This is a genomic window from Pseudomonas putida (assembly GCF_050989985.1).
In the GTDB taxonomy this organism is placed as follows: domain Bacteria; phylum Pseudomonadota; class Gammaproteobacteria; order Pseudomonadales; family Pseudomonadaceae; genus Aquipseudomonas; species Aquipseudomonas putida_AI.
In genome coordinates, this window is record NZ_CP158815.1 from 4,044,937 (window position 1) to 4,159,557 (window position 114,621).

A 114,621-nucleotide genomic window follows, 5' to 3' on the forward strand; every position below is an offset into this window, starting at 1 on the left:
CTGAGTATCCAGCTGAGCCACAAGCGCTCCATGTAGTTCGCCGCCACTTCCGGCTGGCCGGCACACAGGGCTTGCTCGACCGCATCGTCGACATGCCCCGAGAGGCTGAGCAGTTGGCAGGCCCGCAGGCGCAGCCGGTTCAACGGCGCCCCGCTCAATTGGCCTTGCAGGGCATGAGCCACCGCCGGCAAGAGGCGGAACCAGCCGGGTTGCCGATCGACCGGGAACAGAAAAGCCTGGCATGCCAGCAAGCTGTCGAACACCCGGCCGGCCTGCTGGCCTTCCCACAGTTGCTGGCAAAAATCCGCGTTGGCCTTGGGCAAATGCGCCAGGCCGGACAGGACTTCTCGCTGTTCATCACTCAGGCGCGACAGCACTTCGCGCCGCAGGAATTGCCCGAGCAAAGGCCCTCCCCCGCACAGCGGCAACGACAGCCGGACACCGGCACACCAGCCCCCGGTTTCATGCCAGAGCCGTTCCCGCGAGGTGGCATCGATATGGGGCGACAGCCCGTCGATCAGCGATTCGAACTCATCCGGGCGCAGGGCCAGTTGCCTGGCGTCCAGCTCGAACAATTGGCCGTCGAGCATCAGGCGCGGCAGGTTCCAGTCGGGGCGCTGACGGCAGGTGACCAGCAGTTGCAGGCGGGGGTTTTGCAGGGACAGGAGTTGGTCGAACCAGTGGTTCAGGTTGGCGGGCATTTGTGCGGGGACATCATCGAACACAAGGCGAAGCCTTGGCTCTTCATTGGCAGGGCCGGCGTCTTCGCGAGCAAGCCCGCTCCCACAGGGGAACGCGGTCAACTGTGGGAGCGGGCTTGCTCGCGAAGGCGCCAGACCTGTCATCTCATTACTTGAGCCGAGATGCGTCATTAAGGCATCGGGCGCCACTCCAAGCTCGCCCGCCAGCCTCATGGTCAAATTGTCCAGGGTTTGCGACTGCCCACCCAACCCCAGCCAAACCACCCGCCCCGGCGCCGCTACGCCCTGCAAATACTCGCGCAGCAAAGCCGTTTTCCCGAAACCTGCAGGCGCGCACAGCAATTGCAATCGCTGCCGGGCGCCCTTGAGTGCATCGCAAAGATGCGGCCGTGGCACAAACATGACGGACCTCGCCGATGGACAATGGATTCCATCATTGGCCTGTCAGCCGGTTTGTACGCCACCCGCATCAGGTGGTTGGTAAGCACACACCCCTTCTGTAGGAGCGAGCCTGCTCGCGATGGTCGTTAACGAATACGCGTGTCTGCTGACTGAGCGCGGCGTTCTCGAGTCCATCGCGAGCAGGCTCGCTCCTACAGTGATGCGTTGTTGCAAGCGGGAATGAACCCTCAGCGAATACCGGCGTTGCGCAGCGCGGACGGGGTGAAGTCGCTCATCTTCGCGGTCATGCCATAGGTGGTTGCATGCTTGGACTGGTTGGTCATCGCCAGCACGTTGTAGCGACCGGCAATCAGGTCATAGATCCCGAGCATGGCGAAGTTGGGGGCGCCTCGCTCGTAATCGTTCAACGCATAACCTTCCGCCACCCGCCACAGCTGCCCACGACCGTCATAGTGATCGACTTCCGCCAGCTGCCAGGTGTCCTCGTCGAAGTACAGGTCACGCTTGGCATACACATGTCGCTGGCCCGGCTTGAGGGTGGCCTCGACATGCCAGACCCGGTGCAGCTCATAGCGGGTCAGGTCCTGGTTGATATGCCCCGGCTTGATGATGTCGTCGTACTTGAGCTTGGGCGACTGCAACCGGTAGTTGTTGTACGGGATGTACAGTTCCTTCTTGCCGATCAGCTTCCAGTCATAACGATCCGGCGCGCCGTTCATCATGTCGGTGTTGTCGGCGGTACGCATGCCGTCCGAACCGTTGCCCGGGCCATCGTAAGCCACTTGCGGTGCACGACGCACGCGGCGCTGTCCGGCGTTGTAGACCCACGCCAGGCGCGGCTCCTTGACCTGGTCGATGGTCTCGTGGATCAGCACCACACTGCCGGCCATGCGCGACGGCGCGGTGATTTCCTGTTTGTAGTAGTACAGGACGTTGTCGCCCTGCCCGGCTTCGACGCCGTCCATCAATTGCGGGAACGCCAGCTTGTCGTCGTACTCGACAATGGAATACGAACCATTGGCCTGCGGTGCGGCCTGGGCGGCCTGGCGCTCAATGTTGCCACCGCGATAACGGTTGGTGTGGTTCCAGTAGACCTCGACGCCGCTCTTGGGCAGCGGGAACGGGTAGTAACGGGTTTGCGAGAAGTTCAGCAGGCCGTTGCCGTCGGGCGTCAGCTCGGTGGTCACCGCACTTTTTTTGGCGATGTCGTATACGTTTTGCGGCGAAGCGGCGGTGCGCTGGGTCTTGTACACCGGGATCTTGTAGCTGTCCGGGTAGCGCTTGAACATCGCCAGCTGGCCCGGGGTCAGCTTGTCCTTGTACTGCTCGGCGTTGGCGGCGGTGATGACCACCTGTGGCTTTTCACCGGCGAATGGATCACCGAGGAAGCCATTGTCCAGCGCGGCCGCACCCGGCTTCAGGCCACCGGTCCAGGCCGGAATGCTGCCATTGGCATTGCCCTCTTTCTGAGCGCCCAAAGGCGTCAGCGTGGTGCCCAACTGGGCAGCCTCCTGGGGGGTGACGGCGGCCATGACGCTGCTGGCCAGCAACGACAGACTCAGTGCACCTGCTTGCAGAATGAAACGCGCGTTCATGTTGAAGTAGTTCATATCCAATTACCTCTTGGGCAGGGTTGCATCAGAAATTCACGCCGAAGCTGAGCGCGACGTAGTCACGATCGACGTTGGTGTTGAAGTCGCCGCCGAAGTAGTTGGTGTAACTCAGGCTGGCGGTGTAGGTGTTCAGGTAATCGGCATCCAGGCCGACGCTGACGGCTTTGGAGCCCTCATCGAAGTTCGGACCGTAGCCTTCGACGTCATGGGACCAGGCCAGGTTGGGCGACAGGTTGATGCCGGCGATCACGTTCTGATAATCGAGCTTGCCGCGCAGGCGATAGCCCCAGCTGTTGCTGGTGTAGAAGCCGTTGTCGTTGCACTCCTGCGCCGGGTTGCTGGCCGACGGCGTACCTGCGGCAGTGCCCCGGCAAGTGGCCGCACCGGCTGCGCCTTGCAGCTGGCCGGAACCGAAGGCCGGGCTGCGACCGAAACGCAGGTCCGAGCCATCGGCCTTGCCCAGGCCGTTGATGTGGTTGTAACCGACCTCGCCAACCAGGGTCAGGCGGCTGGCCCCCAGCACCTGATCGAAGAACTGCGTGGCGGTCATTTGCGCCTGGGTCACCGGCATGCGCTTGTAGCCGTTGACCTCGGCACCGAGGGTGCGCCCGGCGAAACCAGTGGTGATCAGCGGCGAAGTCGCGCCGAAGGTGGCCGCTGACAGCAGGTCGGCGGTGTTCAGTTGCAGCGGCATATTCGGCCGGTAGCTGACCTCGCCCCCCAGGGAAACACCGGAGACGTTGGTCTGGAAGCTCAGGCCGTACAGGCGAATATCTTCCGGATAGTCGATGAAGTAGCGCACGCTGCGCGCCGAGGTCACGCCGCCGGCCGCGCTGGTCATCTGGTTGATGCTCAGGTACGGGTTGCGGCTGTGGTAGTTCATCGCGTAGGCGCCGAATTCGGTGTCGTTCGCCTCCGGCACGTACCAGCGCAGGGCCAGGCCATACTGGCCGCTGTCGCGGGCATCGTTGTCCTTCAGGCGCGGGATGAACGCATCGTCGGTACCCGCGGCGATGGCCGCGTTACCGCCGGTATTACGTGCCACCCCCGGTGGCAGGTCGAGGCCGGCCACCACCAGTCGGTCGTTACAGCCCTGGGGTACGCCGTCGCTGCCGAAGAAGGTGCCGCAGTTGTCGACCACCGACTTGTCCCACTCCAGCTGGTAAAACGCCTCGGCGGTGATGTTGTCGGCCAGGCCCTGGGACACGTAAAGCAGGTTGACCGGGATCAGGCCTTCCTTCACTTCCGCACCGGGCCGACGCAGGGCCGCGACGTCCACCGGGTTGATGCTGTTGATCGAGTTGCCGATGAAGGTGCTCTCGCCCCAGCTCACCACCTGCTTGCCCAGGCGCACGTTGCCGACCTGATCGCCCAGCGAATAGTTGTGGTAGACGAAGCTGTCGAGGAACATCGCCCCGGACGACTTGGCCGCGCGATCACGGCCCGAGTCATCGATGTCGTAGAACGGCCGGTGCTCGTCCATCAGCTCGAAGTCGTACCAGTATTTGCCGCGCACGAAGGCGCCGCTGTCGCCGTATTTCAGCTCCAGGTCATGCACGCCCTTGAAGATCTTCGAGAAGGTTTCGCCCTTCTTGAAGTTCAGACGGTTGTCGTCGGTGGTGCGCGAGGCGGACTCGCCACCGGTGACGCCCTGGGAGTTGAAGTTGGAGATGAATTGCTTGTCCGGGTCAGCGGTCGACCAGCTCGCGCCGACCGACAGCGATGAATCGAACGACCCTTGAATCTCCCCGATGTTGAAATCAACAGCGCGGGCCTGAGGGCTCGCGCAAGTGGCAATCGTCACAGCTACGGTCAGCAGACTCGGCTGGAAGACTCCGCGCATTGTTGTTTTTGTCATGCGGTTTCTCCGGTTAAGGATGGCGTGGTGAGAGCCCATGCTAGCGAGGCTCAGGTTGGGTCCTCACACCCGAACGGGTGATTTGGATCAAGCGTTTTCACAAGGTTTTGGGGGGCGTAACGACCCGGTTCGAGATGCGCTCGATGGGCGTTACTGCCGGTGACATTCACCCGGTAAAAGTCGCAGTGCGTTTCTCGATAAACGCCGTCACGGCTTCGCGGTGATCGGCGGTCTGGTGCGACAGCACCTGGAAGGTCGCGGACATTTCCAGCAGCGTGTCGAGACGGGTGTGCAAGGCTTCGCGCAACAAGCGCTTGGCCAGGCGCACGGCATGGGGCGGATTGGCGGCGATGGACGCGGCGATTTCCCGCGCCGTCTCCAGCAGTTGTTCGGCGGGTACGACCCGGGACACCAGGTTCCATTGCTCCGCCTGGCGTGCGTCGATCATTTGCCCGGTCAGGGTCAGTTCGGTGGCCCGGGACAGGCCGATGATGCGCGGCAACAGCCACGCGCCGCCGTCACCGGGGATGATCCCCAACTTGACGAAGCTCTCGGCAAACTTCGCCTGATCGGAGGCCACGCGGATGTCGCACATGCACGCCAGATCGAGACCGGCGCCGATGGCCGCGCCGTTGACCGCCGCAATCACTGGCACTTCCAGATTGAACAGCGCCAGCGGCAAGCGCTGGATGCCGGTGCGGTATTCCTGGCGCAATTGCATGCCCGACATCTGCGCGTAGCGGTCCATGTCACGTACGTTGCCGCCCGAGCAAAACGCACTGCCGGCACCGGTGATGATCACGGCGCGCACACTGGCATCGCGCTCGATCCGCTCGATGGCTTCGAGGAATTCGGGTACAGCGCTGTTGCCGGTCAGCGGGTTGCGACGTTCCGGGTCATTCATCGTCAGGGTGACGACGTGATCGTCCTGTTCGTACTTCAGAAACGGGCTCATGGGGTTGTCCTCAAGCGGAGTGAAACGGGGTGACGTGACGGGCGAATTCGCTGGCGTTGACGTTCGGCCGGGCCAGCAAGGCCTTGCCGACGACGACATTCCAGTACGCTTCCGAGCCTTCGCTGAGGCGCCACTGATGCAGGCGCCGGGTGAACAGTTGCAGGTCCAGTTCTTCGGTCACGCCAATGGCGCCGAACAGCGCGTGGGCGGTGGCGGTCACCTGGGGCACTGCCATGCTGGTGCGGGCCTTGGCCATGGCGGTCGGAATCGGACCCGGCACCTGCGCGGTGCCGGCGAAGGCCAGCTCGGCGGCGATGCGTGCAGCCGCCACCTGCTCGGCCATTACGCTGAGCTGGTGCTGGACCGCCTGGAACTTGCCGATGGCCTTGCCGAACTGAACCCGGTCATTGCAGTACTCAAGGGTCATGTCCAGTACCCGTTCCATCGCCCCGGCCATGGTCGCGGCGTGGATGGCGGCGCTGAACAGGCGAACTTCTTCACCGTTGTTGCCGACGGCTGCACCGACGGCTTCCCCGGGCCAATTCAGCGTGGCGTACTGGCTGGCGTGAACCCCGTCGGACTGGCGTCGCGCCTGGCTGCAATCGAGCAGCAACAGCTCGCCGCCCAGGTTCACCAGGGCAAAATCGGCCAATGATCCGTAGGTGACACGTGGCGCGCACAACCCACCATCGGCCTGGCGCCAGGCCGTGCCGGCCAGGGTCACCATGCCGGCCGGCAACCGGTACGGACAGTCACGCAGCAATGCCCGGGCAGCCATGCTTTGCGCGGCTGGAACCGGCAGGGCATGACGGCCGAAGGCGAGCACAATCGGGAACAGCGCATCCAGGGAAAGCCCCGCACCATCGGCCACTTCCGGGGTCAGCAGTTCCAGAAACCCGCCTTCCTCCAGCACGCGCCACAGCTCACTGGCGCCCTCACCGTTTTCAACGGCGCGGACCCATGCCGGGGTGCACAGGTCTGTCAGGATTTTTTCAATCGCTTCAGTAAACATGACGATAAGTCCTATTCAACGCAGGCCAAGGCCGCGGGCGATCATGCCGCGCAGGATTTCGCGGGTTCCGCCGCGCAACGAGAAAGTCGGTGCGACCTGGTTCAGGTAGGCCACGGTGCGGTACAGCTCTTCGTCGACCGGGGCGTCGGGATCGGCGCTGATCGAGTTGGCAATCGCTGCCGGAATCGACTGCTCGAACTCGGTGCCGATGTCCTTGACCAGCGCTGCCTCCACCACCGGGCTTTCGCCCCGCGCCAGGAGTGCCGTGAGCGCCAGCGAGAGGTTGCGCAGGCTGCTCAGTTGGGTGAGGAAACTGCCGAGCAACGCGGTGTCGGCTGCGCTGGCACCGTGGCGGCGCAAGGTGTTGGCCCACAGGTCCAGCAACACCACGCTGGAGTAGAAGCGCTCCGGCCCACTGCGCTCGAAGGCCAGTTCAGCGTTGACCTGCTTCCAGCCACTGCCCTCCTCGCCCACCAGTGCGTCATCGCTCAACAACACCTCATCGAACGCCACTTCCGAGAAGTGCGCATCGCCGGCGAGGTCGACAATCGGGCGCACGCTCACACCCGGTTGCCGCAGGTCGATGATGAACTGCGAGAGTCCGTTGTGACGGTCCTCGGGCGAGCCGCTGGTGCGCACCAGAGCGATCATGTAGTCGGCGTGATGGGCGTTGGTCGTCCAGATCTTGCGCCCGCTCAGGCGCCAGCCACCTTCGCAGCGAGTGGCACGACTGCGCACGCTGGCCAGGTCCGAGCCGGCATTGGGCTCGCTCATGCCGATGCAGAAAAACGCTTTGCCCGCACAGATGCGCGGCAGGTAGAAATCCTTCTGCGCATCGCTGCCGAACTTCAGGATCAGCGGCCCGCTCTGCCGATCGGCAATCCAGTGCGCCGCCACCGGAGCGCCGGCCGACAGCAGCTCCTCCACCAGGACGAAGCGGCTGAAGGCGTTCAGCCCGGCACCGCCATAGGCTTGCGGCAGTGTCAGGCCAACCCAGCCGCGCCCGGCCAGTTTGCGACTGAAATCGGCATCGAATCCGGTCCAGCTGCGCGCCCGCACGTCCGCCGGTGCCGATGGCAAATGCTCGACCAGAAAGCGCTGCACTTCGCAGCGAAAGGCCTCGGCGTGCTGCGGCAAGGCGGTCAGGCGGAAGGCGTCGAGCAAACTGCTCACCGGGCACCTCCGCTGACTTTGCCGTACAGCGTCACCACACAGGCGCCGCCCAGGCCGAGGTTGTGTGCCATGGCCAGGCGTGCGCCGTTGACCTGGCGCTGCTCGGCGTTGCCGCGCAGTTGTTGGGTCAGCTCATAACACTGCGCCAGGCCCGTCGCGCCCAACGGATGGCCCTTGGAAAGCAGGCCGCCGGACGGATTGACGACGATTTGCCCGCCATAGGTATTGTCGCCGTCCATCACGAATTGTTCGGCGCCACCCTCGGGGCAAAAACCCAGGGACTCGTAGCAGATCACTTCGTTCTGCGCGAAGCAGTCATGGAGCTCGCAGACATCGATATCTTGCGGGCCGACTCCAGCCTTCTCGTACACCTGGCCGACAGCGGCGTGAGTCATGTGCGTGCCGACCCAATCGAGCAGCGACGGCTTTTCGAAATTGAAGGATTCGGGGGTGTCGGTGGTCATGGCCTGGGCGACGATTTCCACATCGCGACGCAGGCCATGCTTTTTGGCGAAACGCTCGGACACCAGGATCGCTGCCGCGCCGCCGCAAGTTGGCGGGCAGGCCATCAGGCGGGTCATGACGCCCGGCAGAATCACCGGGTCATTCATCACGTCCTCGACACTGAGCACCTTGCGAAACAATGCCAGCGGGTTGTTGGCTGCATGGCGGCTGGCCTTGGCGCGCACAGCGGCGAAGGTTTCCATTTTGGTGCCGTACTTGTGCATGTACTCGCGCCCCGCACCACCAAAGGTACGGATGGCCTGGGGCATGCCCTCCATATCGGCGGTCAGGCCACGCAAAATCGGCAGGAAGCGCTCGCGGGTCGGCGGACGGTCATCCCAATGGGACTTCAGCGCCCCGGCCTGCATCTGTTCGAAACCCACCGCCAGCACGCAATCGGCCGAGCCGGACTCGATGGCCTTGCGCGCCAGGTACAACGCGGTGGAGCCGGTGGAGCAGTTGTTGTTGACATTGACCACCGGGATCCCGGTCATGCCGACTTCGTAGAGCACGGTCTGGCCGCAGGTGGAGTCGCCGTAGACGTAACCGGCATAGGCTTCCTGGACCAGGCTGTACTCGATCCCGGCATCGGCCAGGGCCCGGCGTATTGCTTCTGCGCCCATCTGCACGTAGGTCGGGCTGTCGCTGGGCTTGCGGAACGGGATCATGCCAACGCCCGCTACCAGTACTTTTTCGCTCATGGTGTCACCTGAAAATGAGGGGGAAGGATCACAACTGGCGCGCGATCAGTTCGCGCAGCACTTCGCTGGTGCCGCCAAAAATCCGCGTCACGCGCATGTCGACGAAGGCACGGGCAATCGGGTACTCGAGCATGTAGCCGTAGCCGCCGTGCAGCTGGACCATGTCGTCGATGCACTTGCACAGGGTCTCAGTGGCGAACAGCTTGGCCAGTGCCGACTCCTGCACCGTCAGGCGCCGACGCATGTGTTCGCCGATGTAGTGATCGATCATCAGGCGCACGGCGGTGGCCTGGGCCTTGATATCGGCCAGCTTGAATTTGGTGTTCTGGAAGTCCCATACGGTCTGGTTGAAGGCCTTGCGATCCTTCACGTACTCCACCGTCTGCTCGAGCATGCGTTCGAGCTTGGCGGCGCTGTACAGGGCGATGACCAGGCGCTCCTGGGGCAACTCTTCCATCAGGTGCATGAAGCCGCGGTTTTCCTCGCCCAGCAGGTTGCCCACCGGTACGCGAACGTTGTCAAAGAACAGCTCGGCGGTATCGGCTGCGTGCTGGCCGACCTTGTCCAGCTTGCGGCCGCGACGGAAACCTTCGCGATCACACTCGACCATGATCAAGCTGCAGCCCTTGGCCCCGGCGCTCGGGTCGGTCTTGCACACGACCACCACCATGTCGCAGGTCAGGCCGTTGCTGATGAAGGTCTTGCTGCCGTTGATCACCCACTCGTCGCCGTCCCGCACGGCGGTGGTGCGGACCGCCTTGAGGTCGGATCCTGTGCCCGGCTCGGTCATCGCCACCGCCAGCACGGTTTCGCCGGTGCAGATTTTCGGCAGCCATTTGTGCTTCTGCTCTTCAGTGCCCAGGCGCACGATGTACGGCGCGACGATGTCCGAATGCACCCCCAGGCTCCAGCCCGAGACACCGGCTCGGTACAGCTCCTCGATTAGTACCGCCGAGTGCCCGAAGTCGCCGCCACCGCCGCCGTACTCGGTCGGCACGGTGAGGCACAGCAGGTTGTGGCGACCGGCCTTGAGCCAGGTTTCCCGGTCGACCTGCCCGGCCTCGTCCCACTGCGCCTGCTTGGGCAGGCATTCACGCTCGAAGAAACGTCGCGCGGTTTCACGCAGCATTTCGTGGTCTTCACGGTACACGGTACGGTTGATATGCATCGGGCTCTCCAGTGGATGGCCAGGCCGGTGTGCGCCTGGTACGTGAGCCCAATGTATTGAGGGGGGTGGGGATACTCGCCACCCGGATCGGGTAGCGCTGGCGCGGGCGCGCCGGAAGGTCGCAAACGCACGATCCCTGTAGGAGCGAGCCTGCCCGCGAAGAGGCCGGCAGCTTCAACATCTCCATTGCCTGACACAACGCCATCGCGGGCAGGCTCGCTCCTACAGGGGGTGTGGTGTGGTTATTTGCGTAGTTCGCGCTTGAGGACTTTGCCGGCCGCTGAAAGGGGTAATGCGTCGCGAAATTCGATGGTCTTGGGGCACTTGTAGCCGGCGATGAATTCACGGCAATACCGGCGCAATTGTTCTTCGTCGACCCGGGCACCGGGCTTGCGCACCACGACCGCATGCACCGCTTCGCCCCATTGCGCATGGGGGATACCGATCACTGCGGCCTGCGCCACCGCAGGATGGCGCGCCAGGACGTTCTCGACTTCCGCCGAATAGACGTTCTCGCCACCGCTGACGATCATGTCCTTCAATCGATCAACGATGAACAGATAACCCTGTTCGTCCATATAGCCCCCGTCGCCGGTGTACAACCAGCCGCCGCGCAGTGCCCTGGCAGTTTCCTCGGGTTTGTTCCAGTAACCCTGCATGATGTTCGGGCCGCGCACGATGATCTCGCCCACCGTCCCACGCGGCACTTCCTCGCCCCGGGGGTCGACGATCTTCACATTGACCCCCAGCCCGCCACGCCCGACCGAACGCGACAGCCCGCTGTTGCGTGCGGCCAGCGTGTGATTGCACGGCAGATTGCTCGACACCACCGGACAGGCCTCGGTCAGACCGTAGGAATGGGACAACTCGATGTCCGGCAGCCGCGCCAGCACCTGCTCGACCATCTCCCCGGCACTGGGGGACGCGCCGTAGGTCAGACGCTTGAAGCTGCCAAGGTCACGACGCTCGAAATCGGGATGCGCCAGCAGCGCAAGGATCATGGTCGGCACCAACAGTGTTTCGGTGACCCGCTCACGTTCGATCACCCGCAGCACCTCGCCCGCATCGAAGCTCGCCAGCACGACATGGCTTTCACCGGCCAGAAACTGGATCAACGCGCGAGCCATGCCCGCGACATGGAACAGCGGCGCGACATGCAGCAGCCGACCGCCACGGATCGGCGGCATGTCGACCATGCGCGGCATGCAGGCCGACCACAAATTCCAATGGGATTGCATGACCCCCTTGGGAAAACCGGTGGTGCCGCCGGTGTACATGATGCAGGCCAGGTCCTCGCCGCCCCGCCCGGCGTCCTCCACCGGCGCGGCCTGGGCGATCAATTGCTCGTAACCGAGCATGCCCACCGGCACTTCGCCCTCGCCCGCATAAATAAACCGTGGCGCCTGGCGGGCGGTTTTTCGAATACCTTCGGCCAGCCCGGCAAAATGCTCATCGACAATCAGGATGCCGGTAGCGCAATCGTCCAGCGAATAGACAATCTCCGGCACGCTCCAGCGGATGTTCACCGGGTTGAGCACCCCGCCGCCCCACCACACGCCCATGATGTATTCCAGGTAACGGTCGGAATTGAGCGCGAGCATGCCGACCCGGTCGCCGGCCGTCATGCCCAGGGTCTGCAAGGCACTCGCCAGACGCGCGACGCGTTCGCCGAACTGGCGATACGTCCGGCGCCGCTCACCGAAAAGGGTCGCCAGGTGATCCGGGTTTTGCTGCAACGTGCGTTGCAGGCACTGAGTCATGTACATGGCGTCAGCTCACACCCCGATCCTTGCCGGCCCAGAACGGCTCGCGCAAATCACGCTTGAGCACCTTGCCGGCGCCCGACAACGGCAGCGCGGCGCGGAACTCGACGGTCTTCGGCGTCTTGTAACCGGCAATCTGGCGACGGCAATGTTCGATAATCTCCGCGCCCGGCACCTTGTGATCGGGCCGCAGCACGATCACCGCATGCACCGCTTCACCCCATTGCTGGCAGGGAATGCCGATCACCGCGCAGGCCGCGACCGCCGGGTGACTGGCGATGGCGCTCTCGACTTCGCCGGAATACACGTTCTCGCCACCGCTGACGATCATGTCCTTGAAGCGGTCAACGATGTAGAGATAGCCGTTCTCGTCCATGTAGGCGCCGTCGCCGGTGTGCATCCAGCCGCCACGCAGGACCTGGGCGGTTTCCTCCGGTTTGTTCCAGTAGCCGAGCATGATGTTCGGGCCGCGAACCAATACTTCGCCGACGGTGCCCCGCGGGACTTCGTTGTCCTGTTCGTCGACGATGCGCACGGTCACGCCAAGCCCGGGACGCCCGGCTGAACGCAACCGGCCATTGGCGATGCCCTCGGGCCCATGGTTTTCCGGACCGTTGGCGGTGATCGGCGGCGCCGCTTCGGTCATGCCGTAGCCCTGGGTGAACTCCACGTTCGGCAGCGCCTTGAGGGCCATTTCCAGCAGCGGCACGGCAATGGGTGAGGCGCCGTAGGTCAGGCTGCGCAGGCAGCTGAGGTCATGTCGGGGGAACTCGGGGTGCATGATCAGCGCCTGCAACATGGTCGGCACGATCAGGATGTCGGTGATCCGCTCGCGCTCGATGGTCTGCATCACGTCCAGCGCATCGAAGGCCGGGACGAAAATGCTCGGCAGGCCGATCAACGAGATCAGGATCACCCGCGACAGCGCCGCCAGATGGAACATCGGCGCGATATGCAGGGTCAGCGCATCGGCCGGCACCGGCACATCCGCCGCACGGGCCACGGCCGCCGTCCACAGGTTCATATGCGATTGCATCACGCCCTTTGGCTTACCAGTGGTGCCGCCGGTGTACAGGATGCTGGCAAGGTCGTCGCCACCCCGGAACGCGTCGTCGACCGGTGTCGCCCCGCGGATCAGCTGCTCATAGGACAACATGCCCTCGGGCGCCGGACCATCGCCGATGTGGATCAGCAGCGGAGGCACCTTCGCCGAGCCGGCGATTTTTTCCGCCATCGGCAGGAAGGTGTCGTCGATCATCAGGATGCGGGTGTCGCAGTCATCCAGCGAGTAGACGATTTCCGGCACGCTCCAGCGGATGTTGACCGGGTTGACCACGCCGCCGCCCCACCAGGTGGCCAGGTAATACTCCAGGAAGCGGTCGCTATTGAGGCCCAGCAGGCCAACCCGGTCGCCGGGCTGCATGCCAAGGTGCTGCAAGGCGCCGGCAAGACGGGCGACCCGCTCGGCCAGTTGCGCGTAGGTGTGACGGCGGTCGCGATAGACCGTCGCCAGGGCATGGGGCTGTTGTTGCAGCATGCGGTGCAGCCCTTGGGTCAGATACATGTGCCTCTCCTGTGAATTATTGTTGTCAGGCAAGAACGCTGGCGGCGGTGCAGCGCCACGTCAGGCGCCGGTGTATTTGGGTGAACGTTTCTCGGCCATGGCCTCGCGCCCTTCGGCGTGATCCTTGCTGTCGCGCAGCAAACCCCAGTGCAGGTGGGCCTGGGTCGCGAAATCCCTGGGTGTCATGTGCGCCGATTGCAGCGCCAGGCGCTTGATCGACTGCACCGCCAGCGGGCCGTTGGCCGCGATGCGTTCAGCCAGGTTCAGGGCAGCCGGCATCAGCTCGTCCTGGGGCAGCAGCTCAACGACCAGGCCGATGCGCAGGGCTTGCTCGGCGCTGATCGGCTCGCCCGTCAGAGCGATTTTCATGGCGTGGACCGCCGGTACCGCGCGCATCAGATACTGCACGCCACCGGCGGCCGGAATGGTCGCGTCCCGCACTTCGGGCAAGCCGAACGTCGCTCCCGCCGAAGCGATGCGCAGGTCACATTGCAGGGCCAGCTCAAGGCCCCCGCCGAGACAGGTACCATTGATGGCGGCGATCACCGGCTTCCAGATTTCCAGATCGCTGAGGTCGAACAGGCGCGTATAGCCACCCTCCTCGGCTTCGGTTTCGCGGCTTTTCAATGAACCGGCGACGTGGCCAGGCTCCGGCAGGAACCTGTCCTTCTGGGCCGCGCCACAGCAAAACGCGCGCTCACCGGCGCCGGTCAGGACGATGACCCGCACCTGTTCATCGTCCTGGCACGCCACCAGCGTCTTGCGCAGGTGCACCAGGTCGCTGACGCCGAGGGTATTGTTCGACGGTTGTGCATCGAGCGTGATGAGCGCCACGTGCTCGATGATCTTGAACTGAATGGCCATGGGCCTGACTCCTGCGCTGCGGGATACTGTTTTTGTTGTTCGCGGGCGTTCAGGCCGAAAAGCCCAGGCCCTGTTCACGCAGGCGCTCGATGGCCGCTGCGTCAAACCCCCAGTCGTTCAGCGCGCCCCGACCGTGCTCGCCACGCTCGGGGGCCGGCCGCGGGTGCGCCGAGGGCGTGCCGAGGAAACGCGGCGCCGGAACCGGCTGGACGATGCCCTCGACCTCGATGAAGCTGCCCCGCGCGCGGGCATGGGGATGCCCGGCGGCCTCGGCAAAACCCAGCACCGGCGCAACGCAAGCGTCGCTCTCGGCAAAGGCTTCGGCCCATTGCTCACGGGTGCGCCCAAGGAAGGCCCGGGTGAAGGCTTCGCGCAATTGCGGCCAGCCCGAACGGTCGTGTTGAGGGGGTAGCCCCGCGCCCGCCAGCCCTAGTATTTCCAGCATCTGGGCGTAGAAACGCGACTCGATCGGGCCGATCGACATGTACTGCCCGTCGCGGGTTTCGTAGGTGTCGTACCAGGGCGCGCCGCCATCGAGCAGGTTGCTGCCGCGCTGTTCGTTCCAGTGTCCGCCGGCCAACAGGCCCCAGATCACCGAGCCCAGTTGCGCCGCGCCTTCGGTCATGGCGGCGTCGACCACTTGCCCCGCCCCGCCTCGCTGCACGTTCACCAGCGCCGCCAGCACGCCCATCGCCAGCAACATGCCCCCACCGCCGTAGTCCCCCACCAGGTTGAGCGGCGGCACCGGGCGACCACCGGCCGGGCCGATGCCCGACAGCACGCCCGACAAGGCGATGTAGTTCAGGTCATGCCCGGCGCGCTCGGCCATAGGGCCGGTCTGGCCCCAACCGGTCATGCGGGCATAGACCAGGCGCGGGTTGCGCGCCAGCACGACGTCAGGCCCCAGGCCCAGCCGTTCCAGGGTGCCGGGACGAAAACCCTCGACTAGCACGTCGGCGCGTTCGATCAGCTCCAGGGCGGCCGCGACACTTTCCGGCCGCTTCAGATCAAGCGTCACCGAACGCCGATTGCGCCCGATGATGTCCGCACGCTTGCCCTCGAATTTGGGGCCCAGGTCGCTGGCCTTCACCGGACGGTCGATGCGCACCACGTCGGCACCCATGTCCGCCAGCAGCATGGTGCCAAAAGGCGCCGGGCCGATTGCTTCAAACTCCACCACTCGAATGCCGCTCAGTACACCCATTGTTGCCGCTCCATTGTTCTAACGGAGCGCCAGGCAGCACTCCTGTTTTTATGCCGACCAGTAGAACAATCCCTTTATCGCCGACCACCACCCGCATCGGGTGGCGGATGCCCAACACGGGGTCATGTCTCTCAAGCTCTGGGTTACACTCGAATGGATTCAGTGCATTCCCAAAATAAAAAAGATTCGGATCACCCATGGACAAACCCCGCAAACCCAGCGCCACGGACACGTCGGCCAGCCAGGTCCCCGCACCGGCACAGTCGCCGATCGTCAGTACCAAACTGATACCGCCGCGCAGTGCCGCACGCCTGATTTCCCGGGACCGGCTGCAGGAGCAAATGCTCAGGGCACGCCGCCAGCGCTGCATCGTGCTCAAGGGGCCCGCGGGCTGTGGCAAGACGTCGACCCTGATTGCCTGGCGCCAGGCGTTGCTGCCACTGGGTTTCGACGTGGCGTGGCTGACGTTGTCCGCCGATGACAACGAACTGACCCGTTTCCTGGATTATCTGCTGGCCAGTCTCGGCCAGATCGATCCATCCCTGGTGCACGAAGCCACTCAACTGGAGGGTCGCGGCATCGATGGCGAAGCCGTGGAACGCACCGTCATTACCCTGGTGCGCAGCATCGCCAGTCGCGGTCGTGAATTGGTGCTGGTACTCGACGACCTGCACCACCTGACCGACGTCGGCATCCATCAAGCCCTGCAATGGCTGATCGACTACGCGCCGGCCAACCTGCACCTGGCGTTGGTGTCGCGCAGCGTCGTGCCCTTGTCCCTGGCACGTTTGCGCAGCCAGGAGCTGGTGCTGGAACTGAACCTGCGCGACTTGCGCTTCACGCCGGCCGAGTCCGAGCAGTTTCTCAAGGCGCAGCTGGGCGAGATCAACGCCCGTGACGCCAGGCAAATGCACGAGCTGACCGACGGTTGGGTGGCCGGGCTGCAGTTGCTGGCCGTCAGCCGCAAGAAAAACCGGCCGGCCACCGACCAGACACAAGTGCGCGACGACCAGGCGTTCGCGAAGTTTTTCGAAGTCGAGGTTTTGTCTCACCTGACGCCGACAGACCTCGACCTGATGCTGCTCATGGCGGTCTGCAACCGTTTCTGTGCCTCGCTGTGCGCCGCGCTCAGCGGCAATCCGGATGCGGTCAGTTCAGCCAGCACCCTGCTGGCCCGACTGGAGCGGGACAACCTGTTCCTGATCCCGGTGGATGGCGCCGGGCGTGAAACCTGGTATCGCCTGCACCCGCTGCTGCGCGAAACATTGCTCAAATACTTCGACTCGCGCAGCAGGACCGAACAACAGGCGGTGCATGCACGGGCCTGGGTGTGGTTTCACGATCACCAGTATCTGGACGAAGCGGTGCACCATGCCGTCATGGCCGGCGACCCCGATGCCGCGGCGGATCTGGTGGAACAGCACGCCGAAGCGCTGTATGCCCATGGCGACCTGCGCATGTTGATCGAGCTGGTCCGGCTGCTACCGTTCGAGCAGGTACAGTCGCGGGTGAAACTGCGCATTCTCAAGGCCCGGATGCAACTCTATGCCAGGGATTTCGCGACCTGCGCCCAAAGCCTCGATCAACTGTTCAAGGACGTTCCCGAAAGCGACGTCCACGATCGTTTCATGATCGCGCTGCTGCGTGCCTCACTAGCCCTGCAACGCGATGACACTGACGCTGCGATGACTGTGCTGCCGCAACTGCTCGACCCGCCTGCCGGCAGCAACGCCATTGCCATTGGCTCGTGTCTCAATATCCTGTCCTGGCTCTACATGCACCGGGGTGACTACGAAAGGGCCCGTCAGGTGCAACTCGACCGCCCGGCCTTGCTGATCAATGGCGAACCCCTCCTGGGAACCACGGCGGGCAGCCTCCAGGGACGTTGCATGGTCGGTTTGAGTCACGCCCTGGAAGGCCAGATGAAGCAGGCGGAACGGGTTTATCGCGATGTGCTGCATGAAGCCGCCCAGTGCGGGAAAGCCGGTACCGACGCGACGTACCTCGCCACCGCCCTGTTGGGCGAAGTGCTCTACGAAACCAATGACCTGGACGCTGCGTTCAAACTGCTGGCGGGCTGGGTCGACATTCTCGAGCGGATTTCGATTCCGGACTCGGTCCTGCGCGTCCTCCAGGTGCTGTGGAAGGTCCAGTGGCTGGCCGGGAACCAGCAGGAAGCGTTCGCCTTTATCGAACGACTCGACGAGTACGCGATCAAGCTTGGCCTGGATCGCCTGCAGGCCTACTGCCTGACCTGGCAGGTGCACTGGAATACCTTGCTCGGCGAGAATGCAGTGGCTCAGGCCAAACTGACCCGGCTGGAGGCTATCGACGCCCGTCACCGCGACATCGGGCCCAGCGCATTCAAGGAAATCAACATCCTCACCGAGAACATACGGGCGCGCTGGCAAATTCACCAGGGTGACCTGGACGGTGCGCTGCAACGCATCGAACGGCTGATCGAAGCCTGTGACCTGCAACGCCGGCAGTTGGCCACAGTTCGTCTGATGGTCCTGAGCGCGGTGATCGAGTCCCGCCGTGGCAACCTGGAGATCTCGCGCACCAAAGTCATGGAAGCGCTGCGCCGAGGACAACGCCTGGGCATGCTGCGCAGCCTGCTCGACGCCCACCCCGATGCACTGGATCTGATCAGCGACATCGCCGGCAAGGAAGAAAACCTCGACCCGGTGCTGGCGTACTATGTCGAGCGCTTGCAAGCGGCGCAGATCTCGACCCCGGCCATCTCCGCGGGCAAACCGACACTGACCACGCCGGCAAAACCCCTCGCCACCGGCATCGAGCCCTTGAGCGACCGTGAAATCGAAGTCGTGCGCCTGCTGGCCCAGGCCCTGCCCAACAAAAAAATCGCCCGCGCCCTGGGCCTGTCCCCGGAAACCGTGAAATGGCACCTGAGCCACATCTACAGCAAGCTGGGCGTCAACAGCCGCGATGAAGCGGTGGCCAGGGTGCGCGACCTTGAATCGCAGGATGGCAACATCGGTTAAATGACACACAAACCTGCAGGAGCGAGCCTGCTCGCGAAGAGGCCGGTACATCCAGCATCGCCGGTGACTGACACACCGCCATCGCGAGCAAGCTCGCTCCTACAGGGGGGCGTGGCGTACACGACACCTGCGACCCACACCGAATAAATGTGGGAGCGAGCCTGCTCGCGATGAGGCCCGCACATCCAGCATCGCCGGTGACTGACACACCGCCATCGCGAGCAGGCTCGCTCCCACAGGGGTGCATGGCGTACACGGCACCTGCAACCCACACCGAATAAATGTGGGAGCGAGCCTGCTCGCGATGAGGCCCGCACATCCAGCATCGCCGGTGATTGACACACCGCCATCACGAGCAGGCTCGCTCCCACAGGGGTGCGTGGCGTACACGGCACCTGCAACCCACACCGAATAAATGTGGGAGCGAGCTTGCTCGCGATGAGGCCGGCGCATCCAGCATCAACGCTGACTGACACACCGCCATCGCGAGCAGGCTCGCTCCTACAGTGGTTTGTGCCGCTCCTTGAATCGGTGACTTTTACCTCGCCACCCACCTCGGGTGGCGTTCACCCAGGCCCCCCGCCCTATCGTAACCCTCAGTCCAAAGGCGCACCTCGCGCCTTGAATCAGCGCCTGGCACACGCCGGTCCGTGATCATTGAGGAGTCTTGCGTGCACATCGCCCGAACCGTTTTCCGCGACGACCATGAGATGTTCCGCACCACCGTGCGGCGCTTTTTCGAGCGTGAATGCCTGCCGCGCCAGGCTGAGTGGGACAAGGCCGGCCAGGTCGACCGCGAAACCTGGCTCAAGGCCGGTCGCGAAGGTTTGCTCGGCATCACCCTGCCCACCGAATACGGCGGTGGCGGCGGTGATTTCGGCCACTGCGCGGTGTTCAACGAAGAGTTCGCCCGGGCCGGCGTCAGCGGCGCCTACTTCGGCATGCACTCCGACGTCATCGCCCCGTACATCAACCGTTGCGGCAACGAAGAACAAAAACGCAAATGGCTGCCCGGCATCTGCGCCGGTGAAATCATCCTCGCCATCGCCATGACCGAACCCGGCACCGGCAGCGACCTCAAGGCCGTGCGCACCACCGCCGTGCGCGATGGCGACGAGTATGTGATCAACGGCAGCAAAACCTTTATCAGCAACGGCCTGACCGCCGACCTGGTCATCGTGGTGTGCAAGACCGACCCGGCCGCCGGCGCCAAGGGCATCAGCCTGATCGCGGTGGAAGCCAGTCGTGCTGGCTTCAAGCACGGCCGCAAACTCGACAAGGTCGGCCAGCACGCCCAGGACACCGCCGAGCTGTTCTTCGACAACGTCCGCGTGCCGGTGGGCAACCGGCTCGGCGAAGAAGGCCTGGGCTTCACTTACCTGATGGGCGAACTGCCGCAGGAGCGTTTTTCCATCGCCGTGTCCGCCGCCGCCAAACTGGAACGCCTGCTGGAGCAGACCACCGAATACGTGAAGGACCGCAAGGCCTTCAACCAGACCGTGTGGGACTTCCAGAACAGCAAGTTCAAGCTCGCCGACATCAAGGCCCAGGCCACCGCCATGCGGGTGATGGTCGATCACTACCTGGGCGAGCACATGCGTCGACGCCTGACCCTAGAAGAAGCGGCCATCGCCAAGCTCTACACCACCGAAACCCTGTGGAAATGCCTCGACGACATGGTCCAGCTGCATGGCGGCTACGGCTACATGATGGAGTACCCGATCGCCCGCGCGTTCGTGGACATGCGCGTCAACCGCATCTACGGCGGCACCAGTGAAGTCATGCGCGAATTGATCGCGCGCAAGCTCTGACCCTCAAAACAAAAAAGGAAAACCTCGATGAGCAATAAGGTATTCGTTGCTGGCGTCGGCATGATCCAGTTCAAGAAACCGGGGACCAACGAGCCCTACGACGTCATGGGTGAACAGGCGATCCGCCAGGCCTTGGCCGATTCGGGCCTGGACTTCAACGACATCCAGCAGGCCTACGCCGGCTACGTCTACGGCGACTCCACCTGCGGGCAGAAGGCCCTGTATCGCGTCGGCATGACCGGCATCCCGCTGGTCAACGTCAACAACAACTGCGCCACCGGTTCCAGCGCCCTGTTCCTCGCCCGCCAGGCCGTACAGAGCGGCGCCGTCGAGTGCGCCCTGGCCTTTGGCTTCGAGCACATGAACCCCGGCGCGCTGAAGTCCGCCTGGACCGACCGCGCCCCGGCCACCGAACGCGCCCTGTTGCTGGCCAACGAATTGATCGGCATGCCGGACCTGCCCAATGCGATTCGCCAGTTCGGCGGCGCCGGCTACGCGCACATGCAAAAGTACGGCACCCAGCTGGAAACCTTCGCCAAGATCCGCGCCAAGGCCAGCCGCCACGCGGCCAACAACCCGCTGGCGGTGTTCCGCAACGTGGTCAGCACCGAAGAAGTCATGGCCGCGCCGATGTTGTGGGAAGGCGTGATGACCCGCCTGATGGCCTGCCCGCCGACCTGCGGCGCCGCAGCGGCCATCGTGGTGTCCGAAGCCTTCGCGAAAAAACACGGCCTGCGCACCGATGTGTTGATGGCCGGCCAGGCGCTAACCACCGACTTGCCGAGTACCTACGACGCCAGGGACATGATCCGCGTGGTCGGTTTCGACATGACGCGCATGGCTGCCGACATCGCCTACAGCCAGGCCGGCATCCGCCCGAAAGACATCGACGTCATCGAACTGCACGACTGCTTCGCCCAGAACGAACTGCTGACCTACGAAGGCCTGGGCCTTTGCGAAGAAGGCGGCGGCGAGCGGTTGGTTTGCGATGGCGACAACACCTATGGCGGCAAATGGGTCACCAACCCGTCCGGCGGCCTGCTTTCCAAAGGCCACCCGCTGGGCGCCACGGGCCTGGCCCAGTGCTTTGAACTGACCCACCAGTTGCGTGGAACCGCCGAGCAGCGCCAGGTACAGAACGCGCGCATCGCCGTGCAGCACAACCTCGGCCTGGGCGGTGCCTGCGTGGTGACCGTGTACCAGAAAAACTGACGCGCCCGACAAGCAAAGGAGCCCTCCGGATGATCGACAAGAAACACATCGGCAGACAATTGCCCACCTTCCTCGCCACCGCCGAAGCCGGGCAACTGCGCTTCTTCGCCAAGGCCACCGGGGAAACCAACCCGATCTACTTCGATGAACAAGCCGCGCGCGACGCCGGGTATCCGAGCCTGCCACTGCCGCCGACTTTCCTGTTTTCGCTGGAATTCCAGATCCCGTCCAACGCCTGGCGCGACGAACTGGGGATCGTCACCGCGCGCATCCTGCACGGCGAGGAATCCTTCCGTTATCACCGCATGGCCTACGCCGGCGACACGCTGCGCTTCGATGTGCGCATCGCCGACATCTACGACAAGAAAGGTGGCGCCCTGGAGTTCGTGGTGCGCGAAACCCGAGTCACCAATCAGCACGGTGAGCACGTCGCGGATTTGCGCAGCGTGCTTGTACAGCGCAACAGCTGAAGCGGAGAACCCTGATGAACGCGATTAGCCTGGAAAAAATCAACATTGGCGACAGCCTGCCGCCATTGGCCCTGCCAGCGATCAACCGCACCACCCTGGCGCTGTTCGCCGGTGCGTCGGGCGATCACAACGCCATCCACATCGACACCGATTACGCCCGCCGCGCCGGCATGCCCGACGTGTTCGCCCACGGCATGCTGTCGATGGCCTACCTCGGTCGACTGCTGACGCAATGGGTCGATCAGCGCCAGCTGCGCGAGTTCGGCGTGCGCTTTCTCGGCATCACCCACCTGGGCCACCAGATCACCTGCACCGGCGTGGTCGTCGACCGCTTCGAGGTTCAAGGCGAGCATCGGATCAAAGTCGAAGTGCGCACCACCAACCAATACGGCGAGGCCAGGATCGTTGGCGACGCCGTGATCGCTCTGTAAACAAAACCAATCATTGAGGAGCAACACCCCATGGCAAAACTCGACGGGAAAGTCGCACTGGTCACCGGTTCCGGTCGTGGCATCGGCCAGCAGATCGCCCTGAAACTGGCGAGCGAAGGCGCGCGCATCGTGATCAACGACCTGGACGCCGATCCGGCCCATGAAACCGCCGAACTGATTCGCAAAATGGGTGGTGAAGCCGCCGTTTGCCACGGCAACGTCAGCGCCCCGGACTTCGGCGACCGCTACGTCAAGACCGCGATGGACAACTTCGGCGGCATCGACATCATCGTCAACAACGCCGGCTACACCTGGGATGACGTGATCCAGAAGATGAGCGACGAGCAGTGGTACGCGATTCTCGACTGCCACATGACCGCGCCGTTTCGCATCCTGCGTGCCGCCTACCCGATCATCAAGGCCCAGGCCCAGGCCGATGCAGCGGCCGAGCGCGAAGTGTTCCGCAAGGTGGTGAACATTTCCTCGGTCTCCGCCCTGAATGGCAACGCCGGGCAAATGAACTACTCCTCGGCCAAGGCCGGTGTAATCGGCATGACCCGCGCGCTGGCCCGCGAGTGGGGCCGCTTCAAGGTCAACGTCAACGCCGTGGCCTTCGGCTTCATCGAAACCCGCATGACCCGCGCCGACGCCCACGCCGGTGCGACAGTGAACATCGAGGGCCGTGACATCCGCGTCGGCATCAGCCCGGAAGCCGCCAAGTCGTTCGCCCAGCGCAACCCGCTGGGTCGTCCGGGCACGGTGCAGGAAGCCGCCGACGCGGTGTACCTGTTCTGCTCGCCGGAGTCGAACTACATCACCGCACAGACCATCGCGGTGGCCGGCAACCTGCAATAAACCCCGTGGGAGCAATGCTTGCTCGCGATGGACGTCAACGATGACGCGCTGTATCTGAATGATCGCGGTGTCTGGGCGTTTTTCGCGAGCAGGCTCGCTCCTGCAGGGGATGTACGTTCCGCCACCTGATCCGGGTGGCGCGTTTTCACCGCCCCCCCTTGAACATGGCCCTTGTTCGCCCTTCGCGACGCCCGACAACAAGGAGCCAGTCAGATGACTCGCATAACAAAGTGGCTGCCGACACTCGCCCTGGCAGTCCTTTCGGCAACCGCCGCCGCTGCCGAAAAACCCAACATCCTGGTGATCTTCGGTGATGACATCGGCCAGACCAACATCAGCGCCTATTCCATGGGCGTGGTCGGCTACAAGACACCAAACATCGACCGCATCGCCCATGAAGGCATGCTGTTCACCGACTACTACGCGGAAAACAGCTGCACCGCCGGGCGCTCGTCGTTCATTACCGGCCAGTCGCCCCTGCGCACCGGCCTGACCAAAGTCGGCGTGCCCGGTGCGCCCATCGGTATTCAGAAACGCGACATCACCATCGCCCAGGCGCTCAAATCCCAGGGCTACGCCACCGGCCAGTTCGGCAAGAACCATTTGGGCGACAAGGATGAGTTCCTGCCGACCAACCATGGTTTCGACGAGTTCTTCGGCAACCTCTACCACCTCAACGCCGAAGAAGAACCGGAACGCGCCTATTGGCCCAAGGATGACCCGGACTTCGTCAAGTCCCGCACGCCCCGTGGCGTGATCCACAGCTACGCCGACGGCAAGATCGAAGACACCGGTGCCTTGACCGCCAAGCGCATGGAAACCATCGACGATGAAACCACCGCTGCGGCGCAAGCGTTCATCGAGAAACAGGCCAAGGCCGACAAACCGTTCTTCGTGTGGATGAACACCACGCGCATGCACCTGTTTACCCACGTGCGCGACTCGATGAAGGGCCAGAGCGGCATGCCCGGCAACGACTACGCCGACGGCATGCTTGAGCATGACGGCGACGTCGGCAAGCTGCTCAAGACGCTGGATGACCTGAAACTCACCGACAACACCATCGTGGTCTACACCACCGACAACGGCCCGAACCAGTTCTCCTGGCCGGACGCGGCGACCACGCCATTCCGCAACGAGAAGAACTCCAACTGGGAAGGCGCCTACCGGGTGCCGGCCATCGTTCGCTGGCCAGGCAAGATCAAGGCTGGTGAAGTCTCCAACGAAATGTTCTCGGGGCTTGACTGGTTCCCGACCCTGCTCGCAGCGGCGGGCGACACCGAGGTCAAGGACAAGCTGCTCAAGGGCTGGACGCCGACGGCTGCCAGCACCAGCTTCAAGGTGCATCTGGACGGCTATAACCAGTTGCCCTACCTGACCGGGCAAAAGCCGAAAGGCGAACGCCGCGAGTTCTACTACTTCAACGACGACGGCGTGCTGGTGTCGATGCGTTACGACAACTGGAAAGTGGTGTTCGCCGAACAACGCGAGCCCGGTGGTTTCGCGGTGTGGAGCAGTCCGTTCGTGCCGTTGCGCGTTCCCAAGCTCTTCAACTTGCGCATGGACCCGTATGAACGCGCGGACATGGTCTCCGACCAGTATTACGACTGGACCGTGAAGAATTCGTACCTGTTGGCTGCCGGCGTGGCCAAGGCCGCGAGATTCCTGCAAACCTTCGTCGAATACCCGCCCAGCCAGAAGCCGGCCAGTTTCAGCGTGGACCAGATCCGGGCGGCGGTGGACGCGAAAATCGAAGAGAAAAGCAAAGCCCAGGTAAAACCCTGATCGGTGATCGCCACATACCCTGTAGGAGCGAGCATGCTCGCGATGGACGTCAACGAAAACGCGGGATACCTGAAGCACCGCGTTATCCGGAGGTTTTTCGCGAGCATGCTCGCTCCTACAGGTCTTTGGGCGGCTCGGCCGGGGCCGTGAACCATTTGTCCTTCGGCACGCGCTTTTCTTCCTCCGGATCGCCCAGATAGTGCGGCGACATGATCTGCACGCCGTACTCGTTGAACACGTCCTGAATATTGGCGTGCAGCATGCTCAGCAACACGGCGCGGGGCCGGGGCTGGCTGGGGATGGCCTGCGCCACCAAACGATATTCAGGGTAGAAATCGGAAAGCGCTGTCTGGAACACCTGTGCCGGCGGGGTCTCGAGGATACCGGGGGTACGCCTGGCGGCCTCCAGCAACATCGCTTCCACCTGCCGCCACGGCGTGTCGTAGCCGATGGTCACCACCGTATCCACCACATAGCCAGGCCCTTGCACGGTGCGCGAATAGTTCTTGGTGACCGTGCCGGTGATCATCGAGTTGGGCAAAGTCAGCACTTCCCCGAGGCCGGTGCGGATGCTGGTGGTGAACATGCCCAGTTCCGTCACCGTGCCTTCGTATTCGCCAATGCGCACGAACTCGCCGGGGCGCAGGGTTCGGGTGTAGGTCAGGATCAGTCCCGCCGCTGCCTGACCAACCACACTGGTGGCACCCAGCGAAATCATCAAGCCGATCAACACCGACAAGCCCTTGAAGGCATCGGTGCCTGCACCGGGCAGGTACGGATAGGCCATCGCCAGGGCAAACAGCCAGATCGCCAGGGAAGTCAGGCGCTGGGTCGGTTGCAGGGTTTCCGGGTTCAGCCAGCTGAAGGTCCCCGGCACGGCCATGCGCCTGAGCACACGCCGACTGAACGCCGTAGCGCCACGGGCGATAAAGAAGATCGCCAGCGCCACCCCAAGGCCGGGGATGGCGCCGATGATCGCCTGAAACAAGTAACCGGCCACTTCCAGCAGGTAATTGTTGAGGCTCTCACCCCAGGGCCGGGTGTAGGGGAATCGCGACAGGACAAACCCCAGCCACTCATAGGTCAGCAGCAACAAGACCAACCATCGCAGAAGCCACAACAGGCGAACGACCAGCGGATACAGGTAGTTGGCCTCAAGCACCTGCACCCGCCCGACTTTCAGCGCGCGCGTGTGCCGATCCATCAGCTCCGGCAGGCGCAGGAGCAACAGGCGCCGCAGATAAGCCACGCCCCAGAGCAATGCGAAGTAAATGCCCGTGGCAATGGCCGCCGCAGCGAGCGAGCGCAGAATCAAGTGCAGGTTTCGCGCTTCCCCGGTTTCCGCCACCACCTGGCGCAGCTTCGCCGCTGCACCTTCCGCTGCCAGCTGGACAGAGGCGTATTCGCCATCGTCGACGTCCCTGGGCGAAACGATGAAGGCGCGTCGGTAGCCCAGCAGCACCATGTAGCTGTCCTGGATCGGGTCGACGGTAACGGTCAGATCCTCGGACTCATCCAGAGACTCGCTGATCACCGCTTTCGCCCGTTTCACCCGCGAAGCCGGCGCCTCACCGAGCAGCGTGGCGCGAAAGACGATGATGCTGCGGTTGGCGACTTTCAGCTCGGCGGGATCTTCAACCGGATTCAGCGCATCCCCGGTCCATGCCAGCATCGGCCAGAACAGGCTGAAAACGACCAGCAATATGGCAGGCAACCTGCTCCGCATGTGTCTATTCCTTGGGTCACAGGTGTGAGGAGTGGTGGTTACAGAAGGCAGCGTAGTTCAGCGATCAAGGGTTGTCAGATTGGGGCGCGATGTAACGTTCAATGATGATCCACTGTAGGAGCGAGCCTGCTCGCGATGGACGACAGAGCACCGCAGGGTGTCAGGCTGCCAGCGTTATCGTTGACGACCATCGCGAGCAGGCTCGCTCCTACAGTGGATTGATGGTGGCTGTCAGGCCACTTCACTCAACGACAAAAAACAGGGCCGCCAACAGCAATCATCCACCGACACGGGCCTCTTACCATCAAGGTTCTTCATCCCAATACAAGAGAAGAACCATGGCCGCCTCCCTCCAGAAACAGGGCGACAGCGCCGATTATTCGGTGGTCGCCGTTCCCGCATCACACCGCATGCATAAAGGTTCGCTGACGATGGCCTGGTGGGGCATTTGCAGCGCGATGTTCTGGCTGGTGGTGTCCGCCACGCTGGCCATGACCTTTGGCACCCGAAACGCAATCGTTGGCCTGCTGTTATCGGTGGTCACCTACGCGGCCATCAACGCCGTGATTTCCCGCTATGCGATCAAGACCGGGCTGTCGGTCGCGCTGTTTTCCAGGGTGCTGTTCGGGCGCAAGGGCGCGGTCCTGGCGACCCTGATTTTCTTCGCCACCGCCACCTACTACAGCGTGTTCGAAGGCTCAGTGATTGCCATTGCGATCCAGGGGTACGTGCCGAGCCTGTCGATCAATCAGGCGTATTTGCTGGTGGTGCTGTACAGCGTGCCGTTGATATTGGGCCGCGTGCAGAACTGGATGGACAAGCTCAACGGCGCGCTGCTGCCCTTCTATCTGATCGGCCTGGTCGCCCTGGTCGTGATGACCATTGGGCAATACGGCTACAGCAACGCATGGCTGCAAATGGGCCCGGCCACAGGCCCGGTCGAGAACGGCTGGTGGGATTGCTTCAGCTACTTCATGGGCGTGTGGATCCTGATGATGTACACCTGGGACTACGCGCGTTTCGGTCGTCAGGAAGACGCCAGCTATCACGCCCGCTTCAACTTCGGCCTGCCCTTCTACATCTTCACCTTTTTGATCAACGGCCTGGTCGGCATCTTCCTGGCCGGGACCATTCCCACCTCCGGCGGCCTGAGCGAAGTGTCGGTGGTGATGGCGATCATCGAGCTGATGGGCATCTGGGGCCTGGTTTTCGTCTGGGTCAGCCAGACGCGGATCAACTCGGCGAACTTCTACCTCGCCGCGACCAACATGCAGGCGTTCTTCGGCGGCGTGGGGCTGGCCAGGGTGCCCTATGGGGTCTGGGCGATGGCCGTTGGCGCACTGGTCTACACCCTGATGCGCCTGAACGTGTTCGATTACATCCTGCAGGCGCTGTCGTACCAGAGCATCTTCGTGGTGGCCTGGGTGGCGATTGCCCTGGCGCATATTTTCTCGCCCCGCTACAGCCAGCTGTTCCAGGATCGAATCGAATACGAGGTGGATCGGGTCAGCGCCTTCAATCCGTGCGGTCTCGGCGCCTGGTTCCTCGCCGCGGCGCTGGGCATCGCCCTGCTCAACAGTGGCCATGCGGCCCTGGCGACCTGGTCGGCACCAGTGACCTTCATCAGTGCCTTCAGCGCTTACTGGCTGCTGCTCAACAACGCCCGGCGCAGCTGGTTCGTGCGTGCCAATTACACCTGATTCCCCACCCCTGCGCCCCTGTAGGAGCGAGCTTGCTCGCGATGGACGTTAACGATGACGCGTACTTCCTGAAAGCCCGCGGTGTCCTTGCATGCATCGCGAGCAAGCTCGCTCCTACAGGTTTCTGGTGCCTTCCACCTGTAGAAACGGTGCACTGGACGGCAAAAACCAGTGCACTTTGCGCCAAGCCAGCCACCGGTTCAGGCGCGTAGCTTGGTGGCGTGGGTTAGACGTTCGTCCTGACCTCCACCTGGATAACAACAAGATTTCTGGTGACCCATGAGTACAGTAGATCCGATCACCCTGGCCGTTGTGCGGGGCGCGCTCGAAACCGCCCAGCGCGAAATGACCATCACCCTCGAGAAAACCGGCCGTTCGAGCGTTTTCAATCTGGCTCACGACTACTCCAACGCCCTCTTCGATCACCTGCCGGAAATGATCCTGCAGGGCCAGGACATCCCGATTCACCTCGGCTCGCTGATTCCGGCAATGAAATGCGTAGCCGGGTTCTTCGGCGATGACATCCAGGAAGGCGATGTGATTTATCACAACGACCCCGCCTACCAGGGCAGCCATATCCTCGATTGCTGCATGTACAAGCCGGTGTTCTTCAAGGGCGAGCTGGTGTTCTGGGCGGTGTGCAAGGGCCACCTGACCGACATCGGCGGCCCGGTACCCGCCGGCTACAACCCGGACGCCAAGGAAATCTACGCCGAAGGCTTGCGCATCCCGCCGGTCAAACTCTGGTCCCGGGGCAAGCGTCGCGAGGACGTGATCAATCTGCTGCTGACCAACATGCGCGCCCGTGCCTACCAGGAAGGCGATCTCAATGCCCAGTACGGCGCGTGCAACGTCGGTGAACGGCACCTGCTGGAACTGCTCGACCGCTACGGCGTGGAACAGGTGCGCGCATGCATCGCCGAGCTGAAGGACATGGCCGACCGGCACATGCGTGCCCTGCTGCGCGACGTGCCGGACGGTTTCTACACCGGCACCGCCGTGCTGGAAGACTCCGGCCACGGGCTGGGGCAACTGTCGATCACCGCGCAGGTGGAAATTCGCGGCGACGAGGCCCATGTGCTGATCGAAAGCCCGCCGCAGGTGCCGTACTTCATCAACTCCTACGCCGGCAACTCGGTGTCCGGGGTTTACCTGGGGCTGATGATGTTTGCCCAGGTGCCACCGCCCTACAACGAAGGCCTGTACCGCTGCGTGTCCGTCGACCTCGGCCCGCCCGGCACCCTGTGCAACGCCCGGGAACCGGCGCCCCACGTCAACAGCACCACCACGCCGATGGAAACCCTGGCCGACGCGGTACGCCAGGCCCTGGAGCAGGCCGCACCGGATCGCGTCACCGCTTCCTGGGGCCACGCCAGCGGGATCAACATCGCCGGCCACGATCCGCGCAACAGCAATGACGAATACGTGACCATGGTACTGGCCTCGATCATCTCCGGCGCCGGGGCGAACAAGGCCATGGACGGTTGGCCGGCGTGCGGTCCGCTGTGCTGTTTCGGCGCCTTGATGTCCGGTGATATCGAGCTGCTGGAGTACTCCTACCCGATCCTGATTCACCGCTACAGCCTGATGACCGACAGCGGCGGCGCCGGCGAATTTCGCGGCGGTTCGGGCACCCGCATCGAGATCGAACCGCTGAACCACGACATGACCGTGGTCGGTTTCGGCGAGGGCCGGCAACTGCCGACCTCCGGTGCCGCGGGCGCGACCAACGTGCTGCTCGAACCCAAGCTGGGCCGGCTGATTCACCGCAAGGCCGACGGCGAGGAACAGCATTTCATCCATAACGCGCAAATCACCGCGCAACCGGGAGAACGGGTGATCAACGTCAACCCCGGTGGCGGTGGCTACGGCAACCCATTGCGCCGCCCGATCGCCAGCGTGCTGAACGATGTGCGCGACGGCCTGGTGTCGGTGGAAGGCGCGCGCCTGGAGTACGGCGTGGTGATCGACGGCAATGGCCAGGTCGATGACGCCGCCACCCGCGCCTGCCGCGACCTGCACTGATCGCCCCCGGCCCCTTTGAGCAATCTGGAATCCCTCATCATGACCAAGCAACAATATCGTCTGGGCATCGACGCCGGCGGCACCTTCACCGATTTCATCCTGGCTGATCGCAGCGGTAACGTGCAGCTGTTCAAGGCCCCGTCCACGCCACAGGACGGCACCCTGGCCATCCGCAATGGCCTGGCACAGATCGCCGACGCCATCGGCCGCACACCGGCCGAAATCATTGCCGACTGCGACCTGTGCATCAACGGCACCACCGTGGCCCTCAACGCGCTGATCGAAAAAACCGGGGTCAAGGTCGGCCTGCTGTGCACCGACGGCCACGAAGACAGCCTGGAGATCCGTCTGGGCCACAAGGAAGACGGGCATCGCTACGACGCCGCCTACCCGCCGGCCTACATGCTGGTGCCACGCCACCTGCGCCGGCCTGTCAAAGGGCGGATCCTCAGTGACGGCAGCGAATATGCCCCACTGGATGAACACGCCATCAACGAAGCCATCGAGTACTTCCGCCAGCAGGAGGTCAAGGCCGTGGCCATTTCCTTCGTCTGGTCGGTGCGCAACCCGGCCCACGAACAGCGCGCCGCCGAGATGGTGCGCGCGGCCTTGCCAGGCGTGTTCGTGTGCACCGGCAATGAAGTGTTCCCGCAGATCCGCGAATACACCCGTACCTCCACCACTGTGGTCAACGCCTACCTGAGCCCGGTGATGGGTCGTTACATCGAGCGCATCGACGCCTTGTTCGAAGAGCTCGGCGCACAGCAGCCCACCCGCTACTTTCAATCCAACGGCGGCCTCGCGCCGGGCGTGGTGATGCGCGAGCGTGCGGTCAACGCGATCAACTCCGGCCCCGCCTCCGCGCCACAAGCCGGCCTGTGCGTGGCCCAGCCGTTCGGCATCGACAACGTGATCACCGTGGACATGGGCGGCACCTCGTTCGACATCACCTTGAGCAAGTCGGGGCGCACCAACTTCAGCAAGGACACCGACTTCCTGCGCTATCGCATCGGCGTGCCGATGATCCAGGTGGAAACCCTCGGCGCCGGCGGTGGCTCGATTGCCTACCTCGATGACTTCGGCATGCTTCAGGTCGGCCCGCGCAGTGCCGGCGCCAACCCGGGGCCGGTGTGCTACGGCAAGGGCGGCACCGAGCCGACCGTCACCGACGCCAACCTCGCCCTGGGCTACCTGGCCGACGGCGCCCTGCTGGGCGGCAGCATCCGCCTCAACCGCAAGGCAGCCATCGAGGCAATCCGCAGCAAAATCGCCGACCCCCTGGGCATCAGCGTGGAACGGGCGGCCATCGGCATCATCACCCTGGTCAACCTGAACATGGTCAGCGGCATTCGCCGGGTCTCGGTGGAGCGCGGTTATGACCCCCGGGACTTCGCCCTGATCGGCGCCGGTGGCGCGGCGGGCATGCACGTGATGCGCCTGGCCGAGGAAATCGGCAGCAAGGTGGTGCTGATCCCGAAAGTGGCCTCCGGCCTGTGCGCCTACGGGCAGATTCTCTCGGACATCCGCTACGACCAGCTGACCACCCTGCCGATGCGCCTGGACGACGAGCTGGTAGACCTGCCCTTGCTCAACCGCACGTTGCGCGACCTGCGCGAGCGCGGCATGGGCAACCTGCGCGACGACGGCTTCGGCGCCGGCAACAACGTCGAATGCCACTACAACCTGGAGATCCGCTACCTCGGCCAGGTCCACGAATGCAGCGTCGAGTTGACCTGCGATCAGCTGGATCAGGCTGGTCTGGCCGCCCTGCGCGAGGCGTTCCATACCCGGCACAAGGCGCTGTTTTCCTACAGCGAGCCGCAAAGCCCGGCGGAACTGGTCAACCTCGAATGCTCGGTGATTGCACGGCTGCAACGCCCGCCGATGCCTGAGCTGTCGCAACCACTGGAGAACGTCGCGGCCAAGGCCAGCGCTCATCGGTCCATGCTGTTCAGCGCCCAGGCCGCGTGGCAGGACACGCCGGTGTACAACGGCGAACACCTGCAATCGGGGCAAACCGTCAAAGGCCCGTGCGTGATCGAAGAGTCGACGACCAACATCGTCGTGCCGCCGGGCTGGCAGGCGACGCTGGCGCCGTCGGCCACTTACCGGCTGACGCCTGACGATTGACCGCCCGCCAGCAATGGCAAATGATGGCAAACCAACGGTGCCGGCGGCTTGTAGCCCCGGCACCGTCCTCATAATAAAAATCATACGAGGACAGCCATGGCCTACAAACTCTCCACCCGCGCCTGGTCCGACAGCCAGTGCCAGCCGCTCTGGGCGGAGGCGATCGCCAGTGCCTATTTTCCTCTGTCCCTGGAATTCGCCCCCGGCGGGCGCTTCAGCGGCAGCCTGCAGATCTGGGAAACCGGCAGCACCCCGCTGACCCTGTCCCGCCTGCGTTCCAGCCAACTGGGCTATTCGCGCAGCAAGGCCCAGGTCAGTGAAGACCGCGAAGCCTGTTATCTCGTGACCGTGCCCCGGCGTGGCGAAGTGCATTTCGAGCAGGACGGCCGCGCCCTGCATTGCCAGCCCGGTGGGTTCATCTTCGAGCGCGGCGACGCGCCCTACCGCTTTCACTACGCCTGCGACAACGATCTGTGGGTGTTCAAACTTCCCGAACGGGCGCTGCACGGACAACTGCGCGGCGCCGAGCGCTACACTCGTTTCTGCTTCGACGCCAAGCGTGCCCTGGGGCGGATCTTTGTCGATCAACTGGCCATGTGCGCCGCCCGTTTCGATGAATGTAACGAAACCGCCCGGCACATGTTGCTCGACCAGGCCCTTTCGACGCTGTTGATGGCCCTGCGCGAAGATGAGCGCGTGCTCAGCAGTGAAAGTTCGAATCTGGCGGCCATGCATTTGCAACGCATCGAGCAATACGTCGACAAGCAACTGGGCAATCCCGACCTGTCACCGCAAAGGGTCGCCGACGCGTGCGGCCTGTCGGTGCGTTATCTGCACAAACTCTTCAGCGCCACACCCTACAGCCTCGGCGAATGGATCCGCCTGCGCCGCCTCGAAGCGGTCCACCGTGGCCTGCACGACCCCAACTGCCACCTGTCGATCGGTGAATTGGCCATGCGCTGGGGCTTCAGCGACCAGGCCCAATTCACCCGCAGCTTCCGCCAGCATTTCGGCTGCACGGCTCGGGAAGTGCGCAACGGTACGAGTCGCTCGCCGGTTGCCGTACCCCTGTAGGAGCTGCCGAAGGCTGCGATCTTTTGATCTTGCTTTTAAAAACAAAATCAAAAGATCGCAGCCTCGTTGCACTCGACAGCTCCTACAGAAAGGACAATTTAATTGTGGGAGCGAGCCTGCTCGCGATAAACGTCAGGACAACGCGGTCATTCAGACAGGGCGCGTTATCGTTGACGTCCATCGCGAGCAGGCTCGCTCCTACAGGGGCGGTACTTACTCGGTAACGCCGACCACCTGCTCAGGCCGAGGCTGGGCAGCGCTGACCGGTGCGTTGAGCAGCAGGAAGTACGCCAGGGCCGAACACAGCGCCACCACCGCACTGATCATGAACGCGGTATTGAACGAACCCGAGTACTCGATGCTGAAGCCGGTGACGATCGGTGCGACGGAACCGGCGATGTAGCCGCCGAAGTTCTGGATCGAACCGAACGAGGCCACCCGGCGGCTCTCGACGATGGTGTTGACGATCATCCAGGCCGTGGCGCTGGCCATGTTGATGCTGAACAGCGCCAGGCACAGCAGGATGATGCAACCGGTGAGCCCCGGGCCAAACGACAGCGGCAAGGTGAAGAGCGCGGCCAGCACCAGGCCGGTAATCACGCCGAACTTGCGGCTGGCCAGGATGCTCATGCCACGCCGTACCAGCATGTCGCAGAAGCGCCCGGCGACGATGGTACCGACCGCGCCGAAACCATAGGCCAGCGATACCAGCCATGCGGTCTTGTACAGGTTCATGCCATGTTCGCGCTCGAAGTAGCCGGGCAACCAGGTCAGGTGCAGCCACAGCATGTAGATCACACCCATGAAGCCCAGTACCGCGCCCCAGGTGCTGCGATGCTTGAACAGATCGAGCCAGCCGGCAAAGTAGGACACCTTCGGTTCCCGTGGGTCGACCGCCTGCGGCTTGTGCTCGCTCGGCAACGGCTTGCCTTCAGCCGCCAGCTCGGCCAGGTACTGCGCCTTGCTCTTGTAGAAGGTCAACCAGCACAGGGCCAGGACGACACCGATCACGCCGGTGATGATGAACATCCCGCGCCAGCCGAAGTTGACCATGAACAGGGTCAGCAAGGGCGGCGCCAGGCATGGGCCCAGGCAGGTCGACGACCAGACGATGCCGGTTGGTGTGCCGCGCTCGTTGGCATCGAACCATTCCGACAGGGCCTTGGCCGCCGAGGGAAACATCGGCGCCTCGCCAATCCCCAACACCACTCGCAGGCTCATGAAGCCGGCGAAGCTGTTGACCATGCCGAACGCCGACTGGGCGACAGACCAGGCCAGCAGCGAGGCACCCAGGGCGATCTTGCTGCCGAGGCGGTCGATGATCATGCCCATCGGCAACTGCGCGAAGGCATAGGCAATGGAAAACGCCGACAGCAGGATGCCCATCTGCGAGGGGCTGATCATCATGTCTTTCTGGATCGAGGTGTTGGCGATCGACAGCGCGCTACGGTCCAGGTAGTTGACGATGCCGATCAACAACAGGAAGACAACGGTGATGCTTTGGTACTTCTTCAGTGTTTTCATCTGATGGCCTTTATTATTGTTATTGCAGCGGTTTCGATGCCGGGGAAAACAAAAATCATGTTGGTTGCAATGCCCCCTGTGGGAGCGAGCCTGCTCGCGATGGGCGCAAGAACACCACGGGGTGTCAGACATCCAGCGTCATCGTTGACGTCCATCGCGAGCAGGCTCGCTCCTACAGGTTCAGGTTCAGGTTCAGTTCCGGTGTCAGGGTTGTCGCGCCGTCACCGCCGCTTCCAGCAGGCCACGCCGCCCCAGGCTTTCGATCAGCGAACGCAGGCCGAAGTCCCAGCGTGGTGCCTGGTCACTGGTGGTCACGCGATTGCTCAAGGCACCCAGTTGCGCGTTGCTGATGGTCACCAGATCGCCCGGTTTGTGGGTGAATCCGTTGCCCGGCTGATCGCGGTCCTGCTTGGGGGCGAACAGAGTACCGAGAAACAGCACCAGGCCGTCGGGATACTGATGGTTTTCATTGAGCGTCTGGCGCACCAGGTCCAGCGGGTCACGGCTGATCTGCGACATGGAGCTGCGGCCCTGCAGGACAAAACCGTCCTGGCCCTCCACACGCAAATCCACTTGCGCGTTGCGCACGTCATCCAGGCTGAAGGTCTCGTCGAACAGGCGCAGCAATGGCCCCAGCGAGGTCGAGGCGTTATTGTCCTTGGCCTTGGACAGCAGCAAGGCACTGCGTCCTTCGAAGTCGCGCAGGTTCACATCGTTGCCGAGCATGGCGCCCTGAACCGTGCCGTTGCTCGACACCGCCAGCACCACTTCCGGCTCCGGGTTGTTCCAGCTCGACTTGGGGTGAATGCCGATGTCGGCACCATGCCCCACCGCTGACAGCGGTTGCGCCTTGGTGAAGATTTCGGCGTCCGGGCCGATGCCGACTTCCAGGTATTGCGACCACAGGCCCTGCTCCATCAGGACCTTGCGCAGGGCGTCGGCCTGGACCGAGCCCGGGACGATCTGCGACAGGTCCGCACCAATGCGGCTGGCCAGCGTATCGCGGATCGCATCGGCCTTGGCCGGATCACCCTTGGCCTGCTCTTCAACCACGCGTTCCAGAAGGCTGGCGGCGAAGGTGACACCGGCGGCCTTGACCGCCTGCAAATCGATCGGCGCCAGCAGCCACGGCAGGCTTTCATCGCGCAGGAGCGGGTCACTGTTCTGCAGCAACGCCGGCAATTCGATCAAGGCGTCCGCCAGGGGCAATGCGCGCAGCCAGGCCACGGGGTCCGCCAGCTCAAGCAACGCCGAAACAGTGGCCACATGGGCACTGATGTCGTGCACGGCACCGGCCTTGACCAGCACTACGGCCGGGCCCTGATCGGGCAGCCAGACCCGCCCGACCCAGCTGCCGGTGTGGAAAACGGAAAGGTCATTGCTCTGGGGCAAGGGTGCCGGTGATCTCGATGGGTTTGTCATGTCGGTTCTCTTGTTCTGTTTATGCATGACCTGTAGGAGCGAGCCTGCTCGCGATGGAGGCCAACGATGACGCTGGTTGCCTGACACTCCGCGGTGTTCTCAGGTTCATCGCGAGCAAGCTCGCTCCTACAGGGAATCGGGGAATCGTGGAATCAGGGCAGCTCGGGCAATTGCAGTTGCCGGGCCGTCCGGTTCAGTTCTTCGAGCAGTTTCGGCGTCAGGCTCAAGCCTTCCTCCAGCGCCTGCGCGCGCAGTTTCAGGCCTGCCTGGCCTGGCAAGCGCACCGGGCGCTGCGGGTCTATCGGGCGGCTGGCCAGGATCAGCTTGCTCAGGAACGAACTTTCGTCAGTGAAAGCCTCAAGTCCGCCGAAGAAGCGCGGATCGATCACCACGGCGGTGGCCGACGCTCCCCACTGATCCGGGCCATCCTTGCGGCCATGCCCGGCCAGCCCGGAAGTCAGCGCCTCCACCAGCAGCGCCAGGGCAAAGCCCTTGTGGCCGAAAGCCTCGCCGCCCAGGGGCAGGATGCTGCCCGGTGGCGTGGTGAAGAAGTCGCTTGGGTCATCGCTCACGCACCCCTCGTTGCTCATCACCACGGAGTGCGGCAACCGGGTGCCGGCGTCCCGGCACTGACCGACCATGGCCAGGGTCACGGTGGACATGCTCACATCCAGCAGAATCGGCTCGCCCCGGGTCGGGATGCCGGCGGCAATCGGGTTGGGCGTGTAGATCGGGTCGATCCCGCCGTGGGCGCTGACGATGCCTACCGACGGATCGGAGGAATACACCATGGCCACCAGGCCGCGATCAGTGAAGGGCTTGAGGTAAGCGGCCAGGCAACCGATATGCGAAGCGCGACGCACCACGGCGATACCGATGCCCTGCTCGCTCGCCCCTTTCGCCGCGCTGTCCAGCGCCCGGCTGACACAGTACGGACCGAGCACATAGTGACCGTCGAACAGGCTTGAAATGCCGCTGTCCGAGACCTGCTCGAGCAATTGGGCCCTGGCCTTGACCTCCCCGCTCTGCATGCCACCGATGTAGCGGCTGACCAGATTCAGGCCGTGGGTGCGGTGGCCCAGCAGCTCGCCTTCGAGCAGCACCCGGGTCACCACCCGGGCCACCTCGGCGTCGGCGCCGCTTTTTTCGAACAGTTGCTCGACGAACCCGCTCAGCATTTGTACGTCGTAGCCTTTGGCTTGGGTCATGCTTGCGACTCCGTGATCAATTCAAGGCAGCAGTGCTGGGTTGGCCATCGACCAGGCGTTGCAGGCCCAGTGGGTTGGCGTTCTTCAAGGCATCGGGGAGCAGCGCGTCGGGGACGTTCTGGTAGCACACCGGGCGCAGGAAGCGGTCGATCGCCAAGGTGCCGACCGAGGTGCCGCGCGAATCCGACGTCGCCGGATAGGGACCGCCGTGGACCATCGCCTCGCAGACTTCGACGCCAGTCGGGTAGCCATTGAGCAACACCCGGCCGACCTTCACCTCCAGCACGCCGAACAATTGGCCGAAGGCCGTCAGGTCGTCGTTGTCCGCCAGCAGCGTGGCCGTCAGTTGGCCGTGCAAGGCAGCGACGGCGCGCAGCAGTTCGGCCTCGTCCGCCACCTGGACCACCACGGTGCAGGGGCCGAAGACTTCTTCCTGCAACAGTTCATCCTGTTCCAGCAACAGGCTGATATCCGCCTCGAACAGCTGCGGCTGTGCCTGCTTGCCGGTTTGCGCCACGCCACCCAGGTGCTTGATGCCGGGGTGCGCAAGCAATGCCTGCACGCCTTTGCCGTAGCTGCTCAGCGCGCCGGCGTTGAGCATGGTTTGCGGCGGGTGCTCGGCCATATGCCCGGTCAGGCACTCGATGAATTGGCTGAAGGCCGGCGAGCGGATGCCCAGGACCAGGCCGGGATTGGTACAGAACTGGCCACAACCTTGCACCACCGAGGCGCTCAATTCCCTGGCCATTTGCGGGCCACGGTTGGCCAGGGCCTGGGGCAGGACCAGCACCGGATTGATGCTCGACATCTCGGCGAACACCGGGATCGGTTGCGGCCGGGCGGCCGCCATGTCGCACAGGGCACGACCGCCCTTGAGCGACCCGGTAAAGCCCACTGCCTGGATCCCCGGGTGCTTGACCAGCGCCTCGCCGACGCCCGCACCGAAGATCATGTTGAACACGCCCGCCGGCATGCCGGTGCGTTCGGCGGCACGAATGAGCGCTTCGGCCACCCGCTCTGCGGTAGCCATATGGCCGCTATGGGCCTTGAACACCACCGGGCAACCGGCGGCCAGCGCAGCGGCGGTATCGCCACCGGCGGTGGAGAATGCCAGCGGGAAGTTGCTGGCACCGAACACCGCCACCGGCCCCACACCGATGCGGTATTGGCGCAGATCCGGGCGTGGCAACGGGGTGCGATCCGGCAAGGCCCGGTCGATGCGCGCACCATAGAAATCGCCACGGCGCAGCACCTGGGCGAACAGGCGCATCTGGCCGCTGGTGCGGGCGCGCTCGCCTTGAATGCGGGCGGCGGGCAGCGCGGTTTCCTGGCAGGTCAGTGCGATGAAATCCTCGCCCAGGCCATCGAGTTCATCGGCGATGGCTTCGAGGAATTCGGCGCGACGGCTTGCCGCCAGGTTGCGAAACAGCGGGAATGCCGCGCTGGCCGCCGTCACGGCCGCATCGACTTCGGCCAGGGTGGCCTGATGGAAGGCGCCCGGCAGGCGCTCGCCGGTGTGGGCGTCGACGCTGTAGACCAGGGTATCGCCCAGGGCGCTGCGCTGCCCCGCGATGAAGTTGAATCCGCTTACGTGCATGACATGTTTACCTTGTTATGTTGCAGGGCTGTCGCTCAGGTCCGTCGTTCAGGTCCGCCTATCAAGTCACGGCACCGATCTGCCAGGGCACAAACTCGTTCTGCCCGTAACCGTGCTGCTCGCTCTTGCTGCGCTCACCAGAGGCGATGCGCAGCATCTGTTCGAAGATGTAGGCGCCGCGTTCCTCGATGCTGGTGGAACCGTCGGCGATACCGCCGCAGTTCACGTCCATGTCTTCTTCCTGGTGCTCGAACACCCGGTTGTTGGTGGCCAGCTTGATCGACGGGGCCGGGGCGCAGCCGTAGGCCGAACCGCGACCGGTGGTGAAGGCGATCAGGTTGGCGCCACCGGCAACCTGCCCGGTCGCCGACACCGGGTCGTAGCCCGGGGTGTCCATGAACACCAAACCCTGGGCCCGAACCGTTTGTGCGTACTGGTAAACATCCACCAAATTGCTGGAGCCGGCCTTGGCGACGGCGCCCAGGGATTTCTCCAGGATGGTGGTCAGGCCGCCGGCCTTGTTGCCGGCCGAGGGGTTGTTGTTCAGTTCGGCGTTCATGCGCCGGCAGTAGTCTTCCCACCAGTGAATGCGCGCGATGAGTTTTTCCCCCACTTCGCGGCTCACGGCACGGCGCGTCAGCAAGTGCTCGGCGCCATAGATTTCCGGGGTTTCCGAGAGGATCGCAGTGCCGCCCGCTGCCACCAAACGGTCGACGGCATTGCCCAGCGCCGGGTTGGCGGTGATGCCCGAGTAGCCATCCGAGCCGCCGCATTGCAGGCCGACGACCAGATGGCGAGCGCTGACCGGCTCGCGTCGCACCTGATTGGCCTTGGGCAGCAACGCCTTGACCTGCTCAATGCCGCTGGCGATGGTTTTCGAAGTGCCGCCCAGGCCTTGAATGGTGAAGGCGCGCAACTGGTCGCCGGCCTGCATGCCCTGGCTTTCGAGCAGGCTCTCGATCTGGTTGGTCTCGCACCCCAGGCCGATGATCAGCACGGCGGCGAAATTGGCGTGCATGGCATAGCCTGCGAGGGTACGACGCAGCAGTCCCAAGGCCTCGCCGCTGGGGTCGACGGCACACCCGGCACCGTGGGTCAGGGCCACCACGCCGTCGATGTTCGGGTAATCGGCCAACGCTTGCGGGTGAATGTCCCGACGGAAATGATCGGCCACGGCCCGGGCCACGGTGGCCGAGCAGTTCACCGAGGTGAGAATGCCGATGTAGTTGCGGGTCGCGACGCGGCCATCGGCACGCACGATGCCGTGGAACACTGCTTCGGTGGCAGGCAGGGTGTGGGCGTCGACACCGAAGGCGTAGTCTCGGGCAAAGTCGCCCATCTCGACGTTGTGCACATGCACGTGATCACCGGCCTGGATGGGTTGCGAGGCAAAGCCGATGATTTGCCCGTAGCGGCGCAGCGGCTGGCCCTGCTCTACGCGCTGGGTAGCGACCTTGTGGCCGGAGGGAATCGGCTGGCGCACGGTGATCGCCTCGGCTTCGAGGTTCAGGCCTTCAGGCAGGGCCTGGCGTGCAATCAGTACGTTGTCCTGGGGGTTGAGGCGGATCACGGCAGAGTCGCCGGTGCCGGTTCTGGCAATCAGTTGCATGGGACCTCTCAGGGCGCTACGGCTGACTTCTTGTTATGGCGCCGCCCGTTCGGTGACGGGCGAATCTGCGCTCACTGTAGGGAGCCAGGCCCGACATTCCCAATGAGATGATCCGATCAATCGATAACCAAACGTTATCGAAATGACTTATTACGAGACTTTAATCAATCGCTTTGTCCACCCTCTTCCCGCCGCTGACGTGCGGAATCGAGCAGGATTTCGACGAACTCCCGAGCCGAACCGGTCAGCGGTTCGTCCTTGCGGGTGATGACGCCGTACTCCAATGGCGCCAGGTGCAAGGGGCTCTGCAACTCCTTCAACTGCCCATTGCCGAGCTGCGCCGCCACCATGGACCTGGGCAACATGGCAATCATCGGTCCCGATTGCAGCAGCTGCAGGAACATCTGCATCGAGGTGGTATCGACGCTGTCCGCCGGGGACGCAATGCCGGCGGCGCGGAACGCCACTTCCAGGCGATTGCGAATGGGCGTGCCGACCGGGTACAGCACCCAAGGCCACTGCCCCAGGGCATCCAGCGGCGTACTGTCCAGTTCGTTGAGCGGATGCCGGCTGTTGACCACCAGGCTGAACGGCTCCGGCTCCAGCGGCTGGAAGTCGAAGACCTGGCTGTAGCGCTCTTCGGTGAAGCGGCCAATCATCAGGTCGAGTTTGTTCTGTTCGAGCATCTCCAGCAGGTGGTCGCTGGACTGCTCCACCACCTCAATCGACAACAACGGGCTGCGCGCCTTGATCGCCGCGATGGCCTGGGGCAGCACCACCGAGGTCGCGGCAAAAATCCCGCCCACCTTGAGAAAACCATGACCGCCCTTGCGCAGCCGGTTCACCTGATCGACGAAAGTGTGGGAGTCGGCCAGCGCGGCCTGGGCATAACGCACCACGTGCTCGCCCAGTTCCGTGGGCGGCATGCTGCGTGGCAAGCGCTGGAACAGGGCAAAGCCGAACTGCTCCTCCAGGTCGCGCAGCATCTTGCTCAAGGCCGGCTGGCTGAGGTTCATGAGGGCTGCGGTGGCGTGCATGTTGCGCGTACGCGCCAGGGTGTCGATTAGCACCAGGTGCTTGAAACGCACCCAGTTGCAGAAGCTGGAATGGGTGATGTCCGACGGCATTGGGTCAGGCCTCTTGAAAGTGATTTCCCTGCTTCTGTAGGAGCGAGCTTGCTCGCGATGGACTCAATGACGCCGCTGGGTGTCAGGCTTCCAGCGTTATCGTTGACGACCATCGCGAGCAAGCTCGCTCCTACAACAACAGGGGGCGTGATCATTGCTCGCGCAAATACTGCAGCAGCGTTTGAAGCGCCACCGACCTCGGCCGGGAGCGCAGGGTCAGCAGGCCGATGTTGACCATGGAGATCGGTAATTCCACCGGCAGGATAGCGATCATGCCGTAGCCCGCATAATGCTCGGCCACATCATTGGGCACCACGGCGATCATGTCCGACGCCTCGATCATCGCCGTGGTCGCCAGGATCGACGCGGTTTCGACAATGTCCAGCGACTGCACCATGCCGCCGGCCTGCAGGGCACTTTCCACCCGGCGGCGCATGGGGCTGCCAATGGGGTGCAGGATCCAGGTCGAGTCGACCAGGTCGGCCAATTGCAACGACGGGCAACCCGCCAACGGATGGCCGGCCCGGGCGATCACGCGCATCTGCTCGCCGTTGTCGAACAGCTCAATGTCCAGGTCATGACTGTCGCTCTGGTCCGGCAGGCGTCCCAGCACCACATCGAAATCGCCCCGCAACAAGGCCGGGAGCAAGGTATCGCTGGTACCGACCTCGATTGAAATCCGCACCTTGGGGTGATCGCGCTTGTAAGCCAGAACGGCTTTGGTCAGCAGCCGCGGCACCGGCCCCATCACACTGCCGACCCGCACCAGCCCCATGGCCCCGCGCGCCAGTTCGGCGATTTGCGCCTGGGCATGCTCGAACTCATGCAGCGCGCCCTGGGCGTAGCGGATCATCACCTCGCCATAGAGCGTGGGCTGCATGCCCCGTGGCAAGCGTTCGAACAATCGCACGCCGAGGCGCTCTTCCAGTTGCTGCAACAGCAGGCTGGCGGCCGGTTGCGTGGTGTGCATCGCGGCGGCGGCCCGACGCAGGTTGCCGTACTCACCCAAGGCATTGAGCAAGGTGATCTGCCGGCTGGAAATCTTCAGGCCGTTGAGATTTCGCGGAGTGAGCGAGGCGACTGCGGGATCGGTAGACATATCGAATCCGGTATCACTGCTTAAAGAATCGCGATTATGCACATATCGATCGGCGACCTACAGTCGAGACCTCAATCGGTCGACAACTACAAGAGCCCACCATGAGCATTCGAATCACCCACCTGAGCGTTCGCGATATCCGCTTCCCCACTTCGTTGTCACTGGACGGCTCTGATGCGATGAACAGCGCACCGGATTACTCCGCCTCCTACGTCGTGCTGCACACCGATGCGCCGGCCCTGGAAGGCCACGGCCTGACGTTCACCATCGGCCGTGGCAACGAGATCTGCGTGGCGGCGATCCAGTCCCTGGCCCCCATGGTGGTCGGCCTGACCCTGGAGGAAATCGTCGCCGACATGGGTGCGTTCTGGCACACCATCACCGTGGGCGACAGCCAACTGCGCTGGCTGGGCCCGGAAAAAGGCGTGATCCACCTCGCCACGGCGGCCATCGTCAACGCCGTCTGGGACCTGTGGGCCAAACACGAAGGCAAGCCAGTGTGGAAACTGCTGGCGGACATGACACCCGAACAACTGGTGCGCTGCCTGGACTTCAGCTACGTCACCGACGTGCTCACCCCCGAAGAGGCCATCGCCCTGCTCCGCCGCCAGGCACCCGGCAAGGCCCGGCGCGAGGCGCAGATGCTGGAAGAAGGCTACCCCGGCTACACCACCGCGCCGGGCTGGCTGGGCTACAGCGAAGAAAAAATGCGCCAGCTGGCCCGCGAGGCCGTCGCGGACGGCTGGACCCACATCAAGCAGAAAATCGGCGCAGACCTTGAGGAAGACATTCGTCGCGCCACGATCCTGCGCGAGGAAATCGGCTGGGAACGCAGCCTGATGATGGACGCCAACCAGGTCTGGGGCGTCGATGAATCCGTCGCCAACATGCGCCGCCTGGCGGCGTTCGAACCGCTGTGGATCGAGGAACCGACCAGCCCCGACGACATACTCGGCCACGCCAGCATCCGCCAGCGCATCGCCCCGATCGGCGTCGCCACCGGCGAGCATTGCCACAACCGGGTGATGTTCAAGCAGATGTTCCAGGCCGGCGCGCTGGATTTCTGCCAGCTGGATGCGGCCCGCCTGGGCGGCCTTAACGAGGTGTTGATCGTGCTGCTGATGGCCGCCAAGTTCGACGTCCCGGTCTGCCCCCACGGCGGCGGTGTCGGGCTGTGCGAGTACGTGCAGAACATCGCCCTGTTCGACTACATCGCCGTCTCGGCCTCGCTGCACAACCGCGTGCTCGAATACGTCGACCACCTGCACGAGCACTTCCTCGATCCAGTGGTGATCCGCCGTGGCCGCTACATGCCACCGAAGCGCCCTGGCTACAGCATCGAAATGACCGCCGAGACCCTGGAGCGCTACCGCTATCCCGACGGACCGGTGTGGGTCGATATCGCGCGCGGCTGAGCAGCACTCGGCGGCTTGCCACACCGCCATCGCGAGCAGGCTCGCTCCCACAGAGTCCGCGCCGAACGAAAGAATCTCGGCCAACAAATAAACCTGTGGGAGCGTGGCTTGCCCGCGAAGGCGTCAGCCGGGTTGACTCTGTTTTGAATGTGTCCGCAACACCTGTACATACGCTAACCTGCTCAAGACTCGTCACTCCCAGGATCAAGGCCCGCCTATCTATGATCATCTCCTCTGCATCGGACTACCGCGAAGCGGCACGTCGCAAACTCCCCCGTTTCCTGTTCGACTACATCGATGGGGGGGCCTATGCAGAGCACACGCTAAGGGCCAACAGCGCCGACCTGAGCGGCGTCAGCCTGCGCCAGCGGATCCTGAAAAACGTCGAGAGCCTGAGCCTGGAAACCAGCCTCTTCGGTCAGCGCCAGGCGATGCCCATCACGCTGGCACCGGTGGGCCTGACGGGCATGTTCGCTCGCCGGGGTGAAGTGCAGGCGGTGAAGGCGGCGCAGAACAAGGGCATCCCGCTGTGCCTGTCGACCGTCTCGGTGTGCTCGATCGAGGAAGTCGTGGCCAACACGCAACAGCCGATCTGGTTTCAACTCTACGTGCTCAAAGACCGCGGTTTCATGCGCAATGCTCTGGAGCGTGCGCAAGCCGCCGGGGTCAAGAACCTGGTGTTCACTGTCGACATGCCCACCCCCGGCGCCCGCTACCGTGATGCCCACTCGGGCATGTCCGGCCCGTTCGCCTCGACCCGCCGCGTGCTCCAGGCCATGACCCGACCCGACTGGGCCTTCAACGTCGGCCTGATGGGCCGTCCCCATGACCTGGGCAATATCTCCAGGTACCTGGGCAAGGCGGTGACGCTCGAGGACTACATGGGCTGGCTGGCCAACAACTTCGACCCGTCGATCAGCTGGAGCGACCTGGAGTGGATTCGTGACTTCTGGAAAGGCCCGATGATCATCAAGGGCATCCTCGATCCCCAGGATGCCCGCGACGCGGTGAGCTTCGGCGCCGATGGCATCGTCGTCTCGAACCACGGCGGCCGGCAGCTCGACGGCGTGCTCTCCACCGCCCACGCGTTGCCACCGATCATGCAGGCGATCGGCAACGATTTGAGTGTGCTGGTCGACTCTGGGATTCGTTCGGGCCTGGACGTGGTGCGCATGCTCGCGCTGGGGGCCAAGGGCGTGTTGCTCGGCCGCTCCATGGCCTACGCACTGGCCGCCGATGGGCAGCGCGGGGTGGAGAACATGCTGGATATCTTTGCCAAGGAAATGCGTGTGGCCATGACCCTGACCGGGGTGACCTCCGTCGACCAGATCGACGAATCGATTCTGGTGCGGTCGGTCGGCTGATTCTCAAAACCCTACACAACCCCCTGTAGGAGCTGACGAGTGCAACGAGGCTGCGATCTTTTGATTTTTCAAAAGCCAGATCAAAAGATCGCAGCCTGCGGCAGCTCCTACAAGAATGGGGAACATCTGTAAGGTGTTCTTGCACCGCCTTCCAAGACGAAAACACAGTGTTCTCGATTGCCGAACCAATTCGCCCATTCACCTAATCGGCCCGGATTGAATTTGCCTGCCGACTGTCTCAGTATCGAAATCGGTTATCTGGCGCTGATGCCCACTTGACTCAACCAGGCCACAAAACGCCCGTGGTAAAGCTGATTACACAATAATAAACAGCAGAGGCATTGAATGGACATTTACCTGAGTATCGAAGCCTTCGTGCGCGCTGCGGAGGCCGGTAATTTCTCCAATGCGGCCAAGCACATCGGTGTCGCCAGATCCGTGATCACCACCCGTGTACAGCAACTGGAAGAACACTTGGGCGTGTCCCTTTTCCATCGCTCCAGCAAGGCGGTGAAATTATCGGAGGCCGGCCATTCCTATTACTCGGAATGCCATGACCTCATCGAACACATGCAATCTCTGGCACTGCGCTCCCGGGGAACCTGCGCGGCGGTCACAGGCACATTGCGCGTGGCGGCATTGAACGGGTTTGCGCTCAAACACATGCCGGACATCATCGACGAATTCCGCAAGCGATACCCCAAGGTCGACTTCGATATTTTCTCCAACGATCAGGTCGTCGACCCGGTACAGGAAGGCTACGACATCGTCCTGCAGATATTCCCGCCGGCTTCGGACGCCTTGATCGAGCGTCGCCTGTTTTTGATGCGCGGCGTGTTCGTCGCCACCCCCGACTATCTCTCCAGCCGCGAGCCGATACAGGTTCCGGAGGATCTTTGCCTGCACGATTTCGCCTGCTACCGGCATTACCCCTGGCGTAATCGCTGGTCATTGAGCGATGGCAAAAGTCCCCATGAAATCAACCTGGTGCCCGCCCTGCGTTCCAACAGCGTCCAGCTGATTCAGGAGTTCGCCAGAAGGGGCATGGGCATCGCCTATCTGCCGACCATGGTGGCCTGCGATGACCTGCTGGAAGGTCGCCTGGTGCATGTGCTGTCTGATTACGAAACGCAAACGCCATGCTTTTCCGCCGTGTACCCGACATCACATCGCACCACGGCCAAGGTGAAGCTGTTTCTGGAACTGCTCTCTTCCATGTTCACCATGGAGCCCGAATGGGATCAACGCCTCGGTTTGGCCAAAAAACCTGCCGAGTGACGCCTTCCATTAGTCGAAGCCGAGGGAATCCCTTTCCCTCGGCCTGATTCGACCTTTGCCTGTTTGCGCTAATCAAGCCTGACGCCGCGCGTCCATCTTTGCCCGACAACTCCCACCGACTGCATTAACCCCGCCACAGACTTCACCGTGGCCCGAACCGTGCGGTGCGCAAACCGTTTCGAGGTGCCGGTTATCCGCTTGCCCCACAGGGTGATTGAGCGTGAACGTCGGCCATTGAGTTTGTCGAAATCCAGAAGAATCCTGCGCATCAGGGCGCGGTCGCTGCCGGCCTTTTCCAGCAGGGCCAGATCACGGGCGCGTTGCACCGGTCCGCTTTCTTTCATCGAGGTGAAGTAAGCGGTTGCCTTCGAAGCAGTGGATTCGAGAAAGACATTTCGGCGGCGCACGGCGAACTGATCCAGCACACCGACTGCCGTGTCATCCTTGAACACGGTGATCAGTGCATCGGCCAGTTGCTCCGCGTCCAGTACGCCACCCGACAAGCCGAGCCCGCCCATGGGGTTGGTGGTGTACGCGGCATCGCCGGCCAGCACCACCCGGCCGCGCCGAAACTCGCTGGCACAGCGCTGCCGGACCCGGTAAGGATGAATGCCGTCGACACGATACTGATCAGGCGTCGGCACCCCCGGCAGCAGCCTTTGCAAGCGTTCGGGCAACCGCTGGCGAAGCTCAGCCTCTGACATCAACGGATCCTCCTCGTAGAAAACCCGCCACAGGCCGCTCTGCTCAAGCTGAACGACAAAGGCCCAGTCCACCGGATCGTGAATGAAATTCGCCCGTGAAAATCCGTGCAAGGAAAAGTCAAAGAAGACGTCGAGTGCGACCATGTGTTCCGGCCAGCGGCGGCCCTCGAACTTCAACCCCAGCTTTTCCCGCACCGTGCTTCGGGCACCATCCGTCGCGGCCACCCATGGCGAGCGCAACCGGGTTCTACCACCCGGCCCCCGGGTGTGGAGGGTCACATGGGAAGCGTCCTGTTCGATGTCCTCGACACGATGATTCCAGCGGATCTCGACATTGGGCATTTGCCGCAGGCGTTCCCTGATCAGGTTCGACATCGGCCTTTGCCCAAGCAGCAACAGGTAGGGGTAACAGGTGTCCTGGGCCAGAGCGTCCCAACTCAACCTGGCGATTTCCCGGCCATCGGCGTGACGGTAGGCGACATCGGGGCACAGCACCGCACGCTGGCGTACATCATCGAGCAGCCCCAACCGATCCAGTGCGGCGATGGCCGGCGGTGTAAAGGCGACCGCCTGTTGCGCAGGGTCCATCCCCGATCCTGCCTCCAGCACCACCACCCGTATACCCGCCTTGCCAAGCTTGTAGGCCGTGAGAAGTCCGACACTTCCCCCGCCGACCACGACCACGCCATCTACCGTTTCCATAACTGCCCTTATTTTCATGATCTGTCTGTTCAATGCCCACCAGCCCGCAATCACGCCATGGCAGCCGCCTGCTTGCCGGGCCGGAACAGGAAGTACGCCAGCGCAGGCAGAACAATCAACGCCCCCAGCATGTTCCACACGAACATGAAGGCGAGCAGAACGCCCATGTCGGCCTGGAACTTGATCGGTGAGAAGTACCAGGTGGCCACCGCAATCCCCAGGGTCGCGCCCGTCAGCACGACGATCTTGCCGGTGAACAGCAGCGCCCGGTAATACGCCTCGGACAGGCTGACGCCCTCGCGCAGATAGCGCAGCATCACGGTCATGATGTACAGCGCATAGTCCACGCCGATGCCCACCCCCAGCGCGATGACCGGCAAGGTGGCGACCTTGACGCCGATGTTCAGCCAGACCATCAACGCTTCACACAACACCGAGGTCAGCATCAATGGCAGCACCGCGCAGACCACCGCCCGCCAGGAACGGAAGGTCACCAGGCTGATCACGATCACGGCGGCGTAGACCAGCAACAGCATCTTGCGGTTGGCTTCCTTGACGACGATGTTGGTGGCCGCTTCGATCCCGGCGTTGCCCGCCGCGTTGAGAAAACGGTAGTTGGCGGAGTCGTTGTGGCGGGCGAAGTCCTCGACGGCATTGACGACCCCCGTCAGAGTGTCCGCCTTGTGGTCGCGCAGGTAGACGTAGATGCTCAGCAGGTCGCAGTTCTGGTTGAAAATTTCCCGGGGCGCGCGGGTGATGATGGCGTTGAGCATGTCCTGGTTGCGGGGAATCTCGTACCACTTGAGGCTGCCTTCGCTCATGCCGGTCGCGGCGTTCTTCGCCAGCCCCGCCAGCGACCGGGTCCCCTCCACGCCCGGTACCCGGGACAGCGCGAACTCCAGGCGGTCCACCGTGCGCACCGTGTCGTACAGGGCGCAGGCGAACTGCGGGGTCTTGACCATCACCACGTACACGTCACTGCTGGCCGAGTAGTGCCCGACGACGTAGGCGTTATCGAGGTTATAGCGAGAATCGGCGCGCAACTCCGGTGCGCCGGGGTTGGTGTCGCCGATCTTCAATTGCGTGCTGTAACCCAGGCCCAGCAACGCCAGCGCCAGACTAGCCAACACAGTGATACCGGCCCAGCGGCGCTGGGTGAAGTGGTCCAGAAAACGCCAGGCCGGGTGTTTGACGTGAGTGGCGTCGACAGCCTCGACCTGCGTCAGCATCACGGCCCTGCGCGCGGCCTTTTCGCTGACGCCGATGTACGACAGCAACACCGGCAGCAGCATGAGGTTGGTCAGGATCAGAATGGTCACGCCGATACTCGCGCAGATGGCCAGGTCCTGGATCACCGGAATGTCGATCACCATCAACACCGCGAACCCGACCACATCGCACACCAGCGCCGACAGCCCGACGAGGAACAGCCGGCGGAAGGTCAGGCGCGCGGCCATCAGGCGGTCGATGCCGCGACCGATGTCCTGGGTGATGCCGTTCATTTTCTGCGCCCCGTGGCTCAAGCCCACGGCGAACACCAGGAACGGCACCAGCACCAGATACGGATCGAGGACAAAGCCCAGGCTGGCCAGGGCGCCTAGCAACCAGACCACCGCCACCAGCGAACAGGTCAGCACCACCACGGCACTGCGGATGCAGCGGGTGTACCAGATCAGGATCCCCAGGCAGATGGCGGACGCCACGAGGAAAAACAGCAGCACCTGATGCATGCCCTGGATCAGGTCGCCGACCAGCTTGGCGAATCCGCTGATGTGAATGTCGACGCGTTCGGAGCTGTACCGGGCGCGCAGGGTTTCCAGGCGATCGGACAGCACCTGATAGTCGATGGGCGCAGCCCCGCTGGCGCGCTGCTCCTGCAACGGCACCAGGATGATGCTCGATTTGAAATCGTCGGCCACGAGCTGGCCGATCTCACCGGAGCGCTCGATGTTCTGCCGCACCTGCACAAGGCTTCGCGCAGAACCGTCGTAGTCATCCGGCATCACCGGTCCGCCGTCCAGCCCGTCTTCGGTGACCGCGGTCCAGCGCACGGCAGGTGTCCAGAGTGACTTCATGTAAGGGCGATCGACGGCCGGCAACAGGAACAATTCGTCCGTCAGTTTCTTCAGCGCTTCGAGATATTGAGCGTCGAAGATATCGCCTTCCCTCGCCTCCACGGCAATGCGCAAGGTATTGCCTGCCCCGGCCAGCTGTGAGCGGTTCTGCAGGTAATTGACGATATAGGGGTGATCCGTGGGGAGCATTTTTTCGAACGCGGCATTGAGCTCCAGCCCCGCCGATTTGTAGCCAAACCAACAGGTCGCCAGTACGCAAAGCAGTACGAACCACAAGCGTTGGCCGAATAGCAGGCGCTCGACCCACGAGCCTGGCCGGGTCAACAGTTCAGCGTCATCCTTGGTAAATCCATGATGAGCGTTCATTGCGCATTCTCTTGATCAGCGACAGGGGTATTCACGCGTTTGACGCCACGGGGTCCGGTCAACACCAGGGCACCGTCGCGGGCTTGCGTGACATCGGTAATGGTCGAGCCGTCCAGGCCTGCTACGGTCATCGCCTGCACGGTTCGTCCCTGATCACGGCTGCGCAGTAACCGCCCGCCTTCGCTGGCCAGCACCAGGCTGCCGTCGGCGAGCGTCGTTGCAGCGGTCAAACTGCTGTGCTCGCCGGTTTCGAGCAACTGGCACCGACCACTGTTGTCGAGAAAACAGGCATTGCCCTTGAGGCCGAAAACCAGTGCCTGGCCCGCATTGGGCACCACGCCGAACCAGGTTCCCTGGTAAGGGCTTTGCATCCGCGAGAAGCGTTGCCCCAGCGCCGGGCCGCGCCACAGCGAGCCCTGCTCACCGGCGATCAGGATCCCTTGGGTATCACCGCGCACCGCGTACAAATGCATGCCACCGGGGTTATCCAGCTCTGCGCCCATCGAGCGCCAATGACGCCCGGCATCTTCGGTCAACATCGCCAGGCCGTACGCGCCCACCACCAGGCCGGTTTGCGCATCAGAGAAGTACACGGCCAAAAAGGGTTTGTCCGCGCCCTCCGTCACAAGTTGCCGCGCCGTGTTCAACCGACGCGAGGCGCCCTCGGGATCGACTGCCGATTGCGCCTGTGCGGCTTGCAATTCAAGCTCGGCGGCGAGCACGCCATCGAGCTGTTTGCTCCAGGTTTCGCCGCCATCACTGCTGTGCAGGACTATGCCGCCATGTCCCACCACCCAGCCATTGCGGTCGTCGGCGAAGCTGACCGCCGTGAGGGTGGTGCTGACGGGAACCGCACGGGCCTGCCGCCAGCTCAGGGCGTTGTCATCGGACAGCAGCACAATCCCTCGCTCACCCACGCTCACCAGTCGATTGCCGGCGCGGGTAATCGCCAGCAGGACCGCCCGCGCCCCGCGCTGATCCGGCGCGGCGGGCGTGTCCAGCACATCCGCCGAAGCGCTCAGCGCCACTTGCGCAACGCCCGCCATCAGCACGACACCCAGCAAGACGCCGCACAGCGCCGGGCGCATGCCCTGAAAATTCAGATAACTCATCACAGAAACCCCACCGGTCAATTAATGGTCGGCCCGTTGCCAGGCCGACTGCCGCGTTGGTCAGCGCACGCCTTCGGCCGCTACTGCATCACCGGTGAACCAGGATTCAGGCTTCAACGGCACGACCTTGAAGTTCTCGCCGTTGAGCGCTTGCACGTTGCTGACCGTGCCGGCCTGCAGGTTGAACACCGCTACGGGCTTGACCAGTACTGCCGGCACCGAGGGCACCACGAATGGCAGGACCTGGGAGGTGCGCCACAGCTTGCCTTCGGCGTCGTACCCGTCGAGCAGGCTCAGCAGCCAGGTGTCTTCATCGAAATAGAAGGTGCGCTTGGGTACGGCGTGGCGTTTGCCGGACGCCAGTGTTGCCTCCACGACCCAGGTGCGGTGCAGCTCCCAGCGCAGCGTGTCGGGGTTCATGGTGTGCGCGGTGAAGGCCTTGTCCAGAGGCGCCGTGACCTGGCCATTGGTGTTGTAGGGAATGTAGGTTTCCTTTTTGCCGACGATCTTCCAGTCGTAGCGATCCGGCATGCCGAAGAAGCCCTGGACCTCATCAAAGTAATTGGCGCCCGAGGCGACGAAGTCCGGCGTGTCGTAGGCCACGGTCGGTGCGCGTCTGACCCGGCGCTGGCCAACCAGGTACTGCCAGGCCTGCCGCGATTGCTGCGGGTTGGCGCTGTCGCGAATCACCAGCGTCTCACCGGCCTTGAACGGCGGCGCCGTGGTGCTGAAACGCTGCAGAAAGTACTCCTTGGACCAGCCCTGGGCAGATCCCTTCTGGTAGTAATAAGGGTATTGCCAGGCATTGTCGTTGCGGGTCGCCAGGGTCTGGCCGCCGTCGCTGGTCAGGACCACGTTCTTGAAACCGTACTCCACGGCTTCGGGCTCAACCCGCAGGAGGAAGTTCCAGATCACTTCCTGCCCGCTCTTGGGCACCGGAAACGGAATGCCACCGAAACAGCCGTCGACCGATTGGCCATTTTGCGTGAGCTTGCAATTGACCGCGTTGAGCGCGGTGTTCTTGTAAACGTAGTCCGGTGCCGAGGCGGTACGGCGTGTCGGATACACGTCCAGGCGGAAACTGTCCGGGTATTTCTGCAACAGCGCGCGGGTCCCTTCCGACAGTTTGTCGGTGTAGCTGGCCATGTTGGCTGCGGTGATTTTCAAGAGCGGTTTGTCGGCGGCAAACAGATCGCCGGGGATCTGGTTGCTGCCCGTTGCGGCGGCCTGTTTGGTGCCGCCCTCCCAGGGCGGGATGCTGCCATTGGCATTGCCCGCCTTCTCTCCCCCCAGCGGCGTCAGGGTAGCGCCCAGGGCACCCGCCTCTTGCGGACTGACCGCTGCCGACACCTGTAGCGCGCCAACAAAACCTGCGATGAATGTCATTCCAAGGATCGTCTTGTTCATTGTTATGTTCCTCTGGGATTTGTGCTGCCTGGGGGGACTCAAAAAGTGCGCTGCAGGGAAATGGAAACGAAATCGCGGTCGGCATAGACCTGATCGCCGGAGAGCGCGTTGGTGGAATCGACGATGCCGCCGGCACTGCCGAAGTAGTGGGTGAAGTTGATGCCGCCGCGCCAGGTTTTGCGGTAGTCGAATTGCAGGCCGATGGTGGCGTCGCCGCCGCCTTCGGGCGAGAAGCCGGTGCCCGAGATCGCAGTGTTGCCATCGATGCCGTAACCGACACCCAGGGGCACGGTCATGTCCACCCCGGGGAAAACCTGGAAGTACTCAGGCGTGAACAGCATTCGCAGCGAACTGGCGTTGCGGGTCACGTTGGGGTCCAGCTGATCCTTGTTCTTGTCGACACTGGTGATGCGGTTGTAGGCCACCTCGCCCAGCAAGGTCGCACCGTCCCACATGGCAGTGCCCGGCATCACCGAGATCGCCGATATTTGTGCATGGAAGGTATTGCCCACCGGATACAGCGGGTTGTGGTCATTGTCACCGGTACCCGTCAGGTCGACCACGACGTTGCCGCGCGCGGCCAGCGGGGTGTTGCGCCGGATCGAGGTCTCGGCCGCGACGTTGGTTTCGCCGATCAAGGTGCTGATGCTGGCCCCGAAAGTGCGGATGCCCTCGCCATACACCATCCCGTAATTGCCCTGCCCCGGCCGCAAATAGAACTGCGGGAAACGGTCGTGGTAACGCGCGGCATACAGGCCATATTCGAAGTCACCGGCCTTCATCTTGACCTGCAAGCCGTACTGCCCTGAGTTGCGCGCCTGGATATCATGGGCGCGATTCAAGGCCTGGCCCGGGCCGATAATGAAAGTCTCGCCGCCTTCACCGACAAAGTCGGCAAAGCTGAAGTAGCTGCCGGCGGCCGGCAGTCGTGCCGGCTCCCAGCGGTACTGGTAATAGGCGCCGATGGTGAGGTTCTGGTTCACCAACAGACTGCCGCCCACCTGACCGACCGGCCGAATGATTTCCTTGAATGTCGAGCTGGGCACCGAAAGCAGCTTGATCAGATCGACCGGCGATTGCGCCACGGCAATCCCGTTGCCACCGAAGAACAGGCTTTCACCATAGAGTTGGCTATAGCGCCCGCCCCTGAGAGAAAGCGCCATGTCTGAGACGTCGAAGTTGCCGTAACCGAACGCGTCCATCAGTTCCGCGTCACGCCCCTGCAGGGTCCGGGTATCGGAGGTGAACTGATCGTTGCGCACCGACACGCTGTTGACGGTGTCGCTGTGGTTGTCATTGCCCTGGTTGTAGACATCGTCATACCAGGCCGCGCCGCTGACCCGCACGCCATAGCGGCGCTTGTAGTTCATGTCGAGTTCCGACAGCACATCCAGGCGATTGGAAATCAGGCCCCGGTCAAAGTTGTTGTCGCCATCATCAAGGTTGGGGTTGTAGGTGGGCCTGACCGCGTTGCTTTGTCCCTCGACACGCCAGGCGGCACTGTATTTGACGGTGTTATCGAAGGCGATGTTGTAGTCGGGGTTGCCCGTGTCGATCTGGAACGCCTCGGCCTCGGGGAGCACCTGGACGCCCAGCAACGCCGCCGTCATGACGAACTGCAAGTGACGCACCGACACTCTGGCCGGCACAGGATTAAAATGCCTTGCTGATTTCATGTGATGTACCCAATTCTTGTTTTTATTATTTCGGGACGCCCTGCGTGCTTTTATTTATTTAAAAGTCAGGCGCAGGACGACGTCTTGATTCACGAACATCGTGTTCCGTTAACAACATCCAATAATCAAACAGTCACTCGAACGGATAAGCGCCTGCGCACGCGAGCGCCCCATTCATTAATTGATAAACCGAAGTTTTGTTAATTAAAACAAGCAGCCCGGGATCAACCTTTATTCTCGGGCTACTTGTTTTTCCCGGTCATGCGGCGAGCAGCTTTTGCTCTATCACCCGTCGGCCGTTCAGCTTTTCGAAATCCAGAAGAAAATCACGCATGATCGACAGATCCGTGCCCGCCTTTTCGAACATGGCGACATCTTTCGCCCGTTGCGCCGGATCGCTTTCTTTCATCCAGGTGAAGTTCGCCGTGGCCGTCGGCGAAGTGAACTCCAGGAACACCTTCCTGCGATCCACGGAATATTCATCCAGGACCTTGGTCGATGCGCCCTCCTTGATGACACGAATCAGGGCTTCGGCCAGATGTTCGGCGTCCAGCACGCCACCGGACAGGCCCAGGCCGCCCATCGGGTTGGTGGCATGGGCCGCGTCACCGGCCAGGATCACCCGGCCCCGACGGAACTCCGCGGCGCAGCGTTGATGAACCCGATACGGGTTGAGGTGATCGACCCGATACTGGTCGGGTGTCGGTGCGCCGGGCAGCAAGCGCTTGAACCGCTCGGGCAGCCGCCGGCGAACCTCAGCCTCCGACAGCGAGGCGTCTTCCCCGTAGCAGACGCGCCACAGGCCGGATTTGTCGAGCTGGACCACCACGGCCCAGTCGACCGGGTCATGCACGAAGTTGGCGCGGGAGTAGCCGTGCAGGGAGAAGTCGTAGAACACGTTGGTCGCCACCAGCCGCTCGCCCCAGGTGATGCCATCGAAAGTGAGCCCTACCTTCTGGCGCACGGTGCTGCGCGCACCATCGGTTGCCGCGACCCACTTGGCACGAATCTTCGATGGGCCGCCAGGAGACACGGTCTGGATCGTCACGTACTGATCGTCCTGCTCGACTTCCTCGACCCGATGGTTCCAGCGAATCTCGACGTTTGGCAGTGCACGCAGGTGTTCGGCAATGACGCTGGACACGTGGTTCTGGCCAAGCAGCAGCATGTAGGGATATTGCGTGTCCTGGGCCAGAACGCTCCAGTCCATCTTCGCGATCAGCTCGCCGTTGCCATGGCGGTAGGCGAAGTCGGGGCACCACACCGCACGCTTGCGAATATCGTCCAGCAGGCCGAAGCGATCCAGCGCCGCGGCGGTCGGCGGCATGTAGGCGACGGCACGGGGCGATGGCGACACGCCCGGCTCGGCTTCAAGTACGACGACCCGAATGCCGGCCTTACCCAGTTTCAGCGCGGTGAGAAGTCCAACGGGGCCACCGCCGACTACAACGACTCCATCTAGCGTTTCCATATTGTTTTTCCTATTGAGATACGCTGCGGGGAACACCTGCCACTGGTTAGTTGAACTATCTGTGACCAGGCGACTGATTTCAGCCTAACCAGCGCTATTTAACGAGGCAATACACCAGCGTTTGCCAAAGGCGAACTACCCGATCGTGTTTTAAATCGTTTGCCATTGGCAATGGGCAGGTTCGCATTTGCCGAACCTCGCGCTGGTTGTTTTGTTTTTTCACCCTGCCCATGCTGCACCAAGCAAACGCCTTTCAATGAATAAGTTCTTGCAACTTGAACATTGCAACTTAAACAAGAAGGCGCTTGGCTTAGTCTGAGTGACATGAACTTGGATAAAAACAAAAACCTATTAGGACAACTGACATGCCGACCAAAATACAGATCGTTTTCTACAGTTCCTATGGCCACATCTACAAGATGGCCGAGGCCATTGCAGCCGGTGCCCGCGAAGTCGGGGATGTGGAAGTGCAGTTACTGCAAGTCCCGGAACTGATGCCCGAAGAGGTCCAGGTCAAGAGCGGCATCAAGGGTTATCGCGCCGCGTTCGGCAGCATCCCTTACGCAACGCCGGAAGTGCTGGCTGAAGCCGACGCAATCATTTTCGGCACGCCGACCCGTTTCGGGAACATGTGCTCGCAAATGCGCAACTTCCTCGACCAGACCGGTGGGCTCTGGATGTCGGGTGGCTTGATCGGCAAGGTCGGCAGCGTGTTCACCAGCACGGCCTCGCAACACGGCGGCCAGGAGACGACGATCACCAGTTTCCATACGACGCTGCTGCATCATGGCATGGTGATTGTTGGTGTCCCTTACTCCGAACAAGGCCTGGTCAACATGAGCGAGATTTCGGGCGGGACGCCTTACGGAGCCTCGACCCTGGCGGGCCCGGATGGCTCGCGCCAACCCAGCGAAAACGAACTGCAAATTGCGCGCTTCCAGGGTCAGCATGTAGCGACCATCGCAAAGCGATTGGCCAACAAGGCGTAATGTTGGAAAGCAGACTCGCTCCCACAGGAACCACGCAATCCTGTAGGAGCCGAGCTTGCTCGCGATGGACGTCAACGATTACGCGTCCTGTCCGACTGATCGCGTTGCCTGGTCATCCATCGCGAGCAGGCTCGCTCCTACAGGGACCGCGCATCACTGCACTATTCGAAATGCACCCGCATCCCCGACATCGCCAGAATGATGATGATCGCCACCAGCGCCGCCATGACGATCCCCGCCGCCAACACTCGCCCCGCCGTGCGTTCGCTGGCGTTGTGCGCCAGCATGATGCCGCGCAATCCGCAGAACGCATGGGAGATGACGTAGAACACCGCCAGGAAGTAGTACGGCAACAGGCGGATGCTCCAGGGGTCTTTCAGCATGCCGGTCGGGGCACCGACGGCGAAACCCCAGTCGGTGTCGATCTGGAAGTGGATGCGGGCCAGATAGAGCACGGCATTGATGTGGCTGGTGATCGCGAACACCAGGAACACGCCGCCGGCGATCTGGAAGGTACGCAGCGCGTCTGCCTGGCGATCAGTCAGGCGCCAGGCCATGTACGCGCCACTGCCAATCAGGAACACGAAGGTCAGCGTGAGCAGAGGCTCGATGACAGCGGAGCGGTAGACCACCCGGAACACCTTCATCACCGCCGTGTGGGCCTGCGGTCCGATCAGGCCGAACAGGTGGTTGCTGAAATGGAAGCCCAGGTAAACCACCACCGCCGCCGCGGCGACACCGTGCCAGAACCTGACTTTGTTCCCGCCGGCCGCCAGGCGCTTTGGCTGCCGGGGTGTGCGGTCCGCCATGGCGATCAGGCCCATCAGGGCAATCCAGAGTATCGTCAGGAAACCGATGTCCCAGGTGGGTTTGCCCAACAGCAGGAAGATGACACCGGTAAAGACAAAGATCGGCGCCACAGCCCCCGACACCAACGCCACTCGACGGGCCAGCACTTCAGCTGCACTGGGCATCGGATTACGCCCCAGGCGAATCGCGCAGAGCAACCCGGTCAGCGGCATGAAAATCGCTAGCATCAGCGTCAGCCCGGCCATCAGCCAACTGGCAATGCCGGCGCCATGGGTGACCTTTACACTGTAGGAGTTGAAGCCGACCAGCAGAAATGGATAGATCAATGCGATGATCGGCCCGATGAACCATTGAGTCTGAGGCTGGACTGACGAAGCCTCCGAAACCGACTGCATTTCATTTGTGAGCATAAACAAGCATCCGGTGAAAACCATGGGGAGGTGATCATCTTTGACTGGGACTGGACTAAAGTATTGATCCAGTTTTCGACAATATGATTGAGCCACTTCAGGCGCCAGCCATGAAAGACAATGCTCCAAGCCAGGTCACCTGGTCCCTTGCGCTCGATGCCCGCCAGGAAGGTGAAACCCTCCAGACATGGCTGTACAGGGCCCTGCGCCAGGACATTCTCGGCGGACGCCTGCCGCGCAATCACCTGCTGCCCGGTACACGCCACCTGGCCGCCCAATACGGCCTGGCCAGAGGCACGGTTCAGGCGGCCTACAACCAGCTGCTGTCCGAAGGTTATCTTGAGACCGCACAGGGCAGCGGGACCCGGGTCAGCCTCACCCTGCCCCACGACCACCGCGCCCGCGCGAGCCACACATCCCCGGCCACCAAGCCAACGGATGCGGCGCCCCCTATGCCGACCTCTCGCTGGGCCCGTGATTTGCTCGAACAGTCCCCGGCCTTTCTCCTGGACACCCACTACCCGTCAAAACCGTTCGTTCCGTACTGCTGCGATGTCGCCAACTTTCCGGTCGATATCTGGCGCCGACTGCACGCCAAACACCTGGCCGCCGCCCAGCCATCGACCCTGTGCCGACGCAACGCGCAAGGTTCACCGGCACTGCGCCAGGCCGTGGCCGATCACCTGGTCATCGCCCGGGGCGTGGCGGTGAGCGCGGACAATATCGTGCTGGTCAGTAGCGCTCAGCAGGCCCTGGATATTTGCCTGCGCCTGATCATCGAGCCTGGCGATCCCGTGTGGATGGAAGACCCGGGGTACATCGGTGCCCGGCAAATCATGCACGGCGCACATGCGAACATCGTCGACGTACCGGTGGATGAATCGGGGATAGTCGTGGACGAAGGCATCAGGAAAGCGCCCAAGGCGCGCCTTGCCTACGTGACACCCTGCCGACAGGCCCCGATGGGGGTCGCCCTTGCGCCCGAGCGACGCCTGACGCTGCTGCAATGGGCCAGGGACAATGGCGCCTACCTGTTCGAGGATGACTACGACAGCGAGTATCGGTTCATCGCCAAACCCATCCCCGCGCTCAAGAGCATGCCCCACGCCGACCGCCATGTGATCCTCGCCGGCACCTTCAGCAAACTGCTGTTTCCCGCCATCGGCCTGGCTTACCTGGCACTCCCGCCGCAGCTGGTCGAGCCCTTCACCCGGGCCATGTCCCTGACCGCGCGCAATGCCAACAGCCTGGCCCAGGCGGTGCTGGCGGACTTCATGACCGAGGGGCACTTCGATCGTCACATCCGCAAGATGCGCAAGCTCTACGCCGCCAGGGCCAGGACATTCGAAACCCTGGCCCGGCAGTTATGGGCCGACTTCATCGAGTTCGCGCCGATCCACGCCGGGCTCGATGTGGCGGGACGGCTGAAGGGCTTCTCCGAGCCCGAAGCGATGGCGTTTCTGCAGCATTGCGGTATCGGCGCCTTTCCCCTGAGCCGGTACACTCATAGCGTTGCAATGCCGCCGGGCCTGGTCATGGGGTTCGCCGCGCACACGGAACAACAGATAGAGCAGAAGATGGCTCTGGTTGCACAAGCTTTGGTTGCACAGCCCCTGCCCGACCCATCCAGCACCCACAGGAATTAACCCATGCGCATCGCCCTGCTGTCCGACATGCACCTGTCCGTCAACGCGATCCCATTCCCTGAGGTGGAGGCCGATATCGTCGTGCTCGCGGGCGACATTGCCCGGCCAGCCAGGGCCATCGAGTGGGCCAGCGCCTGCCCGCTGCCCATCCTGTATGTGGCGGGCAATCACGAGTTCTATGGCAGCGACCTGGCCTCGACTTACGACCAGCTGCGCAGCCTGAGCCAAGGCACGCAAATCACGGTGCTGGAGCGTTCGGAGCATGTCCACGGCGGCGTGCGATTCCTCGGTTGTACCCTGTGGTCGGACTACCGGCTGTTCGACGCCGGTCCCCAGAGGGACCTGGGTATCGACATGGCGACCGAACTGATTCGCGACTTCAGCCATATCAGGATCTCGCCGGACTTTCCCGACCTGTTCACCCCGGCGATTTCCCAGCTGATTTACCTGCAGACCGTCGCCTGGCTGGACGACTGCTTCAGGCGCGACAGCACCACGCCGACGGTGGTGATCTCCCATTACGCCCCTACCCGCTCCAGTATCGCGCCGATGTTTGCCGACTCGCCGATAAACTCCAGTTTCGTGTCGGACCTCGAAGAGAAAATCCGCCAATGGCAACCGGCGCTGTGGCTGCACGGGCATACCCATGGCAGCTTTGATTACCGGGTGGGTGACACACGCGTGGTGTGCAATCCGCGGGGTTATGCGAAAAACGGGGTGAATGAAAACCCTGTGTTCGACAGTCAACTGGTGATCGAGCTGTAATCACACACTGTTGATCATCCTCATGCCGGATCGGCGGCAGGCCTGAATCCCTTTCGGGTGTGGTTCTCGATGGCGCGATCAGGTGTGAAACGGCACCCAGAACATTTTGACTTCAACATTCAGCAAACCGGACTTCACCGTCGGATCGTCCGTACCAATCTTGATCGCTTCCTCAAAATCAGCCGCCTTGAAGATGGTCATTCCGCCATCTGCCAACACGCCGTTGAGGCCACCGGCCTGTTCCATGAATGGACCGCTGAGAACGGTCAAGCCTTTCTGGTGCAATTCGATCATGTAGTTCACGTGATCCATGAACCCCGGTTGCTCGTTGTACTTCACGCCTTGGACCCAATTTGGGCCAGGGGATTGGAAGGCTACAAAATAGTGTGGGCCGTTTTCGTCAATCATGGATCGGTACTCCGCTTCAGGTAAGTTGCTTATTGGAGCGATCACTCCGATATGTGATACTAAGACCACTGAAAACTTCTCGTCAAGGAATATTGGAGCGATGGAACCAAAAATATCCGAGGCCAAAAAACGCAGTCGCGGACGCCCCTCCACATTCGACCGGGCAACGGCCGTACAACAGGCCATGAAATTGTTCTGGGAGTCGGGTTACGAAGGCACTTCCTTCGATACCTTGATCGCCACGATGGGTATCAGCGCGTCGAGTTTCTACAACTCGTTCGGCAGTAAAGAGCAGCTTTACGCCGAAGCGACGGATGCCTATCTGCAGGCATCAGGTGAGTGGTTCATTGGCATTCTGCGTGACCAGACCGACACGCGTACCGCCTTCAAGCGCCTGCTGGAAGCCACCGCATCGCAATTCACCCGCGATGACTTGCCCGCCGGATGCATGATCTCCGTGGCCTGCGTGCACGTTCCACCAACGCTGCATTCGGTGCGCGACATGATGGTCGAGCACCGAGCAGCGGCACGGCATGTCATGGAGGCACGTATCCAGCGAGGCATTGAAGAAGGCGATATCCCCGCTGACACCGATGTCAGTGCCCTGGCCGGCTACTTCAATGTGCTGGCGCGCGGATTGGCGGTGCAAGCCCGGGACGGCGCGACCAGCGAGCAATTGCTCGCAATCGCCCGGGTCGCCATGCAGGCGTTCCCTTCTCTGGCAGACCACTCAGACCAATGCCTGACCCAGACTGGGTGAGCACTGCTGAACAGACACTCCCCCACTCTCGAAAGGTACGTCCAATGAACACTGCAATCGAGTTGTACGGCGCCGAAACCGGCAACACCATCAGGGCGGCCATCGCCCTGGAGGAAGCAGGCATAACCTACGTGGCGCGACATGTGGACCTGCACGCGGGAGAACATCGCGACCCGGCATTCCTGGCACTCAACCCGGCCGGCAAGGTCCCGACTCTGATCGATCGAAGCTCGACACCGGCGCTGGTGATCAACCAGTCGAACGCCATCATCCAGTACGCCGACGGCCAGGCACCGGGCAGGCTGGCACCTGCTCGACACGGGCCTGAGCGCAACAAGGTGCTTGACCGTTATTTTTTCTTCGTCACCGACATCATCGCGCCCAGCCACGCCGCGTTCTTTCTTCACCAGGCCGGTATGAACGAAGCCGCGGAGTTGATCCAGCGGCGAGTCATTGAGCAGTTCAGCCTGGCAGAAGCCTTTCTCACCGCTGAATTCATGGCCGGTGAGCAATTTTCCATGGCGGACATCTCGGCCTTTACCCTGGCCACATCGATCCGCGACCGACTGGACTGGAATGCCCTGCCACGCCTGAAAAGCTGGTACGCCACCATCGAGGCCCGGCCGGCGGTTCAGCGTGGATTGAAGGCATTTGGCAGACACGCCGGCTGAACCGGTGGCCGGTCTTCGTCGTCAGCGGTTATGACGCAAGATGGAAAAGTTCAGCGCGGCGGCCAGCGAGAGCCACAGCAGATACGGAAACAGGATCAGCCCGGTGATGACATCCAGACGCATCGCCATCACGAGCATGACCGCGACGACCAGCCAGAGCAGCGCGAGGATCACCATGCTGGCGAACACGCGGTGCGCGCCGAAGAACACCGGCGTCCATAGCGTGTTAAGCGCAATTTGCGCGGCCCACAAGGCCAGCAACGTTTGGCTGTCCGGCATCAGGGTCAAGCGATAGCCGACCCAGGCGAGCAGCAGATAAAGCGTCGTCCAGGCCACGGGAAACACCCAGTTGGGTGGCGTGAAACCGGGCTTGTTCAGCGCCGCATACCAGTCACCCGGCTTAAAAAAGATCCCGCTGCTCGCCGCGGCGGCACAGGCCAGGAGAAAAATGGGAAAGGTCATCATCGGTCCTTGGCACAAGCCATCTGTCTTGGGAGGAAAGCCATGTTGGCCGTCCCAAGGTTAGAGGCCCTGCCGGGCGAAAAGGTCCGAAGGTGGGACAACGCACCCTCCCACAACTCGGCAGCCACCTGCGAGCATTGCTACCTCCACTAATCGGCCTGATTGATGCCAACCGCTCGACAGAAGTCGCCATTCAATCCCCGGCCATCTTGTCATTTGCCAAGGCTTGCGGCAGGGTCGATACCACTGACATCTCTGCCAAAGGAGTTACCCCATGTCAAAGCTATATCCCAGTATCGATCCCGAGGGGCTGGTCGAGTACTCGGTGGTCTACACCGACCGCTCGCTCAACCACATGTCGCAGTCATTTCAAGGCGTGATGAAGAACATTTCCAAGACCCTGAAACAGGTCTACAACGCCCAGGCTGTTGCGGTGGTCCCGGGCAGCGGCACATTCGGCATGGAAGCGGTGGCGCGGCAGTTTGCAACCGGCCAGCAATGCCTGGTGATACGCAACGGCTGGTTCAGTTATCGCTGGAGCCAGATCCTTGAGATGGGCAACATTCCGGCGGCCACCACGGTGCTAAAGGCCCGACCGGTCGACACGGGTCGCCAGGCTGCCTACGCCCCACCCCCTCTGGACGAAGTGCTGGCAGCCATTGCGGCTTCGAGGCCGCAGATTGTCTTCGCCCCCCACGTTGAAACCTCATCAGGAATTATTCTGCCCGACGAGTACCTGCGGGCCATCGGCGACGCCGTGCATGCGGTGGGTGGCCTGTTCGTGCTGGACTGCATCGCCTCAGGCACGATCTGGGTTGATATGCACAAATGCGCAGTCGACCTGCTGATCAGCGCACCACAGAAAGGCTGGAGCGCCTCCCCTTGCTGCGCCCTGGTGATGCTCAGTGCCTTGGCCCTCGAGCGCATCGAACACACGCAAAGCAGCAGCTTCGCCTGTGACCTGAAAAAGTGGCTGCAGATCATGCAGGCCTACGAACAGGGCGGACATGCCTACCACGCGACCATGCCCAGCGACTCCCTCGCGCGGTTCAACGAAGTGATGAAAGAGATGCAAACCTACGGTTTCGACAAGGTCCGCGACGAACAACAGGCCCTGGGCGATCGGGTGCGCGCGATGTTGACCGGCAAAGGCTTTAAAAGCGTGGCCGCAGCCGGCTTTCAGGCCCCTGGCGTCGTGGTGAGCTACACCGATGATGCCGACATCAAGAACGGCAGGAAATTTGCCGACCACGGCCTGCAAATCGCCGCCGGAGTACCTTTGCAATGCGACGAGCCGGCCGACTTCCAGACCTTTCGCATTGGCCTGTTCGGGCTCGAGAAGCTGCACAATATCGAGCGCACGGTCAGCACCCTCGAGCAGGCACTGGACGAGGTGATGGCTGACTGAGCCCTCTTCTTAGGAACGTTATCCACCAAGCCCCTGAAGGTGTTATCACCCCACTTGGGGACTATAGGAGTCCGCCATGACCGTAGTCGATCGCCTCAGGTATTTGCGCGTCGTTCTAGTCTTGTCTGGCCTCGCGTGCCTTGCTCTCTACCCACTTATGTTGTTCTGGCCGTCCGGCTGGGCCTGGCACGTCGGTCACTCGGACTACCCGATGATGATCGTTGGCATCTACGCCACACTTGGCGTGTTCTTGATCTTGGCCGCACGTGATCCATTAGCCAATCTGAGCCTGATCTGGTTCACCGTGTGGTCTAGCGCCGTGCACGGAGGAATCATGGCCGTCCAGGCGGTCACCCAGTCGGGGCAAGTGGGGCACTTGGCAGGTGACGTGCCGGCGCTCTTCATCGTGGCGGTTGCCTTGGCCATCTTGACGCCCCGCTCGCAATTGGCTGCCAGGCCCCTGACACACAATGGGGTCTAAGAGCAGGTTTGACTGTCCTCTTTTTGCTCTGCCAAAAGCGGGGAGCAGCCGATGGCTGCCATTATTCTTATGCTGTTGAATCACCTATCAGCACACATTAAAAGGAGCGCTCATTTTGGTAGTTTCCATGGATAGAGATAGCGTACACGCCGGTGATGATGGACATAGTCATAAGACGTCAATCAACGTCGAGGCCACCGCAACGCTACGTGCTTTGTTAGATGCAGTGCAAACCATGTGTTATTTGCCTGACATCAGTGGTGGCGAGGCCACGTGGATAATTTGTACGCCTGATAAACCAATAGGCGTTTTAGCTCAGCAATGGTCAGAACCAAAACTGACGGTGCCCGCTGACACCGTGCTAGGTGAATATTTCGCAGGCACCGAGCCACGCCTTTTGTTCAGATATTGGTGCCAGAAAAATCCAGATCAGGTGTTCTCCCATATCAAGATCGCTAATGAGCCGCCTCCACTTTATTAGTGGTCAATAGCTTGTAGACCTAATCTCAACGTCCGCTTTGGGTCGATTGCTGCCCCTGGTGACCGGCAGCAATCGATCAAAGCGGACGTCCAGAACCGCGACACTTCAGGATGGCGATCTGTGCTGCGCTCAAGCAGGATCAACAGGAGCAAATGCTTTAGCCGCAGCAACGGTGTCCAATGACTCGCGAAGCAATTGGATCTTGCCGTCTTTGGCCACCAGGCGACCGGCATACATCTGCCGATAAACTCGTCCGGTAGCAGGTACCAACGCTTCAACGCTGTATTCCGCGAATGCTTGGTCGGGCGTATCAATCAGGAACCGCACATTGCGAAATTTGAAATCTGGAACCTTGGCCAGCAGGGACCCGATGAAGGATTCGATGGCTTCATGGCCTTGGACACTGCTGGTGATGCCCAGGGATTCGAGGTAAGGAAGCTCCAGCACTCCATCTTCGGCGAAGAGCGAAGCGGCGGTGCCCGGGGATTGGATGGATTCCAAGTACATCTGGAGGAGTTCTACGGCGTTTTTCATGAGTTGTTGCTCCCGAAACGGATGAGGGGTTGGCTCGGTCTCCCGAGCCTGCCAGTCAACGTTATGAGATTCGGCAGCTTGCGAAAATAGCAACTATAGGAATATATCATTTCACTTTTGTAATGCCGAGAATCACCTCTTCATGACCACCGCCATTGCGGTTCTGACAAGTGTTTGGCGAAGAAATCAGACAGTGCCTTGATCTTCACGGGGCGCGTGCGGGCCGACGGTGTCACGAAATAAAGCCCGCCACGCATCATGTGCCACTCCGGCAACAAGGCGACCAGTCGCCCATCCGCCAGGTATTCGCTGGCAATGAACTCGGGAAGTTCGGCAATGGCCACCCCATCCAGCAAGGCCGGTAACAGGGCGTCAGCGTTGGTCACCCGCAGCGGGCCGTTGGGGACGACGTCTTCTTCAGTACCGTCGTCATGGGTAAAGCGCCAAACCTGGCTACGTGACCGATACGCATAGCTGAGGCAACTGCGGGCTGCCAGCTCACGAGGATGGATGGGATGTCCGTGCTCCTCCAGGTAGCCAGGAGAAGCAACAAGGTATTGGGTGACCGCACATATCCGGCGAGCAACCAGCGACGAGTCAGGCAATACCGCGATCCGCAATGCCGCGTCGAAGCCTTCTGCAATAAGGTCGACCGAGGCATCGGACAGGTGAAGGTCTATCGACAACTCAGGATACTGACGCATCAATTGCGGCATCAGCGGCGCGACCCAACGCAGGCCGAAAGACATCGGCACCGCCAGGCGCACCTGGCCCCGGGGTTCTACGGATAACTCCTGAGCTTCGCTCTCCACCTCTTCGGCTTGCCGATAGATCTCACCCGCCTTGGCGACCATGCTCGCGCCAAACTCGGTCAGCGCCAATTGCCTGGAGGTGCGGTTGAATAGTCGGCCGCCCAAGCGCTCTTCGAGTCGAGCGACTGCACGAGACACGGTGGGCACAGAGACCCCCATGACCCGCGAAGCAGCCGCGAACGAACCTTCTTCTGCGACTTTGGCAAACATCGCCAACCCTTCGAAATCTGGAAGTCTGCTCATTTCATTTCTGCAACGATGGATTGCGGACAATTCTATTTTGAAAATAATCTGCCGTCGATAAGCTTCTCCCACACCGCAACTCAATCACTGGCAACACTTCAATCCAAACTGGGAGAAACATCATGGCTAGCAAACTCGAAGGCAAAATCGCACTGGTCACCGGCGGTACCACTGGCATCGGCCTGGCCACCGCCAAACGCTTCGCCGAGGAAGGTGCTCATGTCTACATCACTGGCCGACGCCAGGCTGAACTCGACGCGGCCGTAGCAACAGTCGGCAACGCCACCGGCGTTCGGGTCGATTCCACAAAGCTTGACCAGCTGGACGCACTGTATAGCCAGATCGGCGCAACCCACGGTCGCATCGACGTACTCTTCGCCAATGCCGGTGGCGGCTCAATGGTCCCGCTGGGCGAAATCAGCGAACAGCACTACGACGACACTTTCGACCGCAACGTCAAAGGCGTTCTTTTCACCGTACAAAAAGCCCTGCCGCTGTTGGCTCAAAAGTCTTCGGTGATCCTCACGGGCTCCACCGCCGGCAGTGCAGGCACCGCGGCTTTCAGTGTCTATGCCGCGTCCAAGGCCGCCGTGCGTTCCTTTGCTCGTAATTGGATTCTCGATCTCAAGGACCGTCAGGTGCGGATCAATACCATCAGCCCCGGCGCAACCCGCACCCCAGGGCTGGTCGATCTGGCCGGCCCGGATGCCGCCCAGCAACAAGGGTTGCTGGATTACCTGGCCTCGCTCATCCCCATGGGCCGCGTCGGCGAAGCCGAGGAAATCGCCAGCGCCGCACTGTTCCTGGCATCGGATGACGCCAGTTTCGTCAACGGCATCGAACTGTTCGTCGACGGTGGACAGCAGCAGGTCTGACTGCTCAGGTGGGCGGCGTCTCGAGCCGCCCACCTGCCTGCCAAGGCGGATATCGAATGTCTGCTGAAAAGCAGGAATGTGACCATTCTCAATGAACCCGTCACCAACCCGGACGGTATCCGATGGTTCTATTTCCAGACGCCATGGGGCTCGCAGATCGAGTTGGTTTCGTTGCCGGGTTCGAGTCCCGTCTAGTCCTCAACAAGCCACAACCTCTCCAATCCGGACATGGCGCAAGGCTCTCGGAGGTAATCATCATCGATGACTGGCGGCCCGCCAGAAGCGGACATGAACCTGGATTCCGGACCAAGCCCGCAACGCCTATTTGACCAATTCAAAATCCGCCAACTTGAAGGTCTTGTTGTTCATTTCTTCAGTCGGCCCATAGAACCGCATCGCCGGCAAAGGACGCTTCCCTGCCGTGGGAATCCAGTTCGACTCCAGCCCTTCTGGTGGCTTTGGCCCAACGTAGATTGATACACCGCCATCAGCGTTCTTCTTCATCTTGCCCAGGTCATATGAGGACAGCGTGGTTCGATTGGTATCGCTGTAGATGAACGACATCGTGGCGCGGTCATACACCGTCAATGCCCAGAACTGCTTGACCGGCATCTGTGGCGGAACATCCAGTTTGTAAAGCTTGCCCGCCTCCAGCAGTTTTCCTTCGTTGTCGGCCATGGCCATCATGTACTGCGTTGCCGGTGTGTCGCTCAAGGCCTTGGGCATGTAAGTGCACCAAAAATACTCGGCGGCGCGATTGATCAAGTCGACGCGGTTGTCATCAACGAACGAGAACGTCTTGTTGGCATCGGTCATCAGCAGCGATGCGTAGTGCCGATCCGGCCAATAAAGCCTGTCCTTGGGGAAATTGTCGAACCACTGTTGCAGGTAGTACCAGGCATCGATGGCTGCCTGACGCATGGCTCGCTTGCTGGTCGCGTCAGGCGCGAAAGGTTTCCCCGGCTCGATGCCCAGCGATGACAGCATCCCCATCATGACCTTGTCCTGCGGCTTGACCGGCTCGACGCTGACGATGGCATGCAGGTCCTCAAAAAAGCGCTCGTCATAGAGCGGCAGGGTCGGGTAACGCTGGTTGAGGGGGTCGGAAAAACGTTGCTTGGGCGGGTTTGCAGCCTCGGACAGGTAATACATGCGCAGCTTCTGGGCGTACTGATAGGCATCCGCCACGCTCTTGCCCGGGGCGGGAACAGAACGAAAGGCCAGGGCAATCCGATAGTTGGGCGAGGCGATATGAATGTAGCCTTCAGGAATGTCCCCCTGATAACCCGGCGGCGTGAAGAGCAGCTTGCCGCCTTTGCCCTTATCCACGCCCGAAGGACCGACATCGGCAATGGTCAGCTGCCAGGCATCGACCACCTGCCCATAGACACTGCCCTCAGCCCCGGCCACTGGCACCTCCAATACCACCGGGCCTTTGCGCAAGTCGGTGAAGGCGGAGATGTACGGCGTTGTGCTGTTGGCGGTTATGGCCTCCAGCTTGGGCGTGGCCGTGGACGAATAGGCAATGATGTCATTGTCCCTGAGCCCAAGCTCATCGACAGCGGCGCGCCGAAAGCTGTAGATCGCGCTGGCGGGAATCCCCCACAGCACCGCCTCGAAAGCTCGCTGGTATTTGATCTGATAGTCGAAGTCGGATACCGATGCCTTGGCGTCCGCCGGAGGTTGCCCACCCTGCGGCAATGTTTCGGCAATGGCAACAGCCATTACCGTCAGCAGGCTTGCTCCAGCAACGAACGCAGCACACGTCTTCATTGTCCGTCCCCTGCCCTTCAATTGACCTTGTTCAATTGCGGTAACTGCCACTTGCCCGACAGCACATCCTCCGAAGGCTGGTACAGGCGCAACAACACGTAGAACCCGCCTTCAGGTGCCGGCAGCCAGTTAGCGGCATTCTCGCCCTGGGGTTTTCCATGAGAAATGGGAATGGTGATCGAACCGTCAGCGGCGACTTTCAACCCCGGTGTATCGGTGCCGACCTTGTAGCGACCGATCTCGTTGTCGACCAACATCTTGTCGCTGGCGTCGTACATGGTCAGCGACCAGAAGGCATTCACCGGCGGTGCTGAAGCCAGTTTGACCTCGTATTGATTGGCGCCCGTCAGCGGTTGGTTCTTGCTGTCGGTGAAGCGGATCGGGTACATCGCCTCATGTTCTCCCTGGCCGCCGAGATACGGCCCGGCCACCATGGCGCGTAGCGGGTAGTTGTAGCCGAAGCTGTCGAGGCCGGTCACCCAGTTCCAGCCGTTGCGAATCGACGACGTACTGGCCAGTGACGCAATGGCCACATAGGGCGCATCTTTCAAACCTTCTTCCAGGCCCTTGCGCGTGGCCGGGTTCAGCTTGTCGGGGGAAAAGCCCTTGTCTGTCAGGCCGATTCTGGCGAACTGGGCAAACAGCGCTGCGTCAGCCGGTTTGACGGGATTGTCCTTGAGCGCTGCGGCCAGCTCCGTGAAGAAGCCCAGCGGATCGTCACCCGTCTGCGGCAACGCAGGCAGCGTCTGATCGCTGTGCGCTTTGCCACTCAGTGGCACGACACTGAACTGTTTTTGCAGGGCCAGGATCGGCGCCACATCTTCGCCTTGCTTGACGTGGATGCGCCCCCACAGCCAGACCTTCCGGGTCGAGACGTCAAGGCGCTTGGCGTCCTTGGGCAGTTCGCCCTTCCAGCCCGGCGGCACCAGCACAAACTTCCCGGCCTTGGTGCCGGTGGTGCGCCGCCCGACGTAATGCTCAAGCTCCTGCCACATGTTGAACACATCGACCACGTAATAACGGTCGTGGGTATCAGGCACGGACAACACATAGGGCTCGGTGAGGTCCAGCACCGCGCTCATGTAGTAGGTGTCATTGTTGGCGGTGGGCATGTCCTTGGCGGACGGAGATGCCAGCGAAGTCGCCCAGCCGATCTGGTTCAGACCTGCGCGGTAGCTGGTATCGGGCTTGGGCGACGGAACCGTGGTGTACTCACGCGCCACCCGCTCCATGCGCACCAGCGGATAGCCCCAGTTATAAGCCGAGATCGCCAGGCTGTAGCCATCGGCCTGCATACCCTTTTCAACCACATCGGGTGTTGCGGGCGTGCTCAGCAGCAGATCCGGCGTGCTGGCTTGCGCGTGCGTTGCGCTGCCGAGTGCGACGCACAGGGGCAGTAAACAAAACAACAGCTTGCGAGATGAAGTCATGACGAGCCTCCTTTTACGAGGAAGTGCTGCTGGCAGACCTGCCTGAACAATGTCTGCAAGAACCCTAGGCACCGGGTTGGGGCTCGTCAAACGGACAAGGGTGATTCTGAGTTTTATCAACACAATTGACGGAGTCATGCGGACGATCCGCCCAGGGATGCGGGCCTTCAGCCCCCCCAGCGCAACCCGGCGACACTCACCAGAATCAAACCAATCCAGAACAATCGCCAGAACGAAACCCCGTCACCCAGCCAATACATGCCAACAAGGGCCGTGCCTGCGGCACCGATACCGGTCCACACCGCATAGGCGGTGCCAACGGGCAGGACCCGCAACGCTATCGTCAGTAAACACAAGCTGCCGGCCAACACCACGAAGGTGCCAGCGAGCAACCAGGGCCGTTCCATGCCATTGGCGGACTTCAGTCCGATCGCAAAGGCGATTTCCAGGAATCCGGCAACGATCAGCAATAACCAGGAGGCAGTGTTAGTCATGGGGCGAGACCTTCAAGGGCAAAAAAAAGCGAGCCGCTCAGGGCTCGCCAAAGGGGGAGGTAAAACGTCAGTTAGCCAACAGTTTGCCGCGCACCAGGCTGGACAGTGTTTTCACAGTCAGCACACTCAGTGCTACGGTGAGGAACAGCAGGATCAGTACAGCGATGGCCATCAGCACAGTGTTGTCCTGGGCATGTGCGTACTTCAGCGCCGCATTGCTCAGGGCCGCGATGGGAAAGCTGATCGCCCACCACGAAGGGGCAAAGGGCACATCGCGACGGAACACCTTGAAGCTCAGCACCACGAACAGAAACAGGCCGAAGTAGAACAGCACGCTGGCAAACCGGTCGATCTCGCCAAACACGTTGGTGTACGCCAGGAAACCGACTTCAAAGGGTGCAATCAGGACCATCAGCGAAGGCACCATGCCTTTGGCCAGGGGAGCCTGATGGACCAGGCGCGAGAAGATCCGGGTGTAGAAAACCAGTGCCAGCACCGCACCCACGGCCAGTGCAAACAGATTGAATTCGGCAGCCCAGACCATCGGCATGTGCGCACCGGTGACCGCAATATCAAGGGTGGCAACGCCAGGGATCAGCCAGGCGGGTACCGCATTCAAAGGGTCCTGCGCGCCCGACAACAGGCGCGAAACCACCAGGCCCGCGAGCATTACGGTCAGTACGCTGCCCAGTATCCACAGTGCCTCGCCCAACAACGGGCTGTGAGGCGCCGCCACGGCGGAGAGCAGCAACAACGCGATGGTGACAGTGCCGAAAAAGTTGCTGGCAACCGGATGATTGAATTCGCCCCGCACCGCTTCAGGATGTTTGACCCATTTTGTCAAGTAGCCCAGGGTCAACAACACGAATACCAGGCCGGCAAACGCGCCGATTGCCTCACCCAGATGGCCGCCGATACCGAAATACTGGCCGCTCAAGCGCCAGGCCAGACCCAAGCCAGCCAAGCCCATGACCGCGCCGAAAAGATTGATGGGCAGGTTTTTGATGGAAGTCGTACTGGTGGTTACCGATTGAGCCATAGCGACGTTGGGGGTGGATGCAGCGTTCATGGCAGTCTCCCGTTTGACTGAATTTGCTGTTGGGGATATTTTCAGCCAAACAGGCCTTGGCTGAAATAGTCGCATTACGACGTATTCAGCCAATGATTCGACGAGGACAGACATCATGCGCATCACCCTCCTTGCCTTCCCCCGCGTGCAGCTGCTGGACGTGGTCGGTCCGGCGGATGTCTTCGCCGAGGCGGCCAAGCAACTGGGCAATCCACGGGCCTACCGGGTCGAAGTGATCGGCACCGAAAAAGGCATGATCAAAGGCTCAAGCGGTTTGAGAATCGCCATCGACCAGACCTTCGAAACCTATAAAGGCCGGATCGATACCTTGCTCGTGGCCGGCAGCCCGCACATCGACGAGATCGCGCTCAACCCTGCCTTGCAGCAGTGGCTGCGCAAGCAGGCCACGACGGTGCGCCGCATTGGCTCGGTGTGCAGCGGCGCCTTCCTGCTGGCCGCCGCCGGCCTGCTCGACGGACGCCGTGTCACGACCCACTGGAACTCCAGCGCGAAACTCGCCAGGGAACATCCGCACACCCAGGTCGATGCCGACAGCATTTTCATCAAGGACGGCAACCTCTACACCTCGGCGGGGGTCACCGCGGGCATGGACCTGGCCCTGGCACTGGTCGAAGAGGATCACGGCAGGGAACTGGCGCTGAGTGTGGCGCGTGAGATGGTGATGTTCTTCAAGCGACCGGGTGGGCAGTCGCAGTTCAGCGCGCAATTGGCCGCCCAGACGGCCGAACGCAGTGTGATCAGGGATGTGCAGGACTATGTGGTGCAGCACTTGAAGGCCGACCTCAGCGTCCCTACCCTCGCCGCCCGCGCCGGCATGAGCGAACGCAACTTCGCCCGAACCTTCAAGGCCGAGGCCGGCTCGACACCGGCCGAGTTCGTGGAGCTGGCGCGCATCGATGCCGCCAGGCGTCTGATCGAGGACTCGGACGTATCGCTCAAGCGCCTGGCCGACACCGTGGGCTATGCCAATACCGATGGTTTCAGAAGAGCCTTCATGCGCCGTCTTGGGGTCGGGCCGAGTGATTATCGGAAGCGGTTTTCAACGGGTTGAGGTGGGAGCTGCCGCAGGCTGCGATCTTGATCTTGCTTTTTAACGGTCAAAAGATCGCAGCCTCGTTGCACTCGACAGCTCCTACAAGGAATGCGCGAGCAACTGTGGGAGCGAGCCTGCTCGCGATAAATGCCAGGCTCGCGCGGTGGGTCAGACAGCACGCGTTATCGTTGTCCTCCATCGCGAGCAGGCTCGCTCCTACAGGAGGTCCAGCGATGGGTCCAATCGTCAGAAATCGAAGAACACCGTCTCCGATTCACCCTGGATATGGATATCGAACCGGTAGGCCAGTTTCCCGTCGACGGTGCAGCGTTTGGCGATCAGGGATTCGCGTCGGTGCGGTTGTTCGATCAGGTTCAATACCGGGTCCACGGCGTTGGCCTGTGGTTCGTCGTCGAAATACAGGCGGGTGTGCAAGTGGATGTTGATGCCCCGGGCAAACAGCGCCACGTTGACGTGGGCGGCCATGGGAACGCCTGCGGCGTTTTTCACGACGCCGGGTTTGACCGTGTTGATCGTCCATTCACCGACGTCTGTGGTGGCGGTACGGCCAAAGCAGTTGAAGGGTTTTTCCAGGTCGAAACCGGTGTCGTAGACGCCATCGTGATTGGCCTGCCAGAACTCCAGAAACGCGTCGCGGACCAAGTGTCCATTACCGTCGTAAACGTGGCCGAGCAATAAAATGTGCTCACCCGGAGCGCCGGGCTTGGCCATTTCGTTCCAGATTTCCTGCTCGCGCGGCGGGTTGCCGGCAGCCTCCAGCGCCAGGCCGATATGCACATAGGGGCCGGCTGTTTGCGATGGGGTTTCAGGCAGAAGTTGAACGGGCATGTGCAGGCCTCCTCAGCAGTTTTCGAAGTGGGTCTTGCGCTGGCCGCGCAGGACGATATCAAAACGATAAGCCAGGCAATCCATCGGATTGGCCATGCTCATGTCGAGCCTTGCGATCAGGCTCTGCACCGCTTCCGGATTGGCGATCGACTTGACGATCGGGCACATCGGGATCAGCGGATCACCTTCGAAATACAGCTGGGTAATCAGGCGCGTGGCAATGGACGGGCCACTGATGGAGACATGGATATGCGCCGGACGCCAATCGTTGGGCCCGTTGCGCCATGGGTAAGGACCGGGCTTGACGGTGCGGAAGCTGTAGTTGCCGTCGCGGTCGGTCAGCGCACGGCCAACGCCGCCAAAATTCGGGTCAAGGGGGGCCAGGTAACTGTCCTTCTTGTGCCGGTAGCGACCGCCGGCATTGGCCTGCCACATTTCCACCAGAGTGTGGGGAATCGGTTTGCCGTACTGGTCACAGACGCGGCCGGCGACGATGATGCGCTCGCCGATGGGCAGGCCGCCGTTATTGAAATTCAACAGCAGATCGTTGTCGTACCGACCCATCTTCAGATGGGAAAAATCCGGGCCGCTGGCTTCGGAAGCCGATTGCGGGATACTCACCAGCGCCTGGCGCGGGGAACGCAGGATCGAGGTTTTGTAGTCAGGGGTCAGGGCTTTGGGATGCCAATTACGGTCACGAATGACGAAGCGGCTGTCGTGCGCATCAGACATGTCGGTTTTCCTGTTGTTATGGTGGGTCGTTGTTTTGGTTCGGACGGAGCCAGGCACTACACGGGCAGCGACTCGTAGGCTCAGTGTCCCCCCGGACGCCCTCATTCAAAAGTGAAAAAACCGAACCTATCCATATCCAGATGGTTATGGATACTGCCCTTCACGATACTCCTGCCCGACCTCGCGCAAGGCTTCCATGCACCACTGCGCCGCTGCCGTCACCGGCAATGCAGGGTTGCTGCACATCCCCACCGAACCACCGGGTTCACGCATCCCCAAATCCAGTTCCTGCAACTCGCCCTGCTTCAAGTCCTGCCTGACCGCGTCATAGGGCGCGACCCAGATGGCCTGGCTGCTTTGCACGTAGCGCCGGCTCATGGCCACCGACAGGGTTTCCAGGCGTTGCCGTGAAGGGGTTATCCCGTGCTGGACAAACAGGCTGTCGGCGAATTTGCGGATCGTCGTCCCGGCTGAAGGCAAGATCAGTGGGTACTTTTCGAGATTCTTCGGTCCCAGTGGATCGCTGAACACCGGATGGCCCGGACGCACCACCAGGGTCATGGATTCGCTGTAGAGATGTTCGAACGCCAGCCCGGAAATCAAAGGACTGTCGGTCATTCGCCCCACCACAAGGTCCAGCTCGCCGACCCGCAGTTGCGAGAGCAGATAGGCGCTTGGCCCCGTCATCACACTGACCACCAATGAGGTGTGGCGTTCGTGCAGGCGGCAGACCACTTCGGGCACCAGCAGGCTTTCGACAGTGGAAAGCACACCGAGCCGAACGGTAATGGGCTCATGCAGGCCCGAGCGCAGACTGTTGACCCCTTCACGCAGGGACTGCACGCTCGGCCCGGCATAGCCCAGAAAGGCGGCGCCGGCCTCGGTCAGCGTCGAGCCCTTTTTACCCCGCTCAAACAGGGTGGCCTCCAGCAGGGTTTCCAACTCCTTCAAGGTCTTGGAAAGCGCTGGCTGGCTGATCGCCAACTTGTCGGCGGCACGCGCCAGGCTGCCCTGGCGCGCCACCTCGAGAAAACACACCAGATGACGGAATTTGATTCGGGTATCGATGTTCAATCGGGTCGCTCTGCCTTCGTGGAATGACTTCCACCGGTAGTGGATGGGAAGCGTTGGAAGGCAGTGTTGCGCTGCGCCTTGTCGTTTTCAACAGCGGGTTGCGATCTGGCACGATCGCGGCTCGCAATTTACTCAAAACGGATTGGCCGCTGGAGACTTATCGGGTTGTATCGAGGACAAGCCTGCCCCGTGCATGACGCCCCAGGCTTTTCTCGATCGCCACTTTCGCCTCGCTCAACGGATACGTCTCAACCTCGACTGTGAGGTAGCCCTTGTCGAACAACTCGGCAATGAGCGAGAGCTGTCGGCCATCGGAACGGGTGGCAAAGTTGGCCGGGATCACGCCATAGTCATTGGCCAGCGACATGTTCGGCAGGCTCACAGGTGATACCAGCACGCCGTTTCTTTTCAGGACCTTGAACGAACGGGCCTGGGTTTCGCCACCCACCAGATCCAGTACGACATCGACGCCGGACACCAGCTCATCGAATGCCTGGGTTGTGTAGTCAATGGTGTAATCGGCGCCGAGATCCTTGAGGTAGGCATGATTGTGCGCAGAGGCCGTTGCGTAGACCTCAGCACCCAGGTACTTGGCAATCTGCACGGCCATGCTACCCACACCGCCTGCCGCCGCATGAATCAACACTTTCTGACGCCTTTGCACGCCAGCGTGTTCAGTCAGGGCCTGCCACGCGGTCAACGCGGTTGCAGGCACGGCACCGGCGGCAAGCACACTGATCGAACGCGGCTTCAGCGCAAGCTTTGAAGCCTGGGCAACGGCTTTGCTTGCGTAGCCACCGACGATGTTGATGAAGCCGAACACTTCATCGCCGATGCTGAATTCCTTGACGCCCGCCCCGAGCGCGATCACGGTGCCGGACACTTCAACCCCCGGGGTAAAAGGCATCGGCAACGGAATGATCGCTTTCATGGCGCCGGACAAGATCTTCCAGTCAATCGGGTTGACCCCCGCCCCGGCCACATCAATCAGCACCTCGCCTTCACCGGGCACCGGGTCTGCAATGTCTTCCAGACGTAAAACTTCAGGGCTGCCGTATTCGTACACGCGTATGGCTTTCATGGAGGTCTCGAGTATTTGGAAAGTAGGGAGAAGCATTGCGCTGCGATGGATTTCGCAGCGCGGCAGGGGCAATCAACGACGGCGGGCATCAAGGCTGAAGCGACCGGCACCGAAGGCCACGATCTGCAACAGGCCACCGGCCATCGCGATGTTCTTGAAGAATTGGATGAACTGGTTTTGATCGCCCAGGGCGTTATGGAAAGCCAGTGCGGTCACCACGCTGAAGACCGCCAGTACAGCGGCTACGCTGCGAGCACGGTAACCGGCGATCAGCGCAAAGCCACCACCGATCTCGACAATGATCGCCAGCGCCAACGCCAGCTGCGGAAGCGGCAGCCCCACTGAGCCGATGTAGCCGACCATCATCGCGGGAGCGGCCAGTTTCGAGAAACCGGAGAGAATGAAGATTGCGCTAAGCAGTACGCGACCGATCAACGAAGCCGAGGCTTGGGTCACATCGGAGCGGCTCTGTTCGGAGGTGGTGGATTGAGCGATGTTTGCAGAAGTCGTCATGGGGTATTTCCTTCAAAGTTTGCGCGACTCGCCATGAATCGCTGCTGTGAAGAAGTCTTGCACCCCATCAGCTAATCTGAATAGCCGACAAATCTAGATCATTAGATTCGAATAAATAGACAAGCATCCAGTCCATCGATAAGCATTACGTTCAAGGAAACAGGCATGATTTCAGACCCCGGGACACCGACACTCGATCAATTGCGCGTATTCCTGACCGTTGTTGAAGTCGGCAGTTTTGCCGCGGCCGCCAGAAAGCTTCATCGGGCCACTTCGGTCATCAGCTACTCGATTGCCAACCTGGAAATGCAGCTCGGCGTGTCGCTGTTTGACCGTCAGACGACTCGCAAGCCGCAGCTCACCGATGCCGGCCGCACCGTGCTGGCCGAAGCCAGGACCATCGCCAATGGCGTTCATGGTTTACGCGCCAAAGTGAAGGGGCTGCTTCAGGGGCTCGAAGCCGAAGTTCACGTGGTGCTCGACGTGATGCTTCCTCCGGAGCGCGTGGTGGATGCACTCAAATCCTTTCGCGAAGAATTTCCGACCGTTGCCCTGCACTTGCACATGGAAGCCCTGGGGGCCGTCACAGATCTTGTGATCAACCGTGACGCAATCATCGGCGTCAGTGGGCCGATGAACGAAGGCATCGACGGTATCGAAAGAATTGGTGTCGGCAGTGTCGAGTTGATTCCGGTGGCAGCCCCGAATCATCCGCTGGCTTCAAGCGATTCGAACGTTCCCGGCGCCGGTCGCGAGTTCACACAACTGGTGCTGTCCGATCGCTCGGTGCTGACAAAGAACAAGGATTTCGCCGTGCTCAGCAACCGCACCTGGCGCCTGGCGGATCTGGGCGCCAAGCACATGCTGCTGCGTGAAGGCATCGGTTGGGGAAACATGCCGGTACCGATGGTCCAGGAAGACCTGGACAGCGGCCGACTCGTGCAATTGGACATACCGGAATACAAGAGCGGCAAGTACTCCTTCGACGTTATCTACCGCACGGATCTGCCACCGGGCCCCGCGGCAAGGTGGTTGATCGACAGGTTCATAAAACAAGGTTCGACTGATTGAAGGTCAGTGTGATGACACGAAGGGCGATGGGGTTGTCGGTGCCGGCAACGCATAGGTTCGTTTCATCCACGCAACCTCAGCTATCGGTGTACGGCCGAAGAGGCGCTTGAAGTCGCGGCTAAATTGCGAAGCACTTTCATAGCCCACCAGAAATGCCGATTTGGCTGCTGTCAGGTCGTTACGCAGCATCAGTAATCGCGCTTGATGCAACCGTGTCGACTTGAGGTACTGCATAGGCGAGGAATCAGTCACCTTGCGAAAGTGCAGATGAAAGTTGGGCACGCTCATCTGCGCTTCCTGGGCCAGGGCTTCTACATCCAGATGCTCGTGATAACAGCTGTGGATTTTGTGAATGGCGCGCGTCACCTTGCCGAACTGGCCCTGCTGGGCGATGGCCGCGCGCAAGGTGCCGCCTTGTTCGCCGGTGAGGATGCGGTAGTAGAGCTCGCGCAGCATCGCCGGGCCGAGGATTTGCGCGTCGGTGCAGTCGCCCATGACTTCCAGAAAACGCAGGGTCGACTGGCGCAGCGGTTCGTCCATGGGCGAGGCGTACATGCCCATAGGCTGAGCCGCGTTGAATTTCCGAATCTCATCCACCTGCTGAATCAGCTCGCCGGCCAGGGTGAAATCCAGGCGCAGGTACACCGCCAGCATTGGCTCCGCCTCGCTGGCCTCGGTCTCCATCGTAAAAGGCACCGGCACCGACACCACCAGATAATGCTGGGCGTCATAGACGTAAACGTCATCACCCAGATAGCCGCGTTTGCGCCCCTGACAGAGGATGACGATGCCCGGTTCATACAAAACCGGTGTGCGCGTCAGCGGTCGGTTGGAGCGCAGAAAACGCACATCATCCAGTGGGCTCAGGTTGTAACCCTCCAACGGCGCAAGCTGGCCCATCAACTGCACCATACGCTCTGTGTTCGGGTCCTTGGGTTTTGGCATCGACTGCACAGTCTCCACTTTTCTTGCTCAGCCATCCGTAGAACAGCTAAGCGCCTCCCATTGCTTAATACTCTCCGCCGTCCGGTGCAGCTTGTCACGCACCAGGGCCAGGGCGTCGCTACCCAACAGCAGGTGAGTCGGGGGTGTGGGGCTGGCGATAATCGTCAGCATGGCGCGTGCGGCTTTCTGCGGGTCGCCCAATTGATGGCCGCTTTTTTCCTCACGAGCTTTGCGCACCGGGTCGAAGCTCGCATCATAGTCACTGATGCTGCGCGGCGTACGCTGCATCGAACGGCCCGCCCAGTCCGTGCGAAACGACCCCGGTGCCACGGCCGTGACAAAAATATTGAAGGGTGCAAGCTCTTTGCTCAATGTGTCAGAGATGCCCTCCAGCGCAAATTTGCTACCGCAGTAATAGGCAATGCCCGGCATGGTGATATAGCCGCCCATGGACGTGATATTGAGGATATGCCCTGCCCGCCGCTGGCGAAAATACGGCACAAACGCCTTGGTCATCGCCACTGCGCCAAACACATTGACGTCGAACTGGCGGCGCATTTCCTCCAGCGACGACTCCTCGAAAATCCCCTCGTGGCCATAACCCGCGTTGTTTACCAGCACATCCACCGGGCCATGCTGGTCCTCAACAGTGGCGACCACCGCGTCGATGGCATTGTTGTGGGTAACGTCCAACACCACGCCATGGGCCCGCTCAGGCGAGAGCGCCTCGAAGGTTGCCAGAGCAGATTCGCTGCGAACAGTGCCGATCACTCGATGGCCCTGGGCGAGAGCTTCCTTGGCCAGGGCCTGGCCAAAGCCACTGCTGACACCGGTGATAAAGAGGGTTTTTTCTGCACTCATGGGGCGCACTCCTGAGGATATAAGGTGTGGCCATGCTAGGGCTGGGAGTGGTGGGAGACTATGCCGGATTGGATTTGAGTATTGCCTGATCCTATCTGGGTGGTCGGTGGACAACCCGAACTCCGGTGACAAAAAACGAGACCCAAGGAAGAAAGGAGCAGTGGCGCCGGGTCCTCCTTCGGGACCCCGACTCGATTGAATGCGGTTGAGCGGCAGGCTGAGTACTCGAGCGACAGCAAGCCTCAACTATTGATTACTCAATGTAATAAGTGAAAATCAATTCAGGGGCTCTATCGCCGTTTGCTCTAGTAATAAGATGGCTCCATCAAACCATCGCTACTGGAGAATCGCGTGAAAAAAACCATTATTGCCGCCCTGCTAGCCGCTGCCGCCAACTATGCCAACGCCGGCACGGTATTGGTTGTACTGTCCGATCAGGCTCAACTGGACCTGAAAGACGGCAAGGTCATGCAAACAGGTTTCTTCCTGAACGAATTAATGCAACCGGTGCAGACCTTCATCGCGTCGGGTCAAACCGTCGTATTTGCCACCCCTGGCGGCAAGGCGCCAACCGCGGACCAGAAATCCAATGATGTGAGCTTCTGGGGCGGCGATGAAAAGGCCCGCCAGGAAAGTCTCGCGTTGCTGGACACGCTGAAGCTGACCTCGAAGAGCGGCTCGCCGGCAATCAGCTTCGCGCAGGTACAGAAAATCGGCTACGACAAGTTCGATGCCGTATTCGTGCCTGGCGGCCATATCCCGATGCAGGATCTGCTGAAGGACAAGCAACTGGGCGAACTGCTGACCCACTTCCATGAAAAAGGCAAAGTCACCGGCTTCACCTGCCATGGCACCATAGCCATGTTGTCGGCGATCCCGGACGCGCATGGCTTTGTCTCCGCGCTGGAGTCGGGCAAACAGCCGGCAGCGCCAGCCAATTGGATTTACAAGGGCTACAAAGTCACCGCCTTCACCGACGCGGAAGAGGAGCAGGCCAAAGGTTTCCTCGGCGGCGGCCATATGAAACTGTTCCCGCAGGATGGCCTGACGGCAGCCGGTGCCAGCTTCTCCGAAGCCAAGCCATGGAGCGAGAACGTGATCGAAGACCGCGAAGTCATTTCCGGCCAGAACCCACAGTCGGCCAAGGCAGTCGCCGTGGCCATGGTCGCGAAACTGAAGTAATCCCGGGCAACCGTTCCGGGCAAGCCGGGCCGTAGGTGCTGCGGGCCAATCTGCGTTGGCTCCAGCACCACCGTCTATCCCGACACACTTCAAGCATATGTGTCGGAAGATGACACCCGCACATTACGTTCAAGCCCAAGGGCGGCTTCGTGATGCCCTCGTCTAGTAAGACACGGGTCGCCTGGAGGGCCGAGAAGCCTGACCTGAAATGCTCGATGTACTTCTGGTCAGTGATCGCCACTCAAGACTCGAATCGACTGGGCGTCGTGTACATATCAAACGGCAGGTAACGCGCCTGTCGGTCACGCATCACCTTGATCATCGCAACGTCGGCATCGCTGGAAAAGAACAGGCGGCCACCGCAGGCCACCAGGTAATCGAGCGAGCGCTCCTTTTCCCCGATGAGCCCTTCCGGGCTGCGGTCGTTGGCAGTGGTGACCTCCAGGTTCAGCCAGTGGGTACCGGGAATGAGGTCGCCGGCAAAAATCACCGGACCTGCCGGCATTGCGATTTCCGGGATCAATTGGCCGGGCGTGTAGCCATCGCTGAAGCTGGTTTTCATGCATGCCGGCGGATCGCCGCTGGACATGACATTAAAAGCTGCCGTCGAGCAGCGCTTCGGCCTGACGCTGCACAACGGCTATGGCCTGACCGAAAGCTCACCCACGATCAGTCAGACGCGAATCGACGCCCCATGCAGCGATACCTCCATCGGCCTCCCAATCCCTGGGCTGGACATTCGCCTGATGAACAGCGACCGCAGTGCCTGCGTTGCGCAGGGCGAAGTCGGCGAGTTGTGGGTACGCGACCCCAATGTGATGAAGGGTTACTACCGGGCGCCAGACAAGACCGAAGAGGTCCTGACAACCGATGGCTGGCTGAACACCGGCGACCTGGCCCGCCAGGACAGCGATGGCGCACTCTTCATCGCCGGGCGCAGCAAGGAGTTGATCATCCGCTCAGGCTTCAACGTCTATCCCCCCGAAGTCGAGGCCGTCATCGCGGCGTTCCCGGGTGTGGTGATTGCCGCTGTCGTCGGCCGACCGGTGGAAGGCAATGAGGAGGTCGTGCCGAGGCATTCGCAAGGGATGCCTCGTCGCGGATCCGAATATTGACTCGGAAGTCCCCCATGAAACGACTGCTCGAAATCCCCGCAAGCCGCCTGCCCGCCGAAGGACAACGCATCCTGCTACGCCATGAAGAAAAGTCAGTGCTGCTGTTCAATGTCGCCGGCTCCTTCCATGCCATCGACGACAGCTGTCCGCACAGCGGGGCATCTTTGTACGCCGGCAAACTGCAAGGGACCTTGCTGCAGTGCCCGGCCCATGGATTGCGGTTCAACCTCGTCGAAGGTTGCCCAGGTGCAAAAGGAATGGAAGTCAGGACCTATCCAATGATCTGGCAGGGAGAGGTTTGTATCGTGAACCTGTCTGAGCCTTGAGCGCCTGGGCAGCAATCCGGCAAAGCTTGAATCTGTGTGAATGCCCCAGCCCGGCGAGACCAGCATCGCGACCCGAGTCGGGTTACTGCGAACGTTGAAACGCAAATAATACGCACTCCTAAATACAATTTTTTTCCTGAAGCCGAAGCGCTCCCGGCAGCTCCTTGCGCGCCTGATATTCAAGCTTGGCTATAACTGAGGAGAGGCACCGGCTTCCATGATTTTATGGGTGAAGTGACAAGCGCTTAAACATCTACTGTCAGGAATTGGGAATCAAATGCTATTGCCAATCCCCAAGCAAATTACCGTGATTTCCCCACATCTAGATGACGCTGTCTTCAGTTGCGGCTGCCCTCTGGCTGAGAGTCGAGACGCTCTCGTCATTACAGTATTCGCTGGCCTGCCTGATCCTGAAATAACGGCCCCCGCTTGGGATCTGGCAACAGGTTTCAGTAGCGCGTATCAGGCGGTGCTTGCGCGACGTGATGAAGATACGGAGTCCATGCGCAGACTGGGTGCGAAAAACGCTTGGCTCAACTTTTGGGATAGCCAGTACGGCCGCAGTTATCAAGCGACTGACCTCGTACCGACACTACAAACAATCATTGAGCAAAGGGGTGGGACCGTTCTCATGCCTATGGGACTTCGCCACCCCGACCATCTGCTGACAAGCAACGCTTGCCTGGCGGTGCGCGAAGCCTTACTGCTTGCACAGAAATACGATGAGAATGGAGCACCGCCTGACCAGCAAATGAATTGGGTCGTCTACGAGGAGGCTACCTACCGGCAGTTTCCGGGTCTGGTCCTTACTCGGCTCGCAGCCTGGAAGCAGGCTGGGCTAACAATGAGGGCGGTTAAATTTCCCACCACAAGCGTAATGAAGAAAGCCTACGCCGCAGGAGCCTATCAGAGTCAACTTCCGCTATTCGGAACCGCCAAACGCGCCGATATGGCCTCGCCTGAACGCTATTGGCAGCTTGATTATGAACAGCCGTTGCAGTGGTGAATGGGTCTGAATCTAAATGCTCCAGCCGCGCACAAGGTGCCGGATGCCTTGCCGCCGGGTTCAACCGTTGGGTTCATCGGGGTTATTTGAAAACCGGCACAGAGGTCGACCCTTGAGGCTGCTTCAAGTACTCGCGCAGCCGAACACCGATCTCGGCAATTTTCGCCTCCCCCGCGCGCAAGGCCTGCGGGTTGGTGTGGACCGAGTAATTGCCCAGGGCAAGGTCATAGGGATGAGGCGTAGCTGAGCCGATCACGAAGACTGTCTCTCTTTGCATGGCCTTCAGCGTGATGCTGCCGTTGCCCGGCTCGAAGATGGCCATTTCGCCCGCATCGACCAGGTCCGGCGCATAAAGGGCGCCGCGGCTGACACTCAGCCACAACGACTCGTGCCCCTTGGGCGGCACATAGGTCCAGGACTCCCCGGCCGGCAGCGTGACCAGCAGATAGTTCATGCCGGCGGGAGCGCGAACCGGGCTCTGCACGCCTTGGTAGGCGCCGAGAATCACCCGCGCCGGTCCCACTTCCGGCATCGCGCCGGACTCCAGGTACTGACTGTCGACACTGGCGTTTTCCAGCTCTGGCGGCAGAGCGACCCACAGTTGAAAACCCTGTATGCGCTTGGATGTGCCAACCGACATCTCCTTGCCGTGCCAGACCCCGCCTCCGGCGCGCATCCATTCCACGCCACCGTAATCAATCATGCCCTTGCCCGAACCGGCATCCTCGAAGCGCAAATTGCCTTCGGTAATCAGGGTGACAGTGGCAATCCCCGAGTGCGGGTGCATGGGCATCCCGTTGATGAACGAACTCTCGCCTTCAAACAGATCAAGGAAAACGAAGGGCTTGACCAGGTGCCCCAGATCGCCGGGGCTCATTAGTCGGACAATCGCGCCATGCCCGCTGCCAGTGGTGCGGTAGCTGATTGCACGGTGGGTCGCGGTTGCGGGTGTGGCGTCAGGGGAAGCGCCGGTGTGCGGTCGTTGCGCGAAGATCATGAACATTGCTCACAGAAAGCGGGAGCCTGTCGGCCCGATGAAACAAACAATAGGGCCAAGGCGATTACTTGATTAGTCGATACAATTGGATTGCACTCGTCCATCTGTGACAGGAATCCCCATCATGCTCGACCTCAATGACATCGCCATGTTTGTGCAAGTGGTGCGCAGCGGCAGCTTTGCGCAGGCGGCACGACGGCTGGGCATGCCGCCCAATACCGTCAGTCGGCGCATCCAACAGCTTGAGGTGCAGCTCGGTACGCGGCTGCTGCAGCGCTCCACCCGCAAGCTCACGCTCACCAGCGCCGGCCAGGACTTTCATGAGCGTTGCGCAGGCGCGGTCGACGGCCTGTTCGAAGCGGGACAGGAACTGGTGTCGGGCAACAACGAGCCCAGCGGCCTGGTGCGCGTGGCCGCTCCCGCCGACTTCTTCGACTTCTTCCAGATGGAATGGGTGAGCGAGTTTCTGGTTGCGCACCCCCGGGTGCGCTTCGACTTCGTGCTCAGCGATGGGAAGGCCGACTTGATTGCAGAACAGATCGATGTGGCCTTTCGCGGCGGGTCCTTGCATGACTCAGGTTACGTCGGCCGGCAGATCGTTGGTCCGCTCAGTGTCGGGATGGTCGCCAGCCCCGCTTACATCGCAAGGCATGGCGTTCCGCACGCGCTGAAGGATCTGGCAAGCCACGATTGCGTGATCGCAGCGCTTCCCGGCGGCCACGCCATCTGGCGCTTGGTCGGTCCCGATGGCGAGGAAGAAGTGCAAGTGACCGGACGTTTCAGCGGCAACACCGCGCAGGCGCTGCGCAAGGCCGCCCTGGCCGGACTCGGCATCGCCCTGCTCCCGCCCGTGATGGCCAGGCAGGAAGTAGAGGCTGGAACGCTGGTTCCTGTACTGGCGCAATACCGACCCAAGGGCTATGGCCTGAACGTGCTGTATCCGAGCCGCCGGCAACTGCCGCTCGCCGTGTCGGCGTTCATAGAATGGGTAATTCGCAAGATGAACGCAGACAGCTTTATCACGGGCTGAATATCGATCGTCGATGGAGGAGCTTCGATGTATCACGAGCGTCTTTTCATCGGTGTCGAGGACGAACACAACCCGACGCCAGCGCCTGAGAAATGGCGCGCGCACTCGTCAGCCTTTGAGCAGGTGGCGAATATGCACGGGGGTTCCCGACACCTGGAAGCGACGAGCGCTTGATTCGATTTTCAGTTCTGCGCGAGTGACCCTGCCGTGATGGCGAAGATGATCGTTCCAGGACTCATCGAAAAACAGCTCGACCCACAGGCGCGGATTTTCGGTGTCCTGCATCAACTGCCAGGAAAAAGAGCCGTTGCGATGGCGCATTTTGCGCACATCCTGCATCGCCTTCTTGAAGTCCTCGGCATTGGCCACGTCGATCTCATACTCCACCGTCACCATGACCGGGCCGCGATCACCTTCGACCTCGTGCCCCAGCAGCGGTTGCGGCCAATGCAGTGAAGGCGCCAAGTCTTGCGCACTGAGCACCGGCAGCTTTACCCACCCGCCCAGCCCCACGCCCGCCACCATGACAGCGGCGGCAATGCTCAACGAAAGGGAGATGGACATCCAGCTGGCGATCAGCCCCCAGACCATCCCGCCGATGGCCATGGTGCCGAAAAAAACCAGAATGTAGACCGCCAGCGCCCTGGCCCTTACCCAGGCCGGCACCGACGTTTGCGCGGACACCTGCAGGCTGGACAACACGGCGATCCAGGCAGCGCCGCTGATCAGCATCACGGGGATAAGCAAATAGAAATCCGAGATCCACGCCAGGGCCAACAGCACCCCCGCATAGATCAGGCTGGCCAATGCCACCAACCGGTTCACGGCAATATGACGGCGAAGCAAAGGCAAGAACATTGCGCCGGCGACCGCCCCGACCCCGACACATCCCAGCAGAATGCCGAATTGCTCCGCACTCCCCTTCAGCTCGCTTCGCACGATCAGCGGCAACAAGGACATGCCGGCGCTGGCTCCGAGGAAGAACGCCAGGGTGCGCACCAGTACCTTCTGCAGGTGACTTGAACTGCGGGCATAACGCCAACCCACGCGTATGGCGCCAAACAGGCGCTCCGCCGGCAGTACGGTTTGCTGTGACGTACGACGCCAGAACACGAGTACCGCAATAACGCCGAGGAAAGACAGGGCATTGACTGCGAAAGTCGCCCAAACCCCCACCAGGCTAATGATGATGCCAGCGATGGCCGGGCCGAGTGCCCGGGCAACGTTCACCCCGACACTGCTGAGCGATATCGCCGCGGGCAGATCGGCGGCCGGGACCAGCTCCGGTGTCAACGCCGACCAGGCCGGCATGGTCAACGCCGTTCCAACGCCCATTGCCAGCGTAAGCAGGAGCAAGAGTGTCGCGCTCATCATCCCCGAGAAGGTGGTCAGCGCCAGCACCAAAGCAACGACCGCCATCGCGGCTTGCACCACCAGGAGGTAATTTCTTTTGTCGATGATATCGGCCAGCGCGCCAGCGGGCAGCGCCAGTAGAAACATCGGCGCGGCACCTGCCACTTGTACCATGGCCACCATCAAGGGGCTGGCCGACAAGGACGTCATCAACCAGCCGGCACCGACTTCATGCATCCATGTCCCTATGCCGGAGGCAATGCTGGCGAGCCACAGGCTGCGAAAAAGTCCATGGCGCAGTGGTTGCCAGGCAGACGCCTGCGGTGCCTGATCTTCGCTGATCGTACTCATCGCTTTCCTCTATAGCTCACGCAATACCGGCCAACGATGCGACAAGCTCGTACCCAAGGCCAACCGCCCTGGGCCGGCGATGAAAATCGTCGAAAAGACGATCATCAACAGCCAGGCGAACTGCCCTTCGGCCAGACTCCATTCCGGGTGCACCCAGACCACCGAAACCGCCAGCAGAAACAGCACCGGCAAGGTCGCAAGGCGCGTCAGAACACCCAGGATGATGAACATCGGGCACAGCACTTCGGCGAAAATCGCCAGTGACAAGGTCAACAGACTCCCCATGCCGAAGGGGTCTTCGATCAGGCCCAACTCGTGGTCAAAATGCAGGAGCTTGGGTATCCCGTGCACCGCCAACAGCATCAGGCACCCGGTGATTCGTAGCCAGCACAGTGCGACATCGGTGGTGCTCATTGTCGTATCAACATCCGTAGTGGACCTGCGAGCCTGTACGGACTCAGGCTGGATCGAATCCACCCGTTCATCCGCACGGCTCGCCCGAGAGCGCCTCATCCCTCTTCGGGATGAGGAATTCAAAAGATCAGTGACCTTCCGAGGCGTTGAACATCGTTTTGGCGTAAATCAAACCAAGACCATAGGCGCCACCATGGGCAATGGAGGTTTTCACCGTCTCGTTGTAGGTGTCGCTGCGAGCCCAGTCACGCTGCAATTCAAGCAGGTATTGCAGCGACGTCATCGGACGCGCGCCGGCCTGGACCATACGTGTGATGGCACGTTCATGGGCCTCATCTGAAACGTCGCCGCAAGCATCGCAAATGATGTAGACCTCGAACCCTTGTTCAAGCGCCGAAATCGCAGGTCCCACGATGCAAACCGACGTCCAGAGGCCTGCAAGAACGATTCTGTTGCGCCCGATGCGATTCACTTCCACAGCAATCCGCTCATCTTCCCAGGTATTCATGCTGGTTCGATCGATGAGCGCCTGGCCAGGAAAAGTCGAGGTGATTTCCTCGAACATGGGGCCTGAAAAACTCTTTTCAGCAACCGTGGTAAGAATCGCCGGCACACCAAATTCCTTTGCCGCTTTCGAGATCAGGGCAGCGTTGTTGCGAAGGGTGACAGCGTCTATGGATTTGGTCGCAAAGGACATCTGTGACTGGAAATCGATCAGGATCAGAGCGTGGTTGGAAGGATCCAACAGGCCTTTGCCCGGTGCTGCTTTTGCCGTTGCCATGACACTTCTCCAGATAGGTTTTGGAGCGCTCATTCTCATGGCACGCAATAGCAAGCGATTGTATGGATGTGCGTAATTGGAATATTTGTGCCGGAAAGATTCCGGCGGCTCAAAACCTCTGCACCGACCACCCCAGTGATTTCATGGTCTTTTCTCTGAACCTATCGAGTGATGGCTCGCCGTTGAGGACAGGCCCGAATTTGCCTGGAAGGCGCAACGGCTAGTCCGCTTGGGTGTGGAGTCATTTTCTATTCTCTGATCGATAGCGCCCAGGATCGATATACAATGCAATGCATAAGCAACGCCTATAGAGAGGAATCCCCATGCTGCTAAGACATCTGCGGTATTTGCTGGCGGTTGCCGACAACGGCGGCTTCACCCGCGCCGCTGAAGCACTGCATGTTTCTCAGCCGACCCTGTCGCAGCAGATCCGCCAGCTGGAAGAAACCCTGGGCGTGGTCCTGTTCGATCGAACCTCGCGCACGGTGAAGCCCACGGATGCGGGACAGGCCTATATCGAATGCGCACGTCGAGTGCTGGTGGAGTTGGCGGCGGGCAAGCGCGCATTGCATGACGTGAAGGATTTGTCCCGTGGCACCCTGCGCCTGGCGATGACCCCGACGTTCATGGCGTACCTCGTCGGGCCTCTGGTACGGGACTACACGGCCCTTTATCCAAATATCCATCTGGAGATCTTTGAGCTTTCGATGGACGACATCGAAACCGGGTTGGCGGATGATTCGCTGGATATCGCGATCGCGTTCGATGGGGTGAGAAATACCGAAATCGAATCGATCCCGGCCTTTAGCGAGACGCTGGGGGTCATGGTCGGGCGCAGTCACCCGTTATGGGAAAGCCGGGCCGCGCTGTCCCTGGAAGAAGTGGCGCAGCTGGAGTTTGCCTTGCTGGCGACGGACTTCGTCACCCGGACCCGAATCGATGAGTACTTTGCGCAGGAGCAAATCACACCGAAAGTGGTGATCGAGGTCAACTCGGTCAATACGCTGCTGGAAGTCATTCGCCACACTGCGATTGCGACGATTCTCCCCGAACCCATCGCCACCGGTGATCGAGCCTTGTGCAAGATTCCATTGGCAAGGGATGCACCAACGCGGGGGGCGTCATTGTTGCGGCGCAAAAACAACTACCACAGCGCCGCGTCAGTCGCGTTCATGGAGTTGGTGTTGGGAACAGGGAGTTGGTAGAGCCATTCACCCAAAGAGACGGACGCTGCTCGCTGACTGCATGACGACACAAGCCAAGGGGGGCCAGGCCCCCCGGTTGCTGGATGGTTTCGTGATCAGGCAACGGCTTTTGCCGGGCGGGCATGAACGGCACAAGTGGTCGGATGCCTGGCCAAGGACTTGAACGTCTTGTTGTCGGCATCCAGCGCGTCGATCGAACCGGTGCCGATGTCGTAGACCCAACCATGAAGATTCACCAGTCCTTTTTCCTGAGCCAGACGCACACTCGGGTGGGTCTGTAGGTTGGCCAGTTGCGCAATCACATTTTCCCGAACCATCGAACTCACTTTCGCGGCTTCATTGGCGTGAGGGCGCGATTCGTTGATGACTTTTGCCGACTCGGCATGCTGCAACCATCCAGCGACAGCAGGCAGGTGATCGACGCACTTGCACTTGGCAACTGTGGTCATGGCGCCACAATCGGAGTGGCCGCAGATCACGATATCCGTCACACCCAGCACAGCGACGGCGTATTCGACCGTGGCCGATACCCCACCGGAGTGCGGGCCATAGGATGGAACAATGTTGCCGGCGTTACGGATCACGAACAGCTCCCCGGGTTCTTGCTGAGTCAGCAGTTCCGGAACGACACGACTGTCCGAACAGGTGATGAACAAGGTGCCTGGATGCTGTGTGGTGGCGAGGTGTTTGAACAGGTCCGTGCGTTGTGGAAAGGCGTCTTTCTGGAACTTCAGGAAACCTTCGATGAGCGCTTTCATTGTATGTACCTTGAAAATTGAGTGCTTGGATGAGCTGGCTGTCAGTTGGTGCAGCCGTTGCCGATCACGCTGTAATCCAGAATGTGGGTTTCACCCTGCGAATCGCGGTAAGTCATTTGCACGGGAGTCGGGCCGCAGACATCGGCGGCGGGTGTAATGCTTACAACCTGGGCTACGTCCAGTTGCATGCCATAGGCATACGAAATGACGTCCGGCATTGCGGATGATTGCTGCGCATAAGCGGACAGCGAGGCGGCCAGGGACAAGGCGAAAAACAGAATTTTTTTCATGACGAATCCTCCAGTCAAAGTTGGTGATCGTTGGAAGGGTTGAGAATTTTTTAAAGCAGGCCCGCAGAAGTCGCGGGCCGAACTACAGGTCCGATTGCGCGCTTAGAAAGGACGCAGTGGCAGGAACTTGCCATCGAGGGTGATCACCGCGCGGTGACCGCCTTCCGGGTCTTCGACTTTCTTCATGTCCAGCTTGAAGTTGATCGCGCTGATGATGCCGTCGCCGAACTGCTCGTGAACCAGGGCCTTGAGGGTGGTGCCGTAGATCTGGATCATTTCGTAGAAGCGGTAGATGGTCGGGTCGGTTGGCACACCCGACAGACTGCCGCGCAGCGGGATGATTTGCAGGCGGGACACCGAGTCGGCGTCCAGTTCGAGTTTTTCGCCGATCACTTTGGCTGCGGCTTCAGGCAGTGGATGCTGACCGAGCAGGGCTGCGGTGACGTACGCCAGGCCAAGGCCGGTGCCTTCGGTAACTTGCTCGAAGGACAGATTTTTGCGCGCCTTGGCGTCCAGGATTTTCGCGGTCAGTTCGAGGCTGGTGTCGTTGTAAGCGTGGGACTGTTGCATGGTGGATCTCCTGTTGCAGTAGGTAGTGCCTGGGTGTGGGCTCATCTTCTGCCGATCCACTCATAGCGTCCAAGATCGATATCCAATGCTTCGTATAAGCAACCCCTATGAGTTGCGGATATGGCGCATTTCGCGGCCGCGGCCCAACAATTGGGCGACATCTGATGCTTGTCAGGAACGCTGATGAGTAATGCATCAAAGGCTCTAAATCGGCCTTTTCAAAGCGATTTGATATCAGCCTTGAGCCTTCTCCAGGTCTTTCTCCAGATGATCGAGCAGCGATGCCAGCCTCAGCTCGGTATCAGCCAGCGCCTGTTCTGATGCGACTGCCCAGAAGGGTGCGATTTCGAGCAGGTCAGGTTCGGATTCGGCTCGCAGGCACCATTGATGATGGTCGTGCCATGAGCCGAGCGACGTCTGCACCGACTTCAGTTGAACCCTGGTCACTGCCTTGAGCGATGACAGTGCTGGAAAGGCATCGGAGAGGTATCTCGCGTTTTTCACGATGATCCGCAGCTCATGCCGGTCGAAATGTTCGTCCCGAAGTCCGGCAATCAGTTGCGTGACGGTTTTCTTCAGGGCTTTCGCGATCTGCCTTTTGACATCAACCAGCTCGCCGGCTCTCTCGGCAGTCCTGAACATCTGCGGCCATCGATCCAGTTCGGCAAACAGTTTGTCGAGCACCGGGCTGGCGGCGATCTCCCGATACTGCTCCGCCAGGGTTGCGCTTCGACTCGTCGCCTGGCGCGGATAGCCCCTCTTCTGCAGCTCATCAATGATGACCTCCAGGTCCCTCGTGGGCGTAGTCGCCCTACCCACTTCAGCTGCAGCCTGGTTCAACGCTGCGACCTCGGGCATGTTGCGCAGCGGTCGCAAAAAGCTGCGTATTTTGCGTACCGCGATCCTCAGATCATGCAGGGCTTCGCTGTCGGTGTTGGCTTGCAGTCGTGCGTGTGAGTGGTACAGGGAGACTTCCAGGGAAATGATGTTCGCCACGAAATCGTCGACAAAAGCCATCATCATCCTCGCTCGAGAGGGGGGTTCGCAGAGCGTAGCAGAGCCATTTTTCGTTGCTGCCGTTTGCACACTGATACTGCAATAAAAAATTCATCAAGTACCGCTTCGCATTGGCAGCCAACGTTTGACGTGGGCACAGAAAAATTTGGAAACACAGTCCATCGACTGAAAATCGGCCGATCAAACAACTCTGCTTAACTGAACAAGCCGTTTTCTCGGATCACTGTTCTGACGCTGTAAGGGAGAAAGGAATGGCTGACAAAATGCGGGTCCTGTTTGTCTGTGCCAGAAACGATGTCCGTTCTTTATGGGCCGAAGCGCTGCTTCGCCACACCGACTCATCAAACTTCGAAGCTTTCAGTGCCGGCCTCGAACCTGGCGAGGTTGATCCTCGAACCCTGGACTCCCTCGAACACATAGGCATAGAGACCAACGGCTTGCGCAGTAAGTCGATCAACGAGTTCGAAGGGCAAGAGTTCAATTACGTGATCACGCTATGTGACAAGTCTTCCGAGGAAGCTTCACGGATGCCGTCCTCCGGTGAGGTGATCGTGTGGAGTTTTGAAGACCCGACCACCAGCGAGAAGCATGAGCCCTTCCGACACACCCTCCAGGAAATTCACGACCGCATCAAAATGTTCGTCACGGTGAAGACCAGGCTGTGAATGTGTGAATTGAAAAGATCGCAGCCTCGTTGCACTCGACAGCTCCTACAGGACGAACTCATTCCAGGGTAGGAGCTGTCGAGTGCAGCGAGGCTGCGATCCCTGATCAGGACAACGTCGGATAATCGGTATAACCCGCCGCCCCTCCCCCATAGAACGTATTCCGATCCGGCTCCGCTAGAGGTCGATCGAGCCGCAGCCGTTCGACCAGATCCGGATTGCTGATGAAGGGACGCCCGAACGCCACCATGTCGGCGTGGCCCGAGGCGACAGCGTCAATTGCCATTTGGCGGTCGTAACTGTTGTTGGCGATGTAACGACCACCGTAGGTGGCATGCAACGCTTTGAAGTCAAAACCGCTGGCTTCGTTTTCGCCCTGGGTCTGGCCTTCGACACAGTGAAGATAGGCCAGCCCCAGCTGCCCGAGCTGCTGGGCAAAATAGCCATAAGTCGCCTGCGGATTGCTGTCCAGCGGTGTGTCGCCCACGGCACGGGTGATCGGCGAGAGCCTCACGCCGACGCGGTCCGCGCCCCAGATCTGCGCGACGGCCTGCACGACTTCCAGGGGGAATCGAATGCGATTTTCCACTGAGCCGCCGTACTGGTCGGTACGCAGGTTGGTGCTGTCGCGAATGAATTGCTCAAGCAGGTAGCAGTTGGCCGAGTGCACCTCGACACCATCGAAACCGGCGTCCTTGGCACAGCGCGCGGCGTGCTTGTAATCCTCCAGGATCAGTGGGATCTCTTCGGTTCGCAGTGCGCGGGGCATCGACGGTGTGTCCAGGGTTTGCGACTCGAGGAACACCACCTCCCCGGCCTGGATGGCCGAAGGTGCCACGGGGGCGGCACCGTTCTCTTGCAGGCTGACATGGGACATGCGACCCACATGCCAGAGCTGGCAGACGATCTTGCCTCCCGCCTCATGCACCGCATCGGTGACGCGCCGCCAGGCGGCCACGTGCTCCGGCGTATAGATGCTCGGGGTAAAGGCATAGCCGCGGCCCTGTCGGGAAATGTTGGTGGCCTCCGAAATGAGCAGGCCCGCGCTCGCCCGCTGTCGGTAGTACTCGACCGCAAGCTCGGAATGCACGCCCTCCATCGTCGCCCGGGAGCGCGTCAGCGGGGCCATGGCGACCCGGTTGGCCACCTTGATTGCGCCGATCGAAAGCAGTGAGAAAAGATCGGATTGCTGGTTTACGGACATGGAAGCTGACTCCATATTTTCGGTTTACGGACTGTGCAACGCCGACGACTACGCCGGGCATGCACCCCATCAAGTGACCGAGTCAATTCGTAGCCTGGTTTTCTCCAAAGACGGCGATTTATGCCACGGGTAGCCCTTCGTGCTGAGTTGGAAAGCGTAGTCGAACAGCTGCTTCATGTACTCGCCATCGAATTTTCGAAGGTGCGGAAAATCGAAGTCGGAGCCGATGTACGCAAGATTGAAATCCGCTCCGTCCTGCTGCGCCATTCGGTAGATGCGTTCCAGGTCGCTGATGCCCTGGGTTTGGATCAATGCGCTGATGGCTCGGCCGCCGATGCTCAAGGTACGGCGCTTCGTGCCGGACCACTGCGGTTCCAAGGTTCCGTTACGAATCACATAGAACTGCCGTTCGAGGCGCAAAGGCGCCCCGGCGGCCTTGCTCAGCGACATTACGGTGCTGGGCGGATAAAGGAACACTTGCGTGATGACCCCGCCGTCCACGTGCATTTCCTGGAACTGCTTGCCGTCGACTTCCACGTCGATCATCACCGGTGAGACGGCGCCGGGAATGCTCATCGAGGCGAGCATGATGTTGCGAAAGAGCTCGAGGGCTCCCGGTGCCTTGCTTGCGGCAATGGCGCCCATATTCCAGGTGACGGGTCGTCCTGAATCCAGGTCTGTCGTGCCGATCAGCAGGATTCGTCCTTTGGCGTACTCCGAGGCGATTGCCGCAAGAATCTCTGTCGTGACGTATTTGGCGATGAGCCGCGACAGTGGCTTGCTGTCGGCGATACCGTCGCTGGCAAGCCGGGTCAGCACGTTGCGCGAATGAAAAATGTCCTTTGGACCGATGCCGTTGCAGACGTAACGAATCACGCTGTCGTACTCGGGCCCCAGATAAGCGAACGGGGCAACCAGCGCGCCGGCGCTGATGCCGGTGACGACCTTGAACATGGGACGCGTGCCATGGATGGTCCAACCGGCAATCAGTCCTGCGGCAAATGCGCCCGCGTCACCGCCGCCGGATATCGCCAGCATGTTGCCCAGCGGCAGGATATCGTTCGGCAGCCCGGCCGCGGCGAGCACTTCGCTCTCTCGTTTGTTGGATTGGACTGCGTCGCGAATGAACGGCGTCAGGTCGTGGTCGAGCCTGTAGCGCGCATCCGGAATGCCGGGGATGACGGCCTTTTCCGTCAGGGCTGGCGGAACAGCGTCACGGCGTGGCAGCCACGCTTGCAGAAACAGATCCAGGGTCGAGGCGCCAGGCCGCAGCGGGAATGGTTTCAAAACGCCTCCTGCGCCGCTGCGGTCGACAGCAGGCGCGCTCGTCGTGCTCGAAAAAGTGTTCGAGGTGACTGCGCGCCAGCCGATTGCGACAGGTCACTCGAACGCCGGGTTGCTCATTCTGCGCTCCTTTACCGGACAACAAAAAACCATTGGTCGCACGCCCGGGGCTCTAAATGAAAGCCCTCCGGGCCAGGGCATCGCACTAGCGGCGATAGTAGCGGTCATCGTCGTAGCGGTGCCGATCGTCATGGCGGTCCCAGTAATGACGCCGCTCGGCCTCTCGTCGGGCCTGCTCCCGACGCCACTGCTCCCTGCGCCATTGCTCTCTGCGCGAGTCGTCCCGGCGCCAATCGTCTCTGCGATCGTGCCAGCGACCGTCGCGCCAGTAGCCGTCGTCATGGGCAAGCAACGGGCCTGGCTGCTTGTCGGCGATACTGGCGAGGGTCGGCCAAGGGTTGCTGGCAGCCTGGGCCTGCGCCTGAACCGCCGCGATTTCAGTGGCGGCATCCGTTGGAAAAGCAGCGGTCGAAGCCTTCATCTGTGTTGCCGATGCCGAGCCCACCGCCGCGAACGCGAACAGGCCGAAGAGCACCATCCGTGGGTCAAGGAATTTCATGATCGAGGACAACCTCTGATTGACTATGGGACGTGTGGCCATCTGGCTGCGCAAAGCTTGCGGACTCGCGCTTACAGAGCCGATGTGCCTATCCCCATAGACTGATAAACAAGGAAAAGTTCTGGTTTTATGCCCGCTAAAAAATATGTTTTTGCGGCGGAAACTTAGTCTGAGATGGCCAGTCTGTGCAGCTGACAATGGGTCGCCACCGCCCCCTGTAGGAGCGAGCCTGCTCGCGATGGTCGTCAACGATTACGCGTGTTCATTGGTATAACGCGGCGATCTTGAGGCCATCGCGAGCAGGCTCGCTCGTACAGGTCCAAACTTTCAAAGCGTGTAGGAAATACCGACCTGCACCGTTCTCGGCGCCCCCGGATAGGCGTAGACGTTGCCGAAAGCCCCTTCCTCATAATCTTCGTCAGTCAGGTTCTTCACATCCAGATTCAGCCGGACCTTGTCGTTGACCTTGTAGTAACTCAACAGATCAACTACGGTGTAGCTGCCCATGGAAAACGCGGTGTTGGCCGTCTGCCCTGCACGCTCGTCAACGTATTTGAGGCCGGTCCCCAGGCCCAGCCCCTTGAATGCTCCGTCCTGGAATTCGTAGACATTGAGCAGGCTGAAGCTGTTCTGCGGGATGTTCATCAATCGAGCACCGGACTTGATGACGTTGTCCTGGGTCACTTCGGCATCGACATAGGCGTAGCCACCGATCACGCGCCATTGCGGCGTGACGTTGCCGGCGACGTTGAGATCGAAACCCCGGCTGCGCACTTCACCTGCCGCCACGCTGAAGGTCGAGTCCACAGGATCGGTGGTGAGCACGTTGCGTTTTTCGATCTGATAGATCGCCGCATCGACACTCAGCTGACTGTCCAGCGCTTCCCACTTGATACCCAGCTCCCAGGACTTGCCCTTTTCCGGATCGAACCCTCCCCCCTCGCGGCTGGCGCCGGTATTGGGCTTGAACGAGCGAGCGGTATCGGCGTAGACCGCCACGGTCTCGGTGAGGTCATAGGTGACGCCGACACGCGGGGTCACGGCGTTGTCGCTGGCCTGCCAGTTTCTGCCGCCCGCTACAAAGGTTTCATAATCGTGTTCGAAGCGCTCGAAGCGCGCACCGGCCAGCAGTTTCAAGCGCTCGGTCAACGCCACCTGGTCCTGGATGAAAGCGGCGTAGGTCTTGAGGTTTTCCTGGTCGTTGGTCGGGGTTCGGGTCAGGGCCGGACGAGGCTGGCCATACACCGGGTCGAAGATGTCGATCGGGTAGGCACTCACCGCGCCACTCGAACGCTGGATGATCGACTTGTAGTCGTAGTCCTCGTATTCGACGCCGGTCAGTAGCGTGTGATCGAAACCACCGGCGGTGAAATGCCCGGTGAGGTTCAGTTGCGTGTCCCTGTCCGTCCATTCCAGCTTGCGGTAGTTGAAATTGCGCCCCAGGGTGCGGCCGTCCGCAGCGACACCGTTGGCCTCCACTGCATTGCCCTGCAAGGTGCCGTCGAGCCACTGGAATCCACCGCCGAGCGTCCAGTTATCACTCAAGAAGTGCTCGAAACGCAGCTGCGCCATGTTGTTGTCGTTGTGCAATTTGCCGACGTCTTTTTCGCCGAAAAAGGTGTCGCGAGAGGCGGTGCCAATTTGATTGGGGTAGCGCGTCAGCCCGCGATCCAGCGGGTGATTGTTGCGCATGAAATCACCCTCGAAGACGATCCTGGTGTCGTCGGTCGCGTGCCAGCTCAGTACCGGCGTAACCCCGTAGCGCTCGGTTTCGACATGATCGCGGAAGGTGTCGCCGCCCTCACCCACCACATTCAGCCGATAGGCCAGACGGCCTTCTTCGTCCAAGGGGCCTGAGGCATCCAGGGTTCCGCGTTGCATCCCCTGATCGTCGAGCTGGCTGCCCAGTGTCACCGTGGGTTGTGCCAGCGGTTGCTTGGAGACGACGTTAAAGGTGCCACCCGGATCGCCACGGCCATAGAGCATGGTCGCGGGCCCACGCAGCACTTCGAGCCGTTCGATGGTGTTCGCATCCGGCATGTTCGGATAGCCACGGTTGATCGGGAACCCGTTGCGGTAAAACTCACCGGTGGTAAAGCCGCGCACGGTGAAAGTGGTCAAGCCCTGGCCACCAAAATTGTTGGCCCGCCCCACCCCGCCTGCGTAATCGAGCGCGTCCTGCAATCGGGTTGCGCTGATGTCCTCCACGACGTCCTTGGTCACCACACTGATGGACTGCGGTGTTTCATGAATCGAGGTGTCGGTGCGGGTCGCACTGGCCGAACGGGTCGCACGGTAGCCGTCCACGGGTCCCTGGGCGGTTTCAAAGTCTGACGTACCCACGATGTCCGTGGCCTGTAACTCCAGGCTGGTTTTATCGGTTATGGCTTGCTCCGCCCAGGAGGAAGCGGACAACGCCTGAAGCACACAGATCGACACCGCAGTACGACGCATCAATAAAACCTTGTGTAAATGGCCAAAAGGAAAGGCATACGTGCCAGAAAAACGCGCCGCATGGTATACCAGAAGATTAAACTTTGATAGGGCTTCTCATTTGCATTTGACTGGCGATCTGCGTTTTTGCCGAGCGGTTTGCTACCGGGCAAGAGAAAATCGATTGACATAGTTGCTTCAAGCAAATAAATAGTTGCTTTAGGCAACCAATATTGAGGCTCTCATGACCACCCCACCCAGTGACCGCGTCGAGACGGTTCGCCTCTTCAATCGCTTCTACACACAGCAGATCGGCGTGCTGCAGGAGCACCTCAATCAGGCCGAATTCTCACTGACGGAAAGCCGGATTCTCTTCGAGTTGGGCGCGCGCTCGGCCCTGACCAGTGCCGACCTCTGTTTGCTGCTAGGCCTGAATGCCGGTTATCTCAGCCGGATCATCAACGGATTCGAGAAGAAAAAGCTGATCGAGAAAACCCGTTCGGCCAGCGATGCACGAGCCTCCGAGTTGAGGCTCACCGATACGGGTCGAGAGGTATTGGAGAGGCTGGAGCAAGCCTCCCGGCACGCAGTCAGCGCCATGCTGCAGCGGCTGCCGGAGCCTCAGCAGGATCATTTGGTCCAGGCCATGAAGCAGGTCCAGCAACTGCTCGGCGACAGAACCAGCTCCTACCTGCTGCGTGATCCTCAAGCCGGCGACATGGGCATCGTCGTCCAGCAGCAGGCAGCGCTCTATACCCGCGAATATGGCTGGAATTCGGAATTCGAAGCGCTGGTGGCCGAGATAGTCGCCCGGTTTCTCAGAGAGTTCGATCGGACTTGCGAGCGCTGCTGGATCGCGGAAAAGGACGGGATAGTCGTCGGCTCGATTTTTGTGGTGAGGCACGACGCAAAGACCGCCAAGTTGAGAATGCTGTACGTGGACGCTTCTGCGAGAGGCCTGGGCATCGGCAACCGGTTGATCGAGGAATGCCTGTCCTTCGCCCGTCATGCCGGTTACGAAAAGATGATGCTTTGGACAACCAGCATCTTGTCCGACGCACGCAGGCTGTATCAGAAGGCCGGTTTCCAATTGATCGAAGAAGAGCCGATACACAGCTTCGGCAAAGACCTGGTGAGCGAAACCTGGATGCGGGATTTGTAAGGGTGAAGCAGATCCTTGGGAGTGTCTGGTCAGTCAGCAGTGGTGTTGAATGTACCGGCCCCTTCGCGGGCAAGCCACGCTCCCACAGGGCGTTGTGTCGTACGCAAATAGTGTGATCGACACGAAACCTGTGGGAGCGTGGCTTGCCCGCGAAGGCGTCAGGTCAGTCGACATCCGCCTGGCCTGACACCCTGATCGCGAGCACCCCGCTCAACTCACGCCTGATCCATCGCCTCGGCCACCCCCTGATCCTCACCCAGAAACCCGCCACTCTGGTGCTGCCAGAGCCGCGCATAGGTGCCGTTCTTCCTGAGCAGTTCGGCGTGGGTACCCTGTTCGATGATGCGTCCGTCATCCATGACAATCAGCCGGTCCATGGCCGCGATCGTGGACAGCCGATGGGCGATGGCGATGACGGTCTTGCCCTGCATCATTTCATCGAGGCTTTCCTGGATGGCGACCTCGACTTCCGAATCGAGGGCGCTGGTCGCCTCGTCCAGCAGCAGGATCGGGGCGTTCTTGAGCATCACCCGAGCGATGGCGATGCGTTGGCGCTGGCCGCCCGAGAGCTTGATACCACGCTCCCCCACCAGTGTGTCGTAGCCGCTGTGGCCTTGCGGGTCTCTCAATTGGTTGATGAATCCGTCGGCCTGGGCGTTGGCGGCGGCCTGGCGCACTTGCGCATCGGTCGCCTCCGGGCGGCCGTAGGCGATGTTGTCGCGAATGGAGCGGTGCAACAGAGAGGTATCCTGAGTGACCATGCCGATGGCGCTGCGCAGGCTGTCCTGGGTCACTTGAGCAATGTTTTGCCCGTCGATGCGGATCTCACCGCTGTCCACGTCGTAGAAGCGCAGCAGCAGGTTGATCAAGGTGGATTTGCCGGCACCGGAGCGCCCCACCAGGCCGATTTTTTCTCCCGGGCGGATGTCCAGGCTCAAGCCATCGAGTACCTGGCGTTCACCGTTGTAGTTGAAGCGCACCTTGTCAAAGCTCACCGCGCCGCCAGCGGGCACCAGCACGCCGGCGTTTGGCGCATCCTGCACCTTGGGGCCACGGGTCAGGGTCGCCATGCCGTCCTGAATCGTGCCGATGCTTTCGAACAGCGATGTCATTTGCCACATGATCCAGTGCGACATGCCATTGATACGCAGCGCCATGGCGGTGATCGCCGCCACGGCGCCCGTGCCGACCTCGCCCTGGTGCCACAGCCACAGGGCAAAGCCGCCGGAGCCCATGATCAGCCCGACCACCAGGGCCTGATTGACGATCTCGAACTGGCTGACCAGGCGCATCTGGCGAAAGCCGGTATGTTTGAAATCCTCCATCGCCGCGCGCGCAAAGTGCGCCTCGCGCTTGGAGTGCGAAAACAGTTTCACGGTGGTGATGTTGGTGTAGGCGTCCGACACGCGACCGGTCATCGACGACCGCGCATGGGCCTGTTCCTGGCCGACCTGCCCCAGGCGCGGCACAAAATACAGCATGGCCAGGCCGAACAAGGCAATCCAGACAATGAACGGCAGCATCAGCTTCAGGGCGAAGCCGCCGGCCAAAGCGATGATCGCAATGAAATAAACCCCTATGCCGGGTGCGATCTCGATGACGGTGAACAGCACTTCGCGCACCGCCAGTGCCGTTTGCATCACCTTGGTCGTGACCCGACCGGAAAACTCATCGGAAAAGAAAGAAAGGCTTTGGCGCAGCATCAGGCGATGGAAGTCCCAGCGCAGTCGCAGCGGCAAGTTAATCGCCAGGACCTGGTGCTGCACCATGGTACGCAGCGCCACCAGCCCGATGCTCGATACCAGGACGATGCCGATCCCCCACAGCACACGACGTTCCTGCCCCTGCGCATCGCCGCCCGCCTGCCAGGTCGACAGCAGGTCCACGACCTGCCCGAGAAAGGAAAACAGCCAGGCTTCGTAGATCGACACGCTGGCGCTGAGCAGCGCAAACACAAGAATGTAACCCCGCGCGCCCCGCGTGCAGGCCCAGAGAAACCGCCCCAGGCCAGCGGGTGGCGGGGGTAACTCATCGGGTGGGAAAGGGTCGAGTCTTCGTTCAAACACACGAAGCATTGTGATCTCCTGAATGGTCATGTGAGGGAGATTCTGCCATTTAACGGTTGCTTTGAGGTTTTTGCGGGACAAGGGTTCGACGATTCAACTTGCCCGCCCCCACAGATTCCCGAGGCGTCCACGGGATGCGTGAATGGCACAAAAACCTGTGGGAGCGTGGCTTGCCTGCGAAGGCGTCAGGTCAAGCGCCGAACTCACCCGGATCAACATCATCAAGGGCATGGCGCACACGGCTTCGCCTATCGTGATGCACACCAGGTTCATTCGGAAGTTGACGGAGGTCGTGTTTAAGCGTGCTGGATCGTTAACCGGCGATGATTTTCGATTCGTCAATCCTGTCTACTTTATCGCCGGTCAAAGCATTCTGGAGTCTGGTTTCCACCTCGGCCTTCGACATCAGGCGTACGGGTTGAGCGTTCACAACGCGAATTTTTGCCTTGGCAACTGCCTCATTGAAGTTCGACGCAAATGCGTCGGACTCCGCAGCCGTAGCGGACGTGGCTGCAGACTTTGGAGACTTGGCGGGCAAAACGTCCTGCGTAGTCAGTTGATTCTCGTCGATGATTTTCTGGCGTTTGGCGCCAGCGTAGTAGGTGTGATTGCCGAACGATCCGTTGATGTTCATTCAAGAAGCCTCTGCGGTTAATAAATGATTAGCGAAATTTATAACGCAAGCTTCAAGCCAACTCGTTCACTTTGAGAAAACCCCATGGAATGGGCAAATTGCGGAATTTCAATCTACAAGCAGGCGCATCCCGATCAGTGAGTGCGGCAACACCTTGCCAGGCTCCGGCAGAACTTCACCGTCTTGTCGAGATGCCGCTCAATCAGCTACACCAGCGCCCGCTGCACTCGCCTGAATGAACACACACAGCTACACGAATACTCTCAAGACGCCGGGTCAAACCCAAAGACGCGCAATTCCTGGTCGCAGCGACAGGCCCTCGCGATCCGCGCGGCCCATGCGACAGCCTCATCGCGCGAAGGCAGTTCGAGTACGGTGAAGCCACCATTGAGCGCAGGCCCCCAAGGGTAGCCGCCCTCGGCGACTGCGCCGTCGGCCGAAACGAGGGCGGGCGCAACGCTTTCGTCGATGCCGCCAGCGAAGACGTAGACGCCAGCGGACTTCGCCTCTTCGATCACGGCCTGCGCGTCCCTGCCCACCGCTTGCAACTCCTCTTGCGGCACGACCATCGCTGCACTGGGAAAGGAGATCAGGTACTTGGCCATGGGGTTGTTTCCGTTGCAGATGGATGTCGGACGTTCATTCAACGAGCAACAACCCCGATCTGCTGCAGGAATGTCAGGTTGTCTTCCAGGTGCCAGTTTTCGGCAATCCTGCCGTCGACGATGCGGTAGATGTCGGTGGCAATGAAATTCACCGCCTGGCCCTTTCCTTTCACGCCGTTGAACGTGCCGGTGAAGTGCCCGGTGAAGCGTAGATGCGACACCACCCGATCGCCACTGACGATCATCTGCTGGACTTCGCAATTCAGGTCGGGCACCGCCGCATGGAAAGCCGCGGATGCCGCCAGAGGGCCTTCGACACCTTGGGCTCGACCGGGGGGCAAGGCGCGGTCCATGAAATCGGGCGCCAGTGCCTCTTGGGCCAAAGCGGGATTGCCGGTTGACCAGAACGTTGCGTAACGCCGTGCCGGGAGGGTCTGCGCCTGGACCTGTTCAGGTTTGGCGCCGGGATCGGCAATCAGCACTTTGGGCGTGACCAGCGCGGGCTCGGCGGCGACCGCAGGCTGGCCAACGATCGTAGCAGTGACAGCGGCGGCCAGCAGGCCAGTGATCAACGAGCGCATTGGGCTTCTCCTGTGGTGATGGCGGGGTAATCGCTGTAGCCCTGGGCAGTGCCGCCGAACAGCGTCGCGGGATCAAGGGCGGCCATTGGAAGGTCTTGTGCCAGGCGCAGTGGCAAATCGGGGTTGGCCACAAAGGGCCTGCCGAACGCCACGAGGTCGGCATAACCCTTGTCGATGACCCACTCGGCGCGAGCCCGATCGTAGTTGCCGGCGACGATGATCGGGCGCGTGAAACGTTGGCGAATCGCCTGACGGAACGACTCGGTGAACACCGGCGCATCATCCCAGTCCGCTTCGACCAGATGCAGGTAGCCGATGCCTTTGTCCTGCAGGTATTCGGCCGCTTCGAGGATGGTCGGGAGGATGTCCGGGCAGGCCATGCCACGGGCGGTCAGAAACGGTGCCAGGCGAATGGCCGTACGTTCGGCCCCGACTTCATCGCTGACCGCGTCGACCACTTCCTTTAGAAAGCGCAGGCGATTGCTGCGCGAGCCGCCATATTCATCGGTCCGCGTGTTTGACGTGGTGCGCAGGAACTGATCCACCAGATAACCGTTGGCGCCATGGATCTCCACACCATCGAAGCCGGCACGCATCGCCCGGCGCGCGGCCTGGCGAAAGTCGTCGACGATCTGCGCAATCTCGGTGCGGGTCAGCGCCCGGGGCGTCGGGGAATCGAACATCGCGCCCAGTCCAGTGACCGGGTCGACTTTCCAGATTTGCCCTTCAAAGGGTTCAGCGGACGGCGCCACCGGCAGTTCGCCTTGATGGAAGTCCGGATGAGACAAGCGCCCGACGTGCCACAGCTGCAGGAAGATTCGACCGCCCTCGGCATGCACCGCCCGGGTCACGCCCTGCCAGCCTTGTACTTGCGCTTCATCGTGGATGCCGGGCGTAAAGGAATAACCCTTGCCCTGCGGGGAAATTTGCGTCGCCTCCGTCACGATCAATGCCGCCGATGCGCGCTGCGCGTAGTACTGCGCATTGAGGCTGTTGGGGATGTCGCCGGGCTGGCTGCTGCGCGCCCGGGTCATGGGCGCCATCACTACCCGGTGAGGGGCATTCAGGCCTGCGAAGTTGATGGGGGTAAATAACGTGGTCATGGTGTGAGTTCCTGGGCCGCTGAAAGTGGATGGGCTCAGTCTGCAATCGGCGATGCAATTTGATAATTAGGCTAGTCTTTGATGGATTTTCAAAAATACTGGAAGAATGATGGATAACCTGGAAGCCATCCGCCTGTTTGTCGAAGCAGCCCAACTCGGCGGGCTCTCGGCTGCGGGACGCAAGCTGGGTCTGTCGCCAGCCGCCGCCAGTGCCCGCTTGCTCAAGCTCGAAGCGTCGCTCGCCACCCGCCTGTTCGAACGCACCACGCGCCAGTTACGCCTGACCGATGAGGGGCGGATTTATCTGCAACATTGCCGTCAGGCCTTGCAGGCGCTGGACGATGCGCGAGCGGCGCTGTCGGTGGAAAAAAAGGAAATTCGCGGCAAGATCCGGATATCCGCCACTTCGGATTTCGGCCGTCATGTGTTGAACCCCTGGCTGGATGAGTTCACCGCCCGCTATCCCCAGGTCGTGCCTGCACTGCTGCTGTCCGATTCGCTTTCGCACCTGATCGCCGACGATATCGACCTCGTGATCCGCTTCGGTGTGCCGCCTGACAGCTCGTTGATCGCACGGCCACTGGCCGCCAATCGCCGCGTCCTGTGCGCCGCGCCGGGCTATCTGCAGCGCAAGGGCACGCCCGGTCATCCGCACCAGCTGGACGAGTTCGACCACATTGTCGCCGGTCAGTCGGGGTGGTCCAGCGAATGGCGCTTGCATCGTGGGGAAGAAACGATGCTGTTCAAGGTGCCCCTGGAGGCTGCGCGTGAAACCAACGACGGCGCGCTGGCCCGCCAATGGGCGATCGATGGCCACGGCATCGTCCTCAAATCGATCTGGGACGTGAGCGCTGACCTGGCGGCGGGACGCTTGAGTCTGGTGTTGCCCGAATGGCAGTCGGTCGAGGCTCCCGTGCACGCGCTTTACCCCCGCAGCCGCTACCTGGCGCCACGGGTACGGGCATTACTGGACTTTTTGGGCGAACGGTTCGAACAAGCCTCGCGGGAGATGGCCCTTTAAAGCCACTCATGCGACAGGTGACGTGGATATTTCCAATATTTTTGATAATCCATCAACAGCCAGCAGAATTTTCAAATGCATGCCTGATTTGCACAATGAACTCACTTCATAGGCATCACAGGGCATCCTCATGCATCTGGATCACGCAAACATCGTCATCGCGGATCTCGACAAAACCGTTGGCTTTTTCACCGACGTGCTTGGATTCACAAAGGGGGACCGCCCTGACTTTCGCGTGCCGGGCGCCTGGCTTTACAGCCAGGGCCGACCGCTGATTCATCTCACCCAGGCCACAGGCGGTTTACCCGCACAGAGAATGTCGCCTCGCATCGACCACATTGCATTACGCGTCGCCGACCTCGACGAGTGGCGCGCCGCACTGGACCGCGTGAGAGCCCACGGCATCGAATACCACGTCAATACGCCCAACGACGGCAGCGACTTCCAGCTCTGGGTAGCAATTGCCCCAGGCATCACCGTTGAAATTATCGCGACGGCATCACTACCGTGAGCACAGGGCTGCACTGTTGCGAGCGAGCTCTACGTTTCAGCGATCAGGGACGCTGGATGCATCAGTCATCATCGCGATCACGGTAACGACGGTGATCGCGATCATAGTCGCCACGATCATATCGATGGTCATAACCACGATCGTCGTCATCCCGCTGGTCGTACCCACGCCGATGATCATGGTCGTGATACCGGCCGTACCTTTCTCCATCGTCCCAATGGGGACCGCAGCCCCCCAACAGCAAGGAACTGAAAATGGCCAGGATCATGATGACTGCGCGATTCATGGAAATGCTCTGAAAGTGGGTGGTATCGAAGGGTTATGCCGACGCGAAATTTGCATTCGGGCAAGGTTCAGCCATGGCTATGACCATCGAGTAACTCAATGATTCCGCAGCAAATTACAGACAATGGAGGGTCGAGCCTTGCTCACCCGCGCACCAGGTAGGCTCCTGGCGGAACCCGATCCCTCAGCTTCTTGCACTTCCCGGGTTTAGGCTGATGCCCCGGCGGGCGATCCGGGAACCAGATCCGGCATTTGCCCGGCGGCGGCCAATGACCCCGAGGAATCTCCACCGGCTCCGGCTGGATGGCGGCCATTTGCAGGTTCGGCTCGGGAGGTGGACTGTCAGCCGTAGCCGGGGTCGCTGCCTGTGGTGCCTGTTCGAGCGTCAAGGCGCCCGTCTCGCGCACCCTGTTCGGGGAGGCATTCCCGGCAGCCGCTGCCTCTGCTTCACGGCTCCTTTTAACCTCTTCTTCCAGCCCCTCCTGAACGGCAACAAGTGGCTCGCCGGCCTTGGGTGGTTTGTTTGACGCCTGTGCCTGCTGCGCCGCCTGGATCAACTGGAAGTTGCGGTTGCGCAACGCAAGGTTGCTCCCAACCCGCAGGTTCGAACGCGCCGCCAGGGTTTCAGCCTGTTGGTACTGCCCCTGCTGAAGCCGCAATACACCGAGGTAATGCAGCGTCGCTGGATTGTTCGGCTGGATATGCAGGGCTCGCTCCAGCGTGGCGGCAGCCTGGTCCAACTGGCCGTTTTCATACTGTCGCGAGGCGGTTTCGATCAGGGTGGTTGATGCACTGTTACTTTGGGCAGCAGCGCTTCGCTCGGCAGCAACCGAACCAAAGGACGCGATGGCACACAACACCAGGACGAGACCCGGTACAAGACTTTTGGTTGGCATCAGGGGACGGACTCGACTGATCTTGCACGGCACTGCCGCAAAACAGACCCCGGCGCCGCTCGGCATTTGCGATACAGGGTACCCATCGACCAGGCCAGCCCCTTGAAGTTCCCGGCCAGTCATCCAGGCGGGTATTGACCGGCGTCCAACAGCAAAAATCACTCTCAGGTAGCGAAGTCAATTCGATGGCAGCCTCCAAGACCGTGATCCACGGACTTACTGCCTTGTACGATGGGCAACAAACGACCCAAAGCTGACGATGGCGATAGGCAAAAAAGTGACCCGAAGTTGACTGTCGCGAACAACGCTCCGGCTAAGGTCATGGTCACAAGGGGGAGCATGCGAGTGGTGTGAGGCTACTTCATGACGGACAACCTAGGCAGGGAATGCCTTCTCGAGCAGCTTGCTTTCGGTGTCGCGGTCCAACTCCCCGGTTTCCGGTAATTCAGCTTGATTTTGGAACTGCTTCACCGCCGAGGTTGTGCAACGACCGCGTAAGCCATCGATTGGCCCAGGATCGATCCCAAGATAGAGCAATGCCGCTTGTGCGGTGCGCAAAGCTAAATCAGGGTGAACAACCTTGTACTTAGCGTAGGCAACAGCCAGGCGCGTGTCATACTCGTTTTTATCGTGCTGAACGTTGTAGCCGCGTGTAAAAGCAGCCCAGTTCTTGCGCTGCAGCTCACCCGCCAGGTTATTTTCTTTGATAAAGTTTTCCACGGCCAGCAATTGGGCGTCCTCATCCTTCACCATGGCGGCGACCATATCATTTACTGTGGCGAAGCCAACTGATTTGAAATTGAAACCCATGACTTGGCCGATACCCCATGATGTGCTTTGGAGTGCGGCGCCCGGCTCAAGCTCCATCGCTTTCTCTAGGCGTCGGTATCCACTTGGGCCTCCAATATAACCTCCTGGGTTTTGATTGCTGATATCTGAGTCTCCCGTATCGTGCTCCCCACCTGTAAGGCGGTGGAAAATATGACGCTCAAAAAATATCTTTGGTCGTCGATCCTGCAAAAAACCAAAACCCTGTGATTCAACACTCAGTATTGCCCATATTTCTGGTTCGAAAACGCTCAAAGCGTCGCAAATCCGCTCTATGCCTCCATCACTTAGCGGGCGGCCTTTACTTTTAAAGTTCATGATGAAGTCCTCTCTGTGTAAAAGCGTTATTAGCAAGCGCCATTTCAGCTTCTTCCGCCTGTGATGATTCAAAGCGGAAGTTACCGCCCCCCTGGCATGAGCGTTAAAATCATTGCCTTTTGGCACCCATCGATAAGCTCAGAGCGTTCATAAGCCGAAAGTACTGCTTTCGTACTTCTGCTTTCTCTACGACATTTTCCGTCGAAAACTTCTGAGACCAAGCTGGATTCCACATGTATGCGCAATCGTTAGTTCGGTCTCCATAAGCTCCTTGAATGTGGGAGCGGATCTTGGCATCTTGGCCCGGGCTAGTGAACGTCTCGAACAAAGTATGAATATAAGATTGGTACGCCTCGTAAATTTCGTCATCAAACAGGTGGCGATAGATATTGAATATTCTGTCCAGTTCGCGTTTGGCCTTGATGACCTCTTCCGGTGAAACCTCCTTCCATTGACCTACCCAAGTGTAGAAGCACAGAAGCTGGTTGAGTAACGGTGCTATGGAATCGTAGATCGCTATTCTTTTCTCGGTCAGCTTTTGATTTGACCATTGAATAAATTCCAGGCGCTTTAGATGACGGCTTATAAACCATCCGAAGGCGGCAACGGACAAAGGCGTCAAGATCCCGACGATGAGTTTAACTATTTCCAGCGAATTCCATGGTTGCATTGGATACCCTGAGGAAAAAGTGTTAGACAAAACGAGTCCATTCAGAATAGGTCCTTGCAGCCTTAACCGCTTGGGTAATTGCACAGACTTGCCCACCCATTTGCATTCGACCTGACCAATCATTTGCATCGGATTTGACCATCACGCTGCGTGGCCATGACCGGCAGAGAACGACCCTGTATAGATAGTCCGTCTGCTTCCAGCCGCTGAGGAGACAATCTCGAAAATCGTTCGGTGGAACGCAGTTCGGCCTTCCGGATCGTCAGGAGAGGAGCTGATGCGCCTATCCAGAACTTCCGAGACTTACTCATGCAGACGGAATGTGAGTGCAAGGCGTTAAACGCTCACTTCGGCTCGAAGTGTCAAATACCCGTACCCGACCCACTGAAGAGACTCACCGTTCTGCGCTGCGAACACACGCTACCCTCCCTGGTCAGCCACCTCATGCTGTCATGGACAAAGATCGAACGGACCTCAAGGCCCTTGACCTCTGGATGAAGAGCCTGTCCGATTGCTACCGCCGCCTTCTCGCTGCGGGCCCACGGCAGAGTATCAAGCGGGTGCTGTACGCCCTAGTAAAGGGGATGGCTGTATCTGATGGACAACCGCTATCGGTGCGACGAGGTTTAGCGAGTGTATCCGTGGGTGGAGTCTTGACGAGCCGGCCGTTCAGGCCGGATCGAAGAAGCGCTCGTAGATTTGCCGCTGAACAGTCGACAGTGGCGTGGCCGAAGGTACCCACGCCCGCACGAGGGCCGTACTGCGCGGCCTGCGCCACGCGGCGAGACCGTCCGAAATGGACTCGATCTCACCAGGACGCACACCGAGATGGCGCGTCCACCGCTGCAGGCGCAGCCGCGCGGCTATGGCAGTGGGCTTGTCGGCGTCGTTAGAGTCGCCGGTCAGCGTGACCATCATTTCGCTATCGTGGGTGGCCGAACGGTTGCTGAAATTCATCGAGCCAACCATCGCCACTGCGTCGTCCGAGATTGAGAGTTTGGCATGTAGATAGCTACCGTCGCCGGACGGCGAGCGAGATAGGTTGAGCATCTCGAAGATCATCACCCGACCTGGAAAGGCCGCAATCAATGGCCGCCAGAAGTCGGAACGGCGCTGCGTCAGCCAGCGCAGGTCTCCGACAACCTCGATGGGTGACATCACGCCCACCACCGTGAAGGTGACGTTGCTGTTCAGGCGATCGCGAAGCACAGCGCCTAGCTCGTTGGTGCCGATGAGGTACTGGTCTTCGAAATAGATATATTTCGAAGATAGGCGGATTATGCGCAGTAAGGCATTGGCGCAGGAACGCACGCCACCTTTGAACGGGTAGCCATCGCCGTAGGTGTGAGTGACCTGCGCCGACACGTTGCCGACCGATATCTGCGGGTCTGCGTAGCCATCACCCCGCAGGGCCAAGTTCTTAGAATCATCATGCAACTTCCAGCGGTCGACGAAGGTCTTCAGCACGTCGGCGCACACTGGCCCAGTGATCCGGCATGACACGTCCTCCAGCGGCGCCCCGCGGTCTGTTGGCGGGTTCTTCGCCTTGCCGCCTTGGGCGAAGATGCGGTCGGCGTTGAAGTCGGTGCTGCCGACGTAAGCGACCAGACCGCGTCGTGACCTGACGACCAGGAACTTCTGGTGGTGGGATCCGAACAGCCGATGCTCGCCGTCAAGAATACCCAGCGAGTTGGCTGAACAACTGCGAATGTGCTTGATGGCCGCAGTGTTGATTGCCGCGAGCCAGGGGTCGCCGAAAATCGACACCGGTAAGCTGAGCATGCCTGCTGGCAACCCGGCCAAGTCGTGCTGCCGCTTATGGCGCCAGATCATGCCACACACCTGCGCGCCCATAATTGTCTGCGGAACCGGCTGCGAAGAGTTCGCGGCTGGATCGGGTCGCTCGCGGCAGATAAAGGTCATCACGCTACGCAGCAAGGGCGGCGACGGCGACGCGGCCGGGTCGCCCAGCGGAATGTCGACATCGCACCACCAGTTAACAAAGTACGCGAAGTCGTCCGCTCCGTCGGCCCCACTTAAGTCGGCCAGCACCGAGTAGAAGAGCTTGCGATTGTCGGTGAAGAGTGTGACCTCGTTGCCGGGCTTGCTCTCCCAGACTCGGTCGCCATCGTTCGGCGGAAGAAAGAATTCGTCGTTCACGGTGCGGCTCCGATCCGGGTCGTAAAGGTCACATGTTCAAGTCGATGGGCTTGTACTCGACGGCGACGATCTGGTCAGTCGGCAACACGGTGATCCATTGGCTGAAGACCTGATTGGGTGGCAGGCCAGCGTTGAAGCCGTCTGCCAGCGGGTCGAAGCCGCTTTGGAACACCTTGTCGGCGGCCAGTGTATTCTGAATGTCGCCATTCTCGGCGGTGAGCTTTTCTGCAATGATCTGGAGCACCTCGCCCACAGTCTTGCCCGCGTACTGCGCGTCTTCGGCCGACGTACCCAGGTAGGGCGTATCCCAGCCGTCGTTCTCGTGGCCTTCGATCGATCGCAACCAGTTCAGCGCAGCCACCTCGCGACCGGGGCGGATGGGAACAACGGCCTTGGCCCATGGCGCGTTGAGAAAGGCATTGCGCAGGTTGTCGCCATCAAGCTGCATCAGCCACCCGAGCGATGCGCCGAGCTTGGCTGGCGCCGAGTCTTCGGTGATGTTGTAATTGGCGCTGCGCTTTTCGCCGCCCCATCGTGAGCTGTCGCCATCGGTCAGGCTGTAACGGTTTCCGTCGAGGTTGACATTCAGGTCGAGCTGCCCCGTCCGGCGCTGCGGCATCCACCACTCGGGCGCAACGAAGTACAGCATCGCGTCGATGTCGAACAGCGAACGGACGATCTCGGAACGCACATGGCTCAGCCTCCGGTTTTCGGGCGTGTCGGGCAGCTTCCAGCTGTCGAGCATTAGCCGCTCGATGAGCTTGCGATAGACGATCGTGCGCTCCTCTTCGCGCAACGCAACTGTTGAGCGCTGGCGGACGTTGCTGGCGTCCTTGATTCGAGCACGAACGTTCTCAAGCACCGTCTTCTTGTACAGGCGCTGGACCTCGGCGTTGTACTTGCCCTGGTTGGCCGCGTTGATGGTGTCGACGCGGGTGATCTCGTCGCTTGTAGGCTGGTAGATGAGCTCAAGTTCGAGGTTAACCTGGTTCTCGCCACCGAAATTTACGAAGTTCATTACGATCTCGAAACTGCCGTCGGTCGTGGGCTGCGGCGGGAACTTGATCACCGCCTGTTTGTTGCCCTGCACGCCGACCGACCGCACTTCGCTTAACACATAGTTCGCCTGCGGCGGGTCGAACTTGAACAGAAACGGGCCGAAGATAGTCTGGCTATCCTCGTCTTCATCGTCGCCCTTGATGATGCTCAGGTGCTTTCCCTTGTACTGGGTGTTGGCCGTTTCGAGATAGGCGTAGGCGTAATTGGCGTGATTGTTCGAGTAGTTGAGGATCGGCGAAAACGGAATCGGCACTACGACCTTTTTCGAAATGGCTGCGGGACGCGGAATTAGGTCCGGTTCCTTAATGCTCGCCAAGTCTGGCGACTCGACCATGTGCACGAGGTCGGCCAGCCCCAACGTGCTGCCCGGGTCGTCGACGAAGATTTGCCAGCACAGGCGCACGCCGACATCCTGCATTTGCACGCCCACGCGCCGCATCTTGCGACGCAGCTCGTAATTGATGAGCTTGTTGCTCGGGTTCTGCAACACGTAACGGCGGCTGCGCGTGTCGGTGGTTTCGGTCGTCGTCTTGAAGACTGACTTGTAGCTGCGCTTGAT

The 114,621-nt window shown here is 61.1% G+C and carries 100 protein-coding genes and 1 pseudogene (2 of these 101 cut by a window edge); 35 read left to right on the forward strand and 66 right to left on the reverse strand.

Translation table 11 applies throughout. The features are described from left to right. The 12 genes from ABTV29_RS18560 to ABTV29_RS18615 form a co-directional block, all read right to left on the reverse strand. Positions 1-725, reverse strand: the 5' end (the start) of a protein-coding gene (locus ABTV29_RS18560) for a LuxR C-terminal-related transcriptional regulator (RefSeq protein ID WP_433766127.1). It extends 1,090 nt beyond the left edge of the window; only the first 725 of its 1,815 coding nucleotides appear in the window; it begins with the start codon at positions 723-725; its stop codon lies beyond the left edge, outside the window. A gap of 605 nt (positions 726-1,330) precedes the next feature. Further along, complete coding sequence (locus ABTV29_RS18565) at positions 1,331-2,698, reverse strand: DUF1329 domain-containing protein (RefSeq protein WP_433771935.1); 1,368 nt, start codon at positions 2,696-2,698, stop codon at positions 1,331-1,333. A 43-nt stretch (positions 2,699-2,741) separates the two neighbouring features. After that, complete coding sequence (locus ABTV29_RS18570; protein ID WP_433766129.1) at positions 2,742-4,574, reverse strand: DUF1302 domain-containing protein; 1,833 nt, start codon at positions 4,572-4,574, stop codon at positions 2,742-2,744. Between the two features lie 166 nt (positions 4,575-4,740). Beyond that, entirely contained in the window at positions 4,741-5,529 is a 789-nt protein-coding gene (locus ABTV29_RS18575) for a crotonase/enoyl-CoA hydratase family protein (RefSeq protein WP_433766131.1), read from the reverse strand. 10 nt (positions 5,530-5,539) lie between these two features. Further along, positions 5,540-6,541 carry an acyl-CoA dehydrogenase family protein gene (locus ABTV29_RS18580; RefSeq protein ID WP_433766133.1) on the reverse strand — a complete coding sequence of 334 codons (1,002 nt, stop codon included), beginning with the start codon at positions 6,539-6,541 and terminating at the stop codon, positions 5,540-5,542. Between the two features lie 15 nt (positions 6,542-6,556). Then, positions 6,557-7,714 (reverse strand): acyl-CoA dehydrogenase family protein, encoded by a 1,158-nt coding sequence (locus ABTV29_RS18585; RefSeq protein WP_433766134.1) that lies wholly within the window; start codon positions 7,712-7,714, stop codon positions 6,557-6,559. Further along, positions 7,711-8,919 carry a lipid-transfer protein gene (locus ABTV29_RS18590; RefSeq protein WP_433766135.1) on the reverse strand — a complete coding sequence of 403 codons (1,209 nt, stop codon included), beginning with the start codon at positions 8,917-8,919 and terminating at the stop codon, positions 7,711-7,713. Before ABTV29_RS18590 ends, ABTV29_RS18585 begins: the two co-directional genes overlap by 4 nt. A gap of 28 nt (positions 8,920-8,947) precedes the next feature. Beyond that, entirely contained in the window at positions 8,948-10,087 is a 1,140-nt protein-coding gene (locus ABTV29_RS18595; protein ID WP_433766137.1) for an acyl-CoA dehydrogenase family protein, read from the reverse strand. Between the two features lie 242 nt (positions 10,088-10,329). Then, complete coding sequence (locus ABTV29_RS18600) at positions 10,330-11,853, reverse strand: long-chain-fatty-acid--CoA ligase (protein ID WP_433766139.1); 1,524 nt, start codon at positions 11,851-11,853, stop codon at positions 10,330-10,332. A gap of 4 nt (positions 11,854-11,857) precedes the next feature. Beyond that, positions 11,858-13,414, reverse strand: coding sequence for an acyl-CoA synthetase (locus ABTV29_RS18605; RefSeq protein ID WP_433766140.1), 1,557 nt, complete (start codon positions 13,412-13,414; stop codon positions 11,858-11,860). A gap of 60 nt (positions 13,415-13,474) precedes the next feature. Beyond that, positions 13,475-14,278, reverse strand: coding sequence for an enoyl-CoA hydratase/isomerase family protein (locus ABTV29_RS18610; protein WP_433766141.1), 804 nt, complete (start codon positions 14,276-14,278; stop codon positions 13,475-13,477). 49 nt (positions 14,279-14,327) lie between these two features. Further along, positions 14,328-15,482: a CaiB/BaiF CoA transferase family protein gene (locus tag ABTV29_RS18615; RefSeq protein WP_433766143.1), complete on the reverse strand. Its 1,155-nt coding sequence runs from the start codon at positions 15,480-15,482 to the stop codon at positions 14,328-14,330. Between the two features lie 197 nt (positions 15,483-15,679). On the opposite strand from ABTV29_RS18615, the gene ABTV29_RS18620 reads away from it, so the two are divergent. The 7 genes from ABTV29_RS18620 to ABTV29_RS18650 all read left to right on the forward strand — a co-directional run bounded on the left by ABTV29_RS18620 (position 15,680) and on the right by ABTV29_RS18650 (position 25,051). Then, a complete protein-coding gene (locus ABTV29_RS18620) occupies positions 15,680-18,487 on the forward strand; it encodes a LuxR C-terminal-related transcriptional regulator (RefSeq protein WP_433766144.1) in 2,808 nt (935 codons plus the stop codon). 710 nt (positions 18,488-19,197) lie between these two features. Next, the gene (locus tag ABTV29_RS18625; protein ID WP_433771937.1) at positions 19,198-20,298 is read left to right on the forward strand and encodes an acyl-CoA dehydrogenase family protein; all 1,101 of its coding nucleotides are present in this window, start codon (positions 19,198-19,200) and stop codon (positions 20,296-20,298) included. A 27-nt stretch (positions 20,299-20,325) separates the two neighbouring features. Next, on the forward strand, positions 20,326-21,510 hold the full coding sequence (locus ABTV29_RS18630; protein ID WP_433766146.1) for a lipid-transfer protein: 1,185 nt from the start codon (positions 20,326-20,328) through the stop codon (positions 21,508-21,510). A 29-nt stretch (positions 21,511-21,539) separates the two neighbouring features. Then, positions 21,540-21,980, forward strand: a complete 441-nt coding sequence (locus tag ABTV29_RS18635; RefSeq protein WP_433766148.1) for a MaoC family dehydratase N-terminal domain-containing protein — start codon at positions 21,540-21,542, stop codon at positions 21,978-21,980. A 14-nt stretch (positions 21,981-21,994) separates the two neighbouring features. Beyond that, positions 21,995-22,411, forward strand: a complete 417-nt coding sequence (locus tag ABTV29_RS18640) for a MaoC family dehydratase (RefSeq protein ID WP_433766150.1) — start codon at positions 21,995-21,997, stop codon at positions 22,409-22,411. Positions 22,412-22,441: 30 nt separating this feature from the next. Continuing rightward, a complete protein-coding gene (locus ABTV29_RS18645) occupies positions 22,442-23,266 on the forward strand; it encodes an SDR family NAD(P)-dependent oxidoreductase (RefSeq protein ID WP_433766152.1) in 825 nt (274 codons plus the stop codon). 213 nt (positions 23,267-23,479) lie between these two features. Then, entirely contained in the window at positions 23,480-25,051 is a 1,572-nt protein-coding gene (locus ABTV29_RS18650; RefSeq protein WP_433766154.1) for an arylsulfatase, read from the forward strand. 115 nt (positions 25,052-25,166) lie between these two features. On the opposite strand, the gene ABTV29_RS18655 is transcribed toward ABTV29_RS18650, so the two are convergent. After that, positions 25,167-26,777, reverse strand: coding sequence for a mechanosensitive ion channel family protein (locus tag ABTV29_RS18655; RefSeq protein ID WP_433766156.1), 1,611 nt, complete (start codon positions 26,775-26,777; stop codon positions 25,167-25,169). Positions 26,778-27,115: 338 nt separating this feature from the next. Here ABTV29_RS18655 and ABTV29_RS18660 point away from each other — a divergent pair, with 338 nt between their 5' ends. The 4 genes from ABTV29_RS18660 to ABTV29_RS18675 all read left to right on the forward strand — a co-directional run bounded on the left by ABTV29_RS18660 (position 27,116) and on the right by ABTV29_RS18675 (position 33,706). Then, entirely contained in the window at positions 27,116-28,477 is a 1,362-nt protein-coding gene (locus ABTV29_RS18660) for a purine-cytosine permease family protein (protein WP_433766158.1), read from the forward strand. A gap of 345 nt (positions 28,478-28,822) precedes the next feature. Then, entirely contained in the window at positions 28,823-30,502 is a 1,680-nt protein-coding gene (gene capB / locus ABTV29_RS18665) for a caprolactamase subunit beta (RefSeq protein ID WP_433771939.1), read from the forward strand. Positions 30,503-30,541: 39 nt separating this feature from the next. Then, positions 30,542-32,632 (forward strand): caprolactamase subunit alpha, encoded by a 2,091-nt coding sequence (capA, locus tag ABTV29_RS18670; RefSeq protein WP_433766159.1) that lies wholly within the window; start codon positions 30,542-30,544, stop codon positions 32,630-32,632. A 96-nt stretch (positions 32,633-32,728) separates the two neighbouring features. Continuing rightward, a complete protein-coding gene (locus tag ABTV29_RS18675) occupies positions 32,729-33,706 on the forward strand; it encodes a helix-turn-helix domain-containing protein (protein WP_433766160.1) in 978 nt (325 codons plus the stop codon). Positions 33,707-33,919: 213 nt separating this feature from the next. Here the strand turns inward: ABTV29_RS18675 and ABTV29_RS18680 are convergent, their stop codons facing one another. From ABTV29_RS18680 to ABTV29_RS18710, 7 genes are all read right to left on the reverse strand, one after another. Beyond that, entirely contained in the window at positions 33,920-35,230 is a 1,311-nt protein-coding gene (locus ABTV29_RS18680) for an MFS transporter (protein WP_433766162.1), read from the reverse strand. A 204-nt stretch (positions 35,231-35,434) separates the two neighbouring features. Continuing rightward, positions 35,435-36,652 (reverse strand): fumarylacetoacetate hydrolase family protein, encoded by a 1,218-nt coding sequence (locus ABTV29_RS18685; RefSeq protein ID WP_433766164.1) that lies wholly within the window; start codon positions 36,650-36,652, stop codon positions 35,435-35,437. 152 nt (positions 36,653-36,804) lie between these two features. Continuing rightward, positions 36,805-37,860, reverse strand: a complete 1,056-nt coding sequence (locus ABTV29_RS18690) for an Ldh family oxidoreductase (RefSeq protein WP_433766166.1) — start codon at positions 37,858-37,860, stop codon at positions 36,805-36,807. Positions 37,861-37,876: 16 nt separating this feature from the next. Then, complete coding sequence (locus tag ABTV29_RS18695) at positions 37,877-39,457, reverse strand: aldehyde dehydrogenase (NADP(+)) (RefSeq protein WP_433766168.1); 1,581 nt, start codon at positions 39,455-39,457, stop codon at positions 37,877-37,879. A gap of 61 nt (positions 39,458-39,518) precedes the next feature. Beyond that, the gene (locus tag ABTV29_RS18700) at positions 39,519-41,066 is read right to left on the reverse strand and encodes a UxaA family hydrolase (RefSeq protein WP_433766169.1); all 1,548 of its coding nucleotides are present in this window, start codon (positions 41,064-41,066) and stop codon (positions 39,519-39,521) included. 164 nt (positions 41,067-41,230) lie between these two features. Further along, positions 41,231-42,193, reverse strand: coding sequence for a LysR family transcriptional regulator (locus ABTV29_RS18705; protein WP_433766171.1), 963 nt, complete (start codon positions 42,191-42,193; stop codon positions 41,231-41,233). 151 nt (positions 42,194-42,344) lie between these two features. Further along, the gene (locus ABTV29_RS18710) at positions 42,345-43,292 is read right to left on the reverse strand and encodes a LysR family transcriptional regulator (RefSeq protein ID WP_433766172.1); all 948 of its coding nucleotides are present in this window, start codon (positions 43,290-43,292) and stop codon (positions 42,345-42,347) included. 101 nt (positions 43,293-43,393) lie between these two features. On the opposite strand from ABTV29_RS18710, the gene ABTV29_RS18715 reads away from it, so the two are divergent. From ABTV29_RS18715 to ABTV29_RS18725, 3 genes are all read left to right on the forward strand, one after another. Beyond that, a complete protein-coding gene (locus ABTV29_RS18715; RefSeq protein ID WP_433766173.1) occupies positions 43,394-44,707 on the forward strand; it encodes an L-fuconate dehydratase in 1,314 nt (437 codons plus the stop codon). A gap of 221 nt (positions 44,708-44,928) precedes the next feature. Beyond that, complete coding sequence (gene lldD, locus ABTV29_RS18720; protein WP_433766174.1) at positions 44,929-46,071, forward strand: FMN-dependent L-lactate dehydrogenase LldD; 1,143 nt, start codon at positions 44,929-44,931, stop codon at positions 46,069-46,071. Between the two features lie 345 nt (positions 46,072-46,416). Further along, on the forward strand, positions 46,417-47,349 hold the full coding sequence (locus ABTV29_RS18725) for a LysR substrate-binding domain-containing protein (protein ID WP_433766175.1): 933 nt from the start codon (positions 46,417-46,419) through the stop codon (positions 47,347-47,349). A 68-nt stretch (positions 47,350-47,417) separates the two neighbouring features. Here ABTV29_RS18725 and ABTV29_RS18730 read toward each other — a convergent pair whose 3' ends face one another. The 6 genes from ABTV29_RS18730 to ABTV29_RS18755 all read right to left on the reverse strand — a co-directional run bounded on the left by ABTV29_RS18730 (position 47,418) and on the right by ABTV29_RS18755 (position 56,862). Then, positions 47,418-48,755: an FAD-dependent oxidoreductase gene (locus ABTV29_RS18730; RefSeq protein WP_433766176.1), complete on the reverse strand. Its 1,338-nt coding sequence runs from the start codon at positions 48,753-48,755 to the stop codon at positions 47,418-47,420. A 50-nt stretch (positions 48,756-48,805) separates the two neighbouring features. Then, on the reverse strand, positions 48,806-51,196 hold the full coding sequence (locus ABTV29_RS18735; RefSeq protein ID WP_433766177.1) for an efflux RND transporter permease subunit: 2,391 nt from the start codon (positions 51,194-51,196) through the stop codon (positions 48,806-48,808). Continuing rightward, a complete protein-coding gene (locus tag ABTV29_RS18740) occupies positions 51,193-52,308 on the reverse strand; it encodes a WD40/YVTN/BNR-like repeat-containing protein (protein WP_433766178.1) in 1,116 nt (371 codons plus the stop codon). The genes ABTV29_RS18735 and ABTV29_RS18740 overlap by 4 nt, the downstream gene beginning before the upstream one ends. A 60-nt stretch (positions 52,309-52,368) precedes the next feature. Then, positions 52,369-53,715 carry a DUF1329 domain-containing protein gene (locus ABTV29_RS18745; protein ID WP_433766179.1) on the reverse strand — a complete coding sequence of 449 codons (1,347 nt, stop codon included), beginning with the start codon at positions 53,713-53,715 and terminating at the stop codon, positions 52,369-52,371. A gap of 38 nt (positions 53,716-53,753) precedes the next feature. Continuing rightward, positions 53,754-55,346 (reverse strand): DUF1302 domain-containing protein, encoded by a 1,593-nt coding sequence (locus ABTV29_RS18750; RefSeq protein ID WP_433766180.1) that lies wholly within the window; start codon positions 55,344-55,346, stop codon positions 53,754-53,756. Positions 55,347-55,650: 304 nt separating this feature from the next. Then, entirely contained in the window at positions 55,651-56,862 is a 1,212-nt protein-coding gene (locus ABTV29_RS18755) for an FAD-dependent oxidoreductase (protein ID WP_433766181.1), read from the reverse strand. A 365-nt stretch (positions 56,863-57,227) separates the two neighbouring features. Between ABTV29_RS18755 and wrbA the strand changes: the two genes are divergently transcribed. Next, positions 57,228-57,851 carry an NAD(P)H:quinone oxidoreductase gene (gene wrbA, locus ABTV29_RS18760; RefSeq protein ID WP_433766182.1) on the forward strand — a complete coding sequence of 208 codons (624 nt, stop codon included), beginning with the start codon at positions 57,228-57,230 and terminating at the stop codon, positions 57,849-57,851. Between the two features lie 161 nt (positions 57,852-58,012). On the opposite strand, the gene ABTV29_RS18765 is transcribed toward wrbA, so the two are convergent. Further along, entirely contained in the window at positions 58,013-59,071 is a 1,059-nt protein-coding gene (locus ABTV29_RS18765; protein WP_433766183.1) for a hypothetical protein, read from the reverse strand. A 110-nt stretch (positions 59,072-59,181) separates the two neighbouring features. Here ABTV29_RS18765 and ABTV29_RS18770 point away from each other — a divergent pair, with 110 nt between their 5' ends. Both ABTV29_RS18770 and ABTV29_RS18775 read left to right on the forward strand, forming a co-directional pair. Next, positions 59,182-60,717 (forward strand): PLP-dependent aminotransferase family protein, encoded by a 1,536-nt coding sequence (locus tag ABTV29_RS18770; RefSeq protein WP_433766184.1) that lies wholly within the window; start codon positions 59,182-59,184, stop codon positions 60,715-60,717. 3 nt (positions 60,718-60,720) lie between these two features. Beyond that, a complete protein-coding gene (locus tag ABTV29_RS18775; RefSeq protein WP_433766185.1) occupies positions 60,721-61,482 on the forward strand; it encodes a metallophosphoesterase in 762 nt (253 codons plus the stop codon). Positions 61,483-61,560: 78 nt separating this feature from the next. Here the strand turns inward: ABTV29_RS18775 and ABTV29_RS18780 are convergent, their stop codons facing one another. Beyond that, a complete protein-coding gene (locus ABTV29_RS18780; protein WP_433766186.1) occupies positions 61,561-61,890 on the reverse strand; it encodes a YciI family protein in 330 nt (109 codons plus the stop codon). A gap of 100 nt (positions 61,891-61,990) precedes the next feature. Between ABTV29_RS18780 and ABTV29_RS18785 the strand changes: the two genes are divergently transcribed. Both ABTV29_RS18785 and ABTV29_RS18790 read left to right on the forward strand, forming a co-directional pair. Further along, on the forward strand, positions 61,991-62,650 hold the full coding sequence (locus tag ABTV29_RS18785; RefSeq protein WP_433766187.1) for a TetR/AcrR family transcriptional regulator: 660 nt from the start codon (positions 61,991-61,993) through the stop codon (positions 62,648-62,650). A 44-nt stretch (positions 62,651-62,694) separates the two neighbouring features. Then, positions 62,695-63,321, forward strand: a complete 627-nt coding sequence (locus ABTV29_RS18790) for a glutathione S-transferase family protein (protein WP_433766188.1) — start codon at positions 62,695-62,697, stop codon at positions 63,319-63,321. A gap of 21 nt (positions 63,322-63,342) precedes the next feature. Here the strand turns inward: ABTV29_RS18790 and tspO are convergent, their stop codons facing one another. After that, positions 63,343-63,783: a tryptophan-rich sensory protein TspO gene (tspO, locus tag ABTV29_RS18795; protein WP_433766189.1), complete on the reverse strand. Its 441-nt coding sequence runs from the start codon at positions 63,781-63,783 to the stop codon at positions 63,343-63,345. Between the two features lie 274 nt (positions 63,784-64,057). Here tspO and ABTV29_RS18800 point away from each other — a divergent pair, with 274 nt between their 5' ends. The 3 genes from ABTV29_RS18800 (at position 64,058) to ABTV29_RS18810 (ending at position 66,153) form a co-directional block, all read left to right on the forward strand. Further along, complete coding sequence (locus ABTV29_RS18800) at positions 64,058-65,191, forward strand: aminotransferase class V-fold PLP-dependent enzyme (RefSeq protein WP_433766190.1); 1,134 nt, start codon at positions 64,058-64,060, stop codon at positions 65,189-65,191. A 76-nt stretch (positions 65,192-65,267) separates the two neighbouring features. Next, entirely contained in the window at positions 65,268-65,672 is a 405-nt protein-coding gene (locus tag ABTV29_RS18805; RefSeq protein ID WP_433766191.1) for a DUF6632 domain-containing protein, read from the forward strand. Positions 65,673-65,799: 127 nt separating this feature from the next. After that, a complete protein-coding gene (locus ABTV29_RS18810; RefSeq protein WP_433766192.1) occupies positions 65,800-66,153 on the forward strand; it encodes a hypothetical protein in 354 nt (117 codons plus the stop codon). A 129-nt stretch (positions 66,154-66,282) separates the two neighbouring features. Here ABTV29_RS18810 and ABTV29_RS18815 read toward each other — a convergent pair whose 3' ends face one another. Beyond that, positions 66,283-66,687 (reverse strand): nuclear transport factor 2 family protein, encoded by a 405-nt coding sequence (locus ABTV29_RS18815; protein ID WP_433766193.1) that lies wholly within the window; start codon positions 66,685-66,687, stop codon positions 66,283-66,285. Positions 66,688-66,827: 140 nt separating this feature from the next. Further along, positions 66,828-67,742 (reverse strand): LysR family transcriptional regulator, encoded by a 915-nt coding sequence (locus ABTV29_RS18820; RefSeq protein WP_433766194.1) that lies wholly within the window; start codon positions 67,740-67,742, stop codon positions 66,828-66,830. Positions 67,743-67,864: 122 nt separating this feature from the next. On the opposite strand from ABTV29_RS18820, the gene ABTV29_RS18825 reads away from it, so the two are divergent. Continuing rightward, positions 67,865-68,617 (forward strand): SDR family NAD(P)-dependent oxidoreductase, encoded by a 753-nt coding sequence (locus ABTV29_RS18825; RefSeq protein WP_433766195.1) that lies wholly within the window; start codon positions 67,865-67,867, stop codon positions 68,615-68,617. 321 nt (positions 68,618-68,938) lie between these two features. On the opposite strand, the gene ABTV29_RS18830 is transcribed toward ABTV29_RS18825, so the two are convergent. From ABTV29_RS18830 to ABTV29_RS18845, 4 genes are all read right to left on the reverse strand, one after another. Next, the gene (locus ABTV29_RS18830; RefSeq protein ID WP_433766196.1) at positions 68,939-70,390 is read right to left on the reverse strand and encodes a DUF1254 domain-containing protein; all 1,452 of its coding nucleotides are present in this window, start codon (positions 70,388-70,390) and stop codon (positions 68,939-68,941) included. A gap of 17 nt (positions 70,391-70,407) precedes the next feature. Beyond that, positions 70,408-71,820 (reverse strand): DUF1254 domain-containing protein, encoded by a 1,413-nt coding sequence (locus ABTV29_RS18835; RefSeq protein ID WP_433766197.1) that lies wholly within the window; start codon positions 71,818-71,820, stop codon positions 70,408-70,410. Positions 71,821-71,987: 167 nt separating this feature from the next. Further along, a complete protein-coding gene (locus ABTV29_RS18840) occupies positions 71,988-72,314 on the reverse strand; it encodes a DMT family transporter (protein ID WP_433766198.1) in 327 nt (108 codons plus the stop codon). 67 nt (positions 72,315-72,381) lie between these two features. Continuing rightward, entirely contained in the window at positions 72,382-73,383 is a 1,002-nt protein-coding gene (locus ABTV29_RS18845) for an SLAC1 anion channel family protein (protein ID WP_433766199.1), read from the reverse strand. Between the two features lie 115 nt (positions 73,384-73,498). Here ABTV29_RS18845 and ABTV29_RS18850 point away from each other — a divergent pair, with 115 nt between their 5' ends. Then, positions 73,499-74,455 (forward strand): GlxA family transcriptional regulator, encoded by a 957-nt coding sequence (locus ABTV29_RS18850; protein ID WP_433766200.1) that lies wholly within the window; start codon positions 73,499-73,501, stop codon positions 74,453-74,455. A gap of 228 nt (positions 74,456-74,683) precedes the next feature. On the opposite strand, the gene pcaG is transcribed toward ABTV29_RS18850, so the two are convergent. The 5 genes from pcaG to ABTV29_RS18875 all read right to left on the reverse strand — a co-directional run bounded on the left by pcaG (position 74,684) and on the right by ABTV29_RS18875 (position 78,686). Next, positions 74,684-75,286 carry a protocatechuate 3,4-dioxygenase subunit alpha gene (gene pcaG, locus ABTV29_RS18855; RefSeq protein WP_433766201.1) on the reverse strand — a complete coding sequence of 201 codons (603 nt, stop codon included), beginning with the start codon at positions 75,284-75,286 and terminating at the stop codon, positions 74,684-74,686. Between the two features lie 12 nt (positions 75,287-75,298). Continuing rightward, complete coding sequence (gene pcaH, locus ABTV29_RS18860; protein WP_433766202.1) at positions 75,299-76,018, reverse strand: protocatechuate 3,4-dioxygenase subunit beta; 720 nt, start codon at positions 76,016-76,018, stop codon at positions 75,299-75,301. 144 nt (positions 76,019-76,162) lie between these two features. Next, positions 76,163-77,092, reverse strand: coding sequence for a pca operon transcription factor PcaQ (pcaQ, locus tag ABTV29_RS18865; protein ID WP_433766203.1), 930 nt, complete (start codon positions 77,090-77,092; stop codon positions 76,163-76,165). A 157-nt stretch (positions 77,093-77,249) separates the two neighbouring features. Next, the gene (locus ABTV29_RS18870) at positions 77,250-78,173 is read right to left on the reverse strand and encodes an NADP-dependent oxidoreductase (RefSeq protein ID WP_433766204.1); all 924 of its coding nucleotides are present in this window, start codon (positions 78,171-78,173) and stop codon (positions 77,250-77,252) included. A 72-nt stretch (positions 78,174-78,245) separates the two neighbouring features. Beyond that, the gene (locus tag ABTV29_RS18875; RefSeq protein WP_433766205.1) at positions 78,246-78,686 is read right to left on the reverse strand and encodes a DoxX family protein; all 441 of its coding nucleotides are present in this window, start codon (positions 78,684-78,686) and stop codon (positions 78,246-78,248) included. A gap of 165 nt (positions 78,687-78,851) precedes the next feature. Here ABTV29_RS18875 and ABTV29_RS18880 point away from each other — a divergent pair, with 165 nt between their 5' ends. Continuing rightward, positions 78,852-79,757 carry a LysR family transcriptional regulator gene (locus tag ABTV29_RS18880; RefSeq protein ID WP_433766206.1) on the forward strand — a complete coding sequence of 302 codons (906 nt, stop codon included), beginning with the start codon at positions 78,852-78,854 and terminating at the stop codon, positions 79,755-79,757. Between the two features lie 3 nt (positions 79,758-79,760). Here the strand turns inward: ABTV29_RS18880 and ABTV29_RS18885 are convergent, their stop codons facing one another. After that, positions 79,761-80,702 carry an AraC family transcriptional regulator gene (locus ABTV29_RS18885; protein WP_433766207.1) on the reverse strand — a complete coding sequence of 314 codons (942 nt, stop codon included), beginning with the start codon at positions 80,700-80,702 and terminating at the stop codon, positions 79,761-79,763. Between the two features lie 27 nt (positions 80,703-80,729). Beyond that, positions 80,730-81,563, reverse strand: a complete 834-nt coding sequence (locus ABTV29_RS18890) for an oxidoreductase (RefSeq protein ID WP_433766208.1) — start codon at positions 81,561-81,563, stop codon at positions 80,730-80,732. A 351-nt stretch (positions 81,564-81,914) separates the two neighbouring features. Here ABTV29_RS18890 and ABTV29_RS18895 point away from each other — a divergent pair, with 351 nt between their 5' ends. Beyond that, complete coding sequence (locus ABTV29_RS18895; RefSeq protein WP_433766209.1) at positions 81,915-82,745, forward strand: type 1 glutamine amidotransferase domain-containing protein; 831 nt, start codon at positions 81,915-81,917, stop codon at positions 82,743-82,745. A 241-nt stretch (positions 82,746-82,986) separates the two neighbouring features. Here the strand turns inward: ABTV29_RS18895 and ABTV29_RS18900 are convergent. Beyond that, positions 82,987-83,292: pseudogene (locus tag ABTV29_RS18900) on the reverse strand (MBL fold metallo-hydrolase); the annotation flags it as partial. Positions 83,293-83,332: 40 nt separating this feature from the next. Between ABTV29_RS18900 and ABTV29_RS18905 the strand changes: the two are divergent. The 3 genes from ABTV29_RS18905 (at position 83,333) to ABTV29_RS18915 (ending at position 85,192) form a co-directional block, all read left to right on the forward strand. Then, complete coding sequence (locus ABTV29_RS18905; RefSeq protein ID WP_433766210.1) at positions 83,333-83,860, forward strand: class I adenylate-forming enzyme family protein; 528 nt, start codon at positions 83,333-83,335, stop codon at positions 83,858-83,860. Positions 83,861-83,874: 14 nt separating this feature from the next. Further along, positions 83,875-84,186, forward strand: a complete 312-nt coding sequence (locus ABTV29_RS18910; protein ID WP_433766211.1) for a Rieske (2Fe-2S) protein — start codon at positions 83,875-83,877, stop codon at positions 84,184-84,186. A 277-nt stretch (positions 84,187-84,463) separates the two neighbouring features. Next, a complete protein-coding gene (locus ABTV29_RS18915; RefSeq protein ID WP_433766212.1) occupies positions 84,464-85,192 on the forward strand; it encodes a PIG-L family deacetylase in 729 nt (242 codons plus the stop codon). 82 nt (positions 85,193-85,274) lie between these two features. On the opposite strand, the gene ABTV29_RS18920 is transcribed toward ABTV29_RS18915, so the two are convergent. After that, a complete protein-coding gene (locus tag ABTV29_RS18920; protein WP_433766213.1) occupies positions 85,275-86,189 on the reverse strand; it encodes a pirin family protein in 915 nt (304 codons plus the stop codon). Positions 86,190-86,313: 124 nt separating this feature from the next. Between ABTV29_RS18920 and ABTV29_RS18925 the strand changes: the two genes are divergently transcribed. Next, on the forward strand, positions 86,314-87,219 hold the full coding sequence (locus tag ABTV29_RS18925) for a LysR family transcriptional regulator (protein ID WP_433766214.1): 906 nt from the start codon (positions 86,314-86,316) through the stop codon (positions 87,217-87,219). 108 nt (positions 87,220-87,327) lie between these two features. On the opposite strand, the gene ABTV29_RS18930 is transcribed toward ABTV29_RS18925, so the two are convergent. From ABTV29_RS18930 to ABTV29_RS18940, 3 genes are all read right to left on the reverse strand, one after another. Further along, on the reverse strand, positions 87,328-88,923 hold the full coding sequence (locus ABTV29_RS18930) for an MFS transporter (protein ID WP_433766215.1): 1,596 nt from the start codon (positions 88,921-88,923) through the stop codon (positions 87,328-87,330). Between the two features lie 9 nt (positions 88,924-88,932). After that, complete coding sequence (locus tag ABTV29_RS18935) at positions 88,933-89,337, reverse strand: DoxX family protein (protein ID WP_433766216.1); 405 nt, start codon at positions 89,335-89,337, stop codon at positions 88,933-88,935. A 127-nt stretch (positions 89,338-89,464) separates the two neighbouring features. Then, positions 89,465-90,118 (reverse strand): hydrolase, encoded by a 654-nt coding sequence (locus tag ABTV29_RS18940; RefSeq protein ID WP_433766217.1) that lies wholly within the window; start codon positions 90,116-90,118, stop codon positions 89,465-89,467. A 323-nt stretch (positions 90,119-90,441) separates the two neighbouring features. On the opposite strand from ABTV29_RS18940, the gene cynR reads away from it, so the two are divergent. Next, complete coding sequence (gene cynR / locus ABTV29_RS18945; protein ID WP_433766218.1) at positions 90,442-91,323, forward strand: transcriptional regulator CynR; 882 nt, start codon at positions 90,442-90,444, stop codon at positions 91,321-91,323. Positions 91,324-91,418: 95 nt separating this feature from the next. Here cynR and ABTV29_RS18950 read toward each other — a convergent pair whose 3' ends face one another. The 4 genes from ABTV29_RS18950 to ABTV29_RS18965 all read right to left on the reverse strand — a co-directional run bounded on the left by ABTV29_RS18950 (position 91,419) and on the right by ABTV29_RS18965 (position 93,964). After that, positions 91,419-92,081: a carbonic anhydrase gene (locus tag ABTV29_RS18950; RefSeq protein WP_433766219.1), complete on the reverse strand. Its 663-nt coding sequence runs from the start codon at positions 92,079-92,081 to the stop codon at positions 91,419-91,421. Positions 92,082-92,122: 41 nt separating this feature from the next. Beyond that, entirely contained in the window at positions 92,123-92,371 is a 249-nt protein-coding gene (locus tag ABTV29_RS18955; protein ID WP_433766220.1) for a DUF2790 domain-containing protein, read from the reverse strand. A gap of 102 nt (positions 92,372-92,473) precedes the next feature. Next, positions 92,474-92,941, reverse strand: a complete 468-nt coding sequence (gene cynS / locus ABTV29_RS18960; protein WP_433766221.1) for a cyanase — start codon at positions 92,939-92,941, stop codon at positions 92,474-92,476. A 234-nt stretch (positions 92,942-93,175) separates the two neighbouring features. Then, entirely contained in the window at positions 93,176-93,964 is a 789-nt protein-coding gene (locus tag ABTV29_RS18965; RefSeq protein ID WP_433766222.1) for a CHAD domain-containing protein, read from the reverse strand. A gap of 245 nt (positions 93,965-94,209) precedes the next feature. On the opposite strand from ABTV29_RS18965, the gene ABTV29_RS18970 reads away from it, so the two are divergent. Next, on the forward strand, positions 94,210-94,623 hold the full coding sequence (locus ABTV29_RS18970) for an arsenate reductase ArsC (protein WP_433766223.1): 414 nt from the start codon (positions 94,210-94,212) through the stop codon (positions 94,621-94,623). 106 nt (positions 94,624-94,729) lie between these two features. Here ABTV29_RS18970 and ABTV29_RS18975 read toward each other — a convergent pair whose 3' ends face one another. The 4 genes from ABTV29_RS18975 to ABTV29_RS18990 all read right to left on the reverse strand — a co-directional run bounded on the left by ABTV29_RS18975 (position 94,730) and on the right by ABTV29_RS18990 (position 100,184). After that, positions 94,730-95,827: an alkene reductase gene (locus tag ABTV29_RS18975; protein WP_433766224.1), complete on the reverse strand. Its 1,098-nt coding sequence runs from the start codon at positions 95,825-95,827 to the stop codon at positions 94,730-94,732. A gap of 69 nt (positions 95,828-95,896) precedes the next feature. Further along, positions 95,897-97,114, reverse strand: a complete 1,218-nt coding sequence (locus ABTV29_RS18980; RefSeq protein ID WP_433766225.1) for a patatin-like phospholipase family protein — start codon at positions 97,112-97,114, stop codon at positions 95,897-95,899. Between the two features lie 202 nt (positions 97,115-97,316). Next, complete coding sequence (locus ABTV29_RS18985; RefSeq protein WP_433766226.1) at positions 97,317-97,730, reverse strand: hypothetical protein; 414 nt, start codon at positions 97,728-97,730, stop codon at positions 97,317-97,319. 327 nt (positions 97,731-98,057) lie between these two features. Then, positions 98,058-100,184: a TonB-dependent siderophore receptor gene (locus ABTV29_RS18990; protein WP_433766227.1), complete on the reverse strand. Its 2,127-nt coding sequence runs from the start codon at positions 100,182-100,184 to the stop codon at positions 98,058-98,060. 223 nt (positions 100,185-100,407) lie between these two features. Between ABTV29_RS18990 and ABTV29_RS18995 the strand changes: the two genes are divergently transcribed. Further along, positions 100,408-101,325 (forward strand): bifunctional helix-turn-helix transcriptional regulator/GNAT family N-acetyltransferase, encoded by a 918-nt coding sequence (locus ABTV29_RS18995; protein ID WP_433766228.1) that lies wholly within the window; start codon positions 100,408-100,410, stop codon positions 101,323-101,325. Positions 101,326-101,540: 215 nt separating this feature from the next. Here the strand turns inward: ABTV29_RS18995 and ABTV29_RS19000 are convergent, their stop codons facing one another. From ABTV29_RS19000 to ABTV29_RS19020, 5 genes are all read right to left on the reverse strand, one after another. After that, positions 101,541-103,400: an ABC transporter ATP-binding protein gene (locus ABTV29_RS19000; RefSeq protein WP_433766229.1), complete on the reverse strand. Its 1,860-nt coding sequence runs from the start codon at positions 103,398-103,400 to the stop codon at positions 101,541-101,543. A gap of 304 nt (positions 103,401-103,704) precedes the next feature. Further along, a complete protein-coding gene (locus ABTV29_RS19005; RefSeq protein ID WP_433766230.1) occupies positions 103,705-104,025 on the reverse strand; it encodes a hypothetical protein in 321 nt (106 codons plus the stop codon). A 263-nt stretch (positions 104,026-104,288) separates the two neighbouring features. After that, positions 104,289-104,630, reverse strand: coding sequence for a YciI family protein (locus ABTV29_RS19010; RefSeq protein WP_433766231.1), 342 nt, complete (start codon positions 104,628-104,630; stop codon positions 104,289-104,291). Positions 104,631-104,668: 38 nt separating this feature from the next. Then, positions 104,669-105,211: an ester cyclase gene (locus tag ABTV29_RS19015; protein WP_433766232.1), complete on the reverse strand. Its 543-nt coding sequence runs from the start codon at positions 105,209-105,211 to the stop codon at positions 104,669-104,671. Then, complete coding sequence (locus tag ABTV29_RS19020; RefSeq protein ID WP_433766233.1) at positions 105,199-106,314, reverse strand: alkene reductase; 1,116 nt, start codon at positions 106,312-106,314, stop codon at positions 105,199-105,201. Before ABTV29_RS19020 ends, ABTV29_RS19015 begins: the two co-directional genes overlap by 13 nt. A gap of 109 nt (positions 106,315-106,423) precedes the next feature. On the opposite strand from ABTV29_RS19020, the gene ABTV29_RS19025 reads away from it, so the two are divergent. Both ABTV29_RS19025 and ABTV29_RS19030 read left to right on the forward strand, forming a co-directional pair. Continuing rightward, positions 106,424-107,335 carry a LysR family transcriptional regulator gene (locus ABTV29_RS19025; protein ID WP_433766234.1) on the forward strand — a complete coding sequence of 304 codons (912 nt, stop codon included), beginning with the start codon at positions 106,424-106,426 and terminating at the stop codon, positions 107,333-107,335. 130 nt (positions 107,336-107,465) lie between these two features. Next, complete coding sequence (locus tag ABTV29_RS19030; protein WP_433766235.1) at positions 107,466-107,846, forward strand: VOC family protein; 381 nt, start codon at positions 107,466-107,468, stop codon at positions 107,844-107,846. Between the two features lie 61 nt (positions 107,847-107,907). Here the strand turns inward: ABTV29_RS19030 and ABTV29_RS19035 are convergent, their stop codons facing one another. The 6 genes from ABTV29_RS19035 to ABTV29_RS19060 all read right to left on the reverse strand — a co-directional run. Next, a complete protein-coding gene (locus tag ABTV29_RS19035) occupies positions 107,908-108,132 on the reverse strand; it encodes a hypothetical protein (RefSeq protein WP_433766236.1) in 225 nt (74 codons plus the stop codon). Positions 108,133-108,274: 142 nt separating this feature from the next. Then, on the reverse strand, positions 108,275-109,027 hold the full coding sequence (locus ABTV29_RS19040) for a tetratricopeptide repeat protein (RefSeq protein WP_433766237.1): 753 nt from the start codon (positions 109,025-109,027) through the stop codon (positions 108,275-108,277). Positions 109,028-109,402: 375 nt separating this feature from the next. Next, the gene (locus ABTV29_RS19045) at positions 109,403-110,173 is read right to left on the reverse strand and encodes an N-acetylmuramidase domain-containing protein (protein WP_433766238.1); all 771 of its coding nucleotides are present in this window, start codon (positions 110,171-110,173) and stop codon (positions 109,403-109,405) included. 109 nt (positions 110,174-110,282) lie between these two features. Further along, positions 110,283-110,972, reverse strand: a complete 690-nt coding sequence (locus tag ABTV29_RS19050; protein ID WP_433766239.1) for a hypothetical protein — start codon at positions 110,970-110,972, stop codon at positions 110,283-110,285. Positions 110,973-111,512: 540 nt separating this feature from the next. After that, a complete protein-coding gene (locus ABTV29_RS19055) occupies positions 111,513-113,003 on the reverse strand; it encodes a phospholipase D-like domain-containing protein (RefSeq protein ID WP_433766240.1) in 1,491 nt (496 codons plus the stop codon). A gap of 28 nt (positions 113,004-113,031) precedes the next feature. Beyond that, positions 113,032-114,621, reverse strand: the 3' portion of a protein-coding gene (locus tag ABTV29_RS19060) for a hypothetical protein (RefSeq protein ID WP_433766241.1). 1,119 nt of this gene lie beyond the right edge of the window; 1,590 of the gene's 2,709 nt are visible here — the last part of the coding sequence; its start codon lies beyond the right edge, outside the window — the gene reads right to left on this strand; it ends in the stop codon at positions 113,032-113,034.

What these genes read in the sequence shown, in the direction of transcription:
- ABTV29_RS18995 (WP_433766228.1), top strand. Translation starts at nt 100,408, where the DNA reads ATGACCACCCCACCCAGTGACCGCGTCGAGACGGTTCGCCTCTTCAAT.
- ABTV29_RS18715 (WP_433766173.1), top strand. Translation starts at nt 43,394, where the DNA reads ATGAGCATTCGAATCACCCACCTGAGCGTTCGCGATATCCGCTTCCCC.
- ABTV29_RS18735 (WP_433766177.1), bottom strand. Translation starts at nt 51,196, where the DNA reads ATGAACGCTCATCATGGATTTACCAAGGATGACGCTGAACTGTTGACC.
- ABTV29_RS18650 (WP_433766154.1), top strand. Translation starts at nt 23,480, where the DNA reads ATGACTCGCATAACAAAGTGGCTGCCGACACTCGCCCTGGCAGTCCTT.
- ABTV29_RS18790 (WP_433766188.1), top strand. Translation starts at nt 62,695, where the DNA reads ATGAACACTGCAATCGAGTTGTACGGCGCCGAAACCGGCAACACCATC.
- ABTV29_RS18985 (WP_433766226.1), bottom strand. Translation starts at nt 97,730, where the DNA reads ATGAAATTCCTTGACCCACGGATGGTGCTCTTCGGCCTGTTCGCGTTC.
- ABTV29_RS18910 (WP_433766211.1), top strand. Translation starts at nt 83,875, where the DNA reads ATGAAACGACTGCTCGAAATCCCCGCAAGCCGCCTGCCCGCCGAAGGA.
- ABTV29_RS18700 (WP_433766169.1), bottom strand. Translation starts at nt 41,066, where the DNA reads ATGCAACTGATTGCCAGAACCGGCACCGGCGACTCTGCCGTGATCCGC.
- ABTV29_RS19050 (WP_433766239.1), bottom strand. Translation starts at nt 110,972, where the DNA reads ATGCAAATGATTGGTCAGGTCGAATGCAAATGGGTGGGCAAGTCTGTG.
- ABTV29_RS18875 (WP_433766205.1), bottom strand. Translation starts at nt 78,686, where the DNA reads ATGACGACTTCTGCAAACATCGCTCAATCCACCACCTCCGAACAGAGC.
- ABTV29_RS18705 (WP_433766171.1), bottom strand. Translation starts at nt 42,193, where the DNA reads ATGCCGTCGGACATCACCCATTCCAGCTTCTGCAACTGGGTGCGTTTC.
- lldD (WP_433766174.1), top strand. Translation starts at nt 44,929, where the DNA reads ATGATCATCTCCTCTGCATCGGACTACCGCGAAGCGGCACGTCGCAAA.
- ABTV29_RS19035 (WP_433766236.1), bottom strand. Translation starts at nt 108,132, where the DNA reads ATGAATCGCGCAGTCATCATGATCCTGGCCATTTTCAGTTCCTTGCTG.
- ABTV29_RS18850 (WP_433766200.1), top strand. Translation starts at nt 73,499, where the DNA reads ATGCGCATCACCCTCCTTGCCTTCCCCCGCGTGCAGCTGCTGGACGTG.
- ABTV29_RS18745 (WP_433766179.1), bottom strand. Translation starts at nt 53,715, where the DNA reads ATGAACAAGACGATCCTTGGAATGACATTCATCGCAGGTTTTGTTGGC.
- ABTV29_RS18840 (WP_433766198.1), bottom strand. Translation starts at nt 72,314, where the DNA reads ATGACTAACACTGCCTCCTGGTTATTGCTGATCGTTGCCGGATTCCTG.
- ABTV29_RS18655 (WP_433766156.1), bottom strand. Translation starts at nt 26,777, where the DNA reads ATGCGGAGCAGGTTGCCTGCCATATTGCTGGTCGTTTTCAGCCTGTTC.
- ABTV29_RS18815 (WP_433766193.1), bottom strand. Translation starts at nt 66,687, where the DNA reads ATGAAAAACGCCGTAGAACTCCTCCAGATGTACTTGGAATCCATCCAA.
- ABTV29_RS18775 (WP_433766185.1), top strand. Translation starts at nt 60,721, where the DNA reads ATGCGCATCGCCCTGCTGTCCGACATGCACCTGTCCGTCAACGCGATC.
- cynS (WP_433766221.1), bottom strand. Translation starts at nt 92,941, where the DNA reads ATGCAACAGTCCCACGCTTACAACGACACCAGCCTCGAACTGACCGCG.
- ABTV29_RS18770 (WP_433766184.1), top strand. Translation starts at nt 59,182, where the DNA reads ATGAAAGACAATGCTCCAAGCCAGGTCACCTGGTCCCTTGCGCTCGAT.
- ABTV29_RS18695 (WP_433766168.1), bottom strand. Translation starts at nt 39,457, where the DNA reads ATGCACGTAAGCGGATTCAACTTCATCGCGGGGCAGCGCAGCGCCCTG.
- ABTV29_RS19045 (WP_433766238.1), bottom strand. Translation starts at nt 110,173, where the DNA reads ATGAACTTTAAAAGTAAAGGCCGCCCGCTAAGTGATGGAGGCATAGAG.
- ABTV29_RS18730 (WP_433766176.1), bottom strand. Translation starts at nt 48,755, where the DNA reads ATGGAAACGGTAGATGGCGTGGTCGTGGTCGGCGGGGGAAGTGTCGGA.
- ABTV29_RS18805 (WP_433766191.1), top strand. Translation starts at nt 65,268, where the DNA reads ATGACCGTAGTCGATCGCCTCAGGTATTTGCGCGTCGTTCTAGTCTTG.
- ABTV29_RS18725 (WP_433766175.1), top strand. Translation starts at nt 46,417, where the DNA reads ATGGACATTTACCTGAGTATCGAAGCCTTCGTGCGCGCTGCGGAGGCC.
- ABTV29_RS18610 (WP_433766141.1), bottom strand. Translation starts at nt 14,278, where the DNA reads ATGGCCATTCAGTTCAAGATCATCGAGCACGTGGCGCTCATCACGCTC.
- ABTV29_RS18970 (WP_433766223.1), top strand. Translation starts at nt 94,210, where the DNA reads ATGGCTGACAAAATGCGGGTCCTGTTTGTCTGTGCCAGAAACGATGTC.
- ABTV29_RS19000 (WP_433766229.1), bottom strand. Translation starts at nt 103,400, where the DNA reads ATGCTTCGTGTGTTTGAACGAAGACTCGACCCTTTCCCACCCGATGAG.
- ABTV29_RS18835 (WP_433766197.1), bottom strand. Translation starts at nt 71,820, where the DNA reads ATGACTTCATCTCGCAAGCTGTTGTTTTGTTTACTGCCCCTGTGCGTC.
- ABTV29_RS18605 (WP_433766140.1), bottom strand. Translation starts at nt 13,414, where the DNA reads ATGTATCTGACCCAAGGGCTGCACCGCATGCTGCAACAACAGCCCCAT.
- ABTV29_RS19030 (WP_433766235.1), top strand. Translation starts at nt 107,466, where the DNA reads ATGCATCTGGATCACGCAAACATCGTCATCGCGGATCTCGACAAAACC.
- ABTV29_RS18890 (WP_433766208.1), bottom strand. Translation starts at nt 81,563, where the DNA reads ATGAGTGCAGAAAAAACCCTCTTTATCACCGGTGTCAGCAGTGGCTTT.
- ABTV29_RS18755 (WP_433766181.1), bottom strand. Translation starts at nt 56,862, where the DNA reads ATGGAAACGCTAGATGGAGTCGTTGTAGTCGGCGGTGGCCCCGTTGGA.
- wrbA (WP_433766182.1), top strand. Translation starts at nt 57,228, where the DNA reads ATGCCGACCAAAATACAGATCGTTTTCTACAGTTCCTATGGCCACATC.
- ABTV29_RS18590 (WP_433766135.1), bottom strand. Translation starts at nt 8,919, where the DNA reads ATGAGCGAAAAAGTACTGGTAGCGGGCGTTGGCATGATCCCGTTCCGC.
- ABTV29_RS18660 (WP_433766158.1), top strand. Translation starts at nt 27,116, where the DNA reads ATGGCCGCCTCCCTCCAGAAACAGGGCGACAGCGCCGATTATTCGGTG.
- ABTV29_RS18580 (WP_433766133.1), bottom strand. Translation starts at nt 6,541, where the DNA reads ATGTTTACTGAAGCGATTGAAAAAATCCTGACAGACCTGTGCACCCCG.
- ABTV29_RS18915 (WP_433766212.1), top strand. Translation starts at nt 84,464, where the DNA reads ATGCTATTGCCAATCCCCAAGCAAATTACCGTGATTTCCCCACATCTA.
- ABTV29_RS19020 (WP_433766233.1), bottom strand. Translation starts at nt 106,314, where the DNA reads ATGACCACGTTATTTACCCCCATCAACTTCGCAGGCCTGAATGCCCCT.
- capA (WP_433766159.1), top strand. Translation starts at nt 30,542, where the DNA reads ATGACCAAGCAACAATATCGTCTGGGCATCGACGCCGGCGGCACCTTC.
- ABTV29_RS18710 (WP_433766172.1), bottom strand. Translation starts at nt 43,292, where the DNA reads ATGTCTACCGATCCCGCAGTCGCCTCGCTCACTCCGCGAAATCTCAAC.
- cynR (WP_433766218.1), top strand. Translation starts at nt 90,442, where the DNA reads ATGCTGCTAAGACATCTGCGGTATTTGCTGGCGGTTGCCGACAACGGC.
- pcaG (WP_433766201.1), bottom strand. Translation starts at nt 75,286, where the DNA reads ATGCCCGTTCAACTTCTGCCTGAAACCCCATCGCAAACAGCCGGCCCC.
- ABTV29_RS18785 (WP_433766187.1), top strand. Translation starts at nt 61,991, where the DNA reads ATGGAACCAAAAATATCCGAGGCCAAAAAACGCAGTCGCGGACGCCCC.
- ABTV29_RS18825 (WP_433766195.1), top strand. Translation starts at nt 67,865, where the DNA reads ATGGCTAGCAAACTCGAAGGCAAAATCGCACTGGTCACCGGCGGTACC.
- ABTV29_RS18830 (WP_433766196.1), bottom strand. Translation starts at nt 70,390, where the DNA reads ATGAAGACGTGTGCTGCGTTCGTTGCTGGAGCAAGCCTGCTGACGGTA.
- ABTV29_RS18940 (WP_433766217.1), bottom strand. Translation starts at nt 90,118, where the DNA reads ATGGCAACGGCAAAAGCAGCACCGGGCAAAGGCCTGTTGGATCCTTCC.
- ABTV29_RS18765 (WP_433766183.1), bottom strand. Translation starts at nt 59,071, where the DNA reads ATGCTCACAAATGAAATGCAGTCGGTTTCGGAGGCTTCGTCAGTCCAG.
- ABTV29_RS18565 (WP_433771935.1), bottom strand. Translation starts at nt 2,698, where the DNA reads ATGAACGCGCGTTTCATTCTGCAAGCAGGTGCACTGAGTCTGTCGTTG.
- ABTV29_RS18885 (WP_433766207.1), bottom strand. Translation starts at nt 80,702, where the DNA reads ATGCCAAAACCCAAGGACCCGAACACAGAGCGTATGGTGCAGTTGATG.
- ABTV29_RS18905 (WP_433766210.1), top strand. Translation starts at nt 83,333, where the DNA reads ATGACATTAAAAGCTGCCGTCGAGCAGCGCTTCGGCCTGACGCTGCAC.
- ABTV29_RS18930 (WP_433766215.1), bottom strand. Translation starts at nt 88,923, where the DNA reads ATGAGTACGATCAGCGAAGATCAGGCACCGCAGGCGTCTGCCTGGCAA.
- ABTV29_RS18615 (WP_433766143.1), bottom strand. Translation starts at nt 15,482, where the DNA reads ATGGGTGTACTGAGCGGCATTCGAGTGGTGGAGTTTGAAGCAATCGGC.
- ABTV29_RS19005 (WP_433766230.1), bottom strand. Translation starts at nt 104,025, where the DNA reads ATGAACATCAACGGATCGTTCGGCAATCACACCTACTACGCTGGCGCC.
- ABTV29_RS18925 (WP_433766214.1), top strand. Translation starts at nt 86,314, where the DNA reads ATGCTCGACCTCAATGACATCGCCATGTTTGTGCAAGTGGTGCGCAGC.
- ABTV29_RS18975 (WP_433766224.1), bottom strand. Translation starts at nt 95,827, where the DNA reads ATGTCCGTAAACCAGCAATCCGATCTTTTCTCACTGCTTTCGATCGGC.
- ABTV29_RS18685 (WP_433766164.1), bottom strand. Translation starts at nt 36,652, where the DNA reads ATGACAAACCCATCGAGATCACCGGCACCCTTGCCCCAGAGCAATGAC.
- ABTV29_RS18820 (WP_433766194.1), bottom strand. Translation starts at nt 67,742, where the DNA reads ATGAGCAGACTTCCAGATTTCGAAGGGTTGGCGATGTTTGCCAAAGTC.
- ABTV29_RS18920 (WP_433766213.1), bottom strand. Translation starts at nt 86,189, where the DNA reads ATGATCTTCGCGCAACGACCGCACACCGGCGCTTCCCCTGACGCCACA.
- ABTV29_RS18990 (WP_433766227.1), bottom strand. Translation starts at nt 100,184, where the DNA reads ATGCGTCGTACTGCGGTGTCGATCTGTGTGCTTCAGGCGTTGTCCGCT.
- ABTV29_RS18955 (WP_433766220.1), bottom strand. Translation starts at nt 92,371, where the DNA reads ATGAAAAAAATTCTGTTTTTCGCCTTGTCCCTGGCCGCCTCGCTGTCC.
- ABTV29_RS18595 (WP_433766137.1), bottom strand. Translation starts at nt 10,087, where the DNA reads ATGCATATCAACCGTACCGTGTACCGTGAAGACCACGAAATGCTGCGT.
- ABTV29_RS18635 (WP_433766148.1), top strand. Translation starts at nt 21,540, where the DNA reads ATGATCGACAAGAAACACATCGGCAGACAATTGCCCACCTTCCTCGCC.
- tspO (WP_433766189.1), bottom strand. Translation starts at nt 63,783, where the DNA reads ATGACCTTTCCCATTTTTCTCCTGGCCTGTGCCGCCGCGGCGAGCAGC.
- ABTV29_RS19040 (WP_433766237.1), bottom strand. Translation starts at nt 109,027, where the DNA reads ATGCCAACCAAAAGTCTTGTACCGGGTCTCGTCCTGGTGTTGTGTGCC.
- ABTV29_RS19025 (WP_433766234.1), top strand. Translation starts at nt 106,424, where the DNA reads ATGGATAACCTGGAAGCCATCCGCCTGTTTGTCGAAGCAGCCCAACTC.
- ABTV29_RS18810 (WP_433766192.1), top strand. Translation starts at nt 65,800, where the DNA reads ATGGATAGAGATAGCGTACACGCCGGTGATGATGGACATAGTCATAAG.
- ABTV29_RS18640 (WP_433766150.1), top strand. Translation starts at nt 21,995, where the DNA reads ATGAACGCGATTAGCCTGGAAAAAATCAACATTGGCGACAGCCTGCCG.
- ABTV29_RS18950 (WP_433766219.1), bottom strand. Translation starts at nt 92,081, where the DNA reads ATGAAAGCGCTCATCGAAGGTTTCCTGAAGTTCCAGAAAGACGCCTTT.
- ABTV29_RS18575 (WP_433766131.1), bottom strand. Translation starts at nt 5,529, where the DNA reads ATGAGCCCGTTTCTGAAGTACGAACAGGACGATCACGTCGTCACCCTG.
- ABTV29_RS18740 (WP_433766178.1), bottom strand. Translation starts at nt 52,308, where the DNA reads ATGAGTTATCTGAATTTTCAGGGCATGCGCCCGGCGCTGTGCGGCGTC.
- ABTV29_RS18600 (WP_433766139.1), bottom strand. Translation starts at nt 11,853, where the DNA reads ATGTACATGACTCAGTGCCTGCAACGCACGTTGCAGCAAAACCCGGAT.
- ABTV29_RS18675 (WP_433766160.1), top strand. Translation starts at nt 32,729, where the DNA reads ATGGCCTACAAACTCTCCACCCGCGCCTGGTCCGACAGCCAGTGCCAG.
- ABTV29_RS18965 (WP_433766222.1), bottom strand. Translation starts at nt 93,964, where the DNA reads ATGATGATGGCTTTTGTCGACGATTTCGTGGCGAACATCATTTCCCTG.
- pcaH (WP_433766202.1), bottom strand. Translation starts at nt 76,018, where the DNA reads ATGTCTGATGCGCACGACAGCCGCTTCGTCATTCGTGACCGTAATTGG.
- ABTV29_RS18845 (WP_433766199.1), bottom strand. Translation starts at nt 73,383, where the DNA reads ATGAACGCTGCATCCACCCCCAACGTCGCTATGGCTCAATCGGTAACC.
- ABTV29_RS18620 (WP_433766144.1), top strand. Translation starts at nt 15,680, where the DNA reads ATGGACAAACCCCGCAAACCCAGCGCCACGGACACGTCGGCCAGCCAG.
- ABTV29_RS19010 (WP_433766231.1), bottom strand. Translation starts at nt 104,630, where the DNA reads ATGGCCAAGTACCTGATCTCCTTTCCCAGTGCAGCGATGGTCGTGCCG.
- capB (WP_433771939.1), top strand. Translation starts at nt 28,823, where the DNA reads ATGACCATCACCCTCGAGAAAACCGGCCGTTCGAGCGTTTTCAATCTG.
- ABTV29_RS18645 (WP_433766152.1), top strand. Translation starts at nt 22,442, where the DNA reads ATGGCAAAACTCGACGGGAAAGTCGCACTGGTCACCGGTTCCGGTCGT.
- ABTV29_RS18625 (WP_433771937.1), top strand. Translation starts at nt 19,198, where the DNA reads ATGTTCCGCACCACCGTGCGGCGCTTTTTCGAGCGTGAATGCCTGCCG.
- ABTV29_RS18880 (WP_433766206.1), top strand. Translation starts at nt 78,852, where the DNA reads ATGATTTCAGACCCCGGGACACCGACACTCGATCAATTGCGCGTATTC.
- ABTV29_RS19015 (WP_433766232.1), bottom strand. Translation starts at nt 105,211, where the DNA reads ATGCGCTCGTTGATCACTGGCCTGCTGGCCGCCGCTGTCACTGCTACG.
- ABTV29_RS18800 (WP_433766190.1), top strand. Translation starts at nt 64,058, where the DNA reads ATGTCAAAGCTATATCCCAGTATCGATCCCGAGGGGCTGGTCGAGTAC.
- ABTV29_RS18570 (WP_433766129.1), bottom strand. Translation starts at nt 4,574, where the DNA reads ATGACAAAAACAACAATGCGCGGAGTCTTCCAGCCGAGTCTGCTGACC.
- ABTV29_RS18870 (WP_433766204.1), bottom strand. Translation starts at nt 78,173, where the DNA reads ATGAAAGCCATACGCGTGTACGAATACGGCAGCCCTGAAGTTTTACGT.
- ABTV29_RS18690 (WP_433766166.1), bottom strand. Translation starts at nt 37,860, where the DNA reads ATGACCCAAGCCAAAGGCTACGACGTACAAATGCTGAGCGGGTTCGTC.
- ABTV29_RS18780 (WP_433766186.1), bottom strand. Translation starts at nt 61,890, where the DNA reads ATGATTGACGAAAACGGCCCACACTATTTTGTAGCCTTCCAATCCCCT.
- ABTV29_RS18935 (WP_433766216.1), bottom strand. Translation starts at nt 89,337, where the DNA reads ATGAGCACCACCGATGTCGCACTGTGCTGGCTACGAATCACCGGGTGC.
- ABTV29_RS18680 (WP_433766162.1), bottom strand. Translation starts at nt 35,230, where the DNA reads ATGAAAACACTGAAGAAGTACCAAAGCATCACCGTTGTCTTCCTGTTG.
- ABTV29_RS18630 (WP_433766146.1), top strand. Translation starts at nt 20,326, where the DNA reads ATGAGCAATAAGGTATTCGTTGCTGGCGTCGGCATGATCCAGTTCAAG.